The organism is Streptomyces zinciresistens K42 (genome assembly GCF_000225525.1).
Taxonomy (GTDB): domain Bacteria; phylum Actinomycetota; class Actinomycetes; order Streptomycetales; family Streptomycetaceae; genus Streptomyces; species Streptomyces zinciresistens.
In genome coordinates, this window is sequence record NZ_AGBF01000004.1 from 55970 (window position 1) to 138375 (window position 82406).

Annotated in this window: 77 protein-coding genes, 3 pseudogenes and 1 riboswitch (1 of these 81 cut by a window edge); of the genes and pseudogenes, 35 read left to right on the forward strand and 45 right to left on the reverse strand. The window is 72.3% G+C overall.

All coding sequences use genetic code 11. The features are described from left to right. From SZN_RS02740 to SZN_RS02760, 5 genes are all read right to left on the reverse strand, one after another. A protein-coding gene (locus tag SZN_RS02740) for a ribonucleoside-diphosphate reductase subunit alpha (RefSeq protein WP_043727724.1) crosses the window boundary here: on the reverse strand, positions 1-136 show its start. It extends 2234 nt beyond the left edge of the window; the window shows 136 of its 2370 coding nt (coding positions 1-136); it begins with the start codon at positions 134-136; its stop codon lies beyond the left edge, outside the window. 124 nt (positions 137-260) lie between these two features. After that, positions 261-385: riboswitch (cobalamin riboswitch) on the reverse strand. A 52-nt stretch (positions 386-437) separates the two neighbouring features. Then, on the reverse strand, positions 438-944 hold the full coding sequence (locus tag SZN_RS02745) for a GNAT family N-acetyltransferase (protein ID WP_007491216.1): 507 nt from the start codon (positions 942-944) through the stop codon (positions 438-440). Between the two features lie 76 nt (positions 945-1020). Beyond that, a complete protein-coding gene (gene mctP / locus SZN_RS02750; protein ID WP_007491217.1) occupies positions 1021-2649 on the reverse strand; it encodes a monocarboxylate uptake permease MctP in 1629 nt (542 codons plus the stop codon). Then, positions 2646-2909, reverse strand: coding sequence for a DUF3311 domain-containing protein (locus SZN_RS02755; protein WP_078508398.1), 264 nt, complete (start codon positions 2907-2909; stop codon positions 2646-2648). Before SZN_RS02755 ends, mctP begins: the two co-directional genes overlap by 4 nt. Before the next feature lie 135 nt (positions 2910-3044). Further along, positions 3045-3809, reverse strand: a complete 765-nt coding sequence (locus SZN_RS02760) for a GntR family transcriptional regulator (protein WP_007491220.1) — start codon at positions 3807-3809, stop codon at positions 3045-3047. Between the two features lie 359 nt (positions 3810-4168). Between SZN_RS02760 and SZN_RS02765 the strand changes: the two genes are divergently transcribed. The 4 genes from SZN_RS02765 (at position 4169) to SZN_RS02780 (ending at position 8826) form a co-directional block, all read left to right on the forward strand. Continuing rightward, positions 4169-5446 carry an extracellular solute-binding protein gene (locus SZN_RS02765; protein ID WP_007491222.1) on the forward strand — a complete coding sequence of 426 codons (1278 nt, stop codon included), beginning with the start codon at positions 4169-4171 and terminating at the stop codon, positions 5444-5446. 78 nt (positions 5447-5524) lie between these two features. After that, positions 5525-6511, forward strand: coding sequence for a carbohydrate ABC transporter permease (locus tag SZN_RS02770; RefSeq protein ID WP_007491224.1), 987 nt, complete (start codon positions 5525-5527; stop codon positions 6509-6511). Beyond that, complete coding sequence (locus tag SZN_RS02775; protein WP_007491226.1) at positions 6508-7338, forward strand: carbohydrate ABC transporter permease; 831 nt, start codon at positions 6508-6510, stop codon at positions 7336-7338. The genes SZN_RS02770 and SZN_RS02775 overlap by 4 nt, the downstream gene beginning before the upstream one ends. A gap of 9 nt (positions 7339-7347) precedes the next feature. Further along, entirely contained in the window at positions 7348-8826 is a 1479-nt protein-coding gene (locus SZN_RS02780; protein ID WP_007491227.1) for a glycoside hydrolase family 3 protein, read from the forward strand. 72 nt (positions 8827-8898) lie between these two features. Here the strand turns inward: SZN_RS02780 and nagB are convergent, their stop codons facing one another. Beyond that, positions 8899-9684, reverse strand: coding sequence for a glucosamine-6-phosphate deaminase (gene nagB, locus SZN_RS02785; RefSeq protein WP_007491228.1), 786 nt, complete (start codon positions 9682-9684; stop codon positions 8899-8901). 833 nt (positions 9685-10517) lie between these two features. Between nagB and SZN_RS02790 the strand changes: the two genes are divergently transcribed. Beyond that, positions 10518-11984, forward strand: a complete 1467-nt coding sequence (locus tag SZN_RS02790) for a sensor histidine kinase (RefSeq protein WP_043727782.1) — start codon at positions 10518-10520, stop codon at positions 11982-11984. Positions 11985-12188: 204 nt separating this feature from the next. On the opposite strand, the gene SZN_RS02795 is transcribed toward SZN_RS02790, so the two are convergent. After that, positions 12189-12446, reverse strand: a complete 258-nt coding sequence (locus tag SZN_RS02795; RefSeq protein ID WP_007491230.1) for a WhiB family transcriptional regulator — start codon at positions 12444-12446, stop codon at positions 12189-12191. Positions 12447-12764: 318 nt separating this feature from the next. Continuing rightward, positions 12765-13733, reverse strand: coding sequence for a diacylglycerol/lipid kinase family protein (locus SZN_RS02800; protein WP_007491231.1), 969 nt, complete (start codon positions 13731-13733; stop codon positions 12765-12767). A 171-nt stretch (positions 13734-13904) separates the two neighbouring features. Here SZN_RS02800 and SZN_RS02805 point away from each other — a divergent pair, with 171 nt between their 5' ends. Continuing rightward, positions 13905-14348, forward strand: a complete 444-nt coding sequence (locus SZN_RS02805; protein ID WP_007491233.1) for a hypothetical protein — start codon at positions 13905-13907, stop codon at positions 14346-14348. Positions 14349-14372: 24 nt separating this feature from the next. Here the strand turns inward: SZN_RS02805 and SZN_RS02810 are convergent, their stop codons facing one another. The 3 genes from SZN_RS02810 to SZN_RS02820 all read right to left on the reverse strand — a co-directional run bounded on the left by SZN_RS02810 (position 14373) and on the right by SZN_RS02820 (position 16486). Further along, entirely contained in the window at positions 14373-15524 is a 1152-nt protein-coding gene (locus tag SZN_RS02810) for an RNA polymerase sigma factor SigF (protein ID WP_007491234.1), read from the reverse strand. A 17-nt stretch (positions 15525-15541) separates the two neighbouring features. Continuing rightward, positions 15542-15955 carry an ATP-binding protein gene (locus tag SZN_RS02815; protein WP_004925829.1) on the reverse strand — a complete coding sequence of 138 codons (414 nt, stop codon included), beginning with the start codon at positions 15953-15955 and terminating at the stop codon, positions 15542-15544. A gap of 270 nt (positions 15956-16225) precedes the next feature. Continuing rightward, on the reverse strand, positions 16226-16486 hold the full coding sequence (locus SZN_RS02820) for a UBP-type zinc finger domain-containing protein (protein ID WP_007491235.1): 261 nt from the start codon (positions 16484-16486) through the stop codon (positions 16226-16228). 129 nt (positions 16487-16615) lie between these two features. Here SZN_RS02820 and SZN_RS02825 point away from each other — a divergent pair, with 129 nt between their 5' ends. Further along, a complete protein-coding gene (locus SZN_RS02825; RefSeq protein WP_007491236.1) occupies positions 16616-18211 on the forward strand; it encodes a Na+/H+ antiporter in 1596 nt (531 codons plus the stop codon). A gap of 19 nt (positions 18212-18230) precedes the next feature. Here SZN_RS02825 and SZN_RS02830 read toward each other — a convergent pair whose 3' ends face one another. Together SZN_RS02830 and SZN_RS02835 are read right to left on the reverse strand one after the other, a co-directional pair. Beyond that, the gene (locus SZN_RS02830; protein ID WP_007491238.1) at positions 18231-19145 is read right to left on the reverse strand and encodes a 1-aminocyclopropane-1-carboxylate deaminase/D-cysteine desulfhydrase; all 915 of its coding nucleotides are present in this window, start codon (positions 19143-19145) and stop codon (positions 18231-18233) included. Between the two features lie 31 nt (positions 19146-19176). Then, entirely contained in the window at positions 19177-19767 is a 591-nt protein-coding gene (locus tag SZN_RS02835; RefSeq protein ID WP_007491240.1) for an N-acetylmuramoyl-L-alanine amidase, read from the reverse strand. Between the two features lie 294 nt (positions 19768-20061). Between SZN_RS02835 and SZN_RS02840 the strand changes: the two genes are divergently transcribed. The 3 genes from SZN_RS02840 to SZN_RS02850 all read left to right on the forward strand — a co-directional run bounded on the left by SZN_RS02840 (position 20062) and on the right by SZN_RS02850 (position 23852). Further along, entirely contained in the window at positions 20062-21468 is a 1407-nt protein-coding gene (locus tag SZN_RS02840; protein WP_007491244.1) for a family 2B encapsulin nanocompartment shell protein, read from the forward strand. A gap of 111 nt (positions 21469-21579) precedes the next feature. After that, a complete protein-coding gene (locus SZN_RS02845; RefSeq protein ID WP_007491245.1) occupies positions 21580-22701 on the forward strand; it encodes a family 2 encapsulin nanocompartment cargo protein polyprenyl transferase in 1122 nt (373 codons plus the stop codon). Between the two features lie 533 nt (positions 22702-23234). After that, positions 23235-23852: a GNAT family N-acetyltransferase gene (locus SZN_RS02850; protein WP_007491246.1), complete on the forward strand. Its 618-nt coding sequence runs from the start codon at positions 23235-23237 to the stop codon at positions 23850-23852. A 382-nt stretch (positions 23853-24234) separates the two neighbouring features. Here the strand turns inward: SZN_RS02850 and SZN_RS02855 are convergent, their stop codons facing one another. Continuing rightward, positions 24235-24825, reverse strand: a complete 591-nt coding sequence (locus tag SZN_RS02855) for a TetR/AcrR family transcriptional regulator (RefSeq protein WP_007491247.1) — start codon at positions 24823-24825, stop codon at positions 24235-24237. A gap of 136 nt (positions 24826-24961) precedes the next feature. On the opposite strand from SZN_RS02855, the gene SZN_RS02860 reads away from it, so the two are divergent. The 4 genes from SZN_RS02860 to SZN_RS02875 all read left to right on the forward strand — a co-directional run bounded on the left by SZN_RS02860 (position 24962) and on the right by SZN_RS02875 (position 26979). Then, positions 24962-25546, forward strand: coding sequence for a dihydrofolate reductase family protein (locus tag SZN_RS02860; protein ID WP_007491248.1), 585 nt, complete (start codon positions 24962-24964; stop codon positions 25544-25546). A 26-nt stretch (positions 25547-25572) separates the two neighbouring features. Then, positions 25573-25800, forward strand: coding sequence for a hypothetical protein (locus tag SZN_RS40265; protein ID WP_007491249.1), 228 nt, complete (start codon positions 25573-25575; stop codon positions 25798-25800). Positions 25801-25936: 136 nt separating this feature from the next. Further along, positions 25937-26350, forward strand: a complete 414-nt coding sequence (locus SZN_RS02870) for a YciI family protein (protein WP_007491250.1) — start codon at positions 25937-25939, stop codon at positions 26348-26350. A 296-nt stretch (positions 26351-26646) separates the two neighbouring features. Beyond that, on the forward strand, positions 26647-26979 hold the full coding sequence (locus tag SZN_RS02875) for a DUF952 domain-containing protein (protein ID WP_007491252.1): 333 nt from the start codon (positions 26647-26649) through the stop codon (positions 26977-26979). 56 nt (positions 26980-27035) lie between these two features. On the opposite strand, the gene SZN_RS02880 is transcribed toward SZN_RS02875, so the two are convergent. Then, on the reverse strand, positions 27036-27776 hold the full coding sequence (locus tag SZN_RS02880) for a VOC family protein (protein WP_007491254.1): 741 nt from the start codon (positions 27774-27776) through the stop codon (positions 27036-27038). 143 nt (positions 27777-27919) lie between these two features. Here SZN_RS02880 and SZN_RS02885 point away from each other — a divergent pair, with 143 nt between their 5' ends. Next, a complete protein-coding gene (locus tag SZN_RS02885) occupies positions 27920-29062 on the forward strand; it encodes an inorganic phosphate transporter (RefSeq protein ID WP_007491256.1) in 1143 nt (380 codons plus the stop codon). A gap of 159 nt (positions 29063-29221) precedes the next feature. On the opposite strand, the gene sodN is transcribed toward SZN_RS02885, so the two are convergent. Further along, positions 29222-29617, reverse strand: a complete 396-nt coding sequence (sodN, locus tag SZN_RS02890) for a superoxide dismutase, Ni (RefSeq protein ID WP_007491258.1) — start codon at positions 29615-29617, stop codon at positions 29222-29224. 145 nt (positions 29618-29762) lie between these two features. On the opposite strand from sodN, the gene sodX reads away from it, so the two are divergent. Then, the gene (gene sodX, locus SZN_RS02895) at positions 29763-30200 is read left to right on the forward strand and encodes a nickel-type superoxide dismutase maturation protease (RefSeq protein ID WP_007491260.1); all 438 of its coding nucleotides are present in this window, start codon (positions 29763-29765) and stop codon (positions 30198-30200) included. Here the strand turns inward: sodX and SZN_RS02900 are convergent. From SZN_RS02900 to SZN_RS02915, 4 genes are all read right to left on the reverse strand, one after another. Then, positions 30104-30733 carry a CGNR zinc finger domain-containing protein gene (locus SZN_RS02900; protein ID WP_007491261.1) on the reverse strand — a complete coding sequence of 210 codons (630 nt, stop codon included), beginning with the start codon at positions 30731-30733 and terminating at the stop codon, positions 30104-30106. The genes sodX and SZN_RS02900 overlap by 97 nt on opposite strands. A 281-nt stretch (positions 30734-31014) precedes the next feature. After that, positions 31015-31776: an amino acid ABC transporter ATP-binding protein gene (locus SZN_RS02905; RefSeq protein WP_007491262.1), complete on the reverse strand. Its 762-nt coding sequence runs from the start codon at positions 31774-31776 to the stop codon at positions 31015-31017. Then, positions 31773-32717 (reverse strand): amino acid ABC transporter permease, encoded by a 945-nt coding sequence (locus SZN_RS02910; protein WP_007491263.1) that lies wholly within the window; start codon positions 32715-32717, stop codon positions 31773-31775. The genes SZN_RS02905 and SZN_RS02910 overlap by 4 nt, the downstream gene beginning before the upstream one ends. 35 nt (positions 32718-32752) lie before the next feature. Further along, the gene (locus tag SZN_RS02915; protein ID WP_007491264.1) at positions 32753-33709 is read right to left on the reverse strand and encodes an ABC transporter substrate-binding protein; all 957 of its coding nucleotides are present in this window, start codon (positions 33707-33709) and stop codon (positions 32753-32755) included. Positions 33710-34362: 653 nt separating this feature from the next. On the opposite strand from SZN_RS02915, the gene SZN_RS02920 reads away from it, so the two are divergent. From SZN_RS02920 to SZN_RS02935, 4 genes are all read left to right on the forward strand, one after another. Further along, a complete protein-coding gene (locus SZN_RS02920; protein WP_007491265.1) occupies positions 34363-35583 on the forward strand; it encodes an NAD(P)-dependent malic enzyme in 1221 nt (406 codons plus the stop codon). A 247-nt stretch (positions 35584-35830) separates the two neighbouring features. Further along, positions 35831-36793 carry a zinc-binding dehydrogenase gene (locus SZN_RS02925; protein WP_007491266.1) on the forward strand — a complete coding sequence of 321 codons (963 nt, stop codon included), beginning with the start codon at positions 35831-35833 and terminating at the stop codon, positions 36791-36793. Between the two features lie 148 nt (positions 36794-36941). Then, positions 36942-37151: a helix-turn-helix domain-containing protein gene (locus SZN_RS02930; RefSeq protein ID WP_007491269.1), complete on the forward strand. Its 210-nt coding sequence runs from the start codon at positions 36942-36944 to the stop codon at positions 37149-37151. Beyond that, positions 37151-37717 (forward strand): Clp protease N-terminal domain-containing protein, encoded by a 567-nt coding sequence (locus SZN_RS02935; protein ID WP_007491271.1) that lies wholly within the window; start codon positions 37151-37153, stop codon positions 37715-37717. The genes SZN_RS02930 and SZN_RS02935 overlap by 1 nt, the downstream gene beginning before the upstream one ends. 129 nt (positions 37718-37846) lie before the next feature. Here SZN_RS02935 and SZN_RS02940 read toward each other — a convergent pair whose 3' ends face one another. Together SZN_RS02940 and SZN_RS02945 are read right to left on the reverse strand one after the other, a co-directional pair. Continuing rightward, positions 37847-38875 (reverse strand): PadR family transcriptional regulator, encoded by a 1029-nt coding sequence (locus SZN_RS02940; RefSeq protein ID WP_007491273.1) that lies wholly within the window; start codon positions 38873-38875, stop codon positions 37847-37849. 1 nt (position 38876) lies between these two features. Beyond that, on the reverse strand, positions 38877-39851 hold the full coding sequence (locus SZN_RS02945; RefSeq protein ID WP_043727789.1) for a DUF4097 family beta strand repeat-containing protein: 975 nt from the start codon (positions 39849-39851) through the stop codon (positions 38877-38879). A gap of 171 nt (positions 39852-40022) precedes the next feature. Between SZN_RS02945 and SZN_RS02950 the strand changes: the two genes are divergently transcribed. Continuing rightward, entirely contained in the window at positions 40023-40868 is an 846-nt protein-coding gene (locus SZN_RS02950; protein ID WP_007491277.1) for a hypothetical protein, read from the forward strand. Positions 40869-41040: 172 nt separating this feature from the next. Here the strand turns inward: SZN_RS02950 and SZN_RS02955 are convergent, their stop codons facing one another. The 5 genes from SZN_RS02955 to SZN_RS02975 all read right to left on the reverse strand — a co-directional run bounded on the left by SZN_RS02955 (position 41041) and on the right by SZN_RS02975 (position 48130). After that, complete coding sequence (locus SZN_RS02955; RefSeq protein WP_007491279.1) at positions 41041-41223, reverse strand: DUF6104 family protein; 183 nt, start codon at positions 41221-41223, stop codon at positions 41041-41043. A gap of 178 nt (positions 41224-41401) precedes the next feature. Next, positions 41402-45199, reverse strand: coding sequence for a multifunctional oxoglutarate decarboxylase/oxoglutarate dehydrogenase thiamine pyrophosphate-binding subunit/dihydrolipoyllysine-residue succinyltransferase subunit (locus tag SZN_RS02960; RefSeq protein ID WP_007491281.1), 3798 nt, complete (start codon positions 45197-45199; stop codon positions 41402-41404). 280 nt (positions 45200-45479) lie between these two features. Beyond that, complete coding sequence (locus SZN_RS02965; RefSeq protein WP_007491283.1) at positions 45480-46586, reverse strand: sensor histidine kinase; 1107 nt, start codon at positions 46584-46586, stop codon at positions 45480-45482. Next, complete coding sequence (locus SZN_RS02970; RefSeq protein WP_007491285.1) at positions 46583-47320, reverse strand: response regulator transcription factor; 738 nt, start codon at positions 47318-47320, stop codon at positions 46583-46585. Before SZN_RS02970 ends, SZN_RS02965 begins: the two co-directional genes overlap by 4 nt. A 132-nt stretch (positions 47321-47452) precedes the next feature. Continuing rightward, a complete protein-coding gene (locus tag SZN_RS02975; RefSeq protein ID WP_007491287.1) occupies positions 47453-48130 on the reverse strand; it encodes a spermidine synthase family protein in 678 nt (225 codons plus the stop codon). Between the two features lie 646 nt (positions 48131-48776). Between SZN_RS02975 and SZN_RS02980 the strand changes: the two genes are divergently transcribed. Together SZN_RS02980 and lon are read left to right on the forward strand one after the other, a co-directional pair. Further along, entirely contained in the window at positions 48777-49718 is a 942-nt protein-coding gene (locus SZN_RS02980; protein ID WP_244313274.1) for a hypothetical protein, read from the forward strand. A 187-nt stretch (positions 49719-49905) separates the two neighbouring features. Beyond that, the gene (gene lon / locus SZN_RS02985) at positions 49906-52320 is read left to right on the forward strand and encodes an endopeptidase La (protein ID WP_007491291.1); all 2415 of its coding nucleotides are present in this window, start codon (positions 49906-49908) and stop codon (positions 52318-52320) included. A 74-nt stretch (positions 52321-52394) separates the two neighbouring features. Here lon and SZN_RS02990 read toward each other — a convergent pair whose 3' ends face one another. Beyond that, the gene (locus SZN_RS02990; RefSeq protein WP_007491293.1) at positions 52395-53225 is read right to left on the reverse strand and encodes a lysozyme; all 831 of its coding nucleotides are present in this window, start codon (positions 53223-53225) and stop codon (positions 52395-52397) included. A 233-nt stretch (positions 53226-53458) separates the two neighbouring features. On the opposite strand from SZN_RS02990, the gene SZN_RS02995 reads away from it, so the two are divergent. After that, positions 53459-53950, forward strand: a complete 492-nt coding sequence (locus tag SZN_RS02995; RefSeq protein ID WP_007491294.1) for a MarR family winged helix-turn-helix transcriptional regulator — start codon at positions 53459-53461, stop codon at positions 53948-53950. A 103-nt stretch (positions 53951-54053) separates the two neighbouring features. Here the strand turns inward: SZN_RS02995 and SZN_RS03000 are convergent, their stop codons facing one another. Beyond that, positions 54054-54842: a protein phosphatase 2C domain-containing protein gene (locus SZN_RS03000; RefSeq protein WP_007491296.1), complete on the reverse strand. Its 789-nt coding sequence runs from the start codon at positions 54840-54842 to the stop codon at positions 54054-54056. Between the two features lie 407 nt (positions 54843-55249). Here SZN_RS03000 and SZN_RS03005 point away from each other — a divergent pair, with 407 nt between their 5' ends. The 4 genes and pseudogenes from SZN_RS03005 to SZN_RS03015 form a co-directional block, all read left to right on the forward strand. Further along, a complete protein-coding gene (locus SZN_RS03005; RefSeq protein ID WP_078508403.1) occupies positions 55250-58048 on the forward strand; it encodes a sensor histidine kinase in 2799 nt (932 codons plus the stop codon). Next, positions 58045-58548, forward strand: a complete 504-nt coding sequence (locus SZN_RS03010) for a roadblock/LC7 domain-containing protein (RefSeq protein WP_007491301.1) — start codon at positions 58045-58047, stop codon at positions 58546-58548. Before SZN_RS03005 ends, SZN_RS03010 begins: the two co-directional genes overlap by 4 nt. Positions 58549-58565: 17 nt before the next feature. Continuing rightward, positions 58566-58673, forward strand: a pseudogene (locus tag SZN_RS38090) (DUF742 domain-containing protein); the annotation flags it as partial. Then, a pseudogene (locus tag SZN_RS03015) lies at positions 58673-59020 on the forward strand (styrene monooxygenase/indole monooxygenase family protein); the annotation flags it as partial. The pseudogenes SZN_RS38090 and SZN_RS03015, both read left to right, overlap by 1 nt. Here SZN_RS03015 and SZN_RS03020 read toward each other — a convergent pair. From SZN_RS03020 to SZN_RS03065, 10 genes are all read right to left on the reverse strand, one after another. Next, complete coding sequence (locus SZN_RS03020; RefSeq protein ID WP_007491304.1) at positions 58938-60074, reverse strand: C40 family peptidase; 1137 nt, start codon at positions 60072-60074, stop codon at positions 58938-58940. The pseudogene SZN_RS03015 and the gene SZN_RS03020 sit on opposite strands and share 83 nt — an antisense overlap. Before the next feature lie 188 nt (positions 60075-60262). Continuing rightward, positions 60263-60601, reverse strand: coding sequence for a hypothetical protein (locus tag SZN_RS03025; protein WP_078508405.1), 339 nt, complete (start codon positions 60599-60601; stop codon positions 60263-60265). Continuing rightward, entirely contained in the window at positions 60594-61247 is a 654-nt protein-coding gene (locus SZN_RS03030) for a TetR/AcrR family transcriptional regulator (protein ID WP_007491308.1), read from the reverse strand. Before SZN_RS03030 ends, SZN_RS03025 begins: the two co-directional genes overlap by 8 nt. Before the next feature lie 324 nt (positions 61248-61571). Further along, positions 61572-62510: an AurF N-oxygenase family protein gene (locus tag SZN_RS03035; RefSeq protein WP_007491310.1), complete on the reverse strand. Its 939-nt coding sequence runs from the start codon at positions 62508-62510 to the stop codon at positions 61572-61574. Between the two features lie 166 nt (positions 62511-62676). Then, positions 62677-64152 carry a penicillin-binding transpeptidase domain-containing protein gene (locus tag SZN_RS03040; protein WP_007491312.1) on the reverse strand — a complete coding sequence of 492 codons (1476 nt, stop codon included), beginning with the start codon at positions 64150-64152 and terminating at the stop codon, positions 62677-62679. A 34-nt stretch (positions 64153-64186) separates the two neighbouring features. Then, positions 64187-65641, reverse strand: a complete 1455-nt coding sequence (locus SZN_RS03045; protein WP_007491314.1) for an FtsW/RodA/SpoVE family cell cycle protein — start codon at positions 65639-65641, stop codon at positions 64187-64189. A 43-nt stretch (positions 65642-65684) separates the two neighbouring features. Beyond that, entirely contained in the window at positions 65685-66221 is a 537-nt protein-coding gene (locus SZN_RS03050; protein WP_007491315.1) for an SH3 domain-containing protein, read from the reverse strand. A 170-nt stretch (positions 66222-66391) separates the two neighbouring features. After that, positions 66392-67627 carry a sensor histidine kinase gene (locus SZN_RS03055; protein WP_007491318.1) on the reverse strand — a complete coding sequence of 412 codons (1236 nt, stop codon included), beginning with the start codon at positions 67625-67627 and terminating at the stop codon, positions 66392-66394. Next, positions 67624-68403: a hypothetical protein gene (locus SZN_RS03060; protein ID WP_007491320.1), complete on the reverse strand. Its 780-nt coding sequence runs from the start codon at positions 68401-68403 to the stop codon at positions 67624-67626. The genes SZN_RS03055 and SZN_RS03060 overlap by 4 nt, the downstream gene beginning before the upstream one ends. A gap of 150 nt (positions 68404-68553) precedes the next feature. Then, a complete protein-coding gene (locus SZN_RS03065) occupies positions 68554-69060 on the reverse strand; it encodes a protein-tyrosine phosphatase family protein (protein ID WP_043727746.1) in 507 nt (168 codons plus the stop codon). Between the two features lie 115 nt (positions 69061-69175). Here SZN_RS03065 and SZN_RS03070 point away from each other — a divergent pair, with 115 nt between their 5' ends. Continuing rightward, positions 69176-69982, forward strand: a complete 807-nt coding sequence (locus SZN_RS03070) for a nuclease-related domain-containing protein (RefSeq protein WP_007491325.1) — start codon at positions 69176-69178, stop codon at positions 69980-69982. A 16-nt stretch (positions 69983-69998) separates the two neighbouring features. Here SZN_RS03070 and ligD read toward each other — a convergent pair whose 3' ends face one another. Further along, positions 69999-70880 carry a non-homologous end-joining DNA ligase gene (gene ligD / locus SZN_RS03075; RefSeq protein WP_007491327.1) on the reverse strand — a complete coding sequence of 294 codons (882 nt, stop codon included), beginning with the start codon at positions 70878-70880 and terminating at the stop codon, positions 69999-70001. Between the two features lie 91 nt (positions 70881-70971). On the opposite strand from ligD, the gene ku reads away from it, so the two are divergent. Next, positions 70972-72051: a non-homologous end joining protein Ku gene (gene ku / locus SZN_RS03080; RefSeq protein ID WP_007491329.1), complete on the forward strand. Its 1080-nt coding sequence runs from the start codon at positions 70972-70974 to the stop codon at positions 72049-72051. A gap of 237 nt (positions 72052-72288) precedes the next feature. On the opposite strand, the pseudogene SZN_RS03085 reads toward ku, so the two are convergent. Continuing rightward, positions 72289-73563 (reverse strand): annotated as a pseudogene (locus tag SZN_RS03085) (beta-ketoacyl-[acyl-carrier-protein] synthase family protein); the annotation flags it as partial. A 157-nt stretch (positions 73564-73720) separates the two neighbouring features. After that, on the reverse strand, positions 73721-74473 hold the full coding sequence (locus tag SZN_RS03090) for a thioesterase II family protein (RefSeq protein WP_007491333.1): 753 nt from the start codon (positions 74471-74473) through the stop codon (positions 73721-73723). A 500-nt stretch (positions 74474-74973) separates the two neighbouring features. On the opposite strand from SZN_RS03090, the gene SZN_RS03095 reads away from it, so the two are divergent. Then, positions 74974-75789 (forward strand): SAM-dependent methyltransferase, encoded by an 816-nt coding sequence (locus SZN_RS03095; RefSeq protein ID WP_007491335.1) that lies wholly within the window; start codon positions 74974-74976, stop codon positions 75787-75789. Positions 75790-75909: 120 nt separating this feature from the next. On the opposite strand, the gene SZN_RS03100 is transcribed toward SZN_RS03095, so the two are convergent. Together SZN_RS03100 and SZN_RS03105 are read right to left on the reverse strand one after the other, a co-directional pair. Next, on the reverse strand, positions 75910-76830 hold the full coding sequence (locus SZN_RS03100) for a helix-turn-helix domain-containing protein (RefSeq protein WP_007491336.1): 921 nt from the start codon (positions 76828-76830) through the stop codon (positions 75910-75912). Between the two features lie 321 nt (positions 76831-77151). After that, the gene (locus SZN_RS03105; protein ID WP_043727751.1) at positions 77152-77400 is read right to left on the reverse strand and encodes a DUF397 domain-containing protein; all 249 of its coding nucleotides are present in this window, start codon (positions 77398-77400) and stop codon (positions 77152-77154) included. 197 nt (positions 77401-77597) lie between these two features. Between SZN_RS03105 and SZN_RS03110 the strand changes: the two genes are divergently transcribed. The 4 genes from SZN_RS03110 (at position 77598) to SZN_RS03120 (ending at position 80979) form a co-directional block, all read left to right on the forward strand. Next, complete coding sequence (locus tag SZN_RS03110; RefSeq protein WP_244313275.1) at positions 77598-78149, forward strand: ATP-binding protein; 552 nt, start codon at positions 77598-77600, stop codon at positions 78147-78149. A gap of 189 nt (positions 78150-78338) precedes the next feature. After that, positions 78339-78461 carry a hypothetical protein gene (locus tag SZN_RS43115; protein ID WP_007491339.1) on the forward strand — a complete coding sequence of 41 codons (123 nt, stop codon included), beginning with the start codon at positions 78339-78341 and terminating at the stop codon, positions 78459-78461. A 161-nt stretch (positions 78462-78622) separates the two neighbouring features. Then, the gene (locus SZN_RS03115) at positions 78623-79465 is read left to right on the forward strand and encodes an RNA polymerase sigma factor SigF (protein WP_007491340.1); all 843 of its coding nucleotides are present in this window, start codon (positions 78623-78625) and stop codon (positions 79463-79465) included. Positions 79466-80052: 587 nt separating this feature from the next. Then, entirely contained in the window at positions 80053-80979 is a 927-nt protein-coding gene (locus SZN_RS03120; protein WP_007491341.1) for a phosphotransferase family protein, read from the forward strand. Between the two features lie 20 nt (positions 80980-80999). Here the strand turns inward: SZN_RS03120 and SZN_RS03125 are convergent, their stop codons facing one another. Then, the gene (locus tag SZN_RS03125; protein WP_244313276.1) at positions 81000-82292 is read right to left on the reverse strand and encodes an NsdA family TPR-like regulatory protein; all 1293 of its coding nucleotides are present in this window, start codon (positions 82290-82292) and stop codon (positions 81000-81002) included. Positions 82293-82406: the final 114 nt, after the last annotated feature.

The window sequence follows — 82406 nt, forward strand, 5'->3', positions numbered from 1 at the left end:
CCGCGGCGGCGACCCGGCCGGGGTCGGCGTCGGGGAGGTCGGCGGTCAGCTCCGTCAGAAGACGCAGCAAGGCGGTTCCCGGGGCGTCCTCGTGGGTGGGAACGGCTGAGGCCGGGTCTGCTGGCGCGATGGTCACGTGGGGGCTCTCCCTCGCTGGGCACAGGGCCTTGCGGAGGGCAGGGGGCAGCACACGAGCGCACACGGCGTCGCGTCCACCGGCCCATTCCACGAGGCCCGGACGTCAGGGCGCGCCGACCGGTCGGCCGGGCGCGCTGTCGGCAGGTCCTCGGACTGACTCCTGTGCACAGACGTGCACAAGTACACCGTTGCGGGACAGTTCCGGATTCGCACCGGATTCCCCTGCGGCGACAGCGAGCATGAGCATACATCTTGTGCTCACCCGCCACGCCACCCCCAGATGTTGTGTCGGGCTGGTTTCAGAGCGTCAACTGATAGGTGAGGAGCGTGAGGTCGGTCAGCTCCGGGAACGGGTTCCAGTCCCGTTCCGGTGTGCGAACGAAGCCGAGGCGTGCGTAGAGCCGATGGGCGGTGCGCATGGCGCGCTGCGAGGACAGGACGACGCTCCGGCAGCCCTCGGCGGCGCGCGCCCGCTCGACGCAGTGGCGTACGAGCGCCTCGCCGCAGCCCCGTCCGCGCGCCGCGTGGTCGACGGCGAGCATCCGGATCTCCGCCTCGCCGGGCCCGGCGATGTCGGCCATGGGCCCGCCCGCCGGGACGAAGGTCACACCGCCCAGCAGCCGGTCGTCCCCGACGGCCACGAGCACCCGTGCGGCGGCCGCGCGGCCGGCCACGTCCCTGAGCACGCCGAGGTAGGCGTCGCTCTCGGCGAAGTCGAGGAGGCCGTCGCGGAGGTAGGCGCGGGCGGTGAGGTCGCCGAGGGGGCCGTACTCGTCCGGTTCGGCCGGCCGGATCACGAGGTCCATGCGGCCGAGTCTGCCGCACGCGCACGGCGGCGGGCCACCGGGTTCCCCCGGTGGCCCGCCGCCGTCGTCGTACCGCTCAGTGGGAGGTGCCCGCCGTGGCCGGCGGCAGCTCCACCTGGACGCCGGGGTCCCCGGCGTCCGCGGTGTAGTCCTCCGGGCTGGTCTCGTCGACGCCGTCCGGGGCCTTCAGGGCCCTGAGGACGAAGGTCAGCACCACGGTGACGACCGCGTTGAGCACGAAGGCCGTCAGACCGATGTAGCCGATCTCGCCGATGCCCGGGATCTCCTTCGACGAGCCCCCGAAGTGCTGCTGGGTCGGGGAGGCGACGCCGTAGGCGGCGAGCGTGCCGTAGACCATGCCGACGGCCCAGCCGGCCAGCAGCGCCCAGCGGTGGAACCACCGGGTGAACAGCCCGCCGACCAGCGCCGGGAAGGTCTGCAGGATCCAGATGCCGCCCAGCAGCTGGAAGTTGATGGCGACCGTCTTGTCCATCGTCAGGACGAAGACCAGCGCGCCCACCTTCACCAGCAGGGAGACCAGCTTGGAGACCTTGGTCTCCTGGGCGGGCGTGGCGTCCGGCTTGATGAAGTCCTTGTAGATGTTGCGGGTGAACAGGTTCGCCGCCGCGATGGACATGATGGCCGCGGGCACCAGCGCGCCGATGCCGATCGCCGCGAAGGCCACGCCCGCGAACCAGTCGGGGAACATCGTCTCGAACAGCTGCGGGATCGCGAGCTGGCCGTTCTGCACCTTGATGCCGGCCGCGATCGCCATGAAGCCCAGCAGCGCGAGCAGGCCCAGCATCAGGGAGTACAGCGGCAGGATCGTGGTGTTGCGGCGGATCACCTCACGGCTGCGCGAGGACAGCGTCGCGGTGATCGAGTGCGGGTACATGAAGAGCGCGAGCGCCGAGCCGAGGGCGAGCGTGGCGTACGTCCACTGGCCCGCGTCGGCCGGGACCAGCGCGCCGCGCGGGGCGCCCGTGGCCGGGTTGGTCTGCGCGTAGGCCGCGCTCGCCTTGGCGAAGATCTCGTCGAAGCCGCCCAGCTTGATCGGGATGTAGATGATCGCCACCGCGATGACGATGTAGATCAGTGTGTCCTTCACGAACGCGATCAGCGCGGGGGCGCGCAGCCCCGAGGAGTAGGTGTACGCGGCGAGCACGCCGAAGGCGATGAGCAGCGGCAGGTCCTTGACGAACCAGTTGGTGTTCTCGCCGCCGCCGACGCCCATCACGTCCAGCACCGCCTGGATGCCGACGAGTTGCAGCGCGATGTACGGCATGGTCGCCAGGATGCCGGTGAGGGCCACCGCCAGCGACAGGCCCTTGGAGCCGAAGCGGCCGCGCACGAAGTCCGAGGTCGTCACATAGCCGTGCTTGTGGGAGACCGACCACAGCCGGGGCAGGAACGTGAAGATCAGCGGGTACACGAGGATCGTGTACGGCACCGCGAAGAAGCCCGCCGCGCCGGCCGCGTAGATCGCCGCGGGGACGGCGACGAAGGTGTACGCCGTGTACAGGTCGCCGCCGAGCAGGAACCAGGTGACCCAGGTGCCGAACGACCGTCCGCCCAGGCCCCATTCGTCGAGGCTGTGCTCGTTCTCGGCCCTGCGCCAGCGCGAGGCCAGGAAGCCCATGACCGTGACGGCCAGGAAGAAGAAGATGAAGACGCCGAGCGCGACGCCGTTCACACCGTCCTTCATCGCGACGCACCGCCCTTCCGCGCGGCGCGGGAGCGCTGGTCACGCTGCCACAGCTTGTACGCCACCATCGTCAGGAGCGTGGAGAGCAGCACCCACAGCATCTGGTACCAGTAGAAGAACGGGATTCCGGCGAGCACCGGATCGGTCTTGGCGTACGAACCCACCCACAGCATCGCCACGAAGGGCGCGACGAGGCAGAGCGCGATGACCACCCGCAGGGGCGTCACCACCGCTCCGTTCACTTCTGGCGCATCTGACATCTTGCGGCTCCGTCCCCTCGCCGATCACCTGAGAAACGCGCAGGCAATGTAGGTGACGGTGCGACGGCAGCGGAAGACCCCGTCCGCATATCGGATGTGGAGGAATGGTGTGCGCGCGGGCCGGGCCCGACGGCCTCAGTCCCGGGGGCGCTTGAGGCGTGCCACGAACTTGTAGCGGTCGCCGCGGTAGACCGAGCGCACCCACTCCACCGGCTGGCCCTCGCGGTCCAGCGAGTGGCGGGAGAGCATCAGCATGGGCAGGCCGACGTCGGTGCCGAGCAGGCCGGCCTCCCGCGGGGTGGCCAGCGAGGTCTCGATCGTCTCCTCGGCCTCGGCGAGATGGACGTCGTAGACCTCGGCGAGCGCGGTGTAGAGGGAGGTGTACTTCACCAGGCTGCGCCGCAGCGCGGGGAAGCGCTTGGCGCTGAGGTGGGTGGTCTCGATGGCCATGGGCTCGGCGTTGGCCATCCGCAGCCGCTCGATGCGCAGCACCCGTCCGCCCGCGGAGATGTCGAGCAGGTCGGCGAGACGGTCGTCGGCGGTGATGTAGCCGATGTCCAGCAGCTGGGAGGTCGGTTCCAGGCCCTGGGCGCGCATGTCCTCGGTGTACGAGGTGAGTTGCAGCGCCTGGGAGACCTTGGGCTTGGCCACGAAGGTGCCCTTGCCCTGGATGCGCTCCAGGCGCCCCTCGACGACCAGTTCCTGAAGGGCCTGGCGCACCGTCGTGCGCGAGGTGTCGAACTCCGCGGCCAGGGTGCGCTCGGGCGGGACGGGGGTGCCGGGGGCCTGGGTCTCCGTCATGTCGAGGAGGTGCTTCTTCAGGCGGTAGTACTTGGGCACGCGGGCGGTACGGACAAGGGCGCCGTTCTCGTTCTCCGCACTGCTGACGTCGGTGCTCATGCTCCGCCTTCCCGGCTCCGGCTGCGCCTCACATCGTGGCACGGCGGCGCGCGGCACGTCCCCGTACGCTCCGTGATCTCCCCTGTATACCGTCGCCGCTTCGTTTGGTCTAGTCCACCCCTGCTGAGTGGTCTACCGGAACTGTGCCCTCCGGGGGCCGGGTTTTCGAGGGTTTCTTACTTAAAGGTTCCTTCATATGTAGGTCGCATAACGGCTGGTCGGTGCAGTTTCGAGCACCCTTGACACGCTTTCTGGTCTGGTCCAAGCTCCCCCTACTGGTCTACACCATTGGTCCAGGTCCCGGCCCAACGCTCGTGCGGGGAGGCAGGGGGGTTTGTGGCATCCCTGAGGAGGGTGGCGTGAAGCGCAAGCTGATATCCGCGATCGGTGTCGCGGGCATGATGATCTCCCTGGCGGCGTGTGGGGGAGACAACGGCGACGGCGGGGGCAAGGCCGGGGCGGACGGCTACGCGGGCCAGACGCTCACGGTGTGGGTGATGGACGGCTCCTCCCCCGACCAGTGGCAGAAGGACGTCGCCGCCGCCTTCGAGAAGAAGACCAAGGCGAAGGTCAAGTTCCAGGTCCAGCAGTGGAACGGCATCCAGCAGAAGCTGACCACCGCCCTGTCGGAGGACAACCCGCCGGACGTCTTCGAGATCGGCAACACCCAGACCCCGGCATACGCCAAGACCGGCGGCCTCGCCGACCTCGGCGACCTCAAGACGGAGATCGGCGGCGAGTGGACGTCGTCCCTCAACGAGTCCTCCATCTTCGAGGGCAAGCAGTACGCGGCGCCCTGGTACTTCGCCAACCGCGTCGTCCTCTACAACAAGAAGATCTGGGCCGACGCCGGCATCAAGGACACCCCGAAGACCCGCGACGAGTTCTACGCGGACCTGAAGCAGATCGGCGACAAGACCGACGCCGAGCCCCTCTACCTGCCGGGCCAGAACTGGTACCACTTCGTCGGCCTGACCATCGGTGAGGGCGTCCAGCTGGTCAAGCAGCAGGACGGCAAGTACGTCTCCAACCTGGCCGACCCGAAGGTCGCCTCGGCGATGCAGACGTACAAGAAGTTCCAGGCGCTGTCCAAGGCGCCCAAGGACAAGGACGAGGCCACCCCGCAGCAGGCCGAGGTCTTCGGCAAGGGCAACGTCGGCGCCTTCATCGGCATGGGCTGGGAAGCCGGCATCGCCATCAAGGCCAACCCGAAGATCGAGAAGGAGATCGGCTACTTCACCATCCCCGGTGCCACGGCCGACAAGCCCGAGGGCGTCTTCCTCGGCGGCTCCAACCTCTCCGTCGCTGCGGGCAGCAAGAAGCAGGCCCTGGCCAAGGAGTTCCTGCGGATCGCCCTGTCCGACAAGTACGAGGGCGAGCTCGCCAAGATCAACGGCGTCATCCCGAACAAGGAGTCGCTCCAGAGCAACCTCCAGGGCAACGCGGTGGCCGAGGCCGCCGCGCCGGCCGCCGCGGGCGGCGGCACCACGCCGCTGATCCCCGAGTGGGCCGCCGTGGAGAACGCGCCCAACCCGGTCAAGACGTACATGACCGCCGTTCTCAACGGCAAGTCCCCGGCCGCGGCCGCCAAGCAGGTCGAGGCCGAGCTCAACAAGCGCCTGGCGCAGCAGCAGTAAGGGCCATGGGTGCGGGGGCCGGCCGTCGCGCGGCCCCCGCACCCTCGTTCCGTCAGGTCGAGAAGAGAGATCGCGAGCATGACCGTGCAGATCGAACGGCCGCCCTCCGGTCCGGTGGGCGTGGCCAACAAGCACCGGAGAGGCTCCGCGGGCGCGGGGCCCAGAGGCGCGTCCCGGGCCCGGGGGCTCGTCCCGTACCTCCTGCTGCTGCCGGCCTGCGCGGTCACCGTGCTGCTGCTCGGCTGGCCGCTGGTGAAGGACGTCCTGCTGTCGTTCCAGAACCTCAACATGGCGCAGCTGATCCAGCGCGTCACCGAGTGGAACGGCATCGACAACTACACGCAGGTCCTCACGGGCGCGGACTTCTGGCGCGTCACCCTGCGCTCGATCCTGTTCACGGCGGTCAACGTCGTCGTGATCATGGTGATCGGCACACTGGTCGGCCTGCTGCTGGCCCGGCTCGGCAAGCGGATGCGCTTCACCCTGATGATCGGGCTCGTGCTGGCCTGGGCGATGCCCGTGGTCGCCGCGTCCACCGTCTACCAGTGGCTGTTCGCCCAGCGCTTCGGTGTCGTCAACTGGGTCCTGGCCAAGCTGGGCTGGGAGTCGATGGCCGACTACAGCTGGACCAGCAGCCAGATGTCGACGTTCTTCGTGGTCACGCTCCTGATCGTCTGGATGTCGATCCCGTTCGTCGCGATCAACCTCTACGCGGCCACGACCACCATCCCGGCCGAGCTGTACGAGGCCGCGGCGCTGGACGGGGCCGGCGGGTGGAAGAGCTTCACCACGGTGACCCTGCCGTTCCTGCGCCCGTTCCTGTACGCCACGACGTTCCTGGAGATCATCTGGGTCTTCAAGGCGTTCGTGCAGGTCTTCACCATCAACGGCGGCGGTCCCGACCGGCTCACCGAGATCCTGCCCGTCTACGCCTACATCGAGGGCGTCGGCAACCAGCACTACGGCATGGGCGCGGCGATCGCCGTCCTGACCATCCTCATCATGCTCGGCCTGACCGCGTACTACCTCAGGATCGTGCTCAAGCAAGAGGAGGACGAGCTGTGAAGCGCTCGCTCTTCGGCCGCCTGTGGCCCAACGTCACGGCCGTCGTCCTGTTCGCCGGCTTCGTCTTCCCCGTGTACTGGATGTTCTCCACGGCGCTGAAGCCGACCGGCGACATCATCTCCGAGAACCCGGTGTGGTTCCCCACGAACATCACCTTCGAGCACTTCAAGCGCGCCACGAGCGTCGACAACTTCTGGACCTACGTCGGCAACTCGCTCATCGTCACGCTGTGCGCGGTCGGCCTCTCGCTGATCGTGGCGCTCGCGGGGTCCTTCGCCCTCGCCCGGATGCGGTTCAAGGGGCGGCGCGGCTTCATCATCGGCTTCATGCTGGCCCAGATGGCGCCCTGGGAAGTCATGATCATCGCGATCTACATGATCGTCCGCGACGCGTCGATGCTGAACAGCCTCGTACCGCTGACGGCCTTCTACATGATGATGATCCTGCCCTTCACCATCCTGACGCTCCGCGGCTTCGTCGCCGCGGTGCCCCGGGAGCTGGAGGAGTCCGCGATGGTCGACGGCTGCAGCAGGTCCCAGGCGTTCCGCAAGGTCATCCTGCCGCTGCTCGCCCCCGGGCTGATGTCCACGTCCCTGTTCGGCTTCATCACCGCGTGGAACGAGTTCCCGCTGGTCCTGGTACTGAACAAGGAGGCGGAGGCGCAGACCCTGCCCCTGTGGCTGTCCAGCTTCCAGACCGCCTTCGGCAACGACTGGGGCGCGACGATGGCGGCGTCCTCCCTCTTCGCCGTGCCCATCCTCATCCTCTTCGTCTTCCTGCAACGCAGGGCTGTCAGCGGTCTGACGGCCGGCGCCGTGAAGGGATAACGCCACCCGATGACGACTTTCGCCAGCGGCACAGACACCCTCACGCGCGACGCGCTGACGGTCCTGCAGCCCGGTTTCACCGGAACCACCGCCCCCGACTGGCTGCTGCGCCGGCTCGGCGAGGGCCTCGCGTCCGTGGGCCTGTTCGGCCGCAACATCGCCTCGCCCGAGCAACTGGCCGCGCTCACCGCCCAGTTGCGGGCCGAACGCGACGACGTGCTGGTCGCGATCGACGAGGAGGGCGGCGACGTGACCCGGCTGGAGGTGCGCAACGGCTCCTCCTTCCCCGGCAACCACGCCCTCGGCGCGGTGGACGACCCGGAGCTGACCCGGCAGGTGGCCGCCGAGCTGGGCCGCCGCCTGGCGGCCTGCGGGGTGAACCTCAACTGGGCGCCGTCCGCGGACGTGAACTCCAACCCCGCGAACCCGGTGATCGGCGTCCGCTCCTTCGGCGCCGACACCGCCCTGGTCGCCCGGCACACCGCGGCCTACGTCACCGGCCTGCAGTCGGCGGGCGTCGCCGCCTGCACCAAGCACTTCCCCGGCCACGGCGACACGGCCGTCGACTCCCACCACGCCCTGCCCCGCATCGACGCGGACGCCGCGGTCCTCGCGGAACGCGAACTGGCCCCCTTCCGCGCGGCCATCGCCGCCGGCAGCCGGGCGGTGATGAGCGCGCACATCCTCGTGCCCGCCCTGGACCCGGACCACCCGGCCACCCTGTCCGGCCCGGTCCTGACCGACCTCCTGCGCGGCGAACTCGGCTACACCGGCCTGATCGTCACCGACGGGATGGAGATGCAGGCCATCGCCGCGACCTACGGCATCGAGCGCGGCAGCGTGCTCGCCGTCGCGGCCGGCGCGGACGCGATCTGCGTGGGCGGCGGCCTCGCCGACGACGAGACGGTACGGCGGCTGCGCGACGCCCTGGTCGGGGCCGTGCGCGCGGGCGAACTGGCCGAGGAGCGGCTCGCCGAGGCGGCCGAACGCGTCCGCGAACTGGCCCGCTGGACGGCCACGGCGGCCGTCCCCGAGGGCGAGGCCCGGCCCGAGATCGGCCTCGTCGCCGCGCGCCGGGCGCTGCGGGTGACCGGCGCCGCCTTCACCCCGCTCACCGAGGCGCCCTACGTCGCCGCCTTCACCCCGGTCGCGAACATCGCGGTCGGCGACGAGACCCCGTGGGGCGTCGCGGCCGAACTGGCCCGGCTGCTCCCCGGCACCGGGACCGGCAGCTTCAGCGGCGAGGACGCGGGCCGGGCCGCGCTCGCTGCGGCGGAGGGGCGGCGGCTGGTGGCGGTCGTCCGCGACGAGCACCGCCACCCCTGGATGGGGGCGGCGCTGGACGAACTGCTCAAGGCCCGCCCCGACACGGTCGTCGTCGAGATGGGCGTCCCGCAGGCGCCCGCGAGGGGTGCCCTGCACCTCGCCACCCACGGCGCCGCCCGCGTCTGCGGTCTCGCGGCGGCGGAGGTCATCGCGGGCCGGTAGGACCCCGCGTACACGGACGGCGCCGGCTCCCCGCGGGGGAGCCGGCGCCGTCCGTGTACGCGGGGGAGGGCGTCAGATCCCCTGCCAGTCCGGCTTGCCCGCGTAGGTGTGGCGGAAGTAGTCCGCCAGCTTCAGCTCGGAGGCGGCCGCCTCGTCCACGACGACCGTCGCGTGCGGGTGCAGCTGGAGCGCCGACGCCGGGCACACGGCCGCGACCGGTCCCTCCACGGTCGCCGCCACCGCGTCCGCCTTGCCCTCGCCGGTGGCCAGCAGCACCAGGTGCCGGGCCTCCAGGATCGTGCCGATGCCCTGGGTGATGACGTGGTGCGGCACCTGCTCGATGTCGCCCCCGAAGAAGCGTGCGTTGTCGACGCGGGTCTGCTCGGTCAGGGTCTTGATCCGGGTGCGCGACGCCAGCGAGGAGCACGGCTCGTTGAAGCCGATGTGCCCGTCCGTGCCGATGCCCAGCAACTGCAGGTCGACGCCGCCGGACCGGGCCAGTTCCGCGTCGTACGCCTCGCACGCCTTCTGGACGTCCTCGGCGGTGCCGTCGGGGCCCATGAAGGCGTCCATCGTGATCCCCAGCGGCTCCAGCACCTCGCGGCGCAGCACCGACCGGTAGGACTCCGGGTGTTCGGCCGGCAGCCCCACGTACTCGTCGAGCTGGGCGATCCGCGCCCGCGAGGCGTCCACGGCGCCGGAGCGCACCCGGGCCGCCAGCGCCTCGTAGACCGGCAGGGGGGTCGACCCGGTGGCCACGCCGAGCACGGCGTCGGGCTTGCGTCCGAGCAGCCGGGCCATGGCCTCGGCTATCAGTTCGCCGCCCGCCTTGGCGTCCGGAACGATGACAACTTCCACGCTGGGCCTGCCGATCTGAAGAGGGACTCGAAGGGCACCCTGAAGGGGCATGTGGTTTAGACCAATCTAACAGAGCGTGGCCTCCCGGCCCAGGTGAACGGCGGCCCGTGCGCACCCCGCGTCGTCCCGCTCGGGGGCGCGATCGTGACCGTCCTCCGCCGCGGCGCGGACGCCGGGCGCACGCGAGCAGGGAGGGGCGCCAAGACGACCGCGACCCCGTGTCCGCCCGCCCCCCCCGCGCCCCCCCCGCGACCTGGCCGCGGCACGGCCCGGGAGATCGCGATCGCCCGGGGCCGGGACCCGGACGCCCCGCGGGCCCCGGCGACGATGACGGAGACCGGCCGACTCCGGGCGGCGGGCGGGCCGTCGGCGCCCCGGGGAGATTGCCGCGGCCGACCGGCCCCGCACAGGAACCCACACGCGTTAGGCTGCGTGGTGTACGCGTGGGCGGTCCGCCGGGCCCGGGTCCGCCGGAGGCCCGCGCGAAAGCATCAACAACAAACAGGCTCCCACGCATGGACACGCCCGAGTGGTCTAGTCCACAATGCGGAGGGAGTGCGTAGCACGAGAACGCACCGACTTCCGTCTTCCCCGCACAGGAAGGCGGACCGAGGAACCGGAGCTCTCTGCCCTGACTGCCCCGGCTCCTCATCCTTCGGCCGGCCGGGACCGCACACCCGACGGCCGATGTTGCTCCGGGCTGCGGTGCCGGGAGGGTTGAGGGTCCCTCCCAGGCGCCGCGGCCCGCGGGTGTCTCCGGGGCCGGTCCGCGTCCCGGCCTCCGGTCTCGGGCCCCGTCCGCCACCCCGGGTACGCTCGGCCCCGTGCCCTCCATGAACGAACTCGTACGCCAGCACACGGCCCTCGACGACTCCGACCTCGAGTGGCTCCACCTGCTGGTCTCGGAGTGGCAGCTGCTCTCCGACCTCTCCTTCGCCGACCTGGTGCTGTGGGTCCCCACCAGCGACGGCACCCGCTATGTCTCGGTGGCGCAGATGCGGCCCAACACCGGCCCCACCTCCTACCAGGACGACATGGTCGGCCATCTCGTCCCGCGGGGCCGCCGTCCGATGCTGGACGCCGCGCTCGACGAGGGCCGCATCGTGCGCGAGGGCGACCCCGAGTGGCGCGAGGAGGTCCCCGTCCGCGTCGAGTCGATCCCGGTGCGCCGGGAGGGGCGGGTGCTGGGCGTGATCGCCCGCAACACCAACCTGCTGACCGTGCGCACCCCGAGCCGGCTGGAGCTGACGTACCTCCAGAGCGCCTCCGACCTCGCCCAGATGATCGCCGCCGGCGCGTTCCCGTTCGCCAACCAGCAGGTCGACATGGACGCCTCGCCCCGGGTCGGCGACGGGCTGATCCGCGTCGACGCCGACGGCCTCGTCCAGTACGCCTCCCCGAACGCGCTCTCCGCCTACCACCGGCTCGGCCTCGCCGCCGACCTCGTCGGCCACCACCTGGGCCACACCACCGCCGAACTGGCCCCGGCCCAGGGCCCGGTGGACGAGGCCCTCGCCAAGGTCGCGAGCGGGTGGGCGCCGCGCGAGTTCGAGATCGAGTCCGACGACGGCGTCATCCAGTTCCGGGCGATCCCGCTCAAGCCCAAGGGCATCCGGATCGGTTCGCTGGTGCTGCTGCGGGACGTCACCGAACTGCGCCGCCGCGAGCGCGAACTGATCACCAAGGACGCCACCATCCGGGAGATCCACCACCGGGTGAAGAACAACCTCCAGACCGTGGCCGCCCTGCTGCGGCTCCAGGCCCGGCGCATCGAGTCCGACCGCGGCCGCGAGGCCCTGGAGGAGGCGGTGCGGCGCGTCGGCTCCATCGCCATCGTGCACGAGACGCTGTCTCAGAACCTGGACGAGCGCGTGGAGTTCGACGACATCGCCGACCGGGTGCTGGCCATGGTCGCCGAGATCTCACCCGGCAAGGTGACCGGCCGGCGCACCGGCCGCTTCGGCATCCTGGACGCCGAGGTCGCCACCCCGCTGTCGATGGTGCTCACCGAGATCCTCCAGAACGCCCTGGAGCACGGCTTCCGCGACGGCGACACCGGCACGGTCGAGGTCTCGGCCGTGCGCGGGGGCACGACCAAGCAGGCCCGCCTGCTGGTCACCGTCCAGGACGACGGCGTCGGCCTGCCCGAGGGGTTCGACCCGCACACCGCCGGCAACCTGGGCCTGCAGATCGTCCGCACGCTCGTGGAGGGCGAACTGGGCGGCACCTTCGACATGGTCCCTGCGCCCGAGCGGGGAACCCGGGTGATCCTGGACATCCCGGTGCGGCCGCACAAGTAGCGGCGCCCGGCGGGCAGTCGGCCCCCCCCCGCGCCGGGTCCGCGCACGGTGAAGAGCCCCGGACCGCGCGGTCCGGGGCTCTTCACTCAGTGCTGCGCTCTTGCTAGGTGCACCGTGGGTACTGCGCGCTGCGGCTCGGGGGCGGGAGATGCGTACGCGGTGTACGCGCCGCCAAGCTCAGGCTGTTCTGGCGGGGTGCGTGTGTCAGGCGGTGGCCTGACGGGCCCGGTTGCGAGCGGCGCGGCGCTTCATGGCGCGGCGCTCGTCCTCGCTGAGACCACCCCAGACGCCGGAGTCCTGACCGGACTCGAGCGCCCACTGCAGGCACTGCTCGATCACCGGGCAGCGGCGGCAGACGGCCTTGGCTTCCTCGATCTGCAGCAGCGCAGGACCGGTGTTGCCGATGGGGAAGAAGAGCTCGGGGTCTTCCTCGCGGCAAACGGCGTTGTGACGCCAGTCCATGTCTGCTACCTCTCCTAGGTATTACGTGCTGATTGCTTGTGAATGTGAACGCTTTCACGAATCCCTCAACAAGTGAAGGGCCGACCGCCAGGTTCCCTGGCGAGGTCCTGTGTTGTGAGAGGGGTTCCGGTGATCAGTGGAGGCCGGTCTTGCGGGCCGTCCCGATCGCCACGTAGAGACTCGCAAACCTCAGCGGCGGATACAACCCCTTCCGGAAAGTTTTTTTTGATTCCTCGGTGTCGACTAGGTCACAGCCGTACTTCCATGGGGTGGATGCTGGCCTAAACGTTCGAGTGAAAGGACTTTAGCCCGTTCCGCTCACACAATCACACGCAGTGCCCGGCGTACGCCTGTGAACGTCACGCTCGTACGCAGTCCGAGGTGGTCGCCGTCCATCTGAAGGGGCAGAGGGACCTTCGAATGCAAGGTGAAGCGGTCAAGGTCGTGCAGCGTGACCGCGTGCTTTCCCCGGGCCCCGCGCTCGGGGGACGAAGTGAGCAACTGGGTCGCATACCGGGCAACCGCGACCGTGGACATCCGGCTGAGGCCGAGCACGTCCAGGCCCCGGTCGAACGACGCCTTAGGCGCCGCGTACACCGGGCGATTGCCCAGATACGTCCACGGAGCGGTATTGCAGACTATGGACAGCACCAAATCGGTCACCGGGTCCTCGCCCGGCCGCTCCAGCGTGATCGTGCCGTGCCGGCGATGGGGTTCCTGAAGGAACTGACGTATCACCTGGCGCAGATAAAGAGCGTGCGTGGATTTCTTGCCGCGCTCGCGCTGCTGCTCGACGCGCCCCACCACCCCCGCGTCGAAGCCGAGCCCGGCGCAGAAGGTGAACCACCGCGACGGCACCCCTTCGTCCTCGGTGCCCGGGGTGCCCGCCGCCAGGCCCATGCCGACCGTGCGCTCACTGCCCTCGCGCAGGGCGTCGAGCAGGGCTCCGGTCGCCTCCACCGCGTGGTTGGGCAGGCCCAGGGCGCGGGCGAAGACGTTCGTGGAACCGCCCGGGACCACCGCGAGGCGGGGCAGGCGGTCGGGGTCGGGGCCGTGGTGCAGCAGGCCGTTGACGACCTCGTTCACCGTGCCGTCGCCGCCGAGGGCGACCACCAGGTCGACGTCGTGGCTCTCCGCCGCCTGCCGGCCCAGGTCGCGTGCGTGGCCGCGGTACTCGGTGGTGACCGCGTCGAGCTTCATCTCGCTGGCGAGCGCGTGGATGAGGACGTCGCGCGTACGTGCGCTTGTGGTGGTTGCCGCCGGATTGACCACGAGGAGTGCACGCATGACTGGCAGCGTACCTACCGGGGGGTACCGGGCACAGGCCGAGGTGGGGATCCGGTAAGAGATCACGCGTGAGGCTCGCCACGGGCCGCGCACCAGGCGGCTCCCGGTGCTGCGACCGGCGAGGGGGCCTCGGCTGCGGGCGGTGGAAGGGGGGAGGGCTACCCTTCAGGGGTGACCAAGGAGCAGACCCCCACCACCCCGGAAGCCGCCGACCCGCGCCCGCGGCGGCTGACCCACGCGGCGGCCCTCACCGCACTGGAAGGGCTGGCGCTCACGATCGGCGGCCTCTGGGTGGTCGTGCTCGGGTTCGTCGGACAGCCGACCGACCGGCGCCAGGCGGTCACCCTCGGCGTGACGCTCGTCGTGCTCGCCCTGCTGCCGCTGCTCGCCGCCCGGGGGCTGCTCGCCCAGCGGTCCTGGAGCCGGGGGCCGGCCGTCATCACCCAGATCCTGGCGCTGCCGATGGCCTACGGCCTGCTCCGGGCCGACAGCATCGCGATTCCGGCCGGCATCGCCATCGCCGTGACGGCCGTCTGGGCGCTGGTGCTGCTGATCAACCCGGAGACCACGCGGGCCCTCGGCATCCGGGGACCCGGCGCCGCGCAGGACCGGTGACCCGCGGCGGCTCCCGGCGAGCCGTCACTCCTCCACGAGCAGCTTCTCCCGCAGCTGGGCCAGGGTGCGGGCCAGCAGCCGGGAGACGTGCATCTGGGAGATGCCGACCTCCTGCGCGATCTGCGACTGGGTCATGTTGCCGAAGAAGCGCAGCAGCAGGATCCGCTTCTCCCGCGGCGGCAGGTCCTCAAGCAGCGGCTTGAGCGACTCCCGGTACTCGACGCCCTCCAGCGCCTCGTCCTCCGCGCCCAGGGTGTCCGCGACTGCCGGGGACTCGTCGTCGGTGTCGGGGACGTCCAGGGACAGCGTCGAGTACGCGTTGGCGGACTCCAGGCCCTCCAGGACCTCCTCCTCCGAGATCGCGAGCTTCTCGGCGAGCTCATGGACCGTGGGGGAGCGGCCGTGCTGCTGGGACAGCTCGGCGGTGGCCGTCGTCAGGGCCAGGCGCAGCTCCTGCAGACGCCGCGGCACCCGCACCGCCCAGCCCTTGTCCCGGAAGTGCCGCTTGATCTCGCCGACGACCGTCGGGGTCGCGTACGTCGAGAACTCGACGCCGCGGTCCGGGTCGAAGCGGTCGACCGACTTGATCAGGCCGATGGTGGCGACCTGCGTCAGGTCGTCCAGGGGCTCACCGCGGTTGCGGAAGCGGCGCGCCAGGTGCTCGACGAGCGGCAGATGCATACGGACCAGCCGGTTGCGCAGCTCCGCGTACTCCGGGCTGCCGTCCGCCAGCGTGCGCAGTTCGACGAACAGGGCTCTGGCCCCGCTGCGGTCCTGCGGGTCGTGCCGTGTGGCCTGCGCGCCGCGGGCGCCCGTCGCCTTGTCCCCGGCGTCTCGCTCGTGCTCGCTCATCGTCCCGCCCGTCGCCCTCTCCCGAGCCTTCGCCCCCGCCCCCGTCTTCGGCTCAGGTCGAGCGGTGGGACCTCCTTGGACGGGGGAGACCCCGATCCGCCCGCCCGGGGACACGCCCCGCACGGCACCCGCCGCGTCCGGCCCCCCGTCCAGGAGACCGCTCACCACGGAGTCGTCCTCCGGGTGCGGCCGGGCCTGCTCGGGGATGCCGTCGACGCCGTCCGCCATCCGCCGGGAACCGCCCGCTCCCGATCTCCTCGTCGTGTCCGAGCCGGTGGCGGTGCCGTCCGGCAGCTCACGTGTGCCGCGCTCTTCGTCCCGCACCGGCCCGTCCCCGTCCTTCACGCCGGCCCGGGTCCCGCGCCGCGCTGTTTGTAGAGGCTGATCGACACGGTCTTGTCCTCGTCCACGGCGGACGAGACCTTGCCCGCGAGCGCCGACAGGACGGTCCAGGCGAAGGTGTCCCTGGAGGGGGCGTGACCGTCCGTGGTCGGGGCCGAGACGGTGACCTCCAGCGAGTCGTCCACCAGCCGGAAGACACAGCTGAGCACCGAGCCGGGCACGGCCTGCTGGAGCAGGATCGCGCACGCCTCGTCGACCGCGATGCGCAGGTCCTCGATCTCGTCGAGGGTGAAGTCCAAACGGGCGGCGAGGCCGGCGGTCGCCGTACGCAGCACCGACAGGTAGGCACCCGCGGCCGGCAGCCGGACTTCCACGAAGTCCTGGGTCGCGGGCTCGCCTGCGATCTGGGACACCCTCACCTCCAAGGTGGTACAAGCTTCTCGGGGCCGAGGGTCGCCCCCCGGAGTAACGCGATGTGTGGTTCAGCGGTGACGCTATCGCGCTCCGAACTTTCCTGTCCCCAGGACCCCAACCCCTTGCTGTCACTCATAGTAAACACACGGATACGCTCCGTGGCTAGGGGGTCTGCGGGCCCAATCGGGAAGAGCGCGCGCCGGTTTGACGTACCCAGACGTCAGACGGTCGAACCGTCCCGCTCCCGGGCCGTCCAGGGTACGACGCCGTCACACCAGCACGTGGTCGACGAAGCACCAGCGCCACTGCTCACCGGGCTCGAACGTGCGCATGACCGGATGGCCGGACTGCTTGTGGTGCTCCGTGGCGTGGCGTCCGGGCGAGGAGTCGCAGCAGCCGATGTGGCCGCAGCCGAGGCAGATCCTCAGCTGCACGGGGTGGGTGCCGTCCGCCAGGCACTCGAGACACGTCTCGCTGAGCGGAGCCGGGTCCGGGTGCGGCAGCCCTTCGGCGTGCGTGCACTGTTTCATGATTGCCAGGTTACGACGGGCTCACCGGCGTCCGCGCGCGAAATCGCGGGCCGGGGAGCCGTCGACCGGCACGGACGGGGACGATGTGCGGGTGCACGAGCGCGCGACGGATGAGGGTGGGCGAGAAGCATGGACGTGATGCCACTACTGCTGCTGGTGGCGGGCAGCGCCGTGATCGCCGCGGCGGCCCGGCGCACCCCCGTGCCGGCGCCGCTGCTGCTGGTCGCGGCCGGACTCATGGTGTCGTACGTGCCGGGGGTGCCCGACTACACCCTCGAACCGGAGATCGTGCTGCCGCTGGTCCTGCCCCCGCTGCTGCACTCGGCCGCCACCGACAGCTCCTACCTCGACCTGCGCGCCCAGGTGCGGCCCGTGGCGCTGCTGTCCGTCGGATACGTCCTGTTCGCGACCCTGACCGTCGGCTACGCCGCGTATCTGGTCGTGCCCGACCTCCCGCTGACCGCGGCCCTGGTGCTCGGCGCGGTCGTGGCGCCGCCGGACGCGGTCGCCGCGACCGCCGTGGCCCGCAGGGTGGGGCTGCCGTCGCGCATCACCACCATCCTCCAGGGCGAGTCCCTGGTGAACGACGCGACCGCCATCACCGCCTACCGCGTGGCGGTGGCCGCCGCCATCGGCGAGGGCGCGACCTGGGCCGGCGGCATCGGCGAGTTCCTGCTGGCCGCGGTCGGCGGCGTCGGCGTGGGGCTCGTGCTGATGGTGCCGATCCACTGGCTGCGCACGCACCTGAGGGAGGCACTGCTGCAGAACACGCTCTCCCTGCTGATCCCGTTCGTCGCCTACGCGGCAGCCGAACAGGTGGGCGCCTCGGGTGTGCTGGCCGTCGTGGTCGTCGCGCTCCACCTGGGACACCGCGCGTGGGAGGTCGACTTCGCCACCCGGCTCCAGGAGGAGGCCGTGTGGAAGATGGTCGCCTTCGTGCTGGAGTCGGCGGTCTTCGCCCTGATCGGCCTGCAACTGCCGGTGGTCCTCAAGGGACTCGGCGAGTACGAGGGCGGCATCGCCGTCTGGTACGCGATCGTGGTGTTCGCCGTGGTCGTCGCCTCCCGGTTCGTCTGGGTGTACCCGGCCACCTTCCTGCCCCGGATGATGTCGCGGCGCATTCGGGAGCGCGAGGACAACCCCACCTGGAAGGCGCCGTTCGTGATCTCCTGGGCCGGGATGCGCGGCGTGGTCTCCCTCGCCATCGCCTTCTCGATCCCGGTCACCGCCGACGGCGGCGAGGCGTTCCCCGAGCGCAACCTCATCCTCTTCCTGACCTTCACCACGGTCATCGGCACCCTGGTGCTCCAGGGCGTGACGCTGCCGCCGCTGATCCGGCTGCTCAAGCTCCCCGGACGGGACACCCAGGCCGAGACCCTCGCCGAGGGGAACGCCCAGGCGCAGGCGTCCCGCATCGCCGAACAGCGCCTGGGGGAACTCCTCGCCGACGAGCGCAACGCCCTCCCCGGGCCGCTCGCCGACCGGCTGCGCGCGGTCCTGGAACGCCGCCGCGACTCCGTCTGGGAGCGCCTCGGCCAGGCCAACCCCGTCACCGGAGAGTCCGTCGACGACACCTACCGGCGGCTGTCCCGCGAGGTCATCGGCGCGGAGCGCACGGTCTTCGTGAAGCTGCGCGACGGCCGCTACATCGACGACGAGATGCTGCGCACCCTGCTGCGCCGGCTGGACCTGGAGGAGGCGGCGGCCTACCGCGAGGGGCGGTGAGCGGGCCGGGCGCGAGGGGTCATGCCGCGAACGGGGCTCCGGTGACGACGGCCGCGACCGTCGTCCCGCGCGCGAAGGCGCCCTCCTCCGCGAGGGCGAGAAGTCCGTACAGCAACTTGGCGACATAGAGACGTTCCACGGGCAGCCCGTGCCGCGCCTCGAAATCCTGTGCGAAGGCGTCGAGTTCGGGAGTCGTACGGGCGTACCCGCCGAAGTGGAACCACTCGTCCAGCCACCAGTCGCCCCGGGGACCGCCGAACGCCGCGGTCTGCAGGGCGCGGACCTCACCGGAGAGGAAGCCGCCCCTGAGCACCGGGACGCCCAGGGCCCGTTGCCCCGGGCCCAGTCCGGCGGCGAGACCCGCGAGGGTGCCACCGGTGCCGCAGGCGACCGCGACCACGTCGGCCCGCCCGCGCAGCTCCTCGCCGAGCGCCACGCAGCCCCGTACGGCGGCGGTGTTGCTGCCGCCCTCCGGGACGACGTACGCCCCCTCGGCACCGGTCTCGCGCAGCACGGCCGCCAGGACCCGCGGATCGCTCTTGCGGCGGTAGGCGGCCCGGTCGACGAAGTGCAGCCGCATCCCGTCGGCGGCGCAGCGCGCCAGCGAGGGGTTCAGGGGGCGGCCGGCGAGCTCATGGCCGCGCACCACGCCGACCGTGGGCAGCCCCAGGAGGCGGCCCGCGGCGGCCGTGGCGCGCAGATGGTTGGAGTAGGCGCCGCCGAACGTGAGGACGGTACGCCCGTCGGCGGCGGCCAGGTTCGGCGCGAGCTTGCGCCACTTGTTGCCGATCAGTTCCGGGTGGATCAGGTCGTCCCGTTTGAGCAGCAGGCGCAGCCCGCGCCGGGTGAACCGCTCGTCGGCCCGCTCCTGCACGGGCGACGGGAGCCGGGGGCGCAGGGCGTCGAGGCCGGGGACGGCGTCGGGGCTGGTCACCCGCCCATTGTCGCCCGGCCGCGGGGCGCCGCTACTTCAGCCGCTCCCGGATCCGCTCGCGCATGGACGCCATCGAGAACCCGCGCGGGTCGACCTTCCCCGGCTGCCACTCCAGGTGCCCGATGACGGAGCGCTCGGACCATCCGTGGTGGCGGCAGATGGCGGCCGACACGCGCGCGATGGCGTCGAGTTGCCTCTCGGGCCAGGGGTCCTTGCCGTCGCCCAGGTTCTCGCACTCGAAGCCGTAGAAGTGGCGGTTGCCGTCGGTGTTGGACTCGTTGTCGGTGGGCAGCGCCTTCTCCGCGATGACCGCGCGCAGCACGTCGTCGTCGCCGAGTCCGGCGTGGTTGGCGCGGCCGTAGCCGACCAGGTGGACGCGGCCGTCCTTGGTGATCACGCCGTGGCACAGGGGGCCCGGCAGCCCCTCGTAGCCCTTGCGGCAGAGCTCCACCGTCTGCGCGCTGCCCCTGGTCGCCGTGTGATGGATCATCACCCCGTTCACGGGGCCCCACGGACCCACCTGATTGCGGTTGTGGTTCTCCCAGTCGCCCACCTCGACGACGGTCGTGCCCTCCGCGCGGAGCCTGTCCAGGAATCTCCCGGCGGACATGGGTGTGGCCATGAGCGCCTCCTTCGTGCCGAGTGCCGGGCCGCCGTGCGCGGCCGGCCTGTACGGGTGCTTTACCGAATACGGACGGGAGGACTCCTCTACTCGCACAGCGTGCGATCCGTTTCGGACAAACCCCGTGCCCGCGGCCGAGGGGCGAGGGCCCTCTTTTTGCCCATCAACTCCGTGATCCATTCCCGCTCTTTCGGGTAATAGCATCGGCACACTCCGTGATGGAAGGCTGGTGGGGCAGATCGCGATGCGTGGCGCCACCGCGGCGCCGGAGCACGACCGGGAGGGCAATTCCACATGTCGGTAGGCGAAGAGGTCCACACGGAGCAGGCCAAGACGCAGCAGAGTCTCGGCACCGCGGCCGCGCGGAACCTGGCCACCACGACCAAGTCCGCGCCGCAGATGCAGGAGATCAGCTCCCGCTGGCTGCTGCGGACGCTGCCCTGGGTGAACGTGCAGGGCGGCACGTACCGGGTGAACCGGCGACTGACCTACGCCGTCGGGGACGGCCGCATCACCTTCGTCAAGACCGGCGACCAGGTCGAGGTCATCCCCGCCGAGCTGGGCGAACTGCCCGCGTTGCGGTCGTACGAGGACGAGGAGGTGCTCGCCGAGCTCGCCCGGCGCTGCCGGCAGCGCGAGTTCGCCGCGGGCGAGGTCATCGCCTCCTTCGGCAGCCCGACGGGCGAGGTGTACCTGCTGGCGCACGGCAGGGTCGAGAAGATCGGCACCGGCCCCTACGGCGACGACGCGGTCCTCGGCGTCCTCGCGGACGGCGCCTACTTCGGCGACGCCGCGCTGGTCGACCCCGACGCCATCTGGGAGTACACCGCCCGTGCGGCCACCGCCTGCACGGTGCTGGTCCTGCCCCGCCAGGACATCGAGCAGATCGCCGAGCGCGCCGAGTCCCTGAGCGGCCACCTCGAACAGCTGCGGACGATCCCCTCCCAGCGCACCAACAAGTACGGCGAGAAGGCGGTCGACCTGGCGGCCGGCCACAGCGGCGAGCCGGACATCCCGCACACCTTCGTCGACTACGAGGCCCGCCCCCGCGAGTACGAACTGAGCATCGCCCAGACCGTGCTGCGCATCCACACGCGCGTGGCCGACCTCTACAACCAGCCGATGAACCAGACCGAGCAGCAGTTGCGGCTGACGGTGGAGGCCCTCAAGGAGCGCCAGGAGCACGAGCTCGTCAACAACCGGGAGTTCGGACTCCTGCACAACTGTGAGTACGACCAGCGGATCCAGCCGCACGACGGGGTGCCCGGCCCCGACGACATGGACGAGCTGCTGTGTCGCCGGCGGGGCACCAAGCTCCTTCTCGCCCACCCGCGCGCCATCGCGGCGTTCGGGCGCGAGCTGAACAAGCGCGGCCTCGTCCCCGAGACCATCGAGGTGGCGGGCAACCGCATCCCCACCTGGCGCGGTGTGCCGATCTACCCGTGCAACAAGATCCCGGTCACCGAGGAGCGCACGACCTCCATCATCGCCATGCGCACCGGCGAGGCGGAGCAGGGGGTGATCGGGCTCCAGCAGTCCGGCATCCCGGACGAGATCGAGCCGAGCCTGTCCTGCCGGTTCATGGGCATCAACGAACAGGCCATCATCAAGTACCTGGTGACGGCCTACTACTCCGCCGCGGTCCTGGTGCCGGACGCCCTCGGCGTGCTGGAGAACGTCGAGATCGGGCGCTGGCGGTGACCCTTCGCGCCGGTCCGCCGTGTCCGGTGCCCGCGGCGCGGGTAGACCCTCCCGGGAGACGCCCAGCCGTTGCGGAGGAGCCACTGTCCGCCGACTCTCCGAGGCGATGCCATGGGTGAGTTCATGACGAAGACGCAGCAACGCCCCGTAAAGGCGCGGCAGTCGACCGAGACGTTCGAAAGGCGGGGGCCCACGACCACCGACAGGGACGGCGGGCCCGAGGCGGAGGTGATCCTTGAGCGGGTGCGGGCGTGTGTCGACCCCGAACTGCGGGCGGCCGTCGAGTCGCTGCCGCCGTCGATACGACGCGTCGCGCTCCATCACTTCGGCTGGCAGCACCCGGACGGCAGCCCGGCACCCGGTGGCGCGGGCAAGGCGATCCGGCCGGCGCTGGTGCTGACCGCGGCCTCGGCGCTCGGCGGACCAGGGGCGCGCGAGGCGGCGGTAGGGGCGGCGGTCGCGGTGGAGCTGGTCCACAACTTCACGTTGCTCCACGACGACCTGATGGACCGGGACACCACCCGCCGGCACCGGCCCACCGCGTGGTCCGTGTTCGGTGACGCCGACGCGATCCTCGCCGGGGACGCCTTGCAGGCGCTGGCACTGCGGCTGCTCGCCGAGGACCCGCACCCGGCGTCCGCGGCGGCGGCCGCCCGGGTCGCGACCTGCGTCATCGAGCTGTGCGCCGGTCAGCAGACGGACACGGCGATGGAGCGGCGGCACCCCGGCGAGGTCGGCCTCGACGAGGTGCTGACCATGGCCGAGGCCAAGACCGGCGCCCTGCTGGGGTGCGCGTGCGCCATCGGCGCGCTGTACGCGGGCGCGGCGGACGAGGACGTGGCGGCGATGGACGCGTTCGGCCGGGAGGCGGGGCTCGCCTTCCAGCTGATCGACGACGTCATCGGCATATGGGGCGACCCCAGCCGCACCGGCAAGCCGGTCGGCGCGGATCTGGCCGCCCGCAAGAAGTCCCTGCCGGTCGTCGCCGCCCTGAACTCGGGCGGACCGGCGGCGGCCGAACTCGCCGAGCTGTACGGGACGCCGTACGACGGTGAGGACCTCCAGCTCACCGCGCTCGCCGTGGAGCGGGCCGGGGGCCGCGACTGGGCCCAGGCCCAGGCCGCGGACCGGATGGCACGCGCCGTGCAGGAGCTGGCCCGCGCGGTGCCCGACCCGGAGGAGGCGGGCGGACTGCTGGCCCTCGCCGAGTTCGTGACCCGGCGCAGCAACTGACCGGCCGCGGCGGCCGGCGGCCATGAGGACCCCGGAGCCTTCGGGCCGTACGGACCTGACCCCGTGCGGATCCGGAGGCTCCGGACCCGCGGGTCCCGCACATCCCCACGGTGTGCGGGGCCCGTCCTTGCGTACGGTTCGCGCGCGGGCACGGTTCGCGCACCGGCCCGGTGCGCACGGCTCGCGCGCCTGCGCCGTGCGCGGGGCGGGACGAGGGCTCCGGGACGGACGTCACGAGGAGCGCGCGCCTGCGCCTGCGCGGGGCCCCGGGTGCGCCCGGGGCGCTCAGGCCGCTCGACCCGTGTGGCGGGTTCGCGAAAGACTTCTGCTGGGCCCCTTTTGCCCCTTGGGCCGCGGCAGGCCACGTTCGCCCGTCAAGGCGCGGCGTCCGGTGCGGCGAGTGGGGGTACCTCCCACGCCCTTGAGGCAGCGGGGGGAGCGTGCCGGGCGTCGCGGCGGGGCGAACGTCGCCGGCCGCGGCCCTGGCAACCACCCTACGATCAAGGCCGGTTGAGACGAAGGGGCGAGGACACATGGGCGTGGCGATCCGGACGGCGGGCGCGGCGGACCGGGAGCGGGTGGTCCGGCTGCTGGACTCGGCGTTCCAGGACGATCCGGTGTGCGGGTGGGTCTTCCCGGCTGAGGAGCGCCGCCGGGCCGCTCATCCCCGGCTCATGGCCGCCTTCACCGACATCGTGCTGGCCCACGGCTGGATCGACGTCACCGAGGACGGCACCGCGTGCGCGCTGTGGATGCCGGTCCCGGCGGAGGCGCCCGCGCAGGACGACGAGGGCCCGGCCCGACTGCGCGAGGCCGTCGATCCGGAGAACGAGCGGGTGGAGCTGATAGGCCGCCTCACGGCCGGCATCCATCCGGCGGGCCGCGCCCACGCCTACCTGTGGATGATCGCCGCGGCACCGGGACGGCAGGGCGAGGGCCTGGGCACCGCGCTCATCACCTCGGTCCTGGAGCGCTGCGACCGTGACGGCACCGGTGCCTATCTGGAGGCCAGCAGTGCCCGCGGCCGGGCGCTGTACGAGCGGCTGGGCTTCGAGCCGGAGGGGCGGCCCCTCGACCTGCCGGACGGCCCCCGGATATGGCCGATGTGGCGCACTCCGCGCACGGCGGGGTCCGTCGGCGGTTCGGCGTGATCGCGTAGGTGCGCCGGACCCCGGCTCGGGCCGGACCCGGTGCTTCGACGACCCCCGGCACGTCGGCGACCCCCGGCACGTCGGCGACCCCCGGCACGTCGGCGGCGCGCGGGCACCGCGCGCGTGACCCCCGTACCTCGCCGGTACTCCGGTGCCCCCGCACTCGGACACCCGGCCGCCGAGGAACCCGCCGCGCCCGCGCCCGCACTCGGACACCCGGCCGCCCGAGGAACCCGCCGCACCCGTACTCGCGCCCGCACCCGTACCCGCGCCCGGTGCCGATGTCGATGCGGGTTCTGGCGCGTCGCCGGAGGCACTTCCGCCGGCCGACCGCGAACCGGTGGGGAGCGCGCGGCGAGATGCGTGCCTACGCCGGGCCCGGCTACTCCGCGGGCACGATCGTCGCCGCGATCCGTTCGACCAGGCCGTCCGGGATCTCGACGCCGGGCAGGACGCCGTCCAGCGCCCCCGGCAGTGTCAGGTGCTCCAGGATCAGCCCGAGCATCGCGAGATGGAGCACCGTGACCACCTCGTCGCCGCCGGGGAGCCCCGCCGCGCGGTGGAAGGCGATGCCCTCGTCGAGGTCGCCGCGTACGGAACGGGTGAGGGAGGCGCGCAGTTCGGGGCGCCGGGTGGCCTCAAGGCGCATCTCCAGAAGCGCCAGATGGCCGGTGCGGTCGGCGGTGGCCCGCCGCATCACGTCGTGCATGAAGGCGGTGACCAGAGCGCGGTCCTTCGGCCCCGCCAGCAGCCCGGCGATCACCTGGGGGTCGGGTGCGAGCCGCTCGTGCAACCGGGCGTCGAGCTGGCGGAGAAGGTCGTCGCGCCCGGTGAAGTAGTTGGACGCCGTGCCGACCGGCACCCGCGCCTCCGCGTCCACCGCGCGGAAGGTCAGCCCCCGCGCCCCCTCGCGGGCCAGCACCTCGGCGGCCGCGTCGACGAGGACGGCCCGCCGCTCCGGATTGCCCGCCATGCGGAATCTCCTCTCTCACTTCACGCCGGTACGTGAGAACCCCACCACACCACTTGCAACCACTACAAATGAAGCACTACAAATGAAGCACTGCAACCATAGTGGTTGTGGTGTCGCCGTACGAAAAGAGACCGGCTTGCGCAAGCTCACCTACTTCATCGCCTGCTCCCTCGACGGCTTCATCGGGGACCCGGAGGGCGACGCGACGGAGATGTACCGCTTCGTCGACGAGGAGTTCACGGAGTTCCTCACGGCGCACTACCCCGAGACGATCTCCACCCCCGGTCGCCGCGCCCTCGGCCTCGACCACCTGGAGAACAAGCGGTTCGACACGGTCGTCCAGGGCCGCGGAAGCTACGACGTGGCCCTCAAGGAGGGCATCACCAGCCCGTACGCCCACCTGCGCCAGTACGTCGCCTCCCGCGGTCTGACCGAGTCGCCCGACCCGCAGGTCGAGTTGATCACGGACGACCTCATCGGCAAGATCCGCGAACTCAAGGCGGAGCGGGGCGGACTGGACATCTACCTGTGCGGCGGCGCGCAGCTCGCCGGGGCGCTGTTCGGCGAGGTCGACGAACTCGTCGTGAAGAGCTACCCCTTCGCGTACGGCACGGGCATGCCGATGTTCGCATCGGCCTCCGGCGTACGGGAGTTCGGCCTCGACGAGGTCCGGGCCTTCGGCAACGGCGTCGTGGTCCGCACGTACGGCAGGAAGCGCTGAGCCGCCGACCGCCCTACCCTGAGGACATGGGCAGCGAAGAGCACCACTGTCCGGACTGCGGACAGCCCGTCGACACGGTCGTCAAGCGGCACAAGACGCTGGGCATCTGGGTCCCCACCTGGGTGGGAGGCCCCTGCGAGAACCCCGACTGCGGGGCGTCGGCACATACGGGTGACATCCCCGGCGAGCGGCACCGGGGGAGCGGCGGGCAGCGGGCCGAGCGCCCCGCCCCGCCCGCCGCGGAAGACTCCTGAACCCCGTGTCCAGTGCCGTGCCGGGCGCCGCGAGCCGGTGAACCCTCCCGGTCACAGCACAGGATTCCCGGCCCGGCTCCGACATCCCCCGCGAGAACCGCCCGCCGCGGGCGGCCCGAGCCGAAGGAGCGGAGTGATGAAGTACCTGGTCATGGTGCGGGGCACCCAGCAGGACTACGACGCGATGCAGGGCAAGGGGTCGGAGCACTCGGTGGCCTGGAGCCCGCAGGACGTCCAGACGATGTACGCGTACATGCAGGCCGTCAACGACGACCTCGCCGAGACCGGTGAGCTGATCGACGCGCAGGGACTCGCCGAGCCCGCCAGGATCCGGCACGTCACCCTCGGCGGCGACGGCAGCGCGGTGGTCACCGACGGCCCGTACGGCGAGACCGAGGAGATGCCCGCCGGCTACTGGGTGCTGGAGTGCGCGAGCCTGGAGCGCGTCACGGAGATCGCCGACCGCGTCACCCGCTGCCCCCAGCCCGAAGGAGCCCCCGTCCACCCGGTGGAGATCCGGCCCGTCCTCGACGGCGCCGGCGACATCTGACCCGCACCCGGGCGGCGGCGCGACAGCCCGGGGAGAGCCGCGCAGGCAGGCCGCACCGCTCGCGAGCCGCCGCCCTGGACGCGCGTACGCAGTCCGCAGCCCGCGAGCCGCCGCCCTGGACGCGCGTCCGCAGCCCGCGAGCCGCAGCCCGGAACCCCGCGTACGCAGTCCGCAGCCCGCGAGCCGAAACCGCCGTGCGCGGAGCCCTCGTACGCGAGCCGCCGCCGCCCGCAGCCCGCCCGCCCCACCTCCGTAGCGGGAGTGCCACACCCTGGTGGGCACCGTAGCCTCGCCCCATGACCGCAGACCCCCGCATCCTCCACATCACCGAGCGCTCCCTGTGGGAGGCCGCGCGCGAGCACGGCACGTACGAGATGTCGACGCGCGGCCGCACCCTGCGCGAGGAGGGGTTCATCCACTGCTCGACCCGCGCCCAACTCCCCACCGTGGCGGGCTTCCTGTACGGATCGCCGGGCGACCGGGACGACCTGGTGGTGCTGGTCGTGGACCCGGCGCGGCTGACGGTGCCGGTGAGGTACGAGGCACCCGGGCCCGGCGGCGAGGAGTTCCCGCACGTGTACGGGCCGATCCCGGTGGACGCCGTGGTCGACGTGGAGCCGTGGCGGTGAGCGGCGGCCGTACGCGGACGACGGTCCCGCGCGTCACCGGCCCCCGCTGACGGCCCTCAGGAGGCGGGCAGGCCACCGGTCCGCGGATTCCGGCCCGTCAGGCAGTACGTGCCGCCCGCAGGGTCCCGCATCACCGTCCAGTGCGGGAACTCGGCGACGACGGCCGCGCCCAGCTCCCCGTGCCGCACGCGGGTCGCGGCGATGTCCGCGCAGGCCAGGTCCGGATGGGCGGAACCGGGCCGCTCCTCGCCGAGCCGCTGGAGCAGGACACGCACCGGCAGCCCGGCCGGCGGCCGCAGCACACGGAACTCCGGCAGTGAACCGGGCGCCGACGTCCAGTCCGTCAACAGCCCGCTCCAGAAGGCGACTTCGCCGTCCCAGCGCGAGGGCGGCACATCGAGGCAGACCTGGTCCAGCCGGCTGCCCCGCACCACGGGCGGCCGGACCGCCTCCCCCCGCCAGGGCACCGCGCAGAACAACTGCCCCGCGGGTGACCGCAGTACGGCCCAGCCGTCGTGCTCGGCGGCCAGGGCGGCGCCCCCGCCGAGCGCGCGCCGCACGAACTCCCCGACGTCGTCCGCGGCGAAGTCGAGATGCGCGCCGCCCGCGCCCGCGTCCACGCCCTGCACCGTGACGCAGGCGTCCTCCCCGCCCGTCGGCAGCAGGGTCGCGAACTCCGCCTTCCCGCCGAGGAACGCGGAGAGCCGGGTCCCGGTCACCGCGGTCCAGAAGGCGTGCGCCCGCGCGAAGGAGGCGGCGGGCCGGTCGACGAAGGCGTACGTCCAGCGGATGCTCATCCGGCGATCGTAGATCCGCCGCCGGCGCGCGCACCCGGCCCGCCGACCCGCCGCCTCCCGGGCACCGACGGCGCGGCCCGCTCCCGGGACACGCTCCGCCGCCGGTACCCCGTATCCCGGCCCCCGCTTGTTTGCATGGGGGAATGGATCACATCACGTTCCTGGTGGTGGTCGTCATCGCGACGGCCCTGGCCTTCGACTTCACCAACGGATTCCACGACACGGCGAACGCCATGGCCACCTCCATCGCCACCGGGGCCCTGAGACCGAGAACGGCGGTGCTCATCAGCGGGGTGCTCAACGTCGTGGGCGCCTTCCTGTCCACCGAGGTCGCCAGGACGATCTCCGGCGGCCTCGTCGACGACGCCCTGGTCACCCCGGGCATGGTCTTCGCGGGGCTGGTCGGAGCCGTGCTGTGGAATCTGCTGACCTGGCTCCTCGGGCTGCCGTCCAGCTCCTCGCACGCGCTGTTCGGCGGGCTGATCGGGGCCGTCTGGGCGGGCGCCGGGGCGAGCGGGGTGCACGTCGAGAAGGTCGTCGAGAAGGTCCTGATCCCGGCGGCGGCCTCGCCGGTCGTGGCCGGGACGGCGGCCCTGCTGGCCACCCGCCTGGCCCTCCGGGTCACCGCACGCGCCCGCGAGGACGCGGTCGCCGACGGCTTCCGCCGCGGCCAGATCGCCACCGCCTCGCTGGTCTCCCTCGCCCACGGCACCAACGACGCGCAGAAGACGATGGGCGTCATCACCCTCACCCTGATCTCGGCGGGCGCGCTCCACCGCGACGCGGGTCCGCCGCTGTGGGTCGTCGCCGCCGCCGGCCTCGCCATCGGCCTCGGCACCTACCTCGGCGGCTGGCGCATCATCCGCACCATGGGCAAGGGCCTGGCGGAGATCCGCGCGCCGCAGGGCTTCGCCGCCGAGACGGCGTCCACGACGGTCATCCTCACCTCGGCCCACCTGGGCTTCGCCCTGTCCACCACCCAGGTCGCCGCCGGCTCCGTCCTGGGCGCGGGCCTGGGCGGCCGGCCCGCCCGGGTGCGCTGGAACGTGGCCGGGCGCATGCTCCTGGCGTGGCTGGTGACCCTGCCGGCCGCCGCGCTGCTCGGCGGCGGGTCCGCGAGCGTGGTCGAGCACGGCGGCACCCTCGGTACGACCGCGGTCGCCCTGGCCGCCGGCGGCCTCGCCCTGGTCATCGTGCTCCTCGCACGCCGCAACCCTGTCGGCGCGCACGACGTCAACGACGACCAGCCGCTCGCCGAGCCGGCCGGGACGGGCACACCGGTCTGACCGAACGCACACGCACGCACCCCCCTTGAGCCCCACCGCCAGCCCCGCCCCGGCACCGTCACCCGCCCCGGCACCGTCACCCGGCACGCCGAAGGGGCCCGCCCGGTGAACCGGTCGGACCCCTTCGGTATGCCGCGAGAACGGCGAAGAAGCCTGGAGTCAGGCCTTCTTCGTCTCCCAGAAGATCTTGTCGATCTGGGCGATGTAGTCCAGCGCCTTCTGGCCCGTCGCCGGGTCGGTGGAGCCCTTCGCCGCCGACAGGGCCTTCAGGGCGTCGTTGACGAGCTGGTGCAGCTCCGGGTACTTCTCGAAGTGCGGGGGCTTGAAGTAGTCGCTCCAGAGCACCGAGACGTGGTGCTTCGCGAGCTCGGCACGCTGTTCCTTGATGACGGTGGCACGCGCCTGGAAGTGCGGGTCGTCGTTGGCGGCCATCTTCTCCTGGACGGCCTTCACCGACTCCGCCTCGATGCGGGCCTGGGCCGGGTCGTACACACCGCAGGGCAGGTCGCAGTGCGCGCTGACCTTGACCTTGGGGGCAAACAGGCGGGAAAGCATGGAGCATTCCTTCCTCGTGATCGTCTTCTCAGGTGGGACATTACTCCCTGCAAGAGAGGTTTTCGCGAGTGCCCCCGTGCGCTTAGTACAAAAGTCCGGGGTCAGACTGGGACTGGTGGAGGACCGTACCGGGGAGGTGCCGGGCATGCCGGAGTTGTCGCAGGAGACCGAGCACGGGCGGGCGGAGGAGCGGCCCTTCGGGTGGGCCGAGGTGACCGGCCCGTCGATGGTGCCGACGCTGCGCCACGGCGATCTGCTCGTCGTCCGGCACCGGGCCCGCGTCAGGCCCGGGGACATCGTGATCCTGCGCCATCCGTTCCAGCAGGACCTGCTCGTCGTCAAGCGCGCGGCGGAGCGCCGTGAGGGCGGCTGGTGGGTGCTGGCCGACAACGGGTACGCCGGGGGCGACAGCACCGACTACGGCGTCGTGCCCGACGAACTCGTCCTGGGCACGGTGCGGCTGCGGCTGCGGCCCCGCAGGCCGGATCAGCGCTCGCCGTTCGCGCTGGCCCGCTGGGCGCTGTCGGCGGTGCGGCCGGTGTTCGCCGACCGGTCCGCCTCCAGGCGCTTGCGGGCGCGGTAGGCGGCCACGTTGGCGCGGGTCGCGCAGCGGTCCGAGCAGTAGCGCCGGGAGCGGTTGGTGGAGGTGTCCAGATAGGCGTTGCGGCACGGTGCCGCCTCGCACAGGCCCAGCCGGTCCACGCCGTACTCCGTCAGATGGAAGGCCAGCCCCATGGCCGCGATGGCCGCGTAGCCGGCGGTCGCGTTGGACGGGTGGTCCGCCAGGTGCATGTGCCACAGGGGGCGGCCGTCGTCGTCGCGGACGTCGTGGCCGGAGATCTGCGGGCTGACCGGGAACTCCAGGAGCAGGGAGTTCAGCAGGTCGACGGCGAGGGTCTCGTCGCCGCCGTCCGCGGCCTCGAACACGGCGCGCAGCCGGGCCCGCACCGACCGGAACCGCGTGACGTCCGCCTCGGTCGCCCGGCGGGCCGCCGACCGGTTCACGCCGAACAGGTCGCGGACGGCCTCGACAGTGGTCAGGGAGTCCTTGCCCCGGGCCGGCTCCTCGCTGTTGACGAGGCGTACGGCGTAGTCCGAGTAGTAGGCCAGTTCCACTTGAAGTCCTTACGGAGGCGGTCTGTCGTCGCGGTGCGGACGGGTAACGGCTGATCGTGGCTTCAGGGTATTACGTGACCAGGGCGGCGCAAGGGCCGATGCCGGACACGGACCCCGGACGCGGACCACATGATCGACGAGTGCGCGCCCCGGGGCAACGCCCCCGGTCGGGCCCGGCGCCCCGCCCGCGCCGATCAGGCCGGATCTCGCGGCGCCCCCCGGCCCGGCCCAGGCGTGAGGGGCGGTACGGGCATCCCGTACCGCCCCTCATCCGCGTACCGTCAGAGCACCTTCGACAGGAACGCCTGGGTCCGCTCGTGCCGCGGGTTCGTCAGCACCTCGCGCGGGTTGCCCGACTCCACGACCACGCCGCCGTCCATGAAGACCAGGCTGTCGCCGACCTCGCGGGCGAAGCCCATCTCGTGGGTGACGACGACCATGGTCATGCCGGACTCGGCGAGGTCGCGCATGACGTCGAGGACGTCGCCGACCAGCTCCGGGTCGAGGGCCGAGGTCGGCTCGTCGAAGAGCATCAGCTTCGGGTCCATCGCCAGCGCGCGGGCGATGGCCACGCGCTGCTGCTGGCCGCCGGAGAGCTGGGAGGGGTAGTTCCGCGCCTTGTCGGCGAGGCCCACCCGGTCGAGCAGCTCCGTCGCACGCTCCCTGGCCTTGGCCTTGGACACGCCCTTCACCTGGACCGGCGCCTCGACGACGTTCTCGGCGGCCGTCATGTGCGGGAACAGGTTGAAGCGCTGGAAGACCATGCCGATGTCCCGGCGCTTGACCGCGACCTCGCTGTCCTTCAGCTCGTAGAGCTTGTCGCCCTTCTGCCGGTAGCCGACCAGCTCGCCGTCGACGTACAGCCGGCCGGCGTTGATCTTCTCCAGGTGGTTGATGCACCGCAGGAAGGTGGACTTGCCGGAGCCGGAGGGGCCGATGAGGCAGAAGACCTCGCCCGACCTCACCTCCAGGTCGATGCCCTTGAGGACCTCTAGCGGGCCGAAGGACTTGTGCACGCCCTCGGCCTTGACCATGGCGGTCATGCGGCGCCTCCTGTCGACCCCGAGCGGTTGGAGAGCGACAGCACGTTCGCCCTGATCTTCTGGAACGGGGTGGCCGGCAGCGAGCGGCTCGAACCGCGCGCGTAGTAGCGCTCCAGGTAGTACTGGCCGACGCTGAAGACCGAGGTCAGCAGCAGGTACCAGGCCGCCGCCAGGAACAGCATCTCGGCGGGGGCGCCGGAGGTCTGGCCGATGTCCTGGGCCGCGCGCAGCAGCTCGGGGTACTGGACTACCGAGACCAGCGAGGTCGTCTTCAGCATGTTGATGACCTCGTTGCCCGTGGGCGGCACGATCACGCGCATCGCCTGCGGGATCACGATCCGGCGCAGCGTCTTCACATGGCTCATGCCGAGCGCGTGCGAGGCCTCGGTCTGGCCCTCGTCGACCGCGAGCAGACCGGCACGGCAGATCTCCGCCATGTACGCGGCCTCGTTGAGGCCGAGGCCCAGCAGCGCCGTCAGGAACGGGGTCATGAAGTCCGACCACTCGTTCTTGTAGAACGGCCCGAGGTTGATGAACTCGAAGACCAGGCCCAGGTTGAACCAGACGATGAGCTGGACCAGGACCGGGGTGCCGCGGAAGAACCAGATGTAGAACCACGCGATCGACGAGGTCACCGGGTTCTTCGACAGGCGCATCACGGCGAGCAGGACACCGCCGACGATGCCGATCGCCATGGAAAGGACGGTCAGCAGGAGTGTCTTGCCGACGCCGTTCAGGATGCGGTCGTCGAAGAAGTAGTCCGGGATCGCGCCCCAGTTGATCTTGCCCTGGGAGAACGCGTACACGACGGCGCCCAGCAGGGCGACCGCCACGACGGCGGTGACGTACCGCCCGTAGTGACGGACCGGAATCGCCTTGATCGCCTCCGGGCCGGCCGGCGGGGTGTCCGCCGGCCCGTCCGTCTTGTCGATGTCAGTCACAGGTGTTGCCTTTCAGTGCCCGCTGTCAGCCGCGGTCACTTGCCGCCGTTGACGGCGGCTTCCTTCACCGCGCCGTCCTCGACGCCCCACTTCTTGATGACCTTGTCGTACTCGCCGTTCGCGATGATCGCGTCCAGCGCGGCCTTCAGGGCGTCCCGCAGCTGGGTGTTGCTCTTGGCGACCGCGATGCCGTACGGGGCGGCCTCGACCTGGTCGCCGACCAGCTGGAAGTCGTTGCCGCCGCCGGAGGTCTTCACGGCGTACGCGGCGACGGGGAAGTCGGAGGAGCCGGCCGCGGCGCCGCCCGCGCGCAGGCGGGTCTGGGCCTGCTGGTCGTTGTCGAAGGACTCGATGGCGATGGTCTTGCCACCGGTGCACTTCTTGGCCTCGGCCTTGGCCAGGTCCTCGGAGACCGTGCCGCGCTGCACGACGATCTTCTTGCCGCACAGGTCCGACCAGGTCTTGATGTCGGTGTTCTTGCCCTTCTGGGTGTAGATCGAGACACCGGCCGTGAAGTAGTCGACGAAGTCGACGCCCTCGCCGACCTTCTTGCCGGTGTCGGCGTCGATGCCGTCCTGGCGGTCCTTGGTGTCCGTCATCGCCGACATGGCGATGTCGTAGCGCTTGGAGCGCAGACCCGTGATGAGGCTGTCGAAGGTGCCGTTCTCGAACTGGAACGTCACACCGAGCTGCTTGCCCATGGCGGCGGCGAGGTCGGGGTCGATGCCGACCGTCTTGCCGGAGCCGTCCTTGAACTCGACCGGCGCGTAGGCGATGTCCGAGCCGACCTTGATGACGCCCTTGTCGCGGATCGCCTGCGGCAGCTTGTCGGCCAGCGGCGCCGCGCTCTTGGAGCCGCTGCTCTGCGAGCCGCTGTCGTCGGTCTGGTCACCGCAGCCGGTGAGGATCAGGGCGCCTGCGACCGCGATCGAGCCGACCGCTGCGAACCGGGAACGAACGGCGGCCGTACGACGGGTGGAGCTTGCGGTCATGGTGGGTTCCTCCGGCGGATGGGTGGAGTTGCCGATGGGGCGTGCAGCCGCCGAGGAGTTCGGCGCTGCCGTGGTCGTCGTGCACACACGTCTTCGAGTGTCGCGACCTCGTGTGATTACGGCATCTTGCCATTCGGACTCGGCCGTTCAGGGCGCCCGCCATGTCAAAATCGGATAACGGGTGATCCCCGAACCGCCGCAGGTCGGTACATCCTGACCGCACCTCTTGCGGGAATCTGTCCTTCCGGCCGGAAGATCTTCGGTTTGCCGTGAAAAGCGGACCACGGGTGTGGTGACTCTGTCGACTTCTGGGTCTTTCCCTGTATACGACATTTATTGTCCGCTTATCCACCCATGATTCGCGCGCGGGCCGTCATCGGCTCGTGTCCGATTCGTGTCGTCGCGGCGAGTGGTTTTCCTTCCCGCCATGTGATCTTGCACGTACTGGACTCGTCGTCGGCGCGGTCCGTCCGGTAAGAAGGTTCTTTACACCCCTCATCCGGGGCCCAGGGCGCGTGTGCGGCGCGCTCGTCGCGTATGGGCCGTACGTCGTACGTCGTACGTATCAACGATCAGGGCCATGCGCGTCCCCGCCCACTTCTCACCAGGAGTGGTCCCACCCTCGAACCAGAACACCTAAGGGGTCAGACAAAGTGGCAGCGGAGATCGTCAATCCTCGCAGCGGGAGCAATACCGACCAGGACGGGGCCGAGCCCCTCGATTCCTTCGATCCGGCTTTCGCGCTCCACCGCGGCGGCAAGATGGCGGTGCAGGCCACCGTGCCGATCCGCGACAGGGACGACCTGTCCCTGGCGTACACGCCCGGGGTCGCGAAAGTGTGCAGCGCGATCGCCGAGCAGCCGGATCTCGTCAACGACTACACGTGGAAGTCGTCCGTGGTCGCCGTCGTCACCGACGGTACGGCCGTGCTGGGCCTCGGCGACATCGGGCCCGAAGCCTCCCTCCCGGTGATGGAGGGCAAGGCGATCCTCTTCAAGCAGTTCGGCGGCGTCGACGCGGTGCCGATCGCGCTCGCCTGCACCGGGGTCGACGAGATCGTCGAGACCGTGGTGCGCCTCGCCCCCTCCTTCGGCGGCGTGAACCTGGAGGACATCTCGGCGCCCCGGTGCTTCGAGATCGAGCGCAAGCTCCAGGAGCGCCTGGACATCCCGGTCTTCCACGACGACCAGCACGGCACGGCCGTCGTGACGCTGGCGGCGCTGCGCAACGCGGCCCGGCTGACCGGCAAGGGCCTCGCCGATCTGCGGGCCGTCATCTCCGGTGCCGGGGCGGCGGGGGTCGCCATCGCCAAGATGCTGGTCGAGGCCGGTATCGGCGATGTCGCGGTCGCCGACCGCAAGGGCGTCGTGTCCGCCGACCGCGCCGACCTGACGGCGGTGAAGCGGGAGCTGGCCGGGTTCACCAACAAGGCCGGCCTCACCGGCACGCTGGAGTCGGCGCTGGCCGGCGCGGACGTCTTCATCGGCGTCTCCGGCGGGACCGTGCCGGAGGCGGCCGTCGCCTCGATGGCCGAGGGCGCGTTCGTGTTCGCCATGGCCAACCCGAACCCCGAGGTCCACCCGGAGGTCGCCCACAAGTACGCGGCGGTCGTCGCCACCGGGCGCTCGGACTTCCCCAACCAGATCAACAACGTGCTGGCCTTCCCCGGGATCTTCGCCGGCGCGCTCCAGGTGCGGGCCTCGCGGATCACCGAGGGCATGAAGATCGCCGCGGCCGAGGCGCTGGCCGGCGTCGTCGGCGACGACCTCGCCGCCGACTACGTGATCCCCTCGCCGTTCGACGAGCGCGTCGCCCCGGCCGTCACCGCGGCCGTCGCCGCGGCCGCCCGCGCGGAGGGCGTCGCCCGCCGATGAGCTGAGCACGGCCGACCGGACGACCCCGCCCACCCGGGCGGGGTCGTCTTTTTGCCCGGGGGATCGGCCGTACGGGTGGAGCGGGGGCGGCGCCGGGGCGGGCGGTGCGCGGTGCGGGGCGCCGGGCGGGTCGGCCGGGGCGGGGGCGGGTGTCGCGCCAGACCGACGCCGGGGGCGTTGACAAGAGGGCGTGTGTCACAGGGAAGCGTGGTTCCGCCCACCGGCGGCGGAGCCTATCGTCAAGGTCATGTTCGCCGTCTACGCCGCCCGAATCGACCGCGACCAGCCGCTCTCCGGACTGGAGTCGGGGGAGCGCCCGGCCCCCGGGGCCCGCCCCGGCTGGAGCACGATCGACGTCAGGGCCGCTTCCCTCAACCACCATGACCTCTGGTCCCTGCGGGGCGTCGGCCTCCCCGAGGACCGGCTGCCGATGATCCTCGGCTGCGACGCCGCGGGCGTCGACGCGGACGGCAACGAGGTCGTCCTGCACTCCGTGATCGGGCAGAGCGGCCACGGGGTGGGTCCCCGCGAGCCCCGCTCCATCCTCACCGAGCGCTACCAGGGGACCTTCGCCGAGCGGGTCGCCGTGCCGACGTGGAACGTCCTGCCCAAGCCCAGGGAACTCTCCTTCGCCGAGGCGGCCTGTCTGCCGACCGCCTGGCTGACGGCGTACCGGATGCTCTTCACCAACGCGGGCGTACGGCCCGGCGACTCGGTCCTCGTGCAGGGCGCGGGCGGCGGGGTCGCCACGGCCGCCATCGTCCTCGCCACGGCCGCCGGGCTGCGGGTCTTCGCCACCAGCCGCGACGAGGCCAAGCGCAGGCGGGCCCTGGAACTGGGCGCGGTGGAGGCCGTGGAGCCGGGCGCCCGGCTGCCGCAGCGCGTGGACGCCGTGATCGAGACGGTGGGCGCCGCCACCTGGTCCCACTCGGTGAAGTCGCTGAAGCCGGGCGGCACCCTGGTCATCTCGGGCGCCACCAGCGGCGACCGGCCCTCGCACGCCGAGCTGACCCGCGTCTTCTTCCTGGAGCTGAGGATCGTCGGGTCCACGATGGGCACCAAGGACGAACTGGAGGACCTGCTGTCCTTCTGCGCCGCCACCGGGGTGCGGCCCGTGATCGACGAGGTGCTGCCGATGGACCGGGCCCGGGAGGGCTTCGAACGGATGGCGTCGGGTGAGCAGTTCGGAAAGATCGTGCTGACCCTCTGAGCGTCCGACGGCCTCAGCGGCCGCGCGGACGCGGTACGGCGGCGGGTCCGGGGCATGGCTCCGGGCCCGCCGCCGTGCTGCCCGGCCCCGTGCGGACAGGCGTCAATGAGGGTTGACGCCGCCCTGTCTGTCAACTTAAGTTGACATCATGACCGAGGCAACGGATCTCGCCGAGCGGGCGGGCGATCGCGATCCACGGGTGGGCCTGCGGGCCGTCGCCGCACTGCGCCGACTGCTGGAGCAGTTGGAGGCGGTGCAGGTGCGCAGTGCGCGTCATCAGGGCTGGTCGTGGCAGGAGATCGCCGCCGAACTCGGGGTCAGCAGGCAGGCAGTGCACAAGAAGCACGGGAGGCGTTGATGTTCGAGCGGTTCACCAAGGACGCACGCGCGGTCGTGACGGGCGCGGTGGAGCACGCCGAGAAGGGCGGCGCGCGCACGATCGACCCGGAGCATCTGCTGCTGTCCCTCATCGACCGGGAGGACGGCAGGGCGTCGTCCGCGCTGGCCGCGCTCGCGGACCGGCGGCGGCTGGACTCCGTGCGTGAGGCGCTGGTCGAGGCGCGGCGGCACGCGGGTCTGTCGCAGTCCGAGACCGAGGCGCTGGCCGGACTCGGGATCGACGTGGCCGAGGTCGTCGCCCGGGTCGAGGAGACGCACGGCGTCGGAGCGATGTCCGGGGACCGCGCACCCAAGGGAAGGCGGTCCGGGCACCGCCCCTTGGACCAGGGCACCAAGGACGTCCTGGAACGATCCTTGCGGATCGCCGTCGCCCGCAAAGACCGGCACATCGGTGACGAGCACATCCTGCTCGCCCTGACCGCGCGCCCCGGCGTGCCCGCCGAGGTGCTGGCCGATCACGGGGTGACCTATACGTCCGTCACCCGGGCTCTGTACGGCGACGGCGAGAGCAAGAAAGCCGGCTGACCGGCCCGCCCGGACCGCGCGGGTGGCGGGTGCCGGACGCAGACGGTGCGGCACCCGCGGCCGGCCCGCCCGGAGCGTGCGGGTGTCGGGTGTCGGGTGGCGGGTGCCGGACCCGGGCGGGGGAGGGGCTCAGGGCTTGGGTGCGTGCAGCAGCGCCCCGATGTGGGCGGCCGCCGTCGACAGATGGCGGCGGGCGTCGCGGAGCTGGTCGGCCGTCACCCCCTGGTCCCGCGCGGCGTCCCGGATGTCGTCGCGGAACCGGTCCAGGAGCCGGTCGAGGTCCCGGACCGGCTCGCCGGTCGGTGTCTCGTGCGCCCAGGACGGTTCGTAGGCGGCGGGGAAGTCCTCGGGCGTCTCGGAGAAGTCGGGTTGCCCGGACGCCGGTCCGCCGGTGCTCCGGCGGCCGAAGCCGAAGTCCCGGCCGTAGTCCTTGCCGAGGTCGCCGAACTCCTTGGCCAGCTCCGACAGTCCCTCCCGCACCCCGGTCGGCCAGTCGCCGCGGGCGAAGTGGTCCTGCACATGGTCCTGGACGCGGCGGGCGATGCGCTGCACCTCCTCCTGGGCCTGCGCACGGGCGTGGTCCTGGGCCTCCTTGGCCTGGCGCCGGGCGCGCTGGGCCTCGTCACGGGCGCGCCGGCTCTCGTCCTTGGCCCGCCGGGCCTGCTCCTTCCACTCCTGCTTGGCGCGGCGCATCTCCTCCTTGGCGGTCCGCCACGCCTCACTGTCGGAGAAGTCCCCGAAGGGGGTCTCGGCCTTGGCGCCGGTGCCCTGGCGGGCCTCGGACGCCGCCGCGCGCATCTCGCGCCGCAGGTCTCCCGCCGCGCCGCGCACGTCGGCCTTGATCTCGGCGGCGAGTTCGGCCACCGACTCCCTGATCTCCAGCTCCAGGTCGGCCAGTTCACCGCTGCGGTCGGCCAGTTCGGCGCGGCCGGCGTCCGTGATGGCGTACACCTTGCGTCCGCCCTCGGTGGTGTGGGTGACCAGGCCCTCGGCCTCCAGCTTGGCCAGGCGCGGGTAGACGGTTCCCGCCGACGGCGCGTACAGCCCCTGGAAGCGCTCTTCGAGGAGGCGGATCACCTCGTAGCCGTGACGCGGGGCCTCGTCCAGCAGCTTCAGCAGATAGAGGCGGAGGCGGCCGTGTGCGAAGACGGGGGGCATGTCAGAGCACCTTCTTGTCGGTCGTGCCGTCGGCCGGGGACCCGCCTGTGCGGTGGTCCCGGCCGGAGGCGGAATTGTCCCCCGGGTCGTGTCCGGCGCCGCGCACCGGGTCGGTCGTCGCGTCACCGGCCGGGCCGGGTCCGCCTTCCTCCTTCTTCCACGGCTCCTCCTCGGCGGTCGGGCGGCGCAGCAGCGCGATCGAGCCGGAGACGGTGGTCGCCCGGAGTTTTCCGGTGCCCGCGCCCAGCCTGCCGGTGATCTTGTGCGCCCCCCACTGGCCGTGCACCCGCAGACCCTCGAAGGCGTTGGAGATCGTGCCGCTCGCGGTGTTCGCCTCGACCTCCGCGTCCGCCGGGGCGGGCAGGCGGATGGCGATCTCCCCGGAGACATTGGTGAGCCGGATGTCGGTCGGGCCGCCCGGATCGAGGTCGATGATCATCGAGCCGCTCACCGAGTCGGCCTTCACCGACGAGCCGGACGCCTCGACGACGGTGACATCCCCGGAGACGGAGTTGAAGCGCAGGTCGCCGGTGACGGCCTGGGCCTCCAGGCTCCCGGAGACCGTGTCCGCCCGCACCGGGCCGGACAGGCCGACGAGGGTGGTGTCGCCGGTGACGCCCTTGACGACGGTGGGCCCCTCGATCCCGGAGACGACCGCCCCCGCGCCCACCACGCCGACCTCGACCCGGGTGCCGGCGGGCACCGCGAGGGAGACCACCGCGCTGCGCCGCCAGCCTTTGCTGTCCAGCCACTTCAGGAAGCCCTTCCAGGGCAGGTCCTCGTACGCCACCGTCAGCGTGCCGTCCTCCAGGGTGACCTCCAGGGGAGGGCCCTCGATCTCGGACACCTCCAGCCGGGCGGAACCTTCGTCCGTGCCCACGACGTTCACCGTGCCGTTGACGATGCGCACATGGAGGCTGCGCACCGGCTCCTCGAACGTGAGCTTCTCGGGCTCTGCTACGGACCACTCGGGCATGGTGCGGACCTCCTGGGCGACCGGACGCGGCCGCGAGGGCCGGACCTGGAACACGACACGCCATATCGCGTCTTCCGCTATTCACGATATATCGCGGACGGGGAAAGTCAAGGCACCCGTTCTGGTGATCACAAGGCACATGAACGGGATGAATCGGCCTAGCGTGGTGGTATGCCGACGGAACAGTCCGGGACCGCGCGCCCGATCCGCCCCGCACCGGGTGCCCTGCTGCTCTGCCGCGCGGCCCCGGAGTCCGTCGCCCCCGCCGCCCGGCTGCTGCGCGAGGACATGCTGCTCGTCCCGGCCGGAGAGGAGTGGAGCGTGCTCGTGCCCGGGGGCGGGCCCTGGGCGGACGGCGGCGAACCCGTCGACCGGGTGCTGACCGGCTGGGCCGTCGCGCTCGCCGTCGGCTCCCCCTGGCCCGTGCTCGCCCTGTGGTGGGACCCCGACCGGGCCGGCTTCACGCTCGCCGCCGGTTTCCGCCGCCCCGTCGGCTACGTCTGGCTCGCCAACGGCACCCCGGCCGGTGAGGACGAGGCCATGCGCACGTTCGCCGCCCGGCTCGGCCTCGACCCGGTCCTGGACATGCAGTCCCTGGAGGGGCTGACCCGCGCCGACGCCGCCGCCGACGCGCGCACGCGCATGCGTGGCCTGCTGGCCGTCCTCACGCGCGCGGGTGTCGCCCTGCCCGACGGCCTCACTCCCGGCGAGAGCGCCGAACGGCTGCAGTCCGCGGCACGGACCCGTCCGCACCTCGGCCTCGGGGAGCGCACGGGCCCGCGCGACGCCCTGCGCGCGCAACTCGACGCCGTCGAGGGCGGCCGGCTCGGCCCCTGGCTGCCCTGGGCCCACGGCCCCCGGTCCCGCGCGCTCGCCCTCGCCCAGATCGCGGCCGGACTGCCCCTCGCCCTGTGGGGGCTGCGCCGGCGCAGCGGCGGCTGGCTCGCGGCGGGCACGGTGCTGCTCGCCCACGGCGCGCTCGGGCTGGCGTACGACGCCGTACGGCCGCTGGACTGAGCGGCCGGCCCCCGGCGGACGTACGGGCAGCGCGAAGGGCGCCCCGCGCGGGGCGCCCTCGGTACCGCGGCGGGCGACCGCCGCGCCCCCCGGCGGGCGTCAGCGCCGCTCCGGTGCGGCCGGGGAGGTCAGCCTGGCGTCGCGAGCCGGTGAACCTTCCCGGTCACCGCACTCAGATGTCGTCGTCCTCGTCGTCCAGCCGGGCCAGCCAGGTCGCCAGGCGTTCGACCGGCACCTCGAAGTCGGGGTTGAGGTCGACGAACGTCCGCAGCTGCTCGGCCAGCCACGCGAGGGAGACCTCCTCCTCGCCGCGCCGCTTCTCCAGCTCTTCGATGCCTCGGTCGGTGAAGTACATGCAGTGAGGATAAGTCCTGGCGGCGGGCCCGGTCGTACCGCGCCCAGGCGCCCGCGGAGGCACGGGACACCCGGGAGACACCCCCGCGAGACAGAGGCCCTCCCGCCGACGCCGCGGGGCCCGGACCCGAGTCGGAAGGACTCGGGGCCGGGCCCCGCGGACCGGACGCTGTGCGGGATCAGGCCCCGAACACCTCGTTCACGAGCTGCTCCTGCTCGGCCTGGTGGCGCTTGGCCGAACCCACCGCGGGCGACGAGCCGTGCGGACGGGAGATCCGCCGCAGCCGCTCACCGTGCGGGACGTCGGCGCCGACCGCCAGATCCAGGTGGTCGATCAGGTTGAGCGCGATGAACGGCCAGGCACCCTGGTTCGCCGGCTCCTCCTGCGCCCACAGGTACTTCTCGGCGTTCGGGTACTTCTTGATCTCCGCCTGGAGCTCGCGGCCCGGCAGCGGGTACAGGCGCTCGATGCGGATGATCGCCGTGTCCGTGATGCCGCGCTTGGCCCGCTCGGCCTCCAGGTCGTAGTAGACCTTGCCCGCGCAGAAGACGACCTTCCTGACCGCGGCCGGGTCGACCGAGGCGTCCCCGATGACCGGCTGGAACTGGCCCGTCGTGAACTCCTCCGCCTTCGAGGCGGCGGCCTTCAGGCGCAGCATCGACTTCGGCGTGAAGACCACCAGCGGCTTGTGGTGCGGGTTGTGCACCTGCCACCGCAGGAGGTGGAAGTAGTTCGACGGCGAGGTCGGCATCGCGACCGTCATGTTGTTCTGCGCGCACAGCTGCAGGAAGCGCTCCGGGCGGGCGGACGAGTGGTCCGGGCCCTGGCCCTCGTAGCCGTGCGGCAGGAGCAGGACCACACCGGAGGTCTGGGCCCACTTCTGCTCGGCGGAGGAGATGAACTCGTCGACGACCGTCTGCGCGCCGTTGACGAAGTCGCCGAACTGCGCCTCCCACATCACGAGCGCGTCCGGGCGGGCCAGCGAGTAGCCGTACTCGAAGCCCATGGCCGCGTACTCGGAGAGCAGGGAGTTGTAGACGTTGAGCCGCGACTGCTCCTCGGAGAGGTACTGCAGCGGCGTGTACTCCTCGCCCGTCTCGCGGTCGATGATCACCGCGTGGCGCTGGCCGAACGTGCCGCGCTGCGAGTCCTGGCCCGCCAGACGGACCGGCACGCCCTCCAGCAGCAGGGAGCCGACCGCGAGGGTCTCGCCCATGCCCCAGTCGATGGTGCCGTCCTCGACCATCGACGCCCGGCGCTGGAGCTGCGGCAGCAGGCGCGGGTGGACGGTGATGTGGTCGGGGATGGCGACCTGGGACTCGGCGATCCGCTTGACGGTCTCCGAGGTGACGGCCGTGCTGACCGCCACCGGGAACTCGGCCTGCGGGTCGGACGGCTCGGCGGCGGCCGGCTGCGAGGTGGCCTCGCGGACCTCGGTGAAGACCTTCTCCAGCTGGCCCTGGTAGTCCTGCAGCGCCTGCTCGGCCTCTTCCAGGGTGATGTCGCCGCGACCGATCAGGGACTCGGTGTAGAGCTTGCGCACCGAGCGCTTCTTGTCGATCAGGTCGTACATCAGCGGCTGGGTGAAGGCCGGGTTGTCCGACTCGTTGTGACCGCGGCGGCGGTAGCAGATGAGGTCGATCACCACGTCCTTGTTGAACGCCTGGCGGAACTCGAAGGCGAGCCGCGCCACGCGCACGACGGCCTCGGGGTCGTCGCCGTTGACGTGGAAGATCGGCGCCTCGATCATGCGGGCCACGTCCGTGGCGTACATCGAGGAACGCGAGGACTCGGGAGCCGCGGTGAAGCCGACCTGGTTGTTGATGACCACGTGGACGGTGCCGCCGGTGCGGTAGCCCCGCAGCTGCGACATGTTCAGGGTCTCGGCCACGACGCCCTGGCCCGCGAAGGCCGCGTCGCCGTGCAGGGCCACCGGCAGGACGGTGAAGTCCGTGCCGCCCTTGTTGATGATGTCCTGCTTGGCGCGGGCGACGCCCTCCAGGACCGGGTCGACCGCCTCCAGGTGCGAGGGGTTGGCGGTGAGCGAGACCTTGATCTGCTCGCCGTCCAGGCCCGTGAAGGTGCCCTCGGCGCCCAGGTGGTACTTGACGTCGCCGGAGCCGTGCATCGACTTCGGGTCGAGGTTGCCCTCGAACTCGCGGAAGATCTGCGCGTACGACTTGCCGACGATGTTCGCCAGGACGTTCAGCCGGCCGCGGTGGGCCATGCCGACGACGACCTCGTCGAGGCGCGACTCGGCCGCGGAGTCGATCACCGCGTCCAGCAGCGGGATGACGGACTCGCCGCCCTCCAGCGAGAAGCGCTTCTGGCCGACGTACTTGGTCTGCAGGAAGGTCTCGAACGCCTCGGCCGCGTTCAGCCGGCGCAGGATGCGCAGCTGCTCCTCGCGCTCCGGCTTGGTGTGCTGGCGCTCGATGCGGTCCTGGATCCACTTGCGCTGCTTGGGGTCCTGGATGTGCATGAACTCGACGCCGGTGGTGCGGCAGTACGAGTCGCGCAGCACGCCGAGGATGTCGCGCAGCTTCATCAGGGACTTGCCGGCGAAGCCGCCGACGGCGAACTCGCGCTCCAGGTCCCACAGCGTCAGCCCGTGCTCGGTGATGTCGAGGTCGGGGTGCTTGCGCTGGCGGTACTCCAGCGGATCGGTGTCGGCCATGACGTGGCCGCGGACCCGGTAGGAGTGGATCAGCTCGAAGACGCGGGCGGCCTTCGTGACGTCGTCGTCGTGGCTCGCGTCGATGTCCTTGAGCCAGCGGACCGGCTCGTAGGGGATGCGCAGGGCCTCGAAGATGTCGTCGTAGAAGCCGTTCTCGCCGAGCAGCAGGTTCGCGACGACCCGCAGGAACTCGCCGGAGGCGGCGCCCTGGATGACCCGGTGGTCGTAGGTCGACGTGAGCGTCATGACCTTGGAGATGCCGAGCTTGTTCAGGGTGTCCTGGGAGGTGCCCTGGAACTCCGCCGGGTAGTCCATGGAGCCGACGCCCATGATCACCGACTGGCCGGGCATCAGCCGCGGCACCGAGTGCACGGTGCCGAGGCCGCCGGGGTTGGTCAGCGAGACCGTCACACCGGTGAAGTCGTCCATGCCGAGCTTGCCGTCGCGGGCGCGGCGGACGATGTCCTCGTAGGCCTGCCAGAACTCGAAGAAGTTCAGCGTCTCGGCCTTCTTGATGCCCGCGACCACGAGCTGGCGGTCGCCGTTGGGCTTGACCAGGTCGATGGCGAGGCCGAAGTTGATGTGCTCCGGCTTGACCAGGGTCGGCTTGCCGTCCTTCTCCGCGAAGGAGTGGTTCATCGACGGCATGGCCTTGATGGCCTGCACCATCGCGTACCCGATGAGGTGCGTGAAGGAGATCTTCCCGCCCCGGGCCCGCTTGAGGTGGTTGTTGATGACGATGCGGTTGTCGAAGAGCAGCTTCACCGGGACCGCGCGCACGGACGTGGCCGTGGGCACCTCCAGCGAGGCGTTCATGTTCTTCGCGACCGCGGCGGCCGGGCCGCGCAGCGTCACGAGTTCGGGGCCTCCCGCGGGCGCCGCGGCCGGCTCGGCCTTCTTCGGCTGGGCGGGCTTCGCCGGAGCGGGTGCCGCGGGCCTGGCGGCGGCCGGAGCCGGAGCCGGGGCGGCGGGAGCCGCGGGCTTCGCGGCCGGCGCGGGGACCGACGGGGCGGCCGCGGGGGCCGGCGCCGAGGCGGTCTCTGCGGCCCCCGCGGCCGCAGTACCCGCCGGAGCCGAGGCGGTGGCCGCTCCCGGCTTGTAGTCGGCGAAGAAGTCCCACCAGGCGCGGTCTACCGAATTCGGGTCCTGGAGGTACTGCTGATAGATCTCGTCGACGAGCCACTCGTTCGCACCGAACGCGGCCGCGGGGTTCTTGCCCGCTTGGTCGGTGTCGGTGGTGGTGGCTCCTCCCGCCCGCAGGCTGGAGGAGCTCGAGTTACTGGGGGACTGTGGCGACACGGCGGCAACCGCCCTCTTCCGCTTCACAAGGTGATGGACAGCGGAAATAAAGGCTACGCCTCCCCGGCCCCGAAGGTCAGGCTGGGCAAGGTCATCGTCGCGTAAGTCACATCGGAGAGGGTGTTTCGGGCCCGGAAATGGCGGGAAACAAACGTGGTTCCGCTTCAGCAGGGATGGGAGCAGCGCGACCCGGCGCACCGACGGCGCGGGTCTGGACCTGGTCACACGTGTCCGTCAGGCAGGACGACGTGGATCTTGAGACTCCGCTTCGAACTTTACGTCAACTTTGAACGGAAGGCTGCCCTGGAAGTGTGACAAGAATCCGGCAACCGCGATCGGATTCGGCCACGCCGATCTGGCCGCCGTGGAGATCCACGGCCCAGCGCGCGATCGCCAGCCCCAGCCCCGTGCCGCCGTCGCTGCCCGGCCCGTGCGGCCGGCTCACGGCCCCCCGGTTGAAGCGCTCGAAGACCCGGTGCCAGTCCGACCTGGGGATGCCCGGCCCCTCGTCGAGGATCTCCAGCGCCAGCGAGTCCTCGCGCGGCCCCCGGCGTGCCCGGACCGTGACCCGGCCGTGCGGCGGACTGTGCTTGATCGCGTTGTCGATGAGGTTGGCGACGACCTGGTGGATGCGCTCGGGGTCGGCACGCGCGGTCAGCTCGGGCGGGGACACGTCGAGGTGCAGATGGACGTCCGTGCGGGTGTGGCTGCCGGAGCCGGAGGCCATGCCCCCGCGCGCGGAGACGACCATGTTGGCCTCCTTGAGCACGCCCGACAGATACGGCCACACCTCGAAGCGCCGCATGCGCAGCGGTACGACGCCGTTGTCCAGGCGCGACAGGTCCAGCAGGGTCTCCACGAGCCGGCCGAGGCGCTCGGTCTGCTTCAGCGCCGTGCGCATCGTCTCCGGGTCGGCCTCGGCGATGCCGTCGACCACGTTCTCCAGGACCGCCCGCAGCCCCGCGATCGGGGTCCGCAGCTCGTGCGAGACGTTCGCCACCAGCTCCTTGCGCTGCTGGTCCTGGGCCTCCAGCTCGTCGGCCATCAGATTGATCGTGCCGGCCAGGTCGCCCAGCTCGTCGCGCCGGCTCTCACTGACCCGGCGGGTGTAGTCGCCCTGCGAGATGGACCGGGCCACCGTGTTCATCTCGTCCAGCGGGGAGGTGAGCGAATGGGCCACGAACTGCGTGATGAGCAGGGTGGCGATCATCGAGAAGACCGTGATGAAGCGCAGCTCCGTCTGGGTGCGCACCGCGATCATCGACAGACCCGTGGTGATCAGCACCGCGATGACGACCAGCGCGCCCAGCTTGGTCTTGATCGAGAACGGACGTACGCCGCCCCAGGGCTCCCCGGGGCCTCTCCGCGCGGCCGGTCCGTCGCTCATGGCGTCGGCGTCTCCAGGGCGTAGCCCACGCCGTGCACCGTACGGATCCGCTCGGCGCCGATCTTCCGCCGCAGCGCCTTGATGTGGCTGTCGACGGTGCGGGTGCCGGAGGCGTCCGCCCAGTCCCACACCTCGGCGAGCAGCTGCTCGCGCGAGAGGACCGCGCGCGGGGTGTTGGCCAGGCAGACCAGCAGGTCGAACTCGGTCGGCGTCAGGTGGACGTCCTCGCTGCGCACCCGCACCCGCCGCTGCGCGTGGTCGATCTCCAGCTCGCCCAGGCGCAGGATGCCCGAGCGCGGGGTGGTGGCGGCCAGCGCGGCCCGCTCGACGCGGCGCAGCAGCACATGGACGCGGGCCGCGAGCTCCCGCATCGAGAACGGCTTCGTCATGTAGTCGTCGGCGCCCACGCCGAGCCCGACCAGCATGTCGGTCTCGTCGTCGCGCGCGGTCAGCATCATCACCGGCACCGGGCGCTGGGCCTGGACCCGGCGGCAGACCTCCAGGCCGTCGAAGCCGGGCAGCATGATGTCGAGGATCAGCAGGTCGGGCTGCCACGCCTCGGCCGTGTCGACGGCCGAGGGTCCGTCGCCCGCGGTCTGCACGAGGAAGCCCTCGGCGCGCAGACGGGCCGCGATGGCGTCCACGATGGTCGGATCGTCCTCGACCACGAGGACCCGGCGCTGTGCGCCCGGCGTCGCCGTCGCGCCGTTGTGGGAGGTGTGTGTCTGCTCCATCGCCCGCCCCAAAGTTGCTTTCCGGAATCCGTGGGGTGATTCCGCTGTCTGGCTGTCCCTGCTCATGCCTGCGATTGACGCTTGAATGATCCGCGTCAGAGAAGCAGAGTACGGGGAGTCACCGTCCCAGGGCTATCCAGGTCGGACGGCGAGGTGGACGACGTCCGGAACGCCCCGGGCAACGGGGATCTCTTCGGTACGCACCTGCTGGAATCCGGCATTACGCAAGGTTTCTTCGAATTCCGGAGAGGGCTGGGCCGACCATACGGCCAGTACCCCGCCGGGCCTCAACACCCTTGCGCAGCCTGCCAGTCCGGCCGGTGCGTACAGGCTCTCGTTGCCCTCCGTGACCGTCCAGCCGGGGCCGTTGTCGATGTCGAGGCAGAGCGCGTCGTACGTGGCGGACGTCTCACGGACGTGGGCCACGAGGTCCGTTCGCGCGATCCGGGTGCGGGGATCGGCGAGGGCACCGGCGGAAAAGGGGGAGAGCGGCCCGTCGAGATGCCAGTCGACGATCGCGTGCTCGCGCTCCACGACGGTGATCCGGCCCGGACGCGGATCCGCGGCGGCGTGTGCGAGCGAGAACCCGACGCCGAGCCCGCCGATCAGCAGGTGGGGGCGGGGGCGGCCGTCCAGCGCGTCGAGCGCGGCGTCCACCAGCAGCCGCTCCGAACGGCCGTCGGAGGTGTCCATCAGGAAGCAGCCGTTCGCGATGATCTGGAGCAGCCGGCCGTGCCGGCGCAGCACGACCTCGCCGTGCGGCCCCTCGCGGCGGTCCAGGACTTCGGGCATCTCGTACGAGGTGGGCATCGGCCCATCCTGGCATCACGGGGCCGCGGACGCCGTTCCCCGTGCAGGCCCGCGGCGTGCGCCACCGGGAGTTTCCGTTGGCAACTGCCGTTTTCCCAGGTCGGCTTCCTCCGGTGGGCGCGGCGCCCTACGCTCGGTGCGCGGGCTCCGAGGGGGAGCACCGCCGTGCGGGAACCGGGGGCGCCGTGGACGTGCCGACACTGATCCTGCCGGGGGCCGGAGGCGTGCCGCGCGCAGTCGCCGACCGCCCCGTCTGCCCCGTCCGGTTCGCCGGCCCGCGCCCCGTCGGGAACGCCCGGCCGCGAGGCGGGGCAACCGGGTTCGGGCGCGCACGGCCGAGCGCCCACCCCGGCCCCGCGGCCGACCCGGCCACAGCCGCCGTACCCGGCGGGCCGGGTGCCGGTACGGCCGACCTGTCCGGCGCTACGGGCCGGATCAGCGGGCCGGCGACGCCGGGCGGGGCGGCGGACGGGACGCGGTTGCTCCCGGGCGTCCGGCCCCGGAACCCGGCACGCTCCCGGTGCCCGGCCCGGTCGTGCCGCCGTCCGGCCGGGAGGAGTACGGGGCACGCCCCCGGGTGCTGCCCGGGAGCGCTGAGCCGCCCCGGCCGCCGGACCCGGAGCCGCCGGGACGGGAGTACGCGCGCGTGGGCGGTCGCGGTCCCCGGTACCTGCTGAGCGAGGACCGCCATGAGTACGAGCGGCTTCTCGACGAGGCGCTGCGCACCGCCCCGCGCCGCCCGGACCCGGCCGGCCGCCGCCCGGGTCCGGAGCAGCTGCGCGCCATGGCGCTCGCCGCCACGACGGTCGTCGCCGGGGCCGCGACGGCGGAGTACGCGTCCTACGTCGGACTCCGGGAGGAACTGCGCCGCCCGCCGGGCCGCACCGGGGCCGCGGCGGACGCCGGGCCCGCGGGTGCCGGGGCCGCCGCCGTCGTGGCGGTCCTGACGCCTGTGCTGGCCGGGACCGCCGCGGCGATCTTCCTCGGCCTGGGCTATCTCCTGGAGGTCGCGGGACGGGCGTCGTCGTTCAGCGGTGCCCTGCTCGCCACGGGGTGGGTGTTCGGCGCGATCACGGCGGCCGCGATCCTCGTCGCCGCCGCCTGCCTCCTGGTGACCGCCCTGCGCAACACCCCGGCCCCGCGGTCCGAGGCGTACCGCGCGCTCGCGGCCGAGGTGGACCGGGCGCGGGAGGTCTGGCGCGCCGCGCTGCTGGAGCGCGGCATCCGGCCCTTCCTGCGCGACGCGCTCGCCGATCCGGCGGCGTCCCCCGTGGCGGCGCCCGCCGCCCCCGGCCGCGTCCCGGAACCCGGCTACGGCCGCCCCGGCCTGGACGATCAGGACGGTCAGGACGGTCAGGGCGACGAGGGTGGCCGGGACACTCAGGGCGGGGAGGGCGCAGAGGGCGGAGAGGGCAGCGAGGGCGGGGGAAGCGGGCGAGGCGCACGGCCGCGCTTCACCAGCCCGGACTACACCGGCCCCCACTTCACCGGCCCCGACTTCACCAGTCCGGACTTCACCGGCCCCGGCCACGGCGGCCCGGAGTCCGGGCGTCCCGAGCCGGGCGCCGCCGGGTCCGGACGTTCCTGACACCCACGGGAGCGGCCTCGCCGGCACTCGCTAGATCGGCCTCCTCGGCACCCGCGGGAGCGGCCTCCCCGGCGGCCTCCCGTGCCCGTCCGATCGCCCACAGCGAACGGGCGTGAGCCCGGGGAACAATCGGCCTCCCCCAAGCATTGAGTCGGCATAACTCAACTTGACTGCCGAAGGGGAGATCATGGCTTCGACGTCCTCATCGCTCACCCTGCCCGTTCTGCCGCTCGACGACGATGTCGTGCTGCCCGGGATGGTGGTCCCGCTGGACCTGAACGACGCCGACGTGCGCGCGGCGGTGGAGGCCGCACAGGCCGCCGCCCGGTCCACACCGGGCAAGCCGCGGGTGCTGCTGGTGCCACGGGTCGACGGGACCTACCCGGGCACCGGTGTGCTCGGCACCGTGGAGCAGGTCGGCCGGCTGGCCGACGGCGACCCCGGCGCCCTCATCCGCGGGCGCGAGCGCGTACGCATCGGCGCCGGCACGACCGGACCGGGTGCCGCGCTGTGGGTCGAGGGCACCCGGATCGACGACGGTGTGCCCGAGCCGCTGCCCGGCCAGGTCGCCGAGCTCGTGAAGGAGTACAAGGCCCTCGCGACCGCCTGGCTGCGCAAGCGCGGGGCCTGGCAGGTCGTGGACCGCGTCCAGGCGATCGACGACGTGTCCCAGCTCGCCGACAACTCCGGCTACTCGCCCTTCCTGACCACCGAGCAGAAGGTCGAACTGCTGGAGACCGCCGACCCGGTGGCCCGGCTGAAGCTCGCCACGCAGCAGCTGCGCGACCACCTCGCCGAGCAGGACGTGGCGGAGACCATCGCCAAGGACGTCCAGGAGGGCGTCGACAAGCAGCAGCGCGAGTTCCTGCTCCGCCGCCAGCTGGAGGCCGTCCGCAAGGAGCTGCGGGAGCTGAACGGCGAGAAGGACGGCGAGGAGTCCGACGACTACCGCGCCCGTGTCGAGGCCGCCGACCTGCCGGAGAAGGTCCGCGAGGCCGCGCTCAAGGAGGTCGACAAGCTGGAGCGGTCCAGCGATCAGTCCCCGGAGGGCTCCTGGATCCGCACCTGGCTCGACACCGTCCTCGAACTGCCGTGGAACGAGCGCACCGAGGACGCCTACGACATCCGGGGCGCCAAGGACGTGCTCGACGCCGAGCACGCGGGACTCCAGGACGTGAAGGAGCGCATCACCGAGTACCTCGCGGTGCGCAAGCGCCGCGGCGACCGCGGCCTGGGCGTCGTCGGCGGGCGGCGCGGCGGCGCCGTGCTCGCCCTGGTCGGCCCGCCCGGCGTCGGCAAGACCTCGCTCGGCGAGTCCGTCGCCCACGCGATGGGGCGCCGCTTCGTGCGCGTCGCGCTCGGCGGCGTCCGCGACGAGGCCGAGATCCGCGGCCACCGCCGTACGTACGTCGGCGCGCTGCCCGGCCGGATCGTGCGGGCGGTCAAGGAGGCCGGGTCGATGAACCCGGTGGTCCTGCTCGACGAGATCGACAAGGTCGGCTCGGACTTCCGGGGCGACCCGGCGGCCGCCCTCCTGGAGGTGCTGGACCCGGCGCAGAACCACACCTTCCGGGACCACTACCTGGAGGTCGAACTGGACCTGTCGGACGTGGTGTTCCTGGCTACGGCCAACGTCCTGGAGGCCATCCCGGAGGCCCTGCTCGACCGGATGGAGCTGGTCCGCCTCGACGGCTACACCGAGGACGAGAAGGTCGTCATCGCCCGGGACCACCTGCTCCCGCGCCAGCTGGAGCGCGCCGGGCTGAACCGGGACGAGGTCACCATCGACGAGGGCGCCCTGCGCAGGCTCGCCGGCGAGTACACGCGCGAGGCGGGCGTGCGCACCCTGGAGCGCTCCGTCGCGCGGCTGCTGCGCAAGGTGGCCGCCGAACACGAACTGGGCAGGCGCGAGCTGCCGTTCACCATCACCAGCGACGAGCTGCGCGGGCTGATCGGCCGGCCGCACCACGTGCCCGAGTCCGCCCAGGACCCGGCCGAGCGCCGCACGGCGGTGCCGGGCGTGGCGACGGGGCTCGCGGTCACCGGCGCGGGCGGCGACGTGCTGTTCGTGGAGGCGTCGCTGGCCGACCCGGAGACGGGCGCGGCCGGGCTGACGCTGACCGGCCAGCTGGGTGACGTGATGAAGGAGAGCGCGCAGATCGCGCTGTCGTTCCTGCGCTCGCACGGCGCCGAGCTGGAGCTGCCGGTGGCCGACCTCAAGGACCGCGGGGTGCACATCCACTTCCCGGCGGGCGCGGTGCCCAAGGACGGTCCGAGCGCGGGCGTCACGATGACGACGGCGCTGGCCTCGCTCCTGTCGGGCCGCCTGGTCCGCACGGACGTGGCGATGACGGGTGAGGTCTCGCTGACCGGACGGGTCCTGCCGATCGGCGGCGTGAAGCAGAAGCTGCTGGCCGCCCACCGCGCCGGGGTCACCACGGTGATCATCCCCAAGCGCAACGAACCCGACCTGGACGACGTCCCCGCGGAGGTGCTGGACACGCTCGACGTCCACGCCGTGACGGATGTCCGGCAGGTCCTGGAACTGGCCCTGTCGCCGGCCACCGACGGCGCGGCCACGGAGGTTCCGGTCGCGGCGTGACGGACGCGACCGGAACAGGTGGGGCCCGGGTCCCGTGAGGGGGGCTCGGGCCTTCGCCCCGCGGTGGGCGGGGATCAGCCGGTGGCCAGGGCCTTCAGCCGGTCCAGGGTGCCGTTGAAGCGGTTGTGGTCACCGACGGTCCGCCCGGAGGAGGTGTACTGCCACATCGTGTAGTAGCTCCAGCCCGCCGGGAGTTCGCCCACCGTGCTCGCGTAGCGGGCGATCCACAGCGGGTTGGCGGCGGCGAAGCCGCTGTAGTTGCCGGTGCACTGCTTCCACCAGCTGGTGGCCGTGTAGATGACGGGCCCGCGCCCGGTACGGGCCTTGTAGCGGTTCAGGAAGTCGCGGATCCAGGTGACCATCGCGGACGGCGTCTTGCCGTAGCAGGCCGCGCCGTACGGGTTCCACTCGATGTCCAGGGCGCCGGGCAGGGTCCGGCCGTCCCGGGACCAGCCGCCGCCGTGGTCGATGAAGTAGTCGGCCTGCTTTGCTCCGCCGGAGGTGTCCGGCGTCGCGAAGTGGTAGGCGCCGCGGATCATCCCGACGTCGTACGCGCCCTTGTACTGACGTGAGAAGTAGGGGTTGGTGTAGTACGTCCCCTCGGTGGCCTTGACGTAGGCCCACTTGACGCCGCTGCTCCACAGCGTCGGCCAGGCGACGTCGCCCTGGTAGCTGGAGACGTCCACGCCCTCGGTCTGGGTGGCGAGGACGGCGGCGCCGCCGCTGTGGACGCCGTCGTGGGCCGCGACGCCCGCGCCCATCGAGGCGGAGCCGCGCGGCGGGGTGTCGTCGCCGGCGAAGGAGGGCCGGGCGGACAGGGCGAGGAGGGCCAGGGTCAGGGTGAGGGCGAGCAGGAGTCCGGTCGGATACAGGCGGCGGGAGCGGAGCTGTTCAGGTCGGTGCACGGGCCCAGCGTGCCTCCGGCGGCCCGGCGCCGCGCGCCGGGAGCGTCCGGATGCCGCACACGCGCCCCCGCGCCCCCGCGACGCCCACCGGTCCGGGTCCGGCCCGCAGAAGGGCAGGTGGAAGGGGGTCCGCAGGCTGCCGCCGCCGCGGGCCTGCGGAATACTGGCGGCGCCGCTGCGAAGAAGGCGGCCGGCGAAGACGTCCGGACCGGGACACCTAGGCGGGAACTGACGTGCACGAAGACGCGAACGACCACGCGCGTGAAGCGGGACCCGGCGTGTCCGGCGGGATGGGCCGGCCCGAGTTCCTCGACCTGGAACGCGAGTTGACGGTGCTGTTCCGGCGGGCGCGGGCCAAGCAGGGCGAGATGGCCCGCGAGGTCCATCCGGACCTGGAGTCGGCCGCGTACGGACTGCTGGTCCGTCTGGACGAGTCCGAGCGGATGCGGGCCACCGAGCTCGCCGCCTACATCGGCGTCGGCAAGGCCACCATGTCCCGCCAGCTGCGCGCCCTGGAGGACCTCGGCCTGGTGGCCCGCGAGCCCGACCCCGCCGACGGCCGGGCCTGGCTGGTGCACCTCACCGAGGAGGGGCGCGGCCGGGTCGCCAAGGTGCGCGAGGCCAGGCGGGCGCGGTACGTCGCCCAGCTGTCCGACTGGGACCGGGGCGAGGTCGCCGAGCTGGCACGGCTGCTCAACCAGCTGAACCGGGGCATGGAGAAGTAGTCCCGCGGCGCACGGGCTCCCGCGCGCGGCCGGGCCGCCCCGGCTGCGGAGGTCAGGAACCGCGCCGGTCCGCCGGGCTCCCGCGCGCGGCCGGGCCGCCCGCTCACAGCTCCACGTACACGGCCGTCGCGTCGTCGTGGAGCTTGCTGCGGCCCAGACGGGTCCGCTCCCCGGCGTCGGCCGCCTCCAGCTCCCGCACCCGCGCCACCAGCGCGCCCGCCCCCTCCTTGCGCACGAGGGCGAGGCAGTCGCCCCAGTCGCCCGCGCGGAACCTGTCCACCCAGCGCGTCGCCCCGTCCGTCAGCGCCAGCAGCGCGCGCACCCCGGCGTGCGGGACGGCGCCCGTCACCGCGCGCGCCGCGACCGAGGGATCGGCCGCCGCGGTCCAGAAGCCGCCCTCCCTGTTGCGGACGTGGGCGTCGATGTACGCGTCCGTGGCCAGCGAGGAGCGGGGCAGCCGGGCCAGCCGGTCGTCCAGGTGCGCGGTGACCGTACCGTCGGGGGACTCCACCAGCAGGGCCGAGTCGGACAGCACCAGGTACTCGACCGCCTCGGCGGACCACCGCGCCAGGACGACGGTTGCCTGCGGAGTGCGCGGGTGAGAAAGGTCACAGGTGTCCGCGTGTGCCTCCGCGGTCCGCGCGACGGCTCGGGCCAGCGTCTCGGCGAGCGGAACATCCGGGAGGGAAACGGTCAGTTCGGTCAGGGCGCCGCCGAGCCGCGCGGTGTACCAGTGAACGGAATGCAGGCAGCCGGTCCCGCCTCTCGGCGGCGTCACCCCGTCCAGCACGACCAGTGCGCCGCCCTGTCCCGACGCGGGAAGCGCGACACTCGCGAAGTCCTCGTTGGTGCGGGCCGGATCGCCGGACTCCGAAACAAGCTCAGTTCGCATCCGGTCAGTCTGCACGAGCCCTCCACGCGGGGCGCGAAGGGGCCGCATCAGATGCCGAACGGGTACGGCGGCGCAGGCCACGTGCCTGATTTGGGCGGGAATACCGCCACTGCGGGAAGACGTGGCGGCGAATACTGCCACCGCCCGCCGCAGACGTCCAACCGGCCCGCCGCGCCGGGCCCGTGCGCCCGCCGGAGGAACTTGCCCGCCAACTCCCCTCCGGGGTTCACTCCTTCGGGTGGCGGGTCAGGTGATGCGTACCCGTCGCCTACCGGCACTGGGAGGGTCGGGGACCGGTGAGGGCGCCCCCCAGACGCGACCCGGTCGCGAGCGCGGGGGAGGGTGGACGTACGGTCGGCGGCAGTTGACGCAACGTCACCCGGTCCGATGGGTACCACGAGTCAGGAATGCGAGCACCGGTGCAGAAGACGCGGCCTCGTCGCTCAGGCAAGCAGACGGCCTCCGCAGGGGCCGCGCGGCCCACTCCCGGCACCACCGACACCGCCGCACCAGCCGGCAGGGGGCGCCCCACACACGTACGGAACCGGCTGATCGTCGCCGTCGCCGTGGTCGCCGCCGCGATCGCCGCCGCCGGTGCGCCCTCGGTCGTCGCCGCCTCCGGGCAGCTCAGCGACAGCCAGGGGCTGGTGACCCTCGCCGAGCAGACCGAGAACGCGCTCACCCTCGCCCACTCCCTGGCCGACGAGCGCGACGAGGTCACCGCCTACGTCGCCGCCGGCCGCCCCAAGGCCAAGGCGCCCAGCGAGCAGCGCAGCGTCCGCGTCGACCGCCAGGTCGAGGAACTGCGCGCCGACACCGGCCTGCCCGCCTCGCTGCGCGACGACCTCGGCGCCATAGCGGGCCTGCGCCGCGCGGCGCTCACCGGCAAGAGCACCGCGCTGCAGACGCACGGCTCCTACTCGGCCGCCATCACCGAACTGCGCGGCCTCGCCGAGCGGCTGGCCGAGCGGATGCCCGCCCGCGCCGGCGCCGGGGCCTACGCGCTCGCCGAACTCGACTCCGCCGTCCAGCAGGCCGCCGCCGCCCGCGGCCTGCTGCTCGCCGCGCTGAGCGTGCCGTCCACCCCCCGGACGGTCATCGACCCGATCACCGGCATCGCCACCACCGGCAGGACTTCCTCCGACGCCGACGCCGAGCAGCGCGCCGCCCTCAGCGCCGCCGCCCAGCAGGCCCGGGTGCGCTCCGACGCCTCCCTCGCCGACTTCCGCGACACCGCCCCCGACGCCGCGCGGGCCTCGTACGACTCCACGGTGACCGGCCCCGAGGTCGACAGCGCCGAGAAGTACCTCGCCGCCCTCACCGACGAGGCCACGTTCTCCGACCGCGACCTGGCCACCGACGTGCGGCGGGCCGAGGCCGCCCTGTCCGCCCGCGTCGACTCCATGCGCGGCGCCGAGTCCGCGCTCTACGACCGCCGCACCAAGGCCCTGGCCCAGCTGCGCGACGACGACGTCACCGCCTTGGAGATCCGCGTCGCGCTCCTCGGCGTGCTGATGCTGCTCGCCGTCGGCGTCGCCACCGGCATGGCCCGCAGCCTGACCCGCCCGCTCGCCGTGCTCCGGCTCGGTTCCGCGCGGCTCGCCCGGTCCGAGGACCCGGCCGCCGAGGAACCCGTCAAGTTCACCGGCCGCAAGGACGAGTTCGCCCAGGTCGTCGACTCCGTCAACGCCCTGCACGCGCACGCCGCCGGACTGTACGAGCGCCTCGCCACCCTGGAGTCCGACCGCAAGCACCTCGTCGGCCAGCGGCAGAAGATGGCCGACGCCCGCGAGGAACTGCGCGGTGAACTCTCCGACTCCGCAACCCAGTTGGAGCGGCTGCGGGAGACCATCGGCTCCACCTTCGTCAACCTCGCCCTGCGCACCCTCGGCCTGGTGGAGCGGCAACTCGCCCTCATCGAGGGCCTGGAGGAGCGCGAACAGGACCCCGAGCGGCTGGCGACGCTGTTCAAGCTCGACCACCTCGCCACCGTGATGCGCCGGCACAGCGAGAACCTCCTCGTGCTGGCCGGCACCGAACACGTCCAGCAGAGCGCGGGACCGGTCCCGCTGGTGGACGTCGTGCGCGCGGCCGTCAGCGAGATCGAGCGCTACGAGCGCGTCCGCATCGCCGCCCTGCCCCCGCACGCGCACGTGGCGGGCTTCGCCGCCGACGACCTCTCCCACCTGCTGGCCGAACTCATGGAGAACGCCACCTCGTTCTCCCCGCCCGACCTGCCCGTCGAGATCTCCGGCCGGCTGCTGGAGGGCGGCGAGGTCATGCTCTCCGTCCAGGACGAGGGCATCGGCATGGCGGACGACCGCCTCACCCGGCTCAACTCCCGGCTCACCGGCTTCGACCCGGAGGCCACCTACGACCAGGAGGGCGAGGGCGGCCTGGGCCTCGGCCTGTACGTCGTCGCCCGCCTCGCCCACCGCCACGGTGTGCGCGTCCAGTTGCGCGAGCAGAAGCAGGGCGGCGTCGCGGCGGTCGCGGTGCTCCCGACGGCACTGCTCGCGGACGCCCCCGCCACGGCGGTCCCCTCGGACGCCCCGCACCCCGGCGCCGGCCCGTCCGTCTCCCTGCCGGGCGCCGACGCCGAGGCCAACTCCCCCGTCCTGCCGGACCGTTCGAAGCAGCGCGACCCGCTGGTGGAGCTGGCCGAGCGGGCCGTACGGGAGTCGGAGGCGGCCGCCGAGCGGGAGGGCCGCGCCACGGCCGCGCCCGTCACGGAACCGGCCGCGGAACCGGCGGACGGCGGGCACGCCGAGTCGCCCGCCGAGACCACCATGGAACTGCTCCTCCCGGAGCAGCCCTCCGCTCCGGCCCCCGGGGAGGCGCGGGCCCCCGCCGCCGACCCGTACGCCATCGGCCCCGACGCCCACGAGCGGGCCGGGGACGACCGGGACGACACCGGCGAGCGGGAGGAAAGAGGGGAACCCGTCACCGACAAGGGGCTGCCCAAGCGGACCCCGAAGATCACCGCACCCCCGTCCGTCCCGCGCCAGCGCGCCGGATCCGTCGACGCCGAAGCCCTGCGGCGCCGGCTCGGCGGCTTCCGCCAGGGAGCACGGGCCGGCCACCGCGACGTGGAGGCGGAGATCGCCGAGCAGACCGGAGCCACCGCGGCGCCCGCCGCGGGAACCGCCGCACGCATCGAATCCGAAGCAGCCACGGGGGGCACCGCCGAGGAGGCAAGCAGTTGACCGCGCCCAGCACCTTCGGACTGAGCAGTGAAGCCCGCAACCTGCACTGGCTGCTGACGAATCTGGTCGAGGAGGTGCCGGGCATCCAGTCCGTCGCCGTCGTCTCCTCCGACGGCCTGCTCCTGCTCTCCTCCGACCACTCCCGCAACGACGCGGCCCGGGGAGGCGGGGACGACCGGCCCGCCGGTCCCCGCGGCTCCTCCGCCGACCTCGCCACCATCGTCTCCGGCATCGGCAGCCTGACCCTCGGCGCCGCCAAGCTGATGCAGTACGGCGGCGTCAAGCACACGATGGTCGCCATGGACGAGGGCAGCCTGTTCGTGATGTCCATCAGCGACGGCTCACTGCTCGGCGTACACGGCCTGGCCGACTGCGACATGAGCGTCGTGGCCTACCACATGGCGCTCTTCGTCGGCCGCGCCGGCCATGTCCTCACCCCCGAACTCCGCAGCGAACTGCGCACCTCCCTGACGGCGGCGCCGGCGGGGAGCACCCGTTGAGCGACCCCCCGCGCGGCAGGCCGAAACTCCCCGTGCGCGGCGGCGACCGCAAGGCCGCCCGGGTACGCCCCTACTCGCTCACCGGCGGCCGCACCCGCTCCGGCCACGTCCTCCTCGTAGAGACGTCGTGGCGGACGACCCCATCACCGGGCAGGGTCCCAACTCCGCCGCGAAGTGCGCGGCGGCCCACCTCGCCTCGATCGTCGAGCACGGGGACAGGGAGTTCGACGAGGCGTGGATGCGCGCCGCGTTCGCGCGCTACCGGGACACCGCGCGGCACGTCACCGAGTGGACCAACGCCATGCCGGCGCCGCCGCCGGAGCGCATCCTGAACCTGATCGCCGCCGCCGGCCGACTGCCGCCGGTCGCCGCCCGGTTCGCCACCAGGCTCAGCGATCCGTCCGACTTCGAGGACTGCTTCCACGATCCGGAGCGGACCGGGGCGTATCCGGCGTCGGTTTCCGGAGCCTGACGGAGCCCTGCGGGCGCGGGCGCACGGCGCCCAGGACCGGGTTCGAGGCGAGGGGGGAGACCTTGACCTTCCCGCCCGGCCGGGGGGCCTGCACGACCTTGCCGTTGCCGACGTACAGCGCCACATGGGTCGCGTCGGGGAAGTAGACGACCAGGTCGCCGGGGCGCAGCCGGTTCAGCGGGACGCGCTCCAGGCGGGCCCACTGCTCCTGGCTGGTGCGGGGGATGGGGGTGCCGGCGCTGGCCCACGCCCGCGACGTCAGCCCCGAGCAGTCGAAGGACCCCGGGCCCTGCGCGCCCCACCGGTACGGTTTGCCGAGCTGCCGCTGGGCGTAGCGGACCGCGCGGCGGGCGCCCGAGGAGGGCTTGCTGTCGTCCTTCGCGAGCGTGCCGGAGGCCAGGAGGTCCTGCTGCGCCGCGTCCACGCCCTTCCTCTCGAACTCGTCCAGGGCCGTGAGCCGGTCCGCGGTGAGGGAGGCGAGCAGTTCCTCCACCTTGCCGAGGCGCTCGCGCACGGTGTCCCGGTCCTTCTTCCGCCGCTCGGCCAGGACGAGTTGATCGTCCAGGGCCTTGCGCGCCCGGCGGGCCAGCTCGCCTGCCCTGGTCTCGGTGCCGGTCAGCCGGCCGACCGTCTCGGCGCGCTCGCGGGCCAGCAGGCCGATGACATGGCCCTGGTCCAGGGCGTGCTGCGGGTCGCGGGCCAGCAGCAGGCGTACGTACGGCGAGATGTCCGTGGTGTTCTGGTACTGCTGGCGGGCCAGGCGGCCGGCCGCGCCCCTGCTGTCGTGCAGCCGCAGCCGGGCCGCGGCGAGCGCGGTGTCCAGGCGGGCCGCCTCGGCACGCTGCTTCCTCAGCCTGTCCGCGGTGGCGTTGTACGCCTCCGTCGCCTGCTCGGTCTCGCGGTACAGCCGCTGAAGGTCCGTCAGCAGCGTTGCCGTGGAGCGGTCCTGGGGCGGGGGCTCGGGGGCCGTCGGCGCGGCCGTCGCGGGCAGGGGGGCGAGCAGGGCGGCCGACACCGCCGTCGTGCACGCCAGACGGAGCAGCCTTCCTGACATGTCATCACCTCCGGTGCGGAGAGGCTCTCTGCTCCGCACCGCGAGCATCAAGCCGACGCTCCCGGTTCGCGCGCGGGATGTGCGATGTTCGGCGTACGCCGGTCACCCGTGGGGGTCGTCCCGGGGATGGGCGGCGTGTCGTGCGGCGGTGGGGTGGTGCGGCGGCGGGGTGCTGGGACGGTGCGGCGTCAGGGGGTGTCGCGCGGTGCGTCTTGTGGGGGGTTGCGGGGTGTGGTGCGCGGTCTTGACCATGGCCAGTTCAGGCGGCGGGCCTGCCCCTCCGGGGCGTACTCGTACTTCCAGCGGCGGCTGAGGCCGACTCGGCCGGTGCCGGTGCCGGTGCCGGTGCGGGGGACGCGGTGGTAGACGAGGACCGTGGGCGGGCCGCCGTGCGGATCGGGCACGGGGATGCGGTACGCCTTGGGCGGATGGCCGGTGATGCCCAGGAGCACGGGCAGGACGCGGCCGTCCATCGGGCCGCCCTCGAAGGGGGTGTCTTCGCTCTTCACGGGTCCAGTCTCAGCCATCCGCCGACAGCGACTCGGCCAGGGCGGCGGTCTGGGGGTCGCGGGTCGCGGTGACGGAGAGCACGGCGACGAACTGGTCGACCAGCCAGTCGCGCAGTTCCTCCACGGGGGGCTGCTTGCCCTCGTCCAGCCAGATCAGGGACGCGGCCTCCACCGCGGTGATCCACATCCGGACGGTCATACGCAGCCGCAGGCCGGGGTCGGTGACTTCCAGGTGGCTGAGGATGTGCTCGGCGGCGGCGCGGCGGACACCGTCCACGGTGGCGGTCGTGCGGGACGTCTCGACGACGCTGCCGCCCTGGAGGAGGGCGCTGAAGCCGGCGTCGTGCTCGTCCACGAAGGCGAGGTAGCGGTCCAGGGCGCGGGAGAGGCGGGGGACGAGGGGGCCGTCGCGCGGTTCGTCGAAGCAGTTCCGGAGTTCCTCGGCGGCGGAGCGCAGGGCGGCCTCGTAGAGCTGCTGCTTGCCGCCGGGGAAGTAGCGGTAGACCAGGGGGCGGGAGACGCCGGCCGCCTCCGCCACGTCGTCCAGGGACACGTCCTCGGGCGCGCGGTGGGCGAAGAGGGTGAGGGCGGCTTCGAGGAGTTGGCTGCGGCGTTCCTCGACGCTCAGGCGGCGGTAGGCGGGGGTGGGGGCCGAGGACGTCATGACCGGCAGCGTAGTCGGGTGGGGGTGGGCTGGGGGCGGGCTGCGGGTGCCTGCGGCGCCTGTGCGGGGGCGCCTGTGCGGGGGCGTGTGGGGGCCTGAGGCTCTCCGGTGCGGTGCGGTGCGGTGCGGTGCGGTGCCGGGGGTGTCCGTCCTCGGCACGGCGGGGACCCGGCTTGGGCAGTGCAGCGCCTTCCGGCGCCGGACACCGCGGGCGGGCCCCCGGCACGTCCCCTTCCCGCCGTACGCGGCCGGTCCCGGTGCCGCTCCCCGGTCGGCAGCCCGGCCCCGGTGCCTCTCCCCGGTCGGCGGCGGGGGCGGGGTTGGTCAGGCCAGGAGGCCGGAGGACTTCCAGAGGCGGCGGCCCACTCCTCGGAGGACTCCTATGTCGTCCAGGAAGTCGGTCAGGCGCTTGGAGCCCGTCTGCATTATCTCGCGGCGGTGGCCGCTGGCCTTGACCTGGGCCATGGCCTCACGCCTGTCCAGGCCCACGTTGGTGTAGACGTCGGGGTTGACGAAGGCCACGGAGAAGACGCGGGCGAACTCGCCGGAGGTGACGCGGGTGAACTCCTGGGACCACCTCGGGGCCGTCATCATCTGGCGGCGCAGTTCCTCACGGGCGTAGCGGACGTGGCGGGCCTCCTCGACCACGTGGATGCGGGTGACGCCGCGGATGAGGGGCTGGACCCGCTCGTCCGGGAAGGTCAGCCGCTGCATCCAGTCGAGGACCTCCTCGCCCAGCAGGGTGGCCGTGAAGGAGCCGGGGGTGGTGGAGATCGTCTTGAACAGGCGGCCCAGGTTCTGGTGGGCGCGGCTGACCGGGTACCAGGGGGTGTCGCCGTGGGAGATCAGGCGGGCGAACATCTTGGAGTGCCGGCACTCGTCCTCGATCTCGGTGAGCGCGTAGCGCACGTGCGCGCTCGTCGCCGCCTTGTCGTAGATGTGGCGGACCAGGAGCTGCATCAGGATGATCTCGAACCAGATGCCGAGGGAGGCGAGCGCGGCCGACTCGTGGCGGGAGAGCAGGATGCGCTGCTCCTCGCTCATCCGCCGCCACATCGGGGTGTCGTAGAGCGACACCAGCTCCGGGGGCCAGAACCACTTGCCCTCCTCGAAGGGCGCGTCCCAGTCCAGCTCCTCGTCGGGGTCGAAGGAGTGCTTGGCGGAGGAGGCGAGGAGGCGCTCCGCCACCTGTTCGCGGTCCTTGAGCAGGCCGAGGGCGTCACGCAGCCCGTCGAGCGCGTCCGCTTCCGTCAGGGTCGTCATCGGTCCTCACCTTGTTACCGGGGGTACGTCGTCCGACTCTTATGAGACTGCCTGTCAGCAAGCTCGTCAATCCCCCGGGCGGGACTTGTTCCCTTCGTCTCCGGACCGTTCTCCTCCCGTACGGGGACCTCGGGCGCGTCTCAAGGGGCCCTGGGGGCTCCGCGTCTCAAGGGGCCCTGGGGGCCGGGGACTTGAGTACCGCCTCCATCACCGACCGGGCGATCGGCGCCGCGTCCCCGCCGCCGCTGATCTCGCCCCGGTCCGGGTCCGCGTCCTCCACCACCACGGCGACCGCGACCTTCGGTTCGGCGTCGTGGTCCCCCTGTGCCCAGGACACGAACCAGGCGTACGGCGTACCGGAGTTGCCGAGGCCGTGCTGGGCGGTGCCGGTCTTGCCGCCGACCGTCGCGCCGGGGATCCAGGCACCGGTGCCCGTGCCCTCCCGTACGACGTCCACCATCAGCTCCTTCATCCGGGCGGCGGTCGAGGGCCGCATCGCCTGGCGCACCGGGCTCGACCCCGCCGTCGACACCGTGCCGCCGCCCGCCCTGGTCGTGCGCTCCACCAGATACGGCGTGCGCACCTGTCCGCCGTTCGCCACGGCCGCCGCGACCATCGCCATCTGCAGCGGTGTGGCCCGCGTGTTGAACTGGCCGATCGACGACAGGGCGAGCTGGGCCCGGTCCACCTCGCGGTCGAACGTGGAGCGCGCGACGGAGTACGGAATCCTCAGGTCCGCCCGGTTGAACCCGAACGCCTGGGCCGTCGCGGCCATCCGCTCGGCGCCCACCTCGACGCCCAGCTTCGCGAACACCGTGTTGCACGACCACTCGAACGCCTTGCGCAGCGCCGCGTTCTCGCAGCCCTCCGAGGCGTTCGTCAGCCGGGTCCGGGTGCCGGGCAGGGTGTAGGGGTCGGGGGAGCGGGTCGGCTTGTCCACGTCCTCGATCACGCCCGCGTCCAGCGCCGCCGCCGCGGTCACGACCTTGAAGGTGGAACCCGGCGGATACGTCTTGCGCACCGCCCTGTTGAGCATCGGCTTGTCCCGGTCCCGGTTCAGCGTCGACCAGGACCGCGGGACCGAGGAGCCGTTGCCCGACAGCGCGGACGGGTCGTAGGAGGGGGCCGAGACCAGGGCCAGGATCCGGCCCGTCGACGGCTCGACCGCCGCCACCGCCCCCTTGCGGCCCTCCAGCCCCTCGAACGCCGCCTTCTGTGCCGCCCCGCGCAGCGTGGTCGCGACGTCTCCGCCCGGGTGCCGGTCGCGGGCCGCGCCGCTCCACACGGGGAACGGCGACAGCAGCGGGTCGGTGCCCGCGAGCACCCCGTCCTCGGTCGCCTCCAGCAGCGTCGTGCCGTACATCTGCGAGGCGAAGCCGGTCACGGGCGCGTACATCGGCCCGTTGGTGTACGTGCGCTCGTAGCGCAGATGCTCGCCGGTGTCCTGGGAGCCGGTGACCGGCCGCCCGTCCACGAGGATGTCGCCGCGCGGCTGGCCGTAACGGGCGATCGTGGTACGGCGGTTGGCGATGTTGTCGTCGTAGGTGCGGGCCTTGAAGAGCTGGATGCGGGCGGCGTTGACGAGCAGCGCGATCATCAACAGGGCGCAGAAGAAGGCGGCGTGCCGGATGTGCCGGGTCATCGAGGCGTCTCCCCGCGGTCGTCGTGGGGGTGTGTCATACGGTGCTCTCCTCGTTCTCGGGGTCCTTGGGGTCCTTGGGGTCCCTGGGGCCCCTGGAGTTCCTGGAGTCCCTGGAGTCCTCGGGGTCCTCGGGGATGCCGAGCCGGCTGCGCGAGCGGTGGCTCAGCCGGATGAGCAGCGCCACGATCGCCCAGTTGGTGACGACGGACGAGCCGCCCTGCGCCAGGAACGGCATCGCCATGCCGGTCAGCGGGATCAGGCCCGTCACCCCGCCCGCGATCACGAAGACCTGGAGCGCCAGGATCGAGGCGAGCCCCACCGCGAGCAGCCGGCCGAAGGGGTCGCGCAGGGCGAGGCCGGCCCGGTAGCCGCGCTCCACCAGCAGGCCGTAGAGCAGGAAGATCGCCGAGAGTCCGGCGAGGCCCAGCTCCTCCCCGGCCGTCGCCAGGATGAAGTCCGACTTGGCCGCGAAGCCGATCAGGATCGAGTCGCCGAGGCCCAGCCCCGTGCCGAGCACCCCGCCCGCGGCGAAGGCGAACAGCGACTGCGACAGCTGGTTGGGGCCCTCACCGGCCTCGATCGAGGCGAACGGCTGCCGCCAGTCCTCGACCCTGACGTGCACGTGCGGTTCCAGCTGGCCCACGGCCACCGCGCCGACCGCGGCGAGCAGCAGGCCGAGCGCGATCCATCCGGTGCGCCCGGTCGCCACGTACAGCAGGACCACGAACAGGCCGAAGAACAGCAGCGATGTGCCGAGGTCGCGTTCGAGGACGAGGACGCCCACGCTCAGCAGCCAGATGGCCACGAGGGGGCCGAGGACGCGACCGGTGGGCAGTTGGAGCCGCTCGACCCCGAAGACCCTGCGGCCCGTGTACGCCAGCGCGTTGCGGTTCGCGGCCAGATAGGCGGCGAAGAACACCGCGAGCAGCACCTTCGCGAACTCGCCCGGCTGGATGGAGAATCCGGCGACCCGGATCCAGATGCGGGCGCCGTTCACCGCCGGGAAGAAGATCGGCAGGGTGAGCAGGACGAGGGCGGCGACGACGCAGACGTAGGAGTAGCGCTGGAGCACCCGGTGGTCGCGCAGCAGCAGGACCACCACGATGAACAGGGCCACCCCCAGGGTGGACCACACGAGTTGGGCGGGAGCCGCCCGGTCGCCCGGCGTCTCCAGGTCGAGCCGGTAGATCAGCACCAGGCCGAGGCCGTTGAGCAGGACGCCGATCGGCAGCAGCACGGGGTCGGCGCAGGGGGCGCGCAGCCGCACCGCCAGATGCGCGACCGACGCGAGCACGCCGAGCCCGGCGCCGTAGCCGGCGGCGCCGGGCGGGACGGTGCCGTCCTTGGCGATACCGACCGCGCAGTAGCCGTACACGGAGAGCAGGACGGCCACGACGATGAGGGCCAGTTCGATGCCACGGCGCCGGGGGAGACGTGCGGTGGGAGCGGGCGTGTCCGCCGCCACCAGGGTGGTTCCGGCCTTGGTCATGTCCGGAACTTACCCAAATAGTCTGTGTTGCGGGCCTATCGGCTCAGCACCAGCGCGGCGTGCGCCCGATGGTGTCGATGTAGCGGCCGGAGCCCCAGGCCCAGGTGCCGTCGGCCAGGAGGTACCAGGTCCGGTCGCCCTGGACGCTCTGGCCCCGGGTCTTGCAGTAGATCCGCACGATGTCCCCCCGGTACACGACCCGGATGACCTGGCTGCCCCGGTCGGGGGCGCTGCGCAGCAGCAGCGTGCCGGCCGTGACGCGGCCGCGGCTGAACTGCTGGCCGCCGGAGTCGCCGCTGCCGTTCCCCCAGTCGCCCCCGTTCCCGCCCTGGCCGCCGTTGCCGCCCTGGCCTCCGTCCCCGCCCTGACCCCCCTGGCCGCCGTTCCCCCAGTCGCCGCCGTTGCCGCCCTGTCCGCCGCCCCCGTCCCCGCCCTGGGAGCCGCCCCAGTCCCCCTGGGATTCGGTGGAGCCGCCCGTGGACGACCCCCCTTCGCCGTCGGCGGCGGCGGGTGTGGCGGCGGCCGCGGCGGCGAGGAGGCCGGCGGCTATGGATATCGCGAAGCGGGAGCGCAGGGCCATGAGGCACCTCCAGGACAGGGGAGAAAACCTGACTGAACGCCACATTAGGTGCGCGTCGCGTCACTCGCGCGTGGTAATGGGCCAATGGGAGGCCGAGAGGGGGACGGCCGCCGCCGGGGCGCCGGGCGGGAGGGGCGAGGGGCGGTCCGGAGGGGGCGGGACCGGTGCTCCTATCGCAGGGTCAGCCGGGCCACGGCCCCGCCGTCCCCGGCGTTGGCGAACGTCAGCCGGGCCCCCAGCACCTCCGCCTGGCCCAGCGCGATGGTCAGCCCCAGCCCGTGGCCGGTGGCCCCGCCCTCGGTACGGAAGCGCTGCGGCCCGTGCGCGACGAGATACGCCGGATAGCCCTCACCGTGGTCCCGCACGGTCACCACCGGGCCGTCCACCGTGAGGAGCACCGGACCGCGCCCGTGCTTGTGGGCGTTGGCCACCAGATTCCCCAGCACCCGCTCCAGCCGCCGCCGGTCGGTCTCCACCACGGCGTCCCGCACGACCCTGACCTCCGTGCGGCCCGCCGACGCCCGCACCACCCGCTCGGCCAGCGCCCCCAGCGGCTCGGTGTCCGGCTCGGAGCGCTCACGCCCGGAGTCCAGCCGGGAGATCTCCAGCAGGTCCTCCGTCAGTGTGCGCAGGGCGGCCACCCGGTCCCGCACCAGCTCCGTCGGCCGGCCCGGCGGGAGCAGTTCGGCGGCCGCGTGCAGACCGGTCAGCGGAGTCCGCAGCTCGTGCGCCACGTCCGCGGTGAACCGCTGCTCGGCCTGCAACTTGCCCTGCAGCGACGACGCCATCGAGTCGAGGGCGGCGGCCACCGCGGCCACCTCGTCCTGCGGACGGGACGGGTCCTCGGTCCGCGGGTCGCCCACCCGGGCGTCCAGGTCGCCGGCGCTGATCCGCCGCGCCACCCGGGCCGTGGTGTGCAGCCGGCGCGTCACCCGCGTCACCGCGAACGCGCCCACCAGCGCCGTCACGGCGATGGCCAGCGCCGACGACCAGACGATCGCCCGGTCCAGCCCCTCGATGGTGCGGGACTGCTGCGCGTAGTCGACCTCGACGGCGAGCACCCGCCCGTCGTCCGCCGGACCCGCCGCCCACATCACCGGCCGCCCCGCGTGCTCGGCCACCGTCGTGCCGCGCTCCCCGTCCAGCGCCAGCCCGCGCAGGGACCGCGGCAGGCCCGGCGGGTCGAGGCGGGCGCCCGGGGCCGGGGTGTCCCCGGCCTGGAACGCCGCCGTCGCGTCCGCCAGCCGGGACAGCGCCAGGTCACGGGCCTGGCCCACGGTCTGGTTGGTCACGGAGACATGCACGAGGATGCCGAGCAGCGCGGCGAGCGCGCAGCACATCACCGTGATGAACACGGCGGCCCGCACGGCGAGCGGAGCGGCCCACCGGGGCAGCGCGATCCTCATGGGGTGCCCGCCGGCGCGGAGGGCGGGCGCGGCGAGGCCGACGGAGAGGGCGAGGGCGGCGGTGCCGGTGCGGCCGACGGCGACGGTGCGGGGGGCGCGGTCCTGCGGCGCGGACCGGTGCGCAGCATCTCGTCGGAGGTGAGCAGCATCGCCTTCTGCTCCGCGTCCCAGGTCCACTGGAGCCGGTACTCGTACCCGGCGAGCTCCGAGGGCGAGCGGATGATCACCGAGCGCCGGGCGAGTTCGACACCGCTGACGGCGTCGTCCCAGCTCATCACCTGGACGAGCCGGCGCTTCTCGACGGTGTAGACGCGCACGGCGAGCGTCTTGCCCGGCAGCAGCCGGAAGCCCAGCGTCAGCTCGGGGTGCCCGTCGCCGGTCAGATCGCGGTAGTAGGGCTGGAGGACGGGGCACCGGCCGCGCCCGGGGCCGTCGGCGCACTCGGCCATCCGCCGGCCGGTCTCGCGGTGGGTCGCGCGGGCGCCCTCGTACTCCTTGGGGTCCTCGGCGATCACCCTGCGCACGACCGCCACCGGGCTCACGGCGAGGATGTCGCCCCCGGGCACGGTGACGCCCCTGACGGTCTCGCGGTTGACCTCGCCGATCTCGTACGCCGGACTCGACGCCGGGGTCAGCCGCGGCCACAGCGTGTCCGGTCCGACCGCCGTCTCGGTCGGTCCCGCCGCCTTGAGGCCCCCGGTGTCACCGCAGGCCGTGGCGAACGCCAGCAGCAGGGCGACGAGCACGGCGGTGCGCGGGGGGCGGCTGCGGGGCACGGTTCTCCTGCTGATCCGGGTCGGCGGACGCGGTCCGGGCGGCGGACCCGTTCCGGGCGGCGGACGTGATCCGGGTGATCGTCGTCGGCCCGTACACCCTATGCGGACGGAAGTCCTTTTTGCGTACTGGTGGGCGGACGGGTGAAACGGTTACTCGGCGAGTTCCTCCAGGAGCCTGGCCGTCGGCAGACCGGCGCGGAGGTAGTCGACGAACAGCTCGTTGTGCAGGGCCCACGGAGAGCGGCGGGAGCGTATCAGCCGGATCGCGCGCTCCGCGGTGTGGCCGCGGCGGACCAGCGCGTGGGCGACGACGAGCCCCGAGCGGTTGTACCCGTGGTAGCAGCGGACCAGGACCCGGCGGCCGTCGTCCAGCGCCTCGGCCGCGGCCTGCGCGAGCCGGATCACCCCGGCGAGCTGGGTGCCGTCCAGCGGCCCGTCGGGGATCGGCCACACATGGTGCTCGACCCCGGCGTCGGGGCCGTGACCGGGCAGCCGCAGCAGGGTCTGCACGAGATCGAACTCGGCCGTGACGACCACGGACTCCACTCGCCCCGAAGGCCCCCGGAACTCGTGGCCGCCCATCCACAGGCCGGGCACGATCTCGCTCCACGGGCTGCCCGGAGCGGGTACGCCGGGTTGCTTCCTGCGCGTACGCAACGGCGCCTCCCCACCACCCTTCCCGGGGGTCTTGCCCAACTCCGCCCGAAGTCAACCGGCTTCTTGCCCACCCGGTGCTCCGCCTGTTCCCATGGTTCGGTGGGGGTGAGGGCGCATGAGCGGACTGCGCGTCGTACCTGCCCGGCGGCACGGCCGGGAGCGGCTCTACGTCTGCCTCACGGACGGCCGGAACATCGCCTGGTACGACCGTGAGGCGGCCCGGATCAACCTGCTCAGCGAGGACCGCAGACAGGACGTGCTGGACGCCCTCGGCCCCTTCGTCACCGGCTCGGTGACGGTGGGCCCGCCCCCGGTCCCCACCCCCGCCGAACTGGCCCGGCTGGCCCTGCACCCCGACGACGACCTCGCGCCCAACCGTCCCGGCGAGGCCCTGCTGGCCGCCCTGGACCGCGACCCCGGACCCGCGCACCGGCTGCGGACCGATCCGCGGCAGCGGGCGCTGGCGGCCGAGCGGGCGGTCGGCGAGGCGCTGGACCTCCTGGAGGGCGCGGGCTGGCACGCGCTGCACTCGGTGCCGCTGCCCGGCGGCGACCGCATCCCCCACCTGCTGATCGGACCCGGCGGGCTGTTCGCGCTGCACAGCCTGTACGCCCGCCGGCGGAGGGTGACCGTCGCCGACCCGCTGGTCCGACTGGGCCGCCGCTCGGCCTCCCCGCTGCTGCGCCGGGTTCGCGCCGACGCCCACCGGGCCGCCCACGCCCTCACGGCCGAGGTCCGCCCGGTGCTCGTCCTGCTGGCTCCCGCGGCTCTCGCGGTCGCCCCGCCCCCGCGTGACGTGCGTGTCCTCACGGACACGGAGGTGGCGGGGCTGGCCGGGACCGGCGGGGTGCTGAAGCCTGCGGACGTCGAGGCGCTGCACGCGGCGGCCCGCGACCGGACGGTGTGGAGCGCGGCGGGCTGAGCCGCGCCCCGCCGCCTCAGGGGAGCGTGCCCGCCCTGGCCGGGTCCAGCAGGGGGGCCAGCAGGTCGCCGTGGTCCTGGATGCGCGGGGGCAGGTCCGGGGCGGTGAAGCCCAGGGCGGCGGGGGAACGGCACTCCTCGACCTCGGTCCAGGTCACCGGAGCCGAGACCGCCGGTTCGGGGCGGGCGCGCAGGGTGTAGGGGGCGGCCGTCGTCTTGCGGGCCGCGTTCTGGCTCCAGTCGACGAAGACCTTGCCGGGCCGCAGGCTCCTGGTCATCCGGTGGATCGCCAGCCGCGGCAGGTCCCGCTCCGCCCGTACGGCCAGCTCCCTGGCGTAGTCGGAGGCCCGGCCGGAGGGGGCGGGCCGGATCGCCGCGGTCAGATGGAGGCCCTTGGAGCCGGACGTCTTGGCGTACGCCTCGATGCCGTCGGCGGCGAGCCGCTCGCGCAGCCAGAGGGCCACCTCGCAGCACTCGACCACCGAGGCGGGTGCGCCCGGGTCCAGGTCGAAGACCAGCCGGTCGGCCTCGCCGGGCGCGCCGATCACCCACTGGGGCGTATGGAACTCGGTGACCAGGTTCGCCGCCCACATCAGGCTCGCGAGGTCCTGCACCAGCACCATCCGTGCCGGGCCCTCGACCCGCGGCACCTCGGCGGTGGTGACCCAGCCGGGGGTGCCCGGAGGCACGTTCTTGGTGAAGAACACCTGGCCGTCGTGGCCGTCCGGGTAGCGCAGGAACGACACCGGCCGGTCGCGCAGATGCGGCAGCAGGACCTCGGCGGTGGTGGCGTAGTAGTGCAGCACCTCGCCCTTGGTGAAGCCGGTCGCGGGATACAGCACCTTCTCCAGGTTGCTGAGCGCCAGCCGTCGCCCCTCCACCTCTGTGATCGGCGTCATACGATGAGGATTCCAGAGATGAGCCGCTTTATATGCTTTATCCGGACGAACCGGTCACGTCGATCGGCATGACGAGCGAAGGGGTGCGCACGTGCGATCCATATGGAACGGGGCCATCTCGTTCGGCCTGGTCAGCATCCCCGTCAAGCTGGTCAACGCCACGGAGAACCGCTCGATCTCGTTCCGCCAGATCCATCTGGAGGACGGCGGCCGGGTCCGCTACCGCAAGGTCTGCGAACTGGAGGACCGCGAGGTCGGCCAGTCCGAGATCGGCAAAGGGTACGAGGACGCGGACGGCACGATCATCCCGATCACGGACGAGGACCTGTCCCGGCTGCCGCTGCCGACCGCGCGGACGATCGAGATCGTGGCGTTCGTCCCGGCGGACCGCATCGACCCGCTCCAGATGGACAGCGCGTACTACCTCGCTGCGGGCGGCGCCCCCGCCGCCAAGCCGTACACCCTGCTGCGGGAGGCGCTCAAGCGCAGCCGGAAGGTGGCCATCGCGAAGTACGCCCTGCGGGGCCGCGAGCGGCTGGGCATGCTGCGCGTGGTGGAGGACGCCATCGCCATGCACGGGCTGCTGTGGCCGGACGAGGTCCGGGCGCCCGAGGGTGTCGCGCCGGACGCCCACGTCACGGTGAACGACAAGGAACTGGACCTCGCGGACGCCCTCATGGACACCCTCGGCGAGATCGAGATCGACGACCTGCACGACGCGTACCGGGAGGCCCTGGAGGAGGTCGTCGCCGCCAAGGCCGCGGGGGAGGCCCCGCCGCAGGCGCCCGAGCCGGCGGCGTCCGGCAAGGTTCTCGACCTGATGGCGGCCCTGGAGAACAGCGTGCGCGCGGCCAGGGAGTCGCGGGGCGAGGAACCGCAGGAGGAGGCCGAGGTCAGGCCGCTGCCCCGGCGGAAGCCGACGCGGGCCACCCCCAAGGAGGCGGGCGGCAAGAAGTCGACGTCGGCGGCGGGGAAGACAGCGGCGAAGAAGACCGCCTCGGCCAGGAAGTCCACCTCCCGGTCCGCGCAGGGCGCGAAGAAGGCGCCCGCGAAGAGCACGGCGAAGACGACGGCCGGGAGCACGGCGAAGAAGACGGGCACGACGGCGAAGACCGGCGCGACGGCTAAGGCGGCACAGAAGAAGGCGGCCCCGCGCAAGCGGTCGGCGTGATGTGAGCGGGCGCGGTGGTGGGAGCGGTGGTGGGGGCGGAGGGGGTCGGCGGGTGCGCGCGAGGCGGAGGGGGCCGGCTGGTTCGGGAGGTGGGGGTACGGGGGAGGGGGCGGCCGTGCTCTGGCGGTGAGCGGGCGGGGGCCGCGGCGCCGGGCGGGACGGGGTCGCGGTGCCGGGTGGGACGGTGTCGCGGTGCCGGGTGGGACGGGGGCCGCGTCGGGTGGACGGGGGCCGGCCTCACCGCGTCCGACGCAGTGCCAGGACCGCGTTGTGGCCCCCGAACCCGAAGGAGTTGCTCAGCACCACGTCGCCGTCCTCCGGCAGATCGCGCGGCGCCCCGCGGACCACGTCCAGGCCGATCGCCTCGTCCGTCGTGTCGCCGCCCACCGTCGGCGGCACCAGCGCGTGGTGCAGGGTCAGCGCCGCGGCGACCGCCTCCACCCCGCCCGCCGCGCCCTGGAGATGCCCGAGGTGGCCCTTGAGGGCCGTGACCGGGACGGAGCGCCGGCCCAGGACGGCCCGCAGCGCGCCCGCCTCCGCCAGATCCCCCTCCACGGTGGCCGTGGCATGGGCGTTGACGTGCACGACGTCCGCAGCCACCGCCCCGGCGTCGCGCAGCGCCCGCCGCAGCGCCAGCGCGACACCCCTACCGGTGGGGTCGGGAGCGGCCATGTGGTGCGCGTCGGCCGACAGCCCCCACCCCGCCGCCTCGCAGTAGATCCGCGCCCCGCGCGCCCGCGCGTGCTCCTCCGCCTCCAGTACGAGGATCCCGGCGCCCTCGCCGTTGACGAACCCGCCGCGGTCCCCGGCGAACGGGCGCGAGGGCGAGCCCTTCACACCCCGTGCCGCCGCGGTGCCGTCCGCCAGCGCCCGCATCGCGGCGAACGACGCCATGATCGCCGGGGTGACGACCGCCTCGGCGCCGCCCGCCAGGGCGATGTCGACCCGCCCGTACCGGACGCGGTCGATGGCCTGCCCGATCGCCTCGGTCCCCGAGGCGCACGCGCTCGTCACGGTTCTCGCCTCACCCGTGATGTGCAGGTCAAGGGAGATCTGGGAGGCCGCCTGCGAGGGCACCGTCATGGGCGTCGTGAGCGGCGAGACCGCCCGCGGCCCCCGCTCGCGCAGCCTGCGGTCGCCGTTCACCAGCACCGACGCGTCTCCCAGGATGGCGCCCATGCTGACCCCGACCCGGTCGGGGTCGACCCCGCTCTCCCGGGTGCCGCCCTCGGTGTAGCCGGCGTCGGTCCACGCCTCACGGGCCGCCAGGACCCCCAGCAGCGCCGCCCGGTTCATCCGCCGCGCCAGCGGCCGGGGCAGCAGCTCGCCGGGGTCCACCGGCACCACCCCGGCGATCCGCACCGGCAGCCCCTCGAACTCCGCGCCGCGCAACTCCCGTATGCCGTGCCGCCCGTCGAGCAGACCGCGCCACAACTCCCCTGCTCCCAGGCCCAACGGGGTCACCGCCCCGAGCCTGGTCACGACGACCCGACGAGGTGCGGACGCGGCGGCCTCGCTCATCCCGGCATGCCCCTTTGGTCGTTGAGAGGGAAACATGCCCAGAGCGGGCCGGTCCTGCACCTGCGCGGAGCCGCGGCGTGCCGTCCGTGACGCCCGCCGGCCGCGGAGTCGGGGGCGTACGCCGTCCTCGCGAGCGGGCTGCCGCCCCTCAGACCAGCCGGTCCGCGACGAGGGCCAGCACCTCTTCCCTGCGCGGGGTGAGATAGAAGTGGCCGCCCTCGAAGGCCCGGATCTCCAGCTCCCCGGTGGTGACGTCCGCCCATGCCTTCAGGTCCTCGACCGCGCACACGGGGTCGCGGTCGCCCCCGCAGGCCGTCACGGGGATGCCCAGCCGGTGCAGCCGGGCGGGGCGGTAGGCCGCCAGCAGCCCGAAGTCCGCGCGGAGCGCCGGCATGATCATCTCCCGCAGGTCGGGGTGCTCGTAGACGGCGGCGCCCGCCGGGTCCAGCAAGCGGACGTGGTCGAGGATCTGCTGGTCGGTCGGCGCCGGCCGGGGAGCCCGCTCCGCGCGGAGGCGCGGCCGGGTACGGCCCGACACGAACAGCCGGGCCGGCGCGCGCCCGGGGGCGTTCTCCAGCCGGCGGGCCACCTCGTAGGCCACCGACGAACCCATGCTGTGCCCGAACAGCGCCAGCGGCAGATCGTCCGGCAGTTCGTGCAGCACGGCCCGGGTGACCGCGTCCGCCAACTCGTCCATCGTGGCCGGGAGGGGGTCGTGCAGCCGGTCCTGGCGGCCCGGGTACTGCACCGGGACGACCTCGATCTCCGGCGGGGTCCGCGCCGCCCACTCGTGGAAGAAGCCCGCGGCCCCGCCCGCGTGCGGCAGGCACACCAGGCGGATCCGCGCGCCGGGAGCGGGCACCCGGCGGAGCCAGGCCGTCCCGCCGGCCGGGGCGGTCACGCGCGGACCCCCGACTCCGCCGCCCCGCACGGCCGTTCCCCGCCCCGCCCGACCTGCCTCACTGAGCGCGCCCCCTCGGCCACGTGCGAACCCCGCCGCATGCCACGTGCGTACCCCCGTCGCCTGCGACTCCCGGTCAGGAACCCTAGTGCGAAGCCGCTCGCCCCACACCCCGATCGCGGAACGCGCCCGGGAGACCCCGCCGGTCACCGGGTCACCGGGTCACCGGGTCCCGAGGGCGGGGCGGGACACGACGGGAACCGGACCGGCGCGGCATACCGTCATCCACGGCCATGTCATGACAGAACCATGCCCCGCGCCCGTGTCCGCCGGACCCCGCGACCGCCCCGCGCCGCACCTCCGCCCCGGTCCGGCAGCACGTCCCCACAGGTCTTTCACCTCGGGGTTCGCTGATGGGCTGGCCCCATCAACTGCCCGCTCCCTAGGATGTGTTGTCGGCGAGGTGATCTCCTCAGCCGGCCCTGCCACTGGGGGAAACCATGGAGTCCGGAAAGCTGTCCACGTCCATCGATGCCACGGTCCCGACAGCCGCGCGCATGTACGACTACTACCTCGGAGGCAAGGACAACTACGCCTCGGACCGAGCCGCCGTCGAAGAGCTGGACAAGGTCGTCCCCAGCACCCGCGCCCTCGCGCTGAACAACCGCCGCTTCCTCCAGCGCGTGGTCGAGACGCTGGCCGGCGAGTACGGGATCCGCCAGTTCCTGGACCACGGCTCCGGTCTGCCCACGCAGAACAACGTCCACCAGGTCGCCCAGCGCGTCGACCCCGCCTCGCGCGTGGTGTACGTCGACAACGACCCGATGGTCCTCGTCCACGGCCGCGCCCTGCTGGACCAGAACAACAACACCGCGGTCATACACGCCGACATGCGGGAGACCGACGGCATCTTCTCCCACCTCGACACCGAGCGCCTGATCGACTTCTCGCAGCCGGTCGCGGTGCTGTTCAACTCGGTCTTCCACTGCATCCCGGACAGCGACACCGACGGACCGCTCGCGGTGGTCCGCCGGGTGCGCGAGCGGCTGGCCCCCGGCAGTTTCCTGGTGATGTGCCAACTGGTCAGCGAGGACGCGGAAGTCCGCAAGTTCGTCACCGACTTCATGGACCAGGCGACCCAGGGGCACTGGGGCCGGGTGCGCCAGGAGAAGGACGTCGCGGAGTACTTCGAGGGTCTGGAGATCCTCGAACCCGGTCTCGTGGAGGTGTCCACGTGGCGCCCCGACAGTGAAGTGACGCCACGTCAGCTCACCCAGGAGTGGATCGAGTTCGGCGGCGTGGGCCGACTGCCGTAGGGCGTCCGGCCCCGCGGGCGGCGGGCGCCCGGTAGGTGCTGCCCGGCGCACGCACGGCGGCCCGGCACGAGAGCCGGGCCGCCGGAAGAGTCGCCGAACAGGGCAGCGGTCAGAGTCCGTTCAGGACTCCGGGGCGTACCGTTTCATGGTCTCGCGCAGCCGCCGGATCGACTGGCGCGGGTCGAGGGCCTCGTCGCCCAGCCGGTCCAGGGCGAGCCGGTACTCCTCGGTCTCGTCGACGTCCTCCAGGAACGCCGCGCTCTTGATGTGCTCCAGGTAGACGATGTCGGGCAGGTCGGCGCCGCCGAAACGCAGATAGGTGATCGGCATGGCGGGCGCGGACGCGTTCGTCGCGTCCAACGGCACGACCTGCACGGTCACATGGGGCGTCTGGGCCATCTCGACGAGATGTTCCAGCTGGGCGTGCATGACCGCCGGACTGCCCAGCACGCGCAGCAGCACGGACTCGTCGACGACCGCCCACAGCCGGGGCGCTTCGGCACGGTCCAGCAGGCGGCGCCGGTGCATCCGCAGCTCGACCCGCCGCTCCACCTCCCGGGCCGGTGCCGTCGGCAGCCCCCGCTGGACCACGGCCCGCGTGTAGTCCTCGGTCTGCAACAGGCCCGGCACGTGCTGTAGTTCGTAGGTGCGGATCGCGGTCGCGGCCTCCTGGAGCCCCACCAGCCGGTCGAACCACTCCGGCATCAGCCGCTTGTCATAGCGCTGCCACCAGCCCGGCTCGCCGGCGCGCTTGAGCAGTTGCAGCAGCACCGAGGCTTCGTAGTCCGCGGTGCCGTACCGCTTCAGCAGCGCGCGGACGTCGGCCTCCACGGGCGGTCGGCGGCCCTTGCCCGCTTCGATGCGCGACAGCTTCGCCGGGCTGAACCCCACGTCGCGTGCGGCCTGTTCCTGGGAGAGGCCGGCGTCCTCCCGGATACCGGCGAGCTGCACGCCGACCAGCATCTTCAGCAGCGTGGGCGCCGGCTCGGTCCGGCTCAGGTAGGGCTCTAGACGGGAGACGCGAGGTGACTCGGGCGGCATCCTGACTCCCCGTAGACCGGCATAAGACAGAACGCATTATCGCATCCCGACGCCTCGCGCCGCCCCCTACCCGCCGGAAATGAAGTGCTCAACTTCCTTTTCCCGAGGGCGTGTAGCCCACTTGGACGCACCCACGAGCTAGCGGCCCCCGGCCGGCCGGGACCTCGTACCCCGTGGACGAGTCGTGTCCTCCCGGACGGGCCGCGCGCCCCCGGACGGGCCGTGACCTCCAGGGCGAGCGGTGACCTCCAGGGCGAGCGGTGATCCCTGGAGGAGTCGCGACGCCCGGAGGAGCGGTGATCCCTGGAGGGGCCGCGATCTCTAGAGGAGTCGCGATCCCCGGACGAGGTGGTCGAACTCCCCGTCCTTCGCCCCGGCCAGGAACGCGGCGAGCTCGGCCGGTGTGTAGACGAGGGCGGGCCCCTCGGGATCACGGGAGTTGCGCATCGCGACGCTGCCGTCCACCAGGGTGGCCACCTCGATGCAGTTGCCCTCGGCATTGCTGTGCTTGCTCTTGATCCAGCGGACGCCCAACGAGCTTGCCCGCACGCCGTTCGGTGCTGTTGGCACTGCACTCTCCTTGCTCACGTTCCGCCACGCGTGCGACCGCGCCCGCGCCGGGCCGGGACCGCACGACGTGCTCTGCGTCAACTCAGCTCACGCAATTTCCCGTGAAATTGCACGAACGAGCCTCCGGTGTGGATAATAGTCCGTGGCGTCAACTGCAGCCCAGCCGACCTGTCCTGACCGTGTATCAGGGAGACGTTGTGTCCTTACCTGCGTACGAAGGCCTCCGACTGCCCGGCATCGCTGTGTCGCCTGCGAGGCGGGCGCTCACAGGGGAAGCGCCCGCCGGCAGCGCGATCCGTCGCCGCGTCACCAGGCCCGAGCCCCCGAGTGCCTCGTCCCGCTCCGCCGCCCTGCGCCTCGTCGGCGCCGAACAGGGCTGCGCCGGCGCCCGCGACTTCGTCCGCCGGACCCTGCGCGAGTGGGAGCTGGAGGAGTGCGGCCCCGACGCCCTCACGATCGTCACGGAGCTGCTCGCCAACGCCGTCCTGCACGCCGCCCCGTCCACCGCCGCCGAGCCCGACCCCGAGATCTGGCTGCGGCTGAGCCTGCGCCGCCCCTCTCATCTGGTCTGCGCGGTGTACGACCCGAGCGAGAGCCCGCCGGTGTACCAGCACACGAGCGACCCCTTCGACGAGCACGGCCGGGGACTGCGCATCATCGAGGCCCTGGCCGAGCACTGGGGCTGGACGCGAAGGGCCCCCCGGGGAAAGACGGTCTGGGCGATGCTCCCGGTCGCCGCCCGGAACTGACGCGGAAACCGCCTGGTCCGGGCTTTCCCGGAAGGCGGAGTAACACGGTCGTGTTCGCGTGGCGCGGCAGCAGGGGGAAGTAGATCATTCCGCGAAGCCGCATTCGGCGTCGTGGGTGCCCGCTTTCTTCCGCTCAGGTCCGCCCCACGCGTCAGAGAAAGCGACCGGCTCCCCATTGATGAAGATCTCGTGCGCGAGCGCGGGGACGCCGTGACCGAGGCGCGGGCAGTGGCGGCCCACACCCGGAACCAGGCGGCGCGACTGCTCGACGACACCGAGCCCGCCCCGCCCGGGACCCACCCCCGCGGCTAGCCGGCCGCGGACCGTCCCTCGTGCCCCGTCCACCCCACCCGCACGGCCCCCGCACGGTCGCGCCGAAAAAAGTTGGCGACTGCCAGGAGTGTGCCCCGCGAGCCGGGGTATGCGGCCCATCGGTTGACGAGTGGGAAGCAGGAGCTGGGGAGGGTGCCATCATGGCGATGACGACCGCACGGGCTGGCGAGATCACCGTCGGAGTGCCGGAGATAGCGGACCCGTCGAAGGTGGCGCCCAAGGACGCGCGCGAGCTGTCGAGGCTGTTCTTCGACCAGTTGGCGGTCCTGGAAGAGGGCACGCCCGAGCACCAGTACGCGCGCAACACGCTCATCGAGATGAACATGTCCCTGGTCCGCTACGCGGCCGGCCGGTTCCGCAGCCGCGGCCCGGAGGAGATGGAGGACATCGTCCAGGTCGGCATGATCGGCCTGATCAAGGCGATCGACCGCTTCGAGCTGAGCCGTGAGGTGGAGTTCACCTCCTTCGCCGTGCCCTACATCGTCGGCGAGATGAAGCGCTTCTTCCGCGACACCTCCTGGGCCGTGCACGTGCCCCGGCGCCTCCAGGAGGCCCGGGTCCAACTGGCCCGCGCCACCGAGGAACTGAGCAGCCGCCTCGGCCGCACCCCCACCACCCGGGAGCTCTCCGAGCTGATGAGCCTCCCGGAGGAGGAGGTCCGCGAAGCCCGGCTCGCGTCCAACGGCTACAACTCCGCCTCCCTGGACGCGGCCATCAACGGCAGCGACGACGGCGAGGCCGCCCTGGCGGACTTCATCGGCGCCGAGGACAGCGCCCTGGCCCTCGTCGAGGACTTCCACACCCTGGCCCCGGCCATCGCCGACCTGGACGAGCGCGACCGCCAGATCATCCACTGGCGCTTCGTCGAGGAACTCACCCAGAAGGAGATCGGCGAGCGCCTCGGCGTCTCCCAGATGCACGTCTCCCGCCTGATCTCCCGCCTCCTGGCCCGCCTGCGCGAGGTCATGCTCAGCAACCAGTAGCGCCGACGGAGGCGCCCGAGCCGTCCCACCCGCCGCTCCGAAGACCCTGTCCACAGCGCCGCCGCTGTGGACAGGGTCTTCGAGCGTTCTGTGCAGGGCGCTCCCGCAGGTCGTGTGCGCCTTGCGGCTTCCCTCTCGAGAACGAGAGGTCTGACGCAAGCTCTGCGATGCGCGGTATGACCCCGCTCGTGCAGCTTGGCGGGAGCTGGCGGACACCGAGGCCGAAGCCGACGGCCAGGCCATGCTTCGCTTCCCGGCCCCGGCCTGAGTACTCACTCGCCACTCAGCCGCAATGAGTGCCACACCATGACCGCAACGACAGAGAGCCGGACCCAGTCAGACTGGGCCCGGCTCTCGATGTCCGGCACTTCAGCAGGTCAGCGGGATGATCACGCTGGTCCGACTTCTGTGCCCCCGGCAGGATTCGAACCTGCGCACACGGCTCCGGAGGCCAGGGGAGAGCATTGTGCTCTTGGGGTGCTGACCTGCGGGGGAGGGGCGGTCGTGATCTTCGATGATCAAGATCATTACGTCCCTATTACGTGGGCAGCCTGTCGGGCGGTTGGTCCGGCCCGTAAGGTCGAAGCATGATCTCGGGCAGCAGCGGGGAACCGGACGGCGGCGCGGAGTTCACGGCGGAGGGCCTGGAGCCGCTCCTTCGAGAGGCGTGCGCGACGGCCGAACTCGACGCCCGCGGGGCCGAGTTGCTGCGCCTCGGCTCGAACGCGGTCTACCGCCTGACCTCGTTACCAGTGATCGTCCGCATCGCGCGCGATCGGTCGGTGCTGGGGGAGATGGAACGGGCCGTGGCAGTGACCCGGTGGCTTGAGACACAGGACTTCCCGGCCATGCGTGTGCCGGCAGAGGTCAGCCAACCAATCGTCGTCGGCGGCCGGGTAGTCACCTTCTGGGAGAGCGTTCAGGAGCGCGAGGAGTACGGCACGGTCGGCGAACTCGCCGATCTGCTACGCCGCTTGCACTGGCTCGAAGAGCCGGAATCTCTGCGTCTGCCGTACTTCGATCCACTGGCCAAGGTGTCGGCGTCCTTGGAGGGGCTGGACGGCATCTCAGGGGAGGACCAGAAGTTCCTAGAGGAGCGAGCGGCGAGCCTCGGCAAGGACTACGACCGGCTGGACTTTGTCCTCCCCTTCGGCATGATCCACGGGGATGCCAGCATCGGGAACATCCTCCGCCACCGGGACGGGCACGCGGTGCTGATCGACTTGGACGGTTTCGCTCTCGCGCCACGTGAGTGGGACCTGGTGCAGACGTCGATGTTCTACGAACGGTACGGCTGGCACACGCAGGCCGAGTACGCGGAGTTCGTGCACCGGTACGGCTTCGACCTGATGAACTGGCCCGGGTACGAGACCCTTGCAGACCTGCGTGAGCTGATGATGGTTGCCTGGCTCGGGCACCAGGTCACGAGGAACAATCGGGCTGCCGCCGAGTTTGCCCGGCGGGTTCGCTCACTTCGCACGGGGGAGGGCCGAGACGAATGGGGCCCATTCTGAGCAAGCGCTGAGAGAAGCTCTCAAGCACCAACACGCTCGTCCGACGCGATCCACAGCCTGTGCTCTCGCACCTGATCGGTGAAGAGCTGTACGTCCTTACTGGTGCCGACCCCCGCAAGGTTCCGCCGGAACTCGGTCAGGTAGCTGACGCAGCGGGCCGACTTGAGCTGCTCGCCCAGGTCGAGGGCATCGAGTGCCACGCGGCAGGCCTCCTCGACGTCTCCGGCGCGAAGGTGGGCGTCGGCCAGAACCATGGTCGCGAAGAAGTCGCTCCGCACGTGGCTGCCGCTCATGGCGTTCTCCGCGTGGAGTACGGCCTTCCGGGCGCTGTTGACGTCTCGGAAGCAGTGAGCGGCCTCAGCGGCAAGCTCAGCCTCGTCGAAGTAGCTGATCCACTCGGGCTCATCGTCGCTGTTCCTGCTCGCCAGTGCATGCGTGGCTGCGCCCAAGGCGGCTTCACAGGCCCGTACGTCCCCTGTCCGGGCAAGCGCGCGGGCCTCCATGGCGTGGAACTGGGCGCGGAGCGTCGGCGTGGCAACAGGGGAGATGCCCATGAGCGCCGCACGGGCGAGGGTGGCGGCCTGGGTGTAGCGACCGAGGAATGTCGCCTGATGACTCATGGCGGACAGGATGCTTCCGGCGAGCCGACGGTCGTTCGCGTCCTGGGCCAATCGCAGAGCCTGAAGGAAGTACCGCTGTGCCAAGCCGTGACGGCAGGCGTCGTACGACATCCAACCTGCCAGAAGGGTCGCCTCTGCCACTGTGGAGAACAAGGCCCGGCCGACTTGCTCCGTGTACTGCCCTCGCAGGAGCGGCGTCACTTCGGTACTGAGGTACTGGACTGTCGCGTGCCGGGCATGGTCGCCCCCGAAACGGTCGTCCAGTTCGGCGAACATGTCCGCGGTGGTCTTGACTGCTGCCACGTCTCCAAAGCCAACGCGCATTCCGTCCCGACGTTGTGGAGGAACGGCCGGCTCAGGCGCTACCAGCCACCGGAGCGAGGCTTCGTTCCACGCTGGTTCGGATGGCTCGGCCTGCAACAGAGGCTCATACCTATTGAGATCCGCGCGCCACAGCTGGCCGACTGTATCGATCGCTCCTTCGGGGCTCGCCGGATAACTGGCGTCCAGAAGCCCGGTGTCCCGCTGGCCCTCGTGGTTCAGCCCCAACTCGCCTGCACTGAGAAGCTGTTGTCTTTTCGATCTTGAGCGGTGGCGGTCGAACGCGGGTTCCCGGTCGGGTGATTCTGCGGTGGTGAGGGCATGAGGAAGGGGCCTCCTGAACAGCTCGTGGGTGTCGAATCCATAGAGCAACAGGAGGCCCCTGTGCTGCAGTCTTCCGTGTCGATGGTCGGGCAGTCCAACTCGGCCGCTCCATCGTGTGATTGCCTCGCGCACGTGTACGGCAACGCGGCTGACCGGCCCGGG

Excerpts from the sequence above, each read along its gene's own strand:
- SZN_RS02745 (WP_007491216.1), bottom strand. The coding sequence starts at position 944 with ATGGACCTCGTGATCCGGCCGGCCGAACCGGACGAGTACGGCCCCCTC.
- mctP (WP_007491217.1), bottom strand. The coding sequence starts at position 2,649 with ATGAAGGACGGTGTGAACGGCGTCGCGCTCGGCGTCTTCATCTTCTTC.
- SZN_RS02755 (WP_078508398.1), bottom strand. The coding sequence starts at position 2,909 with ATGTCAGATGCGCCAGAAGTGAACGGAGCGGTGGTGACGCCCCTGCGG.
- SZN_RS02760 (WP_007491220.1), bottom strand. The coding sequence starts at position 3,809 with ATGAGCACCGACGTCAGCAGTGCGGAGAACGAGAACGGCGCCCTTGTC.
- SZN_RS02770 (WP_007491224.1), top strand. The coding sequence starts at position 5,525 with ATGACCGTGCAGATCGAACGGCCGCCCTCCGGTCCGGTGGGCGTGGCC.
- SZN_RS02780 (WP_007491227.1), top strand. The coding sequence starts at position 7,348 with ATGACGACTTTCGCCAGCGGCACAGACACCCTCACGCGCGACGCGCTG.
- SZN_RS02790 (WP_043727782.1), top strand. The coding sequence starts at position 10,518 with ATGAACGAACTCGTACGCCAGCACACGGCCCTCGACGACTCCGACCTC.
- SZN_RS02795 (WP_007491230.1), bottom strand. The coding sequence starts at position 12,446 with ATGGACTGGCGTCACAACGCCGTTTGCCGCGAGGAAGACCCCGAGCTC.
- SZN_RS02800 (WP_007491231.1), bottom strand. The coding sequence starts at position 13,733 with ATGCGTGCACTCCTCGTGGTCAATCCGGCGGCAACCACCACAAGCGCA.
- SZN_RS02820 (WP_007491235.1), bottom strand. The coding sequence starts at position 16,486 with ATGAAACAGTGCACGCACGCCGAAGGGCTGCCGCACCCGGACCCGGCT.
- SZN_RS02825 (WP_007491236.1), top strand. The coding sequence starts at position 16,616 with ATGGACGTGATGCCACTACTGCTGCTGGTGGCGGGCAGCGCCGTGATC.
- SZN_RS02835 (WP_007491240.1), bottom strand. The coding sequence starts at position 19,767 with ATGGCCACACCCATGTCCGCCGGGAGATTCCTGGACAGGCTCCGCGCG.
- SZN_RS02840 (WP_007491244.1), top strand. The coding sequence starts at position 20,062 with ATGTCGGTAGGCGAAGAGGTCCACACGGAGCAGGCCAAGACGCAGCAG.
- SZN_RS02845 (WP_007491245.1), top strand. The coding sequence starts at position 21,580 with ATGGGTGAGTTCATGACGAAGACGCAGCAACGCCCCGTAAAGGCGCGG.
- SZN_RS02850 (WP_007491246.1), top strand. The coding sequence starts at position 23,235 with ATGGGCGTGGCGATCCGGACGGCGGGCGCGGCGGACCGGGAGCGGGTG.
- SZN_RS02855 (WP_007491247.1), bottom strand. The coding sequence starts at position 24,825 with ATGGCGGGCAATCCGGAGCGGCGGGCCGTCCTCGTCGACGCGGCCGCC.
- SZN_RS40265 (WP_007491249.1), top strand. The coding sequence starts at position 25,573 with ATGGGCAGCGAAGAGCACCACTGTCCGGACTGCGGACAGCCCGTCGAC.
- SZN_RS02870 (WP_007491250.1), top strand. The coding sequence starts at position 25,937 with ATGAAGTACCTGGTCATGGTGCGGGGCACCCAGCAGGACTACGACGCG.
- SZN_RS02875 (WP_007491252.1), top strand. The coding sequence starts at position 26,647 with ATGACCGCAGACCCCCGCATCCTCCACATCACCGAGCGCTCCCTGTGG.
- SZN_RS02880 (WP_007491254.1), bottom strand. The coding sequence starts at position 27,776 with ATGAGCATCCGCTGGACGTACGCCTTCGTCGACCGGCCCGCCGCCTCC.
- SZN_RS02885 (WP_007491256.1), top strand. The coding sequence starts at position 27,920 with ATGGATCACATCACGTTCCTGGTGGTGGTCGTCATCGCGACGGCCCTG.
- sodN (WP_007491258.1), bottom strand. The coding sequence starts at position 29,617 with ATGCTTTCCCGCCTGTTTGCCCCCAAGGTCAAGGTCAGCGCGCACTGC.
- sodX (WP_007491260.1), top strand. The coding sequence starts at position 29,763 with ATGCCGGAGTTGTCGCAGGAGACCGAGCACGGGCGGGCGGAGGAGCGG.
- SZN_RS02905 (WP_007491262.1), bottom strand. The coding sequence starts at position 31,776 with ATGACCGCCATGGTCAAGGCCGAGGGCGTGCACAAGTCCTTCGGCCCG.
- SZN_RS02915 (WP_007491264.1), bottom strand. The coding sequence starts at position 33,709 with ATGACCGCAAGCTCCACCCGTCGTACGGCCGCCGTTCGTTCCCGGTTC.
- SZN_RS02925 (WP_007491266.1), top strand. The coding sequence starts at position 35,831 with ATGTTCGCCGTCTACGCCGCCCGAATCGACCGCGACCAGCCGCTCTCC.
- SZN_RS02930 (WP_007491269.1), top strand. The coding sequence starts at position 36,942 with ATGACCGAGGCAACGGATCTCGCCGAGCGGGCGGGCGATCGCGATCCA.
- SZN_RS02935 (WP_007491271.1), top strand. The coding sequence starts at position 37,151 with ATGTTCGAGCGGTTCACCAAGGACGCACGCGCGGTCGTGACGGGCGCG.
- SZN_RS02940 (WP_007491273.1), bottom strand. The coding sequence starts at position 38,875 with ATGCCCCCCGTCTTCGCACACGGCCGCCTCCGCCTCTATCTGCTGAAG.
- SZN_RS02945 (WP_043727789.1), bottom strand. The coding sequence starts at position 39,851 with ATGCCCGAGTGGTCCGTAGCAGAGCCCGAGAAGCTCACGTTCGAGGAG.
- SZN_RS02950 (WP_007491277.1), top strand. The coding sequence starts at position 40,023 with ATGCCGACGGAACAGTCCGGGACCGCGCGCCCGATCCGCCCCGCACCG.
- SZN_RS02955 (WP_007491279.1), bottom strand. The coding sequence starts at position 41,223 with ATGTACTTCACCGACCGAGGCATCGAAGAGCTGGAGAAGCGGCGCGGC.
- SZN_RS02965 (WP_007491283.1), bottom strand. The coding sequence starts at position 46,586 with ATGAGCGACGGACCGGCCGCGCGGAGAGGCCCCGGGGAGCCCTGGGGC.
- SZN_RS02970 (WP_007491285.1), bottom strand. The coding sequence starts at position 47,320 with ATGGAGCAGACACACACCTCCCACAACGGCGCGACGGCGACGCCGGGC.
- SZN_RS02975 (WP_007491287.1), bottom strand. The coding sequence starts at position 48,130 with ATGCCCACCTCGTACGAGATGCCCGAAGTCCTGGACCGCCGCGAGGGG.
- lon (WP_007491291.1), top strand. The coding sequence starts at position 49,906 with ATGGCTTCGACGTCCTCATCGCTCACCCTGCCCGTTCTGCCGCTCGAC.
- SZN_RS03000 (WP_007491296.1), bottom strand. The coding sequence starts at position 54,842 with ATGCGAACTGAGCTTGTTTCGGAGTCCGGCGATCCGGCCCGCACCAAC.
- SZN_RS03005 (WP_078508403.1), top strand. The coding sequence starts at position 55,250 with ATGCGAGCACCGGTGCAGAAGACGCGGCCTCGTCGCTCAGGCAAGCAG.
- SZN_RS03020 (WP_007491304.1), bottom strand. The coding sequence starts at position 60,074 with ATGTCAGGAAGGCTGCTCCGTCTGGCGTGCACGACGGCGGTGTCGGCC.
- SZN_RS03025 (WP_078508405.1), bottom strand. The coding sequence starts at position 60,601 with ATGGCTGAGACTGGACCCGTGAAGAGCGAAGACACCCCCTTCGAGGGC.
- SZN_RS03030 (WP_007491308.1), bottom strand. The coding sequence starts at position 61,247 with ATGACGTCCTCGGCCCCCACCCCCGCCTACCGCCGCCTGAGCGTCGAG.
- SZN_RS03035 (WP_007491310.1), bottom strand. The coding sequence starts at position 62,510 with ATGACGACCCTGACGGAAGCGGACGCGCTCGACGGGCTGCGTGACGCC.
- SZN_RS03040 (WP_007491312.1), bottom strand. The coding sequence starts at position 64,152 with ATGACCCGGCACATCCGGCACGCCGCCTTCTTCTGCGCCCTGTTGATG.
- SZN_RS03045 (WP_007491314.1), bottom strand. The coding sequence starts at position 65,641 with ATGACCAAGGCCGGAACCACCCTGGTGGCGGCGGACACGCCCGCTCCC.
- SZN_RS03050 (WP_007491315.1), bottom strand. The coding sequence starts at position 66,221 with ATGGCCCTGCGCTCCCGCTTCGCGATATCCATAGCCGCCGGCCTCCTC.
- SZN_RS03055 (WP_007491318.1), bottom strand. The coding sequence starts at position 67,627 with ATGAGGATCGCGCTGCCCCGGTGGGCCGCTCCGCTCGCCGTGCGGGCC.
- SZN_RS03070 (WP_007491325.1), top strand. The coding sequence starts at position 69,176 with ATGAGCGGACTGCGCGTCGTACCTGCCCGGCGGCACGGCCGGGAGCGG.
- ligD (WP_007491327.1), bottom strand. The coding sequence starts at position 70,880 with ATGACGCCGATCACAGAGGTGGAGGGGCGACGGCTGGCGCTCAGCAAC.
- SZN_RS03095 (WP_007491335.1), top strand. The coding sequence starts at position 74,974 with ATGGAGTCCGGAAAGCTGTCCACGTCCATCGATGCCACGGTCCCGACA.
- SZN_RS03100 (WP_007491336.1), bottom strand. The coding sequence starts at position 76,830 with ATGCCGCCCGAGTCACCTCGCGTCTCCCGTCTAGAGCCCTACCTGAGC.
- SZN_RS03115 (WP_007491340.1), top strand. The coding sequence starts at position 78,623 with ATGGCGATGACGACCGCACGGGCTGGCGAGATCACCGTCGGAGTGCCG.
- SZN_RS03120 (WP_007491341.1), top strand. The coding sequence starts at position 80,053 with ATGATCTCGGGCAGCAGCGGGGAACCGGACGGCGGCGCGGAGTTCACG.